We start from the raw sequence: 88325 nt of genomic DNA on the forward strand, positions 1-88325 counted from the left end.
GATGGCGAAGGAAAAGTTTGACCGTTCGAAACCGCACGTGAACATCGGCACGATTGGTCACGTTGACCACGGCAAGACGACGCTGACGGCGGCGATCACGAAGTATTTTGGCGATTTCCGGGCCTATGACCAGATCGACGGCGCGCCGGAGGAGAAGGCGCGCGGGATCACGATCTCGACGGCGCACGTGGAATACGAGACCGACGCGCGCCACTACGCCCACGTCGACTGCCCCGGCCACGCCGACTACGTCAAGAACATGATCACGGGTGCCGCGCAGATGGACGGCGCGATCCTGGTGGTGAACGCCGCCGACGGGCCGATGCCGCAGACGCGCGAGCACATCCTGCTGGCGCGCCAGGTGGGGGTGCCGGCGCTGGTGGTGTTCCTCAACAAGGTCGACCAGGTCGATGACGAGGAGCTTCTGGAGCTGGTCGAGATGGAAGTGCGCGAGCTTCTGAGCTCTTACGATTTCCCCGGCGACGACATCCCGATCATCGCGGGCAGCGCGCTGGCGGCGATGGAAGGGCGCGACCCGGAGATCGGCGAGAACAAGATCCGTGAGCTGATGGCGGCGGTGGACGAGTTCATCCCGACGCCCGAGCGCGCGGTGGATCAGCCGTTCCTGATGCCGATCGAGGACGTGTTCTCGATTTCCGGCCGCGGCACGGTGGTGACGGGGCGCGTGGAGCGCGGCGTGATCAACGTCGGCGACGAGATCGAGATCGTCGGCATCCACGACACCAAGAAGACCACCTGCACCGGTGTCGAGATGTTCCGCAAGCTGCTCGACCGCGGCGAGGCGGGCGACAACATCGGTGCGCTTCTGCGCGGGATCGACCGCGAGGGCGTCGAGCGCGGGCAGGTTCTGTGCAAGCCGAAATCGGTGACGCCGCACACCAAGTTCGAGGCCGAGGCCTATATCCTGACCAAGGAAGAGGGCGGGCGGCACACGCCGTTCTTTGCCAACTACCGGCCGCAGTTCTACTTCCGCACGACGGACGTGACCGGCACGGTGGAGCTTCCCGAGGGCACGGAAATGGTGATGCCCGGTGACAACCTGAAATTCGCTGTCGAGCTGATCGCCCCCATCGCCATGGAAGACGGCCTGCGCTTCGCCATCCGTGAAGGCGGCCGCACCGTCGGCGCCGGCGTCGTCAGCAAGATCATCGAGTAATCTACCCCAGGGTTCGACGAGGGAGGCCGGGTGGGCCGGCCTTCTTCCTATCAACTCCAAAGCCGCGAAAGGCTAGACCAATGCAAGGCCAAAACATTCGCATTCGGCTCAAGGCGTTCGATTACCGCGTTCTGGATGCCAGCACGCAGGAAATCGTCAACACCGCCAAGCGGACCGGCGCGCAGGTGCGCGGGCCGATCCCCTTGCCGAACAAGATCGAGAAATACACGGTTCTTCGTGGCCCCCACGTGAACAAGAAATCCCGCGACCAGTTCGAGATCCGCACCCACAAGCGGCTTCTCGACATCGTCGATCCCACCCCGCAGACCGTGGACGCGCTGATGAAGCTCGACCTCGCCGCGGGCGTGGACGTGCAGATTTCGGTTTGAGGAGGGCAAGGTGATGTTGCGCTCTGGTGTGATCGCGAAGAAGGTCGGGATGACCCGGCTGTTCATGGAAGACGGCAAGCAGGTTCCTGTGACCGTTCTTCAACTCGACAAGCTTCAGGTGGTGGCACAGCGCACCCCTGAGCAACACGGCTATTCGGCCGTGCAGCTCGGCGCCGGCACGGCAAAGGCCAAGCGCACGAGCCAGGCCATGCGCGGCCATTTCGCCGCCGCCAAGGTCGAGCCCAAGCGGCGCGTCGCGGAATTCCGCGTGGCGCCCGAGAACCTGATCGCCGTCGGTGAGGAAATCACCGCCGACCATTACTTCGAGGGGCAGTTCGTCGACGTGTCTGGCACCTCCATCGGCAAGGGCTTTGCCGGGGCGATGAAGCGGCACAATTTCGGCGGCCTGCGCGCCAGCCACGGTGTCTCGATCAGCCACCGCTCGCACGGCTCTACCGGCCAGTGCCAGGACCCCGGCAAGGTGTTCAAGGGCAAGAAGATGGCCGGCCACATGGGTGCCGTCCGCGTCACCACGCAGAACCTGCAGGTGGTTAAGACCGACGCGGATCGTGGCCTCATCATGATCAAGGGCGCCGTCCCGGGATCGAAAGGTGGCTGGGTGACGATCAAGGACGCGGTGAAGAAGCCGTTTCCCGAGAATGCCATCCTCCCCGCCGCGCTGAGATCGGCGGCGGAAGAGGCGGCGCGCGCCGCGGAAGAAGCCGCTGCCGCTGCCGCGGCCGAGGAAGAAGCCGAAGCCAAGCGTCTCGCCGAGGAGCAGGCCGCCGCCGAGGAGGCCGCGCTCAAGGAAGCCGAGGCCGAAATCGAGGCCGAGAAGAAGGACAGCGAGGAATGAAACTCGACGTGATCAAACTGGACGGCGGCAAGGCCGGGTCGGTCGATCTGGGCGAAGACGTCTTCGGCCTGGACCCCCGCGCCGATATCCTGCACCGTGTTGTCCGCTGGCAGCGTAACAAGGCGCAGGCCGGGACCCACAAGGTCAAGACCCGGTCGGAAACCAGCTATTCCACCAAGAAGATCTATCGCCAGAAGGGCACCGGTGGTGCCCGCCACGGTGACCGCAACGCACCGATCTTCCGTAAGGGTGGTATCTACAAGGGCCCGACCCCGCGCAGCCACGCGCATGATCTGCCCAAGAAGGTGCGCCAGCTTGGCCTCAAGCACGCCCTCAGCGCCAAGGCGCAGGCCGGCGAGCTCGTGGTGATCGAGGATGCGGCCAGCGACGGCAAGACCAAGACGCTTGCAAAGCAGGTCAAGGATCTGGGCTGGAAGCGTGCACTGGTCATCGACGGCGCGCAGGTCAACGCCGAATTCGCCCGCGCGGCGGCCAATATCGAGGGTCTCGATGTGCTGCCCAGCATGGGTGCGAATGTCTATGACATCCTCAAGCGTGACACCCTGGTGATCACCAAGGCGGGTGTCGAAGCACTGGAGGCTCGACTGAAATGAGTGCCAAGGCAGAACATTACGACGTGATCCGCAAGCCGGTCATCACCGAGAAGGCGACGATGGCGTCCGAGAGCGGCGCGGTCGTCTTCGAGGTGGCCGTCGATGCCAACAAGCCCCAGATCAAGGAGGCCGTCGAGGCGCTCTTTGGCGTCAAGGTGAAGGCGGTGAACACCACCATCACCAAGGGCAAGGAAAAGCGTTTCCGCGGGGTCAAGGGCACCCGCAAGGACGTCAAGAAAGCCTATGTGACGCTCGAAGAGGGCAGCACCATTGACGTGACAACGGGTCTCTAATAAGAGGCCTCATCCGCGCCGCCCCGGCTTTGTCCGGGGCTGCGTGTTTTTCAGGAGATGAAGGGGCACGCACCCGTCATCCCGCAAGCCGGGCACCTTCGGGGGCCTACAACCATGGTGGGCTGAACCCCCACCCTACATAGCGGGCCTTCGGGCGCGCGTTTGCAAACGGAAGACAGAAAGCATGGCACTCAAGTCGTACAAGCCGACGACGCCGGGCCAGCGCGGGCTGGTGCTGATCGACCGTTCGGAGCTGTTCAAGGGCCGTCCCGTCAAATCCCTCACCGAGGGTCTGACGAAGTCGGGCGGCCGCAACAACACCGGGCGGATTACCTCGCGTCGTCGCGGGGGCGGGGCGAAACGCCTCTACCGGATCGTCGATTTCAAGCGCACCAAATTCGATGTGGCGGCGACCGTCGAGCGGATCGAATACGATCCGAACCGGACCGCCTTCATCGCGCTGATCAAGTACGAAGATGGCGAGCAGGCCTATATCCTCGCGCCGCAGCGCCTCGCCGTTGGCGATAGCGTCGTGGCCTCGGCCAAGGCCGACATCAAGCCCGGCAACGCGATGCCGTTCTCGGGCATGCCGATCGGCACGATCGTCCACAACATCGAGCTCAAGCCCGGCAAGGGCGGTCAGATCGCGCGTGCCGCCGGCACCTACGCGCAATTCGTGGGCCGCGATGGCGGCTATGCGCAGATCCGGCTCAGCTCGGGCGAGCTGCGTCTCGTGCGTCAGGAGTGCATGGCCACCGTCGGTGCCGTCAGCAACCCCGACAACAGCAACCAGAACTACGGCAAGGCGGGCCGGATGCGCCACTATGGCAAGCGTCCCTCGGTGCGTGGCGTCGTCATGAACCCGATCGACCACCCCCACGGCGGCGGCGAAGGCCGCACCTCGGGCGGCCGCCATCCGGTCACGCCCTGGGGCAAGCCCACCAAGGGGATGCGCACCCGCAACAAGAACAAGGCGTCGCAAAAGCTCATCCTGCGCTCGCGTCATGCCAAGAAGAAGGGCCGTTAACACATGAGCCGCTCTGTATGGAAAGGCCCCTTCGTCGATGCCTACGTCCTGAAAAAGGCCGAGGCAGCACGCGAATCGGGGCGCAACGAAGTCATCAAGATCTGGTCGCGCCGCTCGACCATCCTGCCGCAATTCGTGGGCCTCACCTTTGGCGTCTACAACGGGCACAAGCACGTGCCGGTAAACGTCAGCGAGGACATGATCGGTCAGAAATTCGGTGAATACTCGCCGACCCGCACCTATTACGGGCACGCGGCGGACAAGAAAGCGAAGAGGAAATAAGCCATGGGCAAGGATAAAAATCCCCGCCGCGTGGCGGATAACGAGGCAATGGCCAAACTGCGGATGCTGCGCACCAGCCCGCAGAAGCTCAACCTCGTCGCGGCGATGATCCGCGGCAAGAAGGTCGAGAAGGCGCTGACCGACCTCACCTTTTCCAACAAGCGGATTGCGCAGGACGTGCGCAAATGCCTGCAATCGGCGATCGCCAATGCCGAGAACAATCACGGGCTGGACGTGGACGAGCTGATCGTCGCCGAAGCCTGGGTCGGCAAGAACCTCGTGCTCAAGCGCGGGCGTCCGCGGGCGCGCGGCCGGTTTGGCGCGCTGCGCAAGCCGTTCTCGGAACTGACGATCAAGGTGCGTGAAATCGAGGAGCAAGCCTGATGGGTAACAAAGTCAATCCGATCGGTATGCGCCTGCAGGTCAACCGCACCTGGGACAGCCGCTGGTATGCCGACACCAAGGACTATGGTGATCTGCTGCTCGAGGATCTGAAAATCCGCGAGTTCATCAAGCAGGAATGCAAGCAGGCAGGCGTCAGCCGCGTCATCATCGAGCGCCCGCACAAGAAGTGTCGCGTGACGATCCACACCGCGCGTCCCGGTGTCATCATCGGCAAGAAGGGCGCGGATATCGAGACGCTGCGCCGCAAGCTGGCGAAGATGACCGCGAGCGAGCTGCACCTCAACATCGTCGAGGTGCGCAAGCCCGAGCTTGACGCCGCGCTCGTCGGTGACAGCATCGCCCAGCAGCTCGAGCGCCGGGTATCGTTCCGCCGTGCGATGAAGCGCGCGGTGCAGAACGCGATGCGCATGGGCGCGCTCGGCATCCGGGTGAACGTCGCTGGCCGTCTCGGCGGTGCCGAGATCGCGCGGACCGAATGGTATCGCGAAGGGCGGGTGCCGCTGCACACGCTGCGCGCCGATATCGACTACGCCAATGTCGAGGCCACGACGCCGTACGGAATCATCGGCATCAAGGTTTGGATATTCAAGGGCGAGATCATGGAGCACGACCCGAGTGCCCGCGATCGCAAGGCCCAGGAACTGCAGGATGGCCCCGCCCCACGTGGCGCCGGCGGCCGTCGCTGAGGAGGAATGACAGATGCTTCAACCTAAGCGCACGAAATTCCGCAAGCAGTTCAAGGGCCGCATCAAGGGCGAGGCCAAGGGCGGTTCGGATCTGAACTTTGGTGCCTACGGGCTCAAGGCGACCGAACCCGAGCGCGTCACCGCGCGCCAGATCGAGGCCGCGCGCCGCGCCATGACGCGTCACATGAAACGTCAGGGCCGCGTCTGGATCCGGATATTCCCGGACGTGCCGGTGACCGCCAAGCCGATCGAGGTCCGCATGGGCAAAGGCAAGGGCTCGGTTGATCGCTGGGTCTGCAAGGTCAAGCCCGGTCGCGTGATGTTCGAGATCGACGGCGTCAGCGAAGGCGTGGCTGTCGAGGCCCTGCGTCTCGCCGCCATGAAGCTGCCGATCAAGACCCGCGTCGTGGTCCGCGAGGACTGGTAAGATCGGTGGGTTGATACCCACCCTACGGATTGGCCCCGCGCGAGCGATCGCGCGGGGTTTTTCGTTTCAGAAGACGTGCGCCGCGCATGGGCCAAGCGCCCCACGCAGGCTTATCCGCCGAGGATCTCGTCGACGGCATTTGTGTAGCTGTCATAGCTGAGCACGGCCCGGTTCCCGGCCACCCCGTGATAGTAGCTGCGTCCCGAGGGGGTGGGCAGCCCGGCCCAGACCTTCGCGAGGTTGAGCAGGAATGCGTCGTGCGCGATCTCGCCCCGGCGCACCGCGTCGAGCCCGGCATCGGCCAGCAGCAAGTCTGCCAGCCGGTCCTGAACGGCGGGGCCGAACCGCGTGCCGGGGTCGAGGCCCGCCCGTGCAACCATCCGCCGCAGGGTGGCGGGGATGATCTGGTAGCGCCCGATGGCGTGGTGCTGCCCCGGTGTGGCGTCGATCCAGTCGAAGATTTCGCGCAGGCTCATCCGCGTCGGTCGGCGGGGTGGCGGGCGGTGCGCCCCGCCCTGCAAGGCGTCATAGCCTGCCGGTCCCGCCTCGGCCCGTGCGATGAGGTCACGCAGCCGCGCGCGCATTGGCGCGCCCGGCCCGCCTGTCGCCGACCGGCCGAGGAGATCATGGCCCGGTCGCCCGCCAATCAGTGCGCCCGCGCCCCTGCCCGCGAACAGGCTGCCGCGTGGGGCCGCCGGCCCGGCGCGCCGCGCGACGAGCGGCGCATTCCCGGACCCGAACATCGGCCCCCGGTCGGCAAAGCGACCGGCAAGGCCCGGCTCGGCCAGGGAAGCCGCGGGGGCGAGGGCCAGCCACGCGAACCCCACCAGCCGAATCAGGATATGACGCATTGCCCGGAACATGGCCCTAGCCTGGCGCGAAACCGTTGAGAAACCCTTGCGCGTCGCCCTGACTACGGTAAGACGCGAGCATGGCCGATATTCGCTCCCTCTTCGTGACCCGCCTCTACCATGCGCGCCTCGCCGAGCATGGCCCCGCCATCGACCCCGCGGAGATGGAGGCGTCATGCTATTCCATTGCCGAGGATGACGAGGCCGGGCAATCGTGGTGCGAGAGCGAGGGCTATCCCGGCTATACCTCCTATGCCTCGCTCACCGACCTGCCGTGGCGGTTCCCGATCTTCGCCGACCTGGTGACGGCGCTCGATGCACATGTGACGGCCTTTGCCCGCGATCTGGAATTCGACCTCGGGGAGCGCAGCCTGAAGCTCGAGGATATCTGGATCAACATCCTGCCCGAGGGGGGCACCCATTCCAGCCATATCCACCCGCATTCGGTGATTTCCGGCACCACCTATGTCGCCATGCCCGGCGGGGCCTCGGCGCTCAAGCTCGAAGACCCGCGATCGGCCCGGATGATGGCCGCCCCGCCGCGCCTCAAGGACGCGCGTGAGGACATGCGCGGCTTTGTCTACCTGCGCCCGGAGGTGGGTGACGTGCTCATGTGGGAATCGTGGCTGCGCCACGAGGTGCCCATGAACATGTCCGAGGATGACCGCATCAGCGTGAGCTTCAACTACGCCTGGGGCGACTGAGCGGGAAAGGGAGGGGCTGCCGGATGGATTTGCGTGCGCTCGGCATGGGGCTGGCCTTTGCGGTGATGTGGTCTTCGGCCTTTACCTCGGCGCGAATCATCGTGGCCGCGGCGCCGCCGCTCACCGCGCTGAGCCTGCGGTTCCTGATCTCGGGGCTTCTCGGCGTGCTCATCGCCCTCGCGCTGGGGCAGAGCTGGCGGCTCACGCGTGGGCAATGGCGGGCGACGATCGTCTTCGGCATTTGCCAGAACGCGCTCTATCTCGGCCTCAATTTCGTGGCGATGCAGACCATCGAGGCGGGCCTCGCCGCGATCATCGCATCGACCATGCCGCTTCTTGTGGGGCTGGCGGGATGGCTGATCTTTAGCGAGCGGATCGGCCTCATCGGACAGCTTGGCCTTGTCGCGGGCGTGATCGGGGTGACGATCATCATGGGGGCCCGGCTTCAGGGCGGTGTCGATCTCTACGGGCTGAGCCTGTGCGTCGTGGGCGTGATCGCGCTCACCTTCGCCACGCTGGCGGTGCGCGGGGCGACGTCTGGGGGCAATTTCCTGATGGTGGTGGGCCTTCAGATGCTGGTGGGCAGCGCCGCGCTCGGTATCGTGGCGTCGGCGGTCGAGACGGTCGAGATCGACTGGTCCTGGACGCTGGTTGCGGCCTTTGCCTATACCACGCTGGTGCCGGGCCTTGCGGCGACGCTGGTGTGGTTCTGGCTCGTGAATCGCATCGGCGCGACCAAGGCCGCGACGTTCCATTTCCTCAATCCGTTCCTCGGCGTGGCCATCGCCGCGCTGATCCTGAGCGAGACGCTGAGCGCGCAGGACCTGATCGGCGTGGCGGTGATCATGGGAGGTATCCTGGCGGTGCAGCTATCGCGGCAGCGCCGGGTCTGAGCGCCCGGAATTCTTGAAAAATTCTGGACCGCTTTCTTTTTAAGAAAACGGCGTCAGCCGATGGTGCCGCGTGGCCCCGCGCCCACCTGTCCGCGATGCAAGAGCAGGTGATCGAGCAGCACGCAGGCCATCATCGCCTCGCCCACCGGCACCGCGCGGATGCCGACGCAGGGATCGTGCCGCCCCTTGGTGACCACCTCGATGGGGTCTCCCTCCACGGTGATCGAGCGGCGCGGCGTGAGGATCGAAGAGGTGGGTTTCACCGCGAAGCGCACCACCACGTCCTGCCCCGTCGAGATGCCGCCGAGGATGCCGCCCGCGTGGTTCGAGGCGAATTCTGGGCCGGCCTCGCCCATGAAAATTTCGTCAGCGTTCTGCGAACCGCGCAGGCTTGCTGCCGCCATGCCCTCGCCGATCTCGACGCCCTTGACGGCGTTGATCGACATCATCGCGGAGGCGAGGTCGGTGTCGAGCTTGGCATAGACCGGCGCGCCGAGACCGGCGGGCAGGCCGGACGCTGCGACCTCGATCACGGCACCGACCGAATCGTGGTGCTTGCGCAGGTCTTGCAGGTAGGCCTCCCATTCGGGCGCGGCCCCGGCATCCGGCAGCCAGAAATCGTTGCCGTCGATGGCGTCGCGGTCAAAGCGGCTGCGGTCGAGCTCCATCTCGCCCATCGCCACCATGTAGCCCTTGATTTCGAGCCCAGGTACCAGCATGGCCAGTGCCGCGCGCGCCACGCCGCCGGCTGCCACCCGCGCCGCCGTCTCGCGCGCCGAGGACCGACCGCCGCCGCGCGGATCGCGTATCCCGTATTTCAGGTGATAGGTGATATCGGCATGGCCCGGGCGGAATGTCTTCGCGATCTCGCCGTAATCGCGCGAGCGCTGATCGGTGTTCTCGATCATCAGCTGAATGGGCGTGCCGGTGGTCTGCCCCTCGTAGACGCCCGACAGGATGCGCACCGCGTCGGCCTCCTGGCGCTGGGTGGTATTCTTGTTCTGCCCCGGGCGGCGCTTGTCGAGCCAGTGTTGCAACATGCTCTCGTCGAGCGCCACGCCCGGTGGGCAGCCGTCCACCGTGGCCCCGAGCGCAGGGCCGTGACTCTCGCCCCAAGTGGTAAAGCGAAAGAGGTGACCGAAGGTGTTGACGCTCATGGGCAGGGCTCCTTTGCCGTTGATCTAGCCGCGCGCGGCACCCGTCTCAAGCCGAATTGACGGGTATTTGTCGCAAACAGGCGATCCGGGCCGGGGAATCGCGCTAGGCTGCACGGCGGGACGGATGCGAAAAGGTCAAAAAACGACATCGCGCCGCGCCGCGAAAATCACTGGTGCAGGGGCCGAACCCTGCTAACACTATGACAGGACCTGTCTGAAAACGACACCGGTCGATCTGGCCAGAGGCCAACACGGAGGAAAGAAATGACCCACTCAAAACCACAGGAAAACGTGCGCCCCGTCGTGCGAAAGCTGGCCGAGGAGACGCGCGCCGGCAGGATGGAACGTCGCGAGTTCATCGCGCTCGCCTCGACATTCGGGGCGTCCTCGGCGGCGGCTTACGGCTTGCTCGGCCTTGCCGCCCCCACGCCCGCGCAGGCGCAGGAAGGCAAGAAGGGCGGTGTGCTTCGCGTTGCGTCTCGCGTGCTCGAAATCGCCGATCCGCGCAAGTTTGCCTGGACCGAGCCGGGCAATATCAGCCGCCAGTTCTGCGAGCCGATGGTGCGCTGGGCCCCTGATTACAGCTTCCAGCCGATGCTGCTCGAAGGCTGGGAGGTCAGTGACGACGCACAGACCTACACGCTCAAGGTGCGCCGCAACGCGGTGTGGAACAACGGCGACCAGTTCAACGCCGATGACGTGATCCACAACCTGACCCGCTGGTGCGACAAGGGGGTCGAGGGCAATTCGATGGCCGCGCGCATGGCCACGCTGATCGACCCCGACACCAACAAGGCCCGCGACGGCGCGATCGTGAAGGTGGACGATTTCACCGTGCAGCTCAACCTGCCGCGCCCCGACATCACGCTGATTGCCGGCATGTCTGACTACCCTGCGCTCTGCGTGCATCGGAGCCATGGCGACGACAGCGATCTTGCCAAGGCCCCCATCGGCACCGGCCCGTTCGAGCTCGTCTCCATCGAGATCGGCACCATGGCCGAGGTCAAGCGCCGCGAGGACGGCAAGTGGTGGGGCGGCGATGTCTATCTCGACGGTATCCGCTTCATTGACTTCGGCACCGACAACGCCTCCATCGTGGCGGCCTTCGACGGCGGCGAGATCGACATCAACGACGAATCCACCGCCGATTTCATCGAATCCTACGATGCGCTGGGCCTCGTCAAGCAATCCAAGCCCACCGCCAACACCATCGTGGCGCGGATGCGCATGGACACGCCGCCCTATGACAGCAAGGACTTGCGCAATGCGATCCAGCTGGCCTGCGACAACGAGGTGCTGCTGGCCATCTCGATCAACAACGAGGGCATCCCGGCGGAAAACCACCACGTCGCCCCCTTTCACCCGGAATATGCCGAGCTGCCCAAGATCGCGCCCAACCCCGCAAAGGCCATCGAGATGGCCAAGGCAGCAGGGCATGGCGACACCGAGATCGACATCATCTCGATCGACGGCGATTGGCGGACCACCACGACCGACGCCATCGGCGCGCAGCTGCGGCAGGCGGGCTTCAACGTCAAGCGCACGGTGATGCCGGGCAACACCTTCTGGAACGACTGGACGAAATACCCGTTCTCGACCACCAACTGGGGCCCGCGCCCCTTGGGTGTGCAGGTGCTGGCGCTGGCCTATCGCTCGGGCGAGGCGTGGAACGAGAGCGGCCACTCTGACCCGGAATTCGATGCGCTGCTCGAGGAGGCGCTCGGCGTGTTCGATGCCGACGCCCGGCGCGAGTATTCCGCCAAGCTTCAGGCCATCCTGCAGGATAACGGCGTCATCATTCAGCCGTTCTGGCGCAACCAGGCGCTGCACCACACCGACCGCGTCAAGAACGTGAACGCCCACCAGTTCCGCGAGATGCACTACGAGAAAGTCTGGCTCGACGCCTGATCGGCGTTAAGACCAAAAGGACGGGCCGCCCCAACACGGGGCGGCCCGTTCACGTTTCGGCCAGAAGAGGGCGGCGGTGCCGGGTCGCGCCGACGCGTTACACCACCTCGGCGCGCAGCTTTTCCATCCGCTTGGTCAGCAGCTTCTGCGAGGTTTCGTCCTTGAGCCGCCCGTCCTCGTCAAAGGCGTTCATCGCCCCTGCGATGAGCACGGCGGTGCCGGGGATGAGCCGCGCCTGATGCTGGGTGAGGCACGAGAGTGTCATGAATTGCGCCGTCTCGCCGCCCGTGCGCCCCGCAGAGGCCGAAACGACCACCGTGGGCTTGTCCTCGAGCGGCCATCCAGGCACCCGGCTGATCCAGTCGAGCGCGTTCTTCAGCACCCCGGTGATCCCCTTGTTGTATTCCGGTGCGCCAACCACGATCGCATCCGCGTCCTTGATCTGCTGCACGAGGTGCTGCACCTTCTCCGGCACGCCCTCGGCCTCTTCGAGATCGCCATTATAGAGCGGCAGGTCGAGGTCGCCCTCGGTCACCGTTGCCGGGCCGAAGGCCTCGGCGGCCAGCGCCAGAAGCATCCGGTTATAGGACCCTTTGCGCAGCGATCCCGACAAGGTCAACAGTTTCGGATCAGCCATATCGCATCCTTTCGTTTTGTCTCGGTTACCCGGATACGTGGGGCAAAACTGCCCGCCTGGCAACGGCACGCGGTCGCACATGCCCTGTGCGGCGGCACGGGCATCATTCGCCCGCCTGCGCCTTGAGCCCCGCCGCACGCATCTGGCTCAGCGTCATGCGCGGCGTCAACGCCTCGGGCGAGATCGCGAGCGACAGCACCGCGCCGGTGGGCGAGGCGCAGGCGCGGGCAAAGGCAGGGGCGAAATCCTCGGTCGTCTCTACCCGTTCGCCGTGAAAGCCATAGGCGCGGGCGAGCGCCGCGAAATCGGGATTGACCATGTCGGTGCCTGATACGCGGCCCGGGTAGTTGCGCTCCTGGTGGGCGCGGATGGTCCCGTAGGTGCCATTATCAAGCACCAGGATCACCGGCTGCGCGCCCGCCTGCGCGGCGGTGGCTAGCTCCTGGCACGTCATCTGGAAATCGCCGTCACCAGCGAAACAGACCACGCGGCGGTCGGGGTGGGCAACCCGCGCGGCGATGGCGGCGGGGATGCCGTATCCCATCGCCCCCGATTGCGGCCCCAGCAGGCGCATGCGGGGGCCGTATTTCAGGAACCGGCCCGACCATATGGCGAAATTGCCAGCACCATTGGTGATGATCGCGTCCTCGGGCAGCACCTCGCGCAGATGCGCGGTGACGCGGCCCATATCCACCGGCGAGGGCAGGGCGGGCAGGTCGAACGCCGTCTCCCACGCCGCGCGCGCCTGCGAGCGCCACTCGCCCCATGCGCCGCGCACCGGTCCGGCGTGGGCCAGCGCGGTGGCAAAGGCGTTGGGCCCGGCCTGTATCCCCAGCGTGGGCTGATAGACCTTGCCCAGTTCGAGGTCGGAGCCGTGCACATGGATGAGCTGCTGCGCAGGCTGCGGCACGTCAAGCACGGTATAGCCATCGGTGGAGTTCTCGCCAAAGCGGGCATTCACCGCGAGGATCACGTCCGCCCCGGTCAGGAGTGCGCGCACATGCGGCACCATGCCCACCCCCGCCTCGCCGCAGAACACCGGCGAATGGTTGTCGAATTGGTCCTGGTAACGGAACACCGTCACCACCGGGATATCCGAGCCCTCGGCGAAGGATTGCAGCGCCGCGCGGCCCTGATCCGTCCAGTTGCAGCCGCCATAGAGGATCACCGGGCGCTTGGCCCCGGCCAGCATCTCGCGCGCCTGTGCCACCGCCTGCGAGGGTGGGCATGGCTCGGGGTAGTGGCCCGGCCCGGTCAGCGGCACGGCGGCGGTGTGGGAGGTGAGCATATCCTCGGGCAGCGCCACCACCACCGGGCCGGGACGGCCCGTGAGGGCGGTCTTCCACGCCCGTGCCACGATCTCGGGGATGCGGTCCACGTCGTCGATCTCGACCGCCCATTTCGCCATCGTGCCGAACACCGCGCGGTAATCCAGCTCCTGGAACGCCTCGCGCCCCTTCATCCCCGTGCCGACCTGCCCGACGAACAGGATCATCGGCACGCTGTCCTGCATCGCCGTGTGCACGCCGATCGAGGCGTTGGTGGCCCCGGGCCCGCGGGTGACCCAGGCGATACCGGGCCGCCCGGTGAGCTTGCCATAGGCCGCGGCCATGAAGGACGCGCCACCCTCCTGCCGGCAGAGGGTGAAATCGAGCCGCCCGACCGTGTCGTGCAGCGCGTCAAGCACCGCGAGATAGCTCTCGCCCGGCACACCGAAACTGTGCCGCGCGCCGAGCGCGATGAGACACTCCACCAGAAGCTGCCCGCCCGTGCGCCTGTTATCGGTCATGCCGCTCTCCCTCTTTATGCTGCCGGAACGCGGGCGACACTGCCCGTGGCCAGTGGCAATGGCAAGGGGGTCACCAGCGGCTGAGCGCGTCCTCGTCCTCGTCGCGCGCGGCGACCCAGCCCTCGCCCGCGTCCGTCACCTCCTTCTTCCAGAAGGGCGCGCGGGACTTGAGGTAATCCATGAGGAATTCGGCGGCGTGAAAGGCGTCGGCGCGGTGGCGCGACGCGGTGGCGACCATCATGATGAGGTCATCGGCCTTCAGTCGTCCATAACGGTGCAGGATCAACGCGTCGCCGATCTGCCAGCGGCGCGCGGCCTCCTCGGCAATCCCGGCCAACGCCTTCTCGGTCATGCCCGGGTAATGCTCGATCTCCATCGTGTCGAGATCGCCCTCCAGGTCGCGGACGATCCCGGTAAAGGTAACGACCGCGCCCATGCCCGCCTGCCGCGCGGCAAAGGCATTCGCCTCGGCCCCGAGATCGAACGGCTCTTGCTGCACGCGGATGTCCATGGCTCAGCCCCCGCTATCCGCCTGTCATCGGTGGAAAGAATGCCACCTCGCGCGCATCGCCGAGCGGTGCGTCGAAGTCGCTCAGCTCCTGATCCACCGCCACGCGCAGCGCCGACAGATCGGCAAATGCCGCGGCATAGCGCTCCTCTCTCGCGCGCAGTTCCTCGACGAGGTCGCGCACCGTGGCGGCGCGCGTCTCCACGCGGTCCTTGGGGTGGCCGATGCGTTCGCGCACCCATGCGAAATAGAGCACATCCATCAGCGATTATCCTTCAGATGCGGCACGGATTTGAAAAAGTAGTCCGCCCCGGTGACGAGGGTAAGCCCGGCGGCGAGCCACAACAGCCACAGCCCCGCATGCCCGGACCAGACCATGCCGCGATACTTCCACCACAGCCCGTGCAGATCCTCGGTCTTGCCCGAGAGGATATCGCGCACCAGCGCGTCGTCCATGCCAAAGATCGACATTCCGAAATAATGCTCGAACACGCCTTGGGCAAAGAGGACGGCGATGGCGATCATTTGCGCCGTGGTCTTCCACTTGGCCAGTTGCGTGACCTTGAGCGTACCCGCCGTGTCGCCGAGATACTCGCGCAGCCCCGAGACGAAGACCTCGCGGAACAGGATCACCGTGGCGGGCAGCACCAGCCAGGGCGACATCGACGAATAGCCCACGATCACCATCAGCGCGATCACCACCATCGCCTTGTCGGCAATGGGATCGAGCATGGTGCCGATCTTGGTCACCTGCTTCCAGCTCCGCGCGAGATGGCCATCGACCCAGTCGGTGAGCGCCGCGCTGATGAACAGGATCAGCGCGAACCAGTCGGCATAGGGGCGGTTGAAATAGAGGAACATGACCGCGATGCCCGGCGCCGCGAGCAGCCGGAGCATGGTGAGGATATTGGGCACGTTCCACGACATGTCACCGTTCTAACCTGACCGATTGGCAAGGGAAAGCGCAGTCGGACCCTAAAAGTCGCGCAGACGTCGGGTGGTCTCGGGGTCCATGAATCCCGCGACGGTGGCCTCGGTCTCAAGGTCCATGGCGCGGCGCAGGTCAGGGGTGGCGGTGGCGTTGAGCACGCGCTTCATCGCCCGCACAGAGAGCGGCGGCAGGTCGGCGAGCCGGCGGGCGGTGGCATGGGCGGTGTCGAGCAGATCCCCGTCGGGTGCGGTTTTCCACGCCAGCCCCATCTCGTGCAACGTTGCGGCATCGTAGCGGTCGCCGAAAAAGAGCATTTCGCGTGCCTTGACCAACCCGACAAGCGCGGGCAGCAGCGTCGTCACCCCGCCGGTCACGAACAGGTTGAGCGAGACTTCGGGGAAAAAGCCGCGCGCGCTCTCGGCCCAGATCGGGAAATCGCAGTTGATCGCCCATTCAAAGCCGCCGCCCACGGCCCATCCGTTGATCGCGCCGACCACCGGTTTCGGTCCCAATGTGATCGCATGCGTCGCGCGCTGGATCGCCAGCACCAGATCGCGCGCCTCTTCCTCGGAGGCGGGGTGGACATGATCCTGCCGGTCGTCGCCCGCGCAGAATGCCTTGCCCGCGCCGGTCAGCACGATGGCGCGGGTCTCCGGGTCGGCATTGGCGTCGTCAAAGGCGCCGGTCACATCGTCGATCAGCGCCCGGTTCATCGCGTTGAGCCGGTCAGGACGGTTGAGGGTGATGCGGCGCACGGCCCCCTCGTGCAACGCGCTAAGCACGGTCGCGTAGGTGAAATCGGTCATGTGTAAGTCCTTTGCACACGTCGGGTCTTGCCTTCGGTCAGCGGGAAGGTGCCATGCGGCACCAGTGTCACCCGGGCGGTCGCCCCGAGGTCGCGCTTGATCGCCTGTGCGATCTCCTCGGCCAGCCCCGGGGCGGCGTCGCGCCCCTTGGACAGTTCCGCCGTGACCGGCAGGCTGTCATAGGGAGGGGGCGTGTCGAGCGGAATTCGGTAGTCGCCCGAGAGCGTCGGATACCGGTTGAGCACGGCGGCGACCATTGTGGGAAACAGGTTGAGCCCGCGCACCACCACCATGTCATCCGAGCGCCCCACCACGCGAAAGCGAAAGCCGGTGCGCCCGCAAGTGCAGGGTGCGGTTTCGTCCACGGTGATGATGTCGCCACTGCGAAAGCGCACCAGCGGCTGGCAGTCGCGCACGAGGTGGGTCAGCACCAACTCGCCGGTCTGGCCTGCGGCGAGGGACAGGGGGCTGCCCGTCTCGGGCTCGATCAGTTCGGGCCAGAGCACGTCGGCCCCCATGAAATGCAGTCGCGTGTCATGCTCGCATTGCGCCGCGAAGTTGCAGAACACGTCCGAGACGCCGTAATTGGCGTTGCGCGGCTCCATCCCCCAGACCTCTTGCAGACGGGTGCGGAAGGCCGGATCGTCGAGCCCCGCCTCGCCGCCAAAGAGCCCCAATTTCAGGCCGAGGTCGCGGGGGGTCAGGTCGGGGAAACGTTCGGCGATGACGCGCTCCAGCACCGCCGGATAGGACGGTGTGCAGGAAATCGCGGTGATTCCCACTTCGCGGATGGTGCGCACCAGCAACTCGGTGGAACCGACGCCGAAGGGCACCACCAGCGCGCCGGTGGCCTGAAGCGTCATGTGATCGGTCAGCCCGCCCATCCACATCTGATAATTCAGGCAGTGAACGACCGTGTGATCGGGGGTCAGTCCTGCGGAGGACTGGCAGCGCCCGCCCACCGTCTCTGTCACCGTGCAGTCACGCGCGGAAAGCGCGAGGTTCATCGCCTGCCCGGTGGTGCCGGAGGTGCGGTGCAGGCGCACCGCGTCGCGGCGCGGGGCGGCCATGTAATGCCCGAAAGGCGGGTGATCGGCCTGCGCCACGCGCAGTTGCGATTTGTCCGAGAGGGGCAGGGCGGGCAGGTCCGCCAGATCGGCGGGCGGGGCCGCGCCCTGCCACAGGTCGTGGTAAAAAGCCGAGTGGCGCGCGACGTAATCGCCCTGTCTGGCCCAGGCAGCGGCCTGGTGGGCGCGCAGGCGGTCGTGGCTGGCGAATTCGGCCTTATCGAGCAGGATCATGGTTGCAATCCCCGTTCCCAGAGGGTGGTGAGCGTTGCGATCACCGCCGCGCGGTCGGAAGAGACCGCTACCAGCCGCGGCTCGCGCGAGAGGTGGAGGCTTGAGAGGTAGTGATCGGTCATTCCCCCAAGCGCATAGGCGCGGCGGGTAAGTTCGTCCTCGGGCAGCGCGTCGCGCCCGTCGCGGGTGTGGCGGCGGCGGGTGGCCTCGACCACGGTGGCGATCCAGTCGCGGTTGAGCCGGTGAAAGGCCGCGCGCGCCGCCGGAAATGCGTCGAGATGGTGGACCAGGCATTTCATCAGCCCGCGATTGGCCTCGAAGAGGTGCACATAGGCTTCGGTCGCGGCGCGCATCGGGTGGTCGGGCTGGCTGTGGCCCGCCTGGATCATGCGGGTTTGCAGGAAGCTGGCGAAGCCCTGCAGCAGGTCATCGAGAAGCTGTGCCTGATCGGGAAAGTAGAGGTAGAAAGTGCCGTTGGCCACGCCCGCGCGCCCGCAGATGGCGGCGATGGTCAGATCCTGCGGCGCGCTCTGTTCCAGCAGGTAACAGGCGGCGATGCGAATCGCCTGCTTCGTGCGCTGACCCTTGGACAGGCCCTCGGCCTCAGCGGCGAGGGCCTGCGAATAGCTGTGGGCGTCTTGCGGTGCGGGGTGGGGACGTGTGGCAGGGGGCATGAGTGACTCAATGTGAAACTGAATTCATGTTCATTAAATTTCTTCACCCTGTCAACCCACCGGATCGCAGGCGCGGGCTTTAGCCCCGCTCGTGAAAGAAATCGTAGAGCTTCTGCGCCAGCCGGTCCGACACACCCTCCACCGCCTTGAGATCGGCGAGGTTGGCGCGGCTCACCGCCTTGGCACTGCCGAAATGCGCGAGCAGCGCGCGCTTGCGCGCCGCGCCCACGCCCGGCACCTCGTCGAGCGGCGTGGCCGAGACGGATTTGGCGCGCTTGGCGCGGTGCGTGCCGATGGCGAAGCGGTGCGCCTCGTCGCGCAGGCGCTGGATGAAATAGAGCACCGGATCGCCTCGGCGCAGCGCCATGGGCCGCTTGCCCGTGCGGTGGAACTCTTCCTTGCCGTGGTCGCGGTCCACGCCCTTGGCCACACCCACCATCGGGATGTCCTCGACCCCCATCTCGCGCATGATCCCCGCCACCGCGCTCACTTGTCCCGCGCCGCCGTCGATCAGCAGCAGGTCGGGCCAGTGGCCGTGGCTGCGGTCGGGATCCTCTTTCAGCAGGCGCTTGAAGCGGCGGGTCAGCACCTCTTTCATCATCCCGAAATCATCACCGGGGGTCAGGTTGTCGCCCTTGATGTTGAACTTGCGGTATTGGTTCTTCATCAACCCCTCGGGCCCCGCCACGATCATCGCGCCAACGGCGTTGGTGCCCTGGATATGGCTGTTGTCATAGACCTCGATCCGCTGGGGTGGGGCGGGCAGGTCGAACGCCTCCGCCAGCCCCCTGAGCAGTTTTCCCTGCGTCGCCGTCTCGGCCATCTTGCGCGCGAGGCTCTCGCGCGCGTTGCGCAGGGCGGCGTCCACCAGTTCCGCCTTTTCCCCGCGCAGGGGCACGTTGAGCGTGACCTTGCGGCCCAGCTTTTCCGACAGTGCCTGTTGCATCAGGTCAGGGCTCTCGACGTCATGCGACAGGATCAGCGCGCGGGGCGGCTCCTTGCCGTCGTAGAACTGCCCGATGAAGGCCTCCAGCACCTCGGGCTCTTCCACATCCGGGCCGACGCGCGGATAGAAATCTCGGTTGCCCCAGTTCTGCCCGGCGCGGATAAAGAACACCTGCACGCAGGCCTGCCCGTTCTCGAGGTGCAGCGCGATCACGTCGGCCTCGGTCACCGTGCGCGGGTTGATGCCCTGCGCGGTCTGCACCTGCGTCAGCGCCTTGATCCGGTCGCGCAGCGCGGCGGCACGCTCGTATTCCATCGCCTCGGCGGCCTGCGCCATCTCGGCGGCCAGCTTCTCCTGAATCTCGGTGGACCGCCCCGACAGGTAGCGCTTGGCATCGCGGACCTGAACGGCATACTCGGCCTTGGATATCTTGCCGACGCAGGGCGCGGTGCAGCGCTTGATCTGGTATTGCAGACAGGGGCGGGTGCGGCTCTCGAACATCGCATCAGAGCAGTTGCGAAGCTGAAAGACCCGTTGCAACTGTGCCAGCGTGCGGTTGACCGCGCCGGCGCCGGCGAAGGGGCCGTAATAGCTGCCCTTGTCGCGCTTGGCGCCGCGATGCTTGCGGATCATCGGATAGTCATGCGCGGTGACGAGGATGTTGGGAAAGCTCTTGTCGTCGCGCAACAGCACGTTGTACCGCGGCTTCAACTGCTTGATCAGGTTCTGCTCCAGCAGCAGCGCCTCGGTTTCGGTCGCCGTAGTCAGGAACATCATTGACGCGGTTTCCCGGATCATCCGGGTGATGCGCGGCGTGTGGCCGGTGGCGCGGGCATAGTTCGACACCCGTGCGCGCAGGTTGCGCGCCTTGCCGACGTAGAGCACGCGCGATTCCGCATCGAGCATCCGGTAGACGCCGGGCGAGCCGTCAAGCGTGCGCAGGTAGCCGCGAATCACGTCGGCGCCGGTGGCGGGTGGTGTCGGATCGGTGTCGGTCATCCGGGACAGGATATGATTCCCGCGGTCGCCTGCAACGTCCCCGGGACCGGGGCAAGAGGCAAGCTGTCCACGATTCCTGTGGATAAAGCTGGAGACAAATTTCGACCGACGGAAAAAATCCGTTTGATCCGGCTGGCTTCGTCGAAATGCCTACTTTTTGGGCAATTATGTAACATGCTGATAATGAACGATAACTTTATATGTCTCTGACAGATTGTTGAAATCATTAAGCTTTCTGTAACGCTTCCGTGAAAGAATCATGACCGGTGCAAAACTCAGACAAGGGTTCATGTTCTCACTCGGGGCCGAGCACGTCCGGCGTCCGCCAGCCGAGATGCTGACCGCCATCCGCGCAGATTAGCTGCCCGGTCACCGCGGGCGCATGCAGCAGGTAGGCCAGCGCGGCGGTGACGTCGCCCTCATTGGCACCGCGGCCCAGAACGGTCGCTGCGCGCTGGCGGGCGAAATGCGTGTCGCTCTGGCGATGGCCCTGTAGCGTGGGGCCCGGACCGATGGCGTTGACGCGGACACGCGGGGCCAGCGCCTGCGCCCCGGTTTGCGTCACCGCCCACAGCCCCATCTTGGAGATGGTGTAGGTCATGAACTCCGGGGTGAGCTTGCGCACGCGCTGATCGATCATGTTGACGACAAGTCCGCGCGCGCGGGGCTCGCCGTTCTCATCGATGCCGGGCTCCGGCACCGCACGGGCCATCTCCTGCATCAGCACGAAGGGCGCGCGCAGGTTGCTTCCGATGTGCCGATCCCAGCTTTCACGGGTGGCGGTCGCGATGCTGTCATACTCGAAGATCGAGGCGTTGTTGACCAGCGTCAGGATCGGCCCGCCCAGCGCCTCGGCTGCGCGTGCCACCAGCGGCACCACCTGTGCCTCGTCCAGCAGGTCGGCGCGCAGCGTCACCGCCTGCCGCCCCATGTCGCGGATCGCCGCTGCGGTGGCCTCTGCCTCGGCTTGCGAGGTGGCATAATGCACCGCCACGTCGCATCCCTGCCGCGCTAGCTCCAGCGCCATCGCCCGGCCCAGCCGCTTGCCCGCTCCCGTTACCAATGCCCGTGTCATGCCCTGTCTCCGTTCATACCAGCACGAGCGTGACATAGCCCACATAGGCGGCTGTCAATACGATCCCCCAGAGCCGCCCGAGATCCCTGCACAGGATCACGAACGGAATGAGCGCCAGCGAGGCGGCGAGCATCACCCACAGGTCGAACACCAGGAATTCGCGATCCACCGGTACCTCGCCAATGAGCGCGGTGATGCCGATGATGGCAAGCAGGTTGAACATGTTCGACCCGATCACGTTGCCGAGCGCCACGTCCGCCTGTTGCCGGATCGCGGCCATCACCGTCGTGGCCAGTTCCGGCAGCGAGGTGCCGAGCGCCACCAGCGTCAGCCCGATCGCCGCCTCGCTCACGCCGTAGCGGATGGCGAGGATCGAGGCGTTGTCCACGAGGATGTCGGCGCCCAGTGGCAGGCCGACGAGGCCCAGCGCCAGGAAGGTGATGATCTGCCACCACGGCATGTCCGGGTCCGCGCCCTCGACATCATCTCCGTCCGCCGCCAGCAGCGCCGCGGCGGCCGCCTCGCGTCGATGCGTGACCGCGTTGCGAAATGCATCCCCGAGCATCAGTGCCAGCGCGCCGAGGAGGACCAGCCCGGCAATCCAGTCGAAGCTGCCGCGAAACGCCAGCGCGATGAACAGCACGGTCGCCGCGAGCATCTGGAAATAGGAGCGCTTGCAGTTGCAGGCGCTCGTGTGCATCACCGCGATGAGCGCGGGAATGCCCAGAACCAAGAGCACGTTGGCGGTGTTCGAGCCGACCACGTTGCCAAGCGCGAGCCCCGGCTTGTCGGCGAGCACGGCATTGACGGAAATCAGCAGTTCCGGCGCCGAGGTGCCGAACGCCACCACCGTCAGGCTGACGATCAGGGCGGGGATGCCGATGCGCAGCGCCAGATTGACCGCGCCCTTGACCAGCGCATCGCCTGCCAGCAACAGGATGACAAGGCCGAGTCCCACCATGACCCACGGCATCATGTGCGCGGACCTTTCTCGCAAGCGCACGGCCCCTTGCCGATCCGGAAGCGTCCGCACTTGCGGCATTTTGCGGCTTCAAGCCGCTTTTGGCCTGGAAAACGCAGCCGCCCGAACATGGCCAGCACGCCCATCGCGATAAGGAAGAGGAGGACGATCTTGACGATCATGTCAAAGCCCGAACCGGGCGTAATGCGCCCGGTCCTCAAGCGCGGTCACCGCGTCCTGTGCGAGATGTGCGCCGAAGCGTGACAACAGCCCCCGCCGACGCCCGTAGCGCACCAGCCGAACCTTGTCGCCGTAGACCTCTTTCATGCGCGGCACCAGATGGCCGAACCCGTCGGCGAGGCCAAGCTCGATCGCCTTGCCTCCCAGCCAGAACTCGCCCGAGAACAGGTCCGGCGCGTCGGCAAGCCGCCCACCGCGGCGGTCCTTCACATGGGTGATGAAGGCAGTGTGGATATCGTCGAGAACGGTCTTGAGCCGGGCCACGTCCTCTGGCTTTTCCGGCAGGAACGGGTCAAGCGTACTCTTGGACTTGCCGGCGGTATAGACCCGCCGCTCGATCCCCTGGCGCTTGAGAAACACGTCCGCCCCGAACCCCGCAGAGATCACCCCGATGGAGCCGAGGATCGAGGCGTGATCGACGCGGATATCGTCCGCCGCCGCCGCCAGCCAGTACCCGCCCGAGGCCGCCACGTCCTCGACAAAGGCATGGACGGGGATCTCCTTCTCCTCCGCCAGCCGCCGGATGCGCGCGGCAATGAGCGAGGACTGCACCGGTGAGCCGCCGGGCGAGTTGATCTCGAGCGCCACCGCTGCGGGCTTGCCGCGGCGAAACGCCTTATCGATCACTGGGCCCAGCGCCTCGTCGCTCAGGGCCGCACGCGGCCCCGACCCGATCACGCCAGCGAGGCGGATGACAGCCACGCGCGGCGGCCGGTTGAGAAAGGGGACAAGATGTCTCATCCGGCCCGATGTAGAGTGCGCAGGGGCGACAAACAAGGCGGCGCGTGCCCCGCAGCCGCGGAGGCGCGGGAAAACATCACCCCGCGCTCAGGACTTGATGCGATAGCCGGTGCGAAAGATCGCCCAGACCGCCCCGAGGCACAGCGCGAAGAAAACCGCCACCGCCAGCAGGCTCAGCCCCGGGCTGACATCGGCCACCCCGAAGAACGACCAGCGGAAGCCGGAGATGAGATAAACCACCGGGTTGAACAGCGTCACCGTTTGCCACGCGGGCGGCAGCATCGAGACCGAGTAGAACGCCCCGCCCAGGAACACCAGCGGCGTGATGACGAGAAGGGGAATGAGCTGCAACTGTTGGAAATTCTCCGACCAGATGCCGATGATGAACCCGAACAGCGCAAAGGAGATGCAGATCATCACCAGAAAGCCCAGCATCATCACCGGGTGATGAATATTTATCTCCACGAATAGCCGCGCGGTAACGAGGATCACCCCGCCGATCAGCAGCGACTTGGTCGCCGCCGCGCCGACATAGCCGATCACGATTTCGATGAAATTCACCGGCGCCGACAGAAGCTCGTAGATCGTGCCGATGAATTTCGGAAAGTAGATACCGAAAGAGGCGTTGGAAATGGCCTGTGTCATCACGCTCAGCATGATGAGGCCCGGCACGATGAAAGCCCCGTAGCTCACTCCCTCCACCTGCTCGATACGGCTTCCGATGGCCGCGCCGAAGACGACGAAATAGAGCGTGGTGGAAATCACCGGCGACAGCAGGCTCTCGAATATCGTGCGGAAGAACCGCTTCATCTCGTAGACGTAGATCGCCCAGATCGCGTGCAGGTTCATGCCGCGTCCTCCCGCAAGAGGTCCACGAAAATCTCTTCGAGGCTGCTTTGCCGGGTCTCGATATCGCGCAAGCCGAGCCCCTCGCGCGCCAGTGCCTGCAACAGCCGCGTGATGCCGGTGCCCTCGCCGCGCGTGTCGTAATGATAGAGCAGCGCCGCGCCGTCCTCGATCCGCTCTAGGTCATAGCCCGCAAGCGCCTCGGGCACCGCCGCCACCGGCTCGGCGAGGTCGATGCGCAGCGTCTTGCGCCCCATCCTGCGCATCAGAGCGGCCTTGTTCTCGACCAGAAGGATCTCGCCGCCGTTGATGACGGCGACGCGGTCGGCCATCGCCTCGGCCTCCTCGATGTAATGGGTGGTGAGGATGATGGTGACGCCGCTTTCCTTCAAACCGCGCACCACCTCCCACATGTCGCGGCGCAGTTCGACATCGACGCCCGCCGTCGGCTCGTCGAGAAACAGCACCTGCGGCTCGTGACAGAGCGCCTTGGCGATCAGCACCCGGCGCTTCATCCCGCCCGACAGCTCGCGCGTGCGGGCGTGCCGTTTGTCCCACAGCGAGAGCTGCCGTAGCACGCGCTCGACCAGCACATCGTCGCGTCCCTTGCCGAACAGCCCGCGCGAGAACCGCACCGTGTTGATGACCTTCTCGAACGGTTCGAGCGCCACCTCCTGCGGCACGAGGCCGACGAGGTGCCGCGCCTTGCGCCAGTCGCGCAGGATGTCGTGCCCGCCGATCCGCGCCTGGCCGCCCGAGGGCGTGGTGATGCCGCACAGCGCCGAGATGAGCGTGGTCTTGCCCGCGCCGTTGGGACCGAGCAGCGCAAGGATTTCGCCCCGCTCGATGGCGAGCGATACGCCGCGCAGCGCGGTGAAGCCGCCCTTGTAGGTCTTGCTGAGGTTCTCGACCTCGACGATGGCCGCCATGTCCGTCTGCCCCCTTCTGACTTGCTCGCAACCTAGTCGGTTGGCGCGCGACCGCAAGCGGCGTGGGCGGCCTCTCCCCTGTGCGATGGCGCGCAGTTCCAACCTGGAAACAATCTGTGCGACGGTTATGCGCGACAGCGCGCCTCGTCTTTGCTATAAGCATCATCGGGTGGGACCGATTTGATCTGTGGGAAATGCCATGCTCACCCGACTTCTGACCGCCCTCTTCCTTTTGTCCGTCACGCAAGCAGGGCTGGCCCATGCCGGCGGCCAGAACGGGCCACGCGTCCTGATGATGGGTGATTCGCTCTTTGCCATGCACAAGCTGGCAGGTGGCTCCGTCGGCACGCGCCTGCGCGCCGCGCTTGACGCGCATCTCGTGGACAATTCGGTGGGTGGTGCGCGGTTTCTCTATCGGCTGCCGATCTCCGGTGCCCTTGGCCTCAACATCGCCAAGCAATATCGCCGTGGCGACTGGGATTGGGTCGTGCTGGGCGGTGGCGGCAACGATCTCTGGCTCGGCTGCGGCTGCAACCGCTGCGAGCGCAAGATGGACCAGATGATTTCCGAGGACGGGCGGCGCGGCGTGATCCCTGGCCTTGCCTCGCGTGCGCGGCACGACGGGGCACAGGTGCTGCTCGTGGGCTACATGCGCACGCCCGGCAACGGCTCTCCGATCGAGCATTGCGCCGACGAGGGCGACATGCTCGACGCGCGGCTTGCGCGGCTTGCCGGGCTGGATGGCGGGGTGCATTTCCTGTCGCTCGCCGACATGGTCCCGCATGGCGACCTCAGTTACCACGCGATGGACCGCATCCACCCCTCGTTCAAGGGCAGCCGCGCGATCGCCCACCGCATCGCGCGGTTGATCGCCGCCGAATCGGGTGCTCCGGTGGTCTCGCGTGGCGCGGGCGGCGCCGACTGACGCGGCGCCGCGTCCTTATCCCAACATGCGGCGGAACCAGCCCTTTTTCGGGGCCTCGTCGTCGGTCTCCGCGGTATTCTCATCCGGGGCTTCCTCGGGTTGGACGACCGCCGCTTCCAACCGGGCAAAGAACTGGTCGGCCATCTTCTTGGCAAAGCCATCGACGATCCGGCTGCCAAGCTGCGCGAGCTTGCCGCCGACGCTGGCCTCGACATCGTAGTGCAGCCGTGTGCCGCCCTCGATCTCCTCGAGCCGCACGGCGGCGCTGCCCTTGGCATGGCCCGCCGTGCCCCCCTTGCCCGCGCCGCTCAGCGTGAGGCTCTCGGGCTCGACCATGTCGGTCAGCGTCACCGAGCCCTTGAATGTGGCCTTCACCGGGCCGACCTTCTGCACCACCACCGCCTCGAACCCGTCCTCGGGCGTCCCGGTCACCTCCTGCGCGCCGGGCACGCATTCCTTGAGCACCTCGGGGCTGAGCAGCGCCGCCCATACCGTCGCGCGGTCGGCGGCGATCTCGCGGCTGTCGGACATCTTCATCTCGGCGTCTCCTCCTGTTCCTCTGGCCCACAGCGTAACCCGGTGGCGCGCCGGGGCAAAGACGTCCTATGGTCCGGGTCACGACAAGGAGGGGGACAGGGATGCTGACGGGGCTGCGCGTGGTCGAGTTCGAGGGGCTGGGGCCCGCACCCTTCGCCGCGATGATGCTGGCCGAGATGGGGGCCGAGGTGGTGGTGATCCACCGCCCTGGCCCGGGCAGCCCGGTAGCGGGTGATCGCAACCTGCTCGACCGCGGCAAGCGGTCTATCGTGCTCGACCTAAAGGATGCGGCCGACATCGCCGTGGCCCGTGCGCTGGTCGCCCGCGCCGACGCGCTGGTCGAGGGCTATCGCCCAGGCGTGATGGAGCGGCTGGGGCTGGGGCCGGACGAGATGCGCGCCGCCAACCCGCGCCTTGTCTACGGTCGGATGACCGGCTGGGGGCAAGACGGGCCGCGCGCCCGGCAGGCAGGGCATGACCTCAACTACCTCGCCACCTCTGGTGCGCTTTGGTACGCGGGCGCCCCTGGCACCCCGCCCCTGACGCCGCCCACCATGCTGGGCGATGTGGGCGGCGGCGCGCTTTACCTCGTGGCCGGTGTTCTGGCGGGGCTGGTGCAGGCCGCGCGCACCGGGCAGGGCACGGTGGTGGATGCCGCCATCGTCGATGGCTCGGCGCACATGATGGCGCTGCTGATGTCGATGATGCCCTCTGGCAACCTGTCGATGGAGCGGGGGCAGAGCCTGCTGGACGGCCCGCACTGGAGCCGCGTCTATGCCTGCGCCTGCGGCGGGTGGCTCTCGGTGCAATGCCTCGAGCCGCAATTCTACGCGGCGTTTCTGGATGTGATGGGGCTTGGAGGTGATCCGCGCTTTGCCGCGCAGCAGGACCGCGCGCAATGGTCCGCACAGACCGAAGCACTGGCCGCGATCTTTGCTGACCGCCCGCTGGCGTATTGGGCACGGCTCTTTGCCGGGTCCGATGCCTGCGTCGCCCCGGTGCTGCGCCCGGACGCGGCGGCAACCGATTCGCACATGGCGGCGCGCGGCGTGTGGCAGGGCGAGGGCGACAGTCTGGCCCCCGCGCCTGCCCCCCGCTTTGACGGGGGCGTGTCCCGGGTCACGGACCCACCCCTGCGCGGTGCGGACAGCGCGGCGATCCGGGCGGAACTGGGGATGTGAGGGAGGGGGGTGGCCTGGAGGGGACCCTCACAGCTTGGTGCCAATGCGCGGAATCAAGGTGCTGAAAGCACCGCCGCGCAGCGCCCGACCGCCCCATCGGGCGGGCGCTTTTGCAACGATACAAATAGCGGTGATTTCTGAAGTATCTTGCACCATAAATCGCATAGCACAAACCGAACCGCGCCCACCCGGCGGTCGGGCGCCGCGCGGCTCATCGCCAAATGCCCAACGACCGCTTCAGGCCACTAGCCTCGCTTCTCAATCCACCCGCCGCACCAAAAGCTGGTTGCCCGAGCCGGGCTTGGTCTCGAACACCTTCAGTTCCTTGATGAGATCGCTCAGCTTCTTCTTGCCATATGTACGCGTGTCGAAATCGGGCTTGTCGGTCTGTATCTGCTGGCCGATGCGGCCCAGCGGATACCATTCGTCATCGCTGTCGATCTTTTCCATCGCGTCAAAGATCAGCCGCCGCGCGTCGGCGATGTGGTGGCTGTCGAGCTTGGCCTTGGGGGTGCTGCGTGGCGCGTCGCTCACGTCCTCGTAGATGTTCTCGATCGCCACGAACCGGTTGCACGCGTTCTTGAGCGCGTCGGGCGCCTTGGCCTCGCCGATGCCGATCACCGTCAGCCCCTGCTCGCGGATGCGGCTGGCCAGCCGGGTGAAATCGCTGTCCGAAGAAACCAGCACGAAGCCGTCGAAATGGCCCGCATGCAGGATGTCCATCGCGTCGATCACCAGCCCGATATCGCTGGCGTTCTTGCCCTTGGTGTTGGCGGTCTGCTGGTGCTGGACGAGGCCGAGGTTCTGCGCCGTCTTGGTCCAGCCCGAAAGCTGCTGGCTCGACCAGTCACCATAGACCCGCCGCAGCCCCGGCTCGCCATAGCTCGTGACCTCGCGCAGGATCGCGTCGGCATACTTGGCGGGGACGTTGTCGGCGTCGATCAGGACGGCGAGAAGCTGTGTGTCGCGGTTGGGCATGAAGCGGCTCCTTTTACCCCTTCATGCCCCATTCCGCGCGCGGACGAAAGCGCCTCTCGTCAGGCGTCCTCGCCGATCTTGTCCTGTGTGCGGGTCTCGAAATCCTCTGCCGAATGCCGCTCGTGCAGTTGCATATGCGGCTCGCCAAAGCTGCGGTTGACCATGCGGCCGCGCTGTACCGCCGGGCGCGCGTCGATCTTCTCGGCCCAGGCGAGGACGTTCTTGTAGCTCTTCGCGTCGAGGAAGGTCGCGGCGTCGTAGAGCCGCCCGAGGCACAGCTGACCATACCACGGCCAGATCGCCATGTCGGCGATGGTGAATTCGTCTCCGGCGATGAAGGGCTTGTCGGCAAGCTCGCGGTTCAGCACGTCAAGCTGCCGCTTGGCCTCCATCGCGAAGCGGTCGATGGGGTATTGCCATTTCTCCGGCGCGTAGGCGTAGAAATGACCAAAGCCGCCGCCGAGATAGGGCGCGCTGCCCATCTGCCACATCAGCCAGTTGATCACCTCGGTCCGCGCGGGGCCGCTCTGCGGCAGGAACGCCCCGTATTTCTCGGCCAGGTGCAGCAGGATCGAGCCGCTCTCGAACACCCGCAGCGGCGCGTCCCCGGTGCGGTCCACCAGCGCGGGGATCTTGGAATTGGGGTTGATCTCGACAAAGCCGCTGCCGAATTGCTCGCCCTCGCCAATGTCGATCTTCCACGCGTCATATTCGGCGTCATGCCCGGCAGCGAGCAGTTCCTCGAACATTACCGTCACCTTGACGCCGTTGGGCGTGGCCAGCGAATAGAGCTGGAAAGGGTGCTCTCCCACCGGCAGCTCCTTGTCATGGGTCGCCCCGGCGATGGGCCGGTTGATCGAGGCGAACTGCCCGCCAGAGGCGCCCTCCCATTTCCAGACGTCGGGCGGGGTATAACTGTCGTCGCTCATGTGATGATGTCCTCTCGAATTGCGTTGCCGCCAAGCTAATCCTTACGCAATGGCGCACAATCGGCGCGACTGCACAGGTTCCTGTGCAGCCGTGCAAAGGCCGTCAGCCCAGTTGATAGCCCGGGGTCGAGGCCGAGATCGCCTGCTCCTCCTCGTCCATGTCCTCGCCGATCCCGTCAAAGAGCGGCGTGGTCATGTAGCGCTCTCCGGTGTCGGGCAACATGCACAGGATCACCGAGCCGGGGGCGGCAGTCTCGGCGATCTGTAGCGAGACCGCGAAGGTCGCGCCGCCCGAGACGCCGGTGAAAATCCCCTCCTTTGCCGCGAGGTCGCGCGCCACCTTGATCCCGTCGGGGCCTGAAACGGGGATGAGATCGTCGTAATAGCCCTTGTCCACCGCCTCCTGCAGCACGAGCGGGATGAAATCCGGGGTCCAGCCCTGGATGGGGTGCGGCTCGAATGCCGGGTGGCTCGCGGCGGGCTCGCCCTTGTCGTTGCGCTCCTGCGCTTGGCCGCTGCCCAGAAGCGCGGCATTGGCAGGCTCCGACAGGACGATCTTTGTTTCGGGGCGCGTATCGCGCAGCACCCGGCCCAGCCCCGTCACCGTGCCGCCGGTGCCATAGCCCGTGACCACGTAATCGAGCCGTTCCCCCTCGAAATCGCCGAGGATTTCCCGCGCGGTGGTGGCGGCGTGGATATCGGCATTGTCCTTGGTCTCGAACTGGTGGGCGAGGAACCAGCCGTTCGCCTCGGCCAGCTCCTCGGCCTTCTTGTACATGCCAAAGCCTTTTTCGGCCTTGGGCGTCAGCACCACCTTGGCCCCCAGCATCCGCATCAGGCGGCGGCGCTCGATGGAGAAACTGTCGGCCATCGTCACAACAAGCGGATAGCCCTTCTGCGCGCAGACCATCGCGAGGCCGATGCCGGTATTGCCGCTGGTCGCCTCGACCACCGTCTGCCCGGGTTTGAGCCGCCCGTCGCGTTCGGCGGCCTCGATGATGTTGACCGCCAGCCGGTCCTTGACCGAGGCTGCGGGGTTGAACGCCTCGGCCTTGACATAGATCGTCACGTGATCGGGGCCGAGGTTGTTGACGCGGATCACCGGCGTGTCGCCGATCGTATCCAGAATGCTGTCGAAGCGGCGGCCGCGGCCCGTGGTGGTGCGGATGGATGTCTCGGTCATGATCTGTCTCCCTCTTTCGTGTTGGTGGCAAAGCTATGCCGCGTCGCGAGGGTCGAAAAGGATTGTCCTTCGCGCACGGGGTCTGGTCCGTAAATTCGTGACATGCGTCCTGCAATAGCACGCATTCCGGGACGAAAGTATCGCATGACGGCCCGGACAGCAGACTCGACTTGGCCGACCAGTCGATCTACCTTGAGAACAAATAGCGAACATTAGCTGCCATGCCCGCCCGTCGCATCCTTTCCGTCTGGTTTCCCCGGCTGGGGGCCGAGCGCCTGACGCGCCGTGCGGGCGCGGCGGGGGCGTTTGCCGTGGTGGCCGAGGACGGGCCGCGGCAGGTGCTGGCCGCGCTCTCTGCCGGGGCCGAAGCGGCGGGACTGGTGCCCGGCCAGCCGCTGCGCGAGGCGCAGGCGCTCTGCCCGGACCTGCGCACCACCCCGCAAGAGCCCGCCGCCGAGGCCGCATTTCTGCGCGCGCTGGCGCGCTGGGCGGACCGGTTCTCGCCGCTGGTCGCGTGCGACGGGGCGGCGGGGCTGATGCTCGACATCACCGGTTGCGCGCATCTTTTCGGCGGTGAGGCGGCGCTGGGCGCTGCGGTTGTGGACGAGGCCACAGACCTCGGCCTCTCGGCGCGCTGCGCCATCGCGGACACGCCCGGCGCGGCCTGGGCGCTGGCGCGCTTCGCGGGGCAGGGGGCGGCACCGGGCCGCTCGGGCGACGCCATAGAGCAGGAGGCGCGCGCCACCCGAGCCCGCGCCGCCCGGCGCGGGCCGTGGCAGGGCCGGGCGGTGCCGCGCGCCGCCGCCCCGGTGATCCTCGCGCCGCCGGGGCAGCTTCACGCCGTGCTGGCCCCCCTGCCGGTGGCGGCGCTGCGCCTGCCCGAGGGGCTGGCCGATGACCTCGGTCGGCTGGGGCTACGGCGGATCGGCGATCTCGCGGGGCAGCCGCGTGCGGCGCTGGGGCGGCGCTTCGGTCCGGTGCTCATGCGGCGGCTCGACCAGGCGCTGGGTGCTGTGCCCGAGCCGCTCTCGGCCATCGCCCCGCCGCCGCCGCTGGCGGTGCGGCTGAGCCTGCCCGAGCCGATCGGCCTGATGGATGACCTGCGCGAGGGGGCCGCGCGGCTGCTGGCGCGGCTCTGCGCGCGGCTGGCTGAGCGCGGCGAGGGCGCGCGCGCCCTGCGGCTCGAGGTGCGCGGTGCCGATGGCGGCGTGCAGGCGGTGGACCTGCGGCTGGCGCGCGCCATGCGCGACGCCGACGCGATGCTCGCGCTGTTGGTGCCACGGCTGGAGCGGATCGACGCGGGCTTTGGCATCGACATGCTGCGCCTCGACGCGCCACAGACCGAGCGTATCGTGCCCGAGCAGATGCGCGGGCAGGGGCAGGCGGCCGCGCGGGGTGACGCGCTCGCGGACTTGCTCACCCGGCTGGGCGCGCGTGTTGGGCTCGACGCGATCACCCGCCGCCATCCCGCCGAGAGCCGCATCCCGGCCAAGACCGCGCTCACCCTCGCCGCCGCCTGGTCCGAGCCCGCCGCCGCGCCCTGGCCGCGGCCCGAACATCCCCGCCCGCTGATGCTCTGGCGGCCCGAACCGGTCACGCCACAGGCGGGCGGACGGCCCTGCGCGACGTTTCGCTGGCGCGGGCGGCGGCACGAGACGGCCCATGCCGTCGGCCCCGAGCGGATCGCCCCGGAATGGTGGCTCGACGATCCCGAATGGCGCACGGGCCTGCGCGATTACTGGCAGGTTCTGACCACGCGCGGCGAGCGGCTCTGGCTTTTCCAGGCGCATGGTGCGGCGCTCTCGGGGGGGTGGTTCTGCCACGGGCGGTTCGCCTGAGGCGGCCCGGCGTGTCATCGCTCTTGATTCGCGCTGCATTTGGCGCAACTCTGGGGCCATGAACATGCCAGGCCCCGGCCCGCTCACGGGCGCGAAACCGACCGAGCCGCAGGTGGCGTTCCGACGCGACGAGCTGGGCGTGATCCTGTCGCTGTACGGGCGTATGGTGGCGGCGGGCGAGTGGCGCGATTACGGTATCTCTTGCCTGCGCGAAGTGGCCGTGTTCTCGGTCTTTCGCCGCACCGCCGAGCACCCGCTCTACCGTATCGAGAAACGCCCCCGCCTGCGTGACCGGCAGGGGCAGTATTCGGTGATCGGCATGGACGGGCGGATATTGAAGCGCGGGCACGACCTGCGCACCGTGCTGCGCGTGCTCGAACGCAAGCTCATCCGCGCGGTGGAGTAGCGAGCAAAGGGGGAGCGGGGCGGTTCTGGCCTTGAGCGGTCGTTGCAGTGAGCCGTGTCATCGTATGTCCGCGGGCAGGCGATCCAACGGTTTTTCAGGGCACTTTATTTCTGCTTTCCCGAAAAACATGCAATCGGCGCGCTAGCTTAGCCAAATCGCCTGTCCGGGGGGCGGACATGCGATGGCGCGGCGGCCTTCGGCCTTGATTCCGCGCCGGGACCAAATCCCAAACGACCACTCCAGGCCGATCCCCTCAACCGCCGCTCACAGCCAGTCCTGCCGCCCCGTGCCCACCGCCTCGGCCACCGACGCGAACCCGTCGCGCTCCAGCAGCGCCTCCAGCCCCCGCGCGATCTCCGACACCAGCGACAGTCCCTCGTAGACCAGCGCCGAGTAGAGTTGCACCGCCGTGGCCCCGGCGCGGATCTTGGCATAGGCGTCCTCGGCCGAGCCGATCCCGCCCACGCCAATGAGTGGCATGTCTCCGTCCGTGATCTGCGACAGCCGCGCCAGTACCCGTGTGGAGCGCTCGAACAGCGGCGCGCCCGACAGGCCGCCCGCCTCGCCGCGCGCGGCCCCGCGCAGCCCCTCGCGCGACAGCGTGGTGTTGGTGGCGATGATCCCGGCGACGCCCGCCTCGCGCGCGACATCGGCGATCTCGCCCAGTTCCGCATCGCTCAGGTCCGGCGCGATCTTGAGAAACACCGGGATGCGCCGGGGTAGCCCGTCGCGCGCCGCCATCACGCCCGCGAGCAGCGCCGCCAGCGCTTCGGCCCCCTGCAACTCGCGCAGCCGCTCGGTATTGGGGCTGCTGACATTGACGGTGGCGAAATCGAGATGCGCGCCGCAATGGCGCAGCACCGTCGCGAAATCGGCGGCGCGGTCGGCGCTGTCCTTGTTGGCCCCGAGGTTCAGGCCGATCACCGCGCCCTGCGGGCGCCGGGCCAGCCGCGCGGCGGCGGCCTCCATGCCGTCATTGTTGAAGCCGAAGCGATTGATGACGCCGCGATCCTCCGCCAGCCGAAAGAGCCGCGGGCGCGGGTTGCCCGGCTGTGCGCGCGGCGTGACCGCCCCCGCCTCGACAAAGCCGAACCCGGCGCGCGATAGCGGCCCCAGCGCCTCGGCGTTCTTGTCGAACCCGGCGGCAAGCCCCACCGGGTTGGGCAGCGCCATCCCCGCGAGATCGACCCGCAGCCGTGGCGAGGTGACCGGGCCGGGTGCGGGGGCAAGCCCGAGCCGCAGCGCGCGCAGCGCAAGGCCGTGCGCCGTCTCGGGATCAAGCCGGTGCATTAGGCCGAGGCCGAGGCGTTCCAACCCAGTCATTCGGCGTCCTCGGGGAAGCGGTGCGCGCCCGCCACCAGCGGCAAGGGCCTTGCCCACGCCACATCCTCCAGCCGCAACGCACGGTAGAGATGTGGGAACAGCGCCCCGCCGCGCGACGGCTCCCATTTCAGGGCGTCACCCAGCCGATCCGCCTCGACCGCCAGCAGCATCAGCCCGTCCTCGCCCGCGAAATGCTTCGCCGCCGTCTCTGCCGCCTGTTCGGCGGTCGAGAAATGCACGTAGCCGTCGGCCAGATCGACCGGCGCGCCGCGCGTCTCGCCGTTTGCGCGCAGGGCGTCCCATTCCGGGGCGCGAAAAATCTTGTAGATCAGCATGGATCGGGTGATGCCGCGCCCGTGGCCCGCCGTCAAGCGATGCTTGAGGCAGGGTGCGGGATCGGCTAGCAAGATGGTCCACCAAAGGAGACGTTCATGGCGTTCACCATCGCGATCGACGGGCCGGCAGCGGCGGGCAAGGGCACCATCGGGCGCGCGCTCAGCCACCATTTCGGCTTTGCCCATCTCGATACCGGGCTGCTTTACCGCGCGACCGGGCGGCGCACGCTCGACGGGCTCGCGCCGGTGGAGGCGGCGCAGACGCTGCGCGCCGAGGATCTCGATGCCGACGACCTGCGCACCCCCGAGGTAAGCCAGGCCGCGAGCCGCGTGGCCGCCATCCCCGAGGTGCGGCAGGCGCTCCTCGATTTCCAGCGCGCGTTTGCGCGGCGCGCGGGCGGCGCGGTGCTCGATGGTCGCGATATCGGCACGGTGATCTGCCCCGAGGCGGAGGTGAAGCTCTTTGTCACCGCCAGCGATACCGAGCGCGCGCGCAGGCGACACAAGGAGATGTGCGAAAGCGGCCACGCGGTGACGCTGGAAGAGGTGATGGACGACCTGCGCCAGCGCGACGCCCGCGACAGTGCCCGCGCGGCCGCCCCGCTGAAACCAGCCGAGGATGCGCTGATGCTCGACACCTCGGAAATGTCAATTGAAGAGGCGGTGGCCGCGGCGGTGGCGGCGGTGGACGCCGCGCGGGGCTGAGCGCTCCATCTGGGCAAGAAACCGCTCAGCCGTTTGCGCGCAGCGGCACGGCTCTTAGGTTGATCGAGCGGTCGCGGCCAGGTGCCCGCGGCGCAGACACCTTAGACCAGAGGAGGCCCTATGCCCACCCGAACGATATTCAAGGCAACGACGACGGCCATCGCGCTGGCGTTCGCTGCCGCGCCGGTGACAGTCGTCACCACCCAGACCGCCGCCGCACAGCAGGACGCGAGCTATTCCGCCGAAGAGCTTGATATCTTTACCGAGGCCCTGCTCGGGGTGGCTGACGTGCGCCAGAAATACAGCACACTCGTGCAAAGCGCCGAGACCGAGGAGCAGCAGGCCGCCATCGTCGAAGAGGCCAATACCGAGATCATGCAAGTGATCGAGGATACCGAGGGCCTCACCCTTGACCGCTACACAGAGATCGCTGTGGCCGCCAACAATGATCAGACGCTGAACCAGCGGATCATCAAGCGCGTTCAGGCCATGAATGACCAGAACCAGTGACCGGCAGGGCCGGGGTTGCATCCGGGCGCCCCGGCCCGACGCTATCGCGTCGCATTCCAAAGGACAGCCGATGACGTATCACTTTGTCATTCTCGCGGGGCTTCTCGCCCTTGCCTCGCCCGCCGCGTCCGACACGGACGCATTGGAGCGGGATGGCTCCTGCCCGGGCTGCGACCTGCGCGAGGCAAGCCTCACCGGGGAGGCGCTTGTCGGAGCGGACCTGACGGGGGCGAACATGGAGGAAAGCGATTTTTCCGCTGCCGACCTCTTTCTCGCCCTGCTCGACGAGGCGCGCATGGACCGGGCGGATTTCCGCGAGGCATCGCTCAAGGCGGCGACGCTGACGGACGCCTCGCTGCGCGACGCGGATTTCCGAGGCGCCGATCTCTCCGGCGCGCGGCTGAAAGGGGCCGACGTGACGGGCGCGCGCTTCGAGGGGGCAATCCTGTGCAACACGGTCATGCCGGACGGCACCCTGTCGCGCGACGGCTGCGACTGACGATCCTGCGGCTCAGCCCCCTGCGTTCGGGAAAAAGAGCTGCTGGCCGTCCACTTCGTAGCCCGCGATCGCGGCCTGCCCCTCGTCCGAGAGTACCCAGTCGATGAATGCCTGACCGGCCCCGGCCTTGACGCTTGGGTGCTTTTCCGGGTTCACGAGGATGATGCCGTATTGGTTGAACATCTTCGGATCCCCTTCCACGACGATGCCGTAGTTCCCCTTGTTGCCAAAGGCGATCCATGTGGCGCGGTCGGTCATGATATAGGCGCCCATCGCGGTGCCGGTGTTGAGCGTCGCGCCCATGCCTGATCCCGTCTCGCGATACCAGCCGCCCGAGGCGGCCTGCACGTCGATCCCGGCCCCCTTCCACAGGCGCAACTCGGCCTTGTTGGTGCCGCTGTCATCCCCGCGCGAGGCAAAGGGGGCTTGCGTCCCGGCGATCTTCGTCAGCGCCGCGACCACGTCGCGCGTCCCCGCCACACCGGCAGGATCATCCGGCGGGCCGACGATGACGAAATCATTGTACATCACGTCGAACCGCGTCACGCCGTGCCCCTCGGCCACGAATTTCTCTTCCGCCGGCTTGGCATGAACGAAGAGCACGTCGCCATCCCCATTGGCGGCGTTCTTGATTGCCTGCCCGGTGCCCACGGCCACCACCCGCACGTCGATGCCTGTCTTGTCCTCAAACATCGGCAGGATGTGGTCGAACAGGCCCGAATTCTGCGTCGAGGTGGTCGATTGCACCACGATGAACGCGTCCTGTGCCAGCGCCGCGCCGGTCCCGAGGGCCAGTGTCGCGCCGAGCGCAAGCGAAAGAAGGAAACGTCTGAACATTGCACGCTCCGTGTCGGGTCGGGGTTCAGTGGGATGTTCCGGTATAGAGCCGCCCCTGCGTCCAGGCGCGGGCGGCCTCAGAGCGCGGCGCGCCCAGAACCTGATCGAGCGTGCCGCGCTCCGCGACGCGCCCGGCATCGAGAAAGATCACCTCGTCACCCATGCGCCGCGCCTGCCCGAGGTCATGGGTAACCATGACGATGGTCACCCCGCGTGCATGGGCTGCATTCACCAGTTCCTCGATCATCTGCGTCGAGGCGGGGTCGAGGCTGCTGGTGGGCTCATCGAGGAACAGCAGGTCCGGCTCGCACACCAGCGCGCGCGCCACGGCGAGGCGCTGTTGCTCGCCGCCCGACAGCACGCGCGCGGGTTGGCCTGCCAGGTCGGAGAGCCGCGCCATGTCCAGCGCTTCCTGCGCGCGCTCCGCGCGGGCGCGGCCCGCCATCCCGTGGACCTTGAGCGCGAAATTCAGATTGGCCAGCACCGACCGGCGCAGCATCACGGGACGCTGAAACACCATCGCCTGCGCCCGCCGCGCGCCGCGGTCGGGCGCATGACCGCGCCACAGCACCTGCCCCGATGACGGCGTGAGCAACCCGTGCAGCAGCCGCAGAAGCAGGCTCTTGCCGCTGCCATTGGCCCCCATCACGAGGGTGCGCTTGCCCGGCTCTATCCCGAGGTCTATGCCGTGGATGAGGGTCTGCCCGCCCGCCGAGAAACTCAAGCCGCGCGCCGCCAGCAGCGGTTGCGCGGCAACGGCGCTCTCGGCGAGGATATCCATCACCGTGTCACGCATAGGCTGCCCGCACCGCCGAGGCGCGCAGCGCCATCACCCCGGCATTGACGATCACCGCCAGCCCCAGCAGCAGCACGCCCAGCGCCAGCGCCAGTTCCAGGTTCCCCTTGGAAGTCTCCAAAGCGATGGTCGTGGTCATCACCCGCGTCACGTGGTTGATATTGCCACCCACGATCAGCACCGCCCCCACCTCGGCCACCGCGCGGCCGAAACCGGCGAGCGCCACGGTCAACAGGCTATAGCGCGCATCCCACAAAAGAGCGGTGACCCGCGTCCGTGCCGTCAGGCCGAACGAGGCGAATTGCTCGGCATATTCGCCGTGCAGATCCTCCACCACCTGTTTCGTCAGCGCCGCCACGATGGGCGTGACGAGGATCGTCTGCGCAATGATCATCGCCGTGGGGGTATAGAGCAGCCCGAGGATGCCCAAGGGCCCCGCGTTCGACAGCATCAGGTAGACAAACAGCCCCACCACCACCGGCGGCAGCCCCATCAGCGCGTTGAGCAACACCGTCACCGTGCCCCGCCCGCGAAAGCGGAACGCCCCCACGACCGCGCCCAGCGGCAGGCCGATCAGGCACGAGATGGCCACGGCCGTGAGCGTCACGCGCAGCGACAACAGCACGATTTCGCTCAGGTCCCGATCCCATGTCAGGATCAGGCCGAGTGCCTCCGCCATGATGTCGCCAAAGCTGAACACGCGCGTTTTCTCCCCTTACCGGGAAAAAAAGCACAAAAACACATAACGCGCCAGCCCGAATCTCGCGGACCGCGCTCAGCCAATATCGAGCCCATCGCGCGCCCCGATCTCCGACAGCGCCGCCGCGATCCGCCCGCCCGCGTCACTCACCTGAAAACTCCGCGCGCACGGCGCCCGTATGCGCCCCGAGCCCGGGCACCGGTCCGGGCGTGCGTGGCGCGCCGTCCACCAATGCGCCGGGGGCCAGCATTCGCACCGGCCCCGAGGGCGTCTCGACGGTGACGTGGCGGTTCTGCGGGTGGGCGACGAGGTCTTCCATGTCGCTCACCCGCCCATAGGCGATTCGCGCCGCGCGCAGCCGCTCGGCCATCTCGTCGCGTGCCACGGCGGCAAACACCGGCCGCAGGATCGCGTCGAGCGCCGGGCGGTTGGCGACGCGCGCGGAATTGCTGTCGAATCGCGGGTCGCGGGCAAGCGCCGCATCCCCGAGGATCACCTCGCAAAACGCGGCCCATTCGCGCTCGTTCTGGATCGAGATCAGCAGCGATTTGCCGTCCGCCCCCTCGTAGACACCATAGGGCGCGATGGTCGGGTGGTTGAGGCCCGCGCGCGCCGGCACCTTGCCGCCATAGGCGTATTGCAGATACGGCACGTTCATCCAGTCGGCGAGCGCGTGAAACAGCGACACCGCGACATGCCGCCCCGTGCCGGTGGCGGCGCGCCCGATCAGCGCCTCGAGGATCGCCTGATAGGCCGTCATTCCCGCCGCGATATCGCAGACCGACACGCCGGTGCGCGCAGGCCCCGCCGCGTTGCCGGTGATCGACGACAGCCCCGATTCGGCCTGCACCAGCAGGTCATAGGCCTTGAGATCGGCCAGCGGCCCCTCCTCGCCATAACCCGAGATCGAAACGGTGATGAGTCGCGGATTGTCGGCGCGAAGCCGGTCGGGGGCAAATCCCAGCCGGTCGATGGCCCCCGGCGCAAGGTTCTGGATGAACACATCCGCGCGCGCCAGCATCCGCTCCATCAGCGCGCGATCGGTGTCTTGCCGCAGGTCGAGGCAGGCCGATTCCTTGCCCCGGTTGAGCCAGACGAAATAGGCGCTCTCGCCATGCACGTGGCTGTCATAACCGCGTGCGAAATCGCCCTCGGGCCGCTCCACCTTGATGACCCGCGCCCCCGCCTCGGCCAGCCGCCCCGAGCAATAGGGCGCGGCCACCGCCTGTTCGACCGAAACAACGAGAAGACCAGAGAGATCGGCAGGCATGGGTAGGCTCCTTTGATTGCGGACCAGACAATGCCGGGTCGTGGCGGCAGAGGAAAGCCCGGTTTCGCGCGGGCCCGATATTCCCCTCGGATGCAAAACCTGCGAGGTATCAGCCGGAAAAGACGGGGGCACACACCATGACCACATTCGATCCCACCGCTGCGCATGCCGATATCCGCGACGGCGTGGCGCGGGTCTGCGCGGGGTTTCCCGGCGCCTATTGGCGCGATCTCGATGCGCGGCGCGCCTACCCGACCGAATTCGTCGCGGCACTCATCCGCGAGGGCTATCTCGCCGCGATGATCCCCGAGGAATACGGCGGCTCGAACCTGCCGCTCACCGCCGCCGCGGTGATCCTCGAAGAGATTCACCGGCAGGGTTGCAACGCCGCCGCCTGCCACGCGCAGATGTACACGATGGGCACGCTCCTGCGCCACGGATCACAGGCGCAAAAGGCGGCATATCTGCCCGGCATCGCTGACGGCTCGCTGCGGCTTCAGGCGTTTGGCGTGACCGAGCCGACGAGCGGCACGGACACGCTGGCATTGAAGACCACGGCCCGGCGCGAGGGCGATGACTATGTCATCAATGGCCAGAAGATATGGACCTCGCGGGTGGAACATTCCGATCTCATGATCCTTCTGGCCCGTACCACCCCGCGTGACGAGGCGGCCTCGCGCACTGATGGGCTGTCGGTGTTCCTCGTCGATCTGCGGGGCAAGGTGGGCAACGGCGTGGAAATCCGCCCCATCCGCACGATGATCAACCACGCCACAACCGAGGTGTTCTTTGACAATTTGCGCATCCCCGCGGACAGCCTCATCGGCAAGGAAGGGAAGGGCTTTCGCTACATCCTCTCGGGCATGAATGCCGAGCGCATCCTGATCGCCGCCGAGTGCATCGGGGACGCGAAATGGTTCCTCAAGACCGGGGCGGACTATGCAAGCGCGCGCGAGGTGTTCGGAGAGCCCATCGGCGCCAACCAGGGGGTTCAGTTCCCGCTGGCGCGCGCGCAGGCGCACATGATGGCCGCCGAGGCGATCGTCTACCGCGCGGCGGCCATGTATGACGCGGGCGAGAACCCGGGGGTTGAGGCCAACACCGCCAAGCTGCTCGCGTCCGAGGCAAGCTGGGAAGCTGCCGAGGCTTGCATGCAGACCCATGGCGGCTTTGCCTTCGCCGAGGAATACGATGTCGAGCGCAAGTTCCGCGAGGCGCGGCTCTACCAGATCGCGCCGATTTCGACCAACCTGATCCTGTGCCACATTGCCGAGCGGGTGCTCGGCCTGCCCAAGTCCTACGGGCCCGGGCGGGGCAACTGAGGGGCGTGCCATGGACGACTATTCCGACTGGATCGGCTGGGGGTATACGCGGTCAGAGCCCGTTTCTGAACGGCTGATCGCGCAGTACCGCGCCACTCTGGCGGGCTATCTGGCCGAGGCGGAGGTGCCGGTCGGGCTGCACTGGTGCCTCGTGCCGGACGCGGTTGAGCCGGACAAGCTGGGCCGCGACTGCCACCCGAAGACCGGCCTCTTCCTGCCCGCCCTGCCGCTCCCGCGCCGGATGTGGGCGGGAGGGGAGCTGGAATTTCACGCGCCTTTTCAAGCGGAAGATGTGGTGACGCGCGAGACAGTGATCGAGGACGTGGCCTTCAAGCAGGGGCGCAGCGGGCCGCTCGGTTTCGTCACGCAGCGCCATGTCTACAGCGTCGAGGGCGCGCCGCGCATCACCGAGCGGCAGGACATCGTCTATCGCGAGGATCCGAAGCCGGGGCAGGCGCGCGTGCCTGCGCCCGCAGAGGATTGGCCGGGGTCCGAGACGTGGCACCTCACGCCCGACCCGACGCTGCTGTTTCGGTTCTCGGCACTCACCTTCAACGGCCACCGCATCCATTACGATCACCCCTATGCCACGCAGGTCGAGGGCTACGAGGGGCTCGTGGTGCACGGGCCGATGCAGGCGGTTTGGATGATGAACCTCGCGGTTCACGTAGCCAACCGCACGGTTCGCCGCTTTTCCTATCGCGGTCTCAGCCCGCTCATCTGCGGCGCGGCGGTGGCCATCGAGGCGCGCGAGACAGCGGGCGGGCTGGACCTGCGCGTGCGGCGCGCGGCGGACGGGGTGGCGACGATGGAGGCGCGGGCGCATCTGGTGGATTGACATAACTAGTTTTATCGTTATATTGACCACATGACACAGACAGGCCCAACCTCCCGCGCGCTCGCCGCGCTTGGCCACGACACCCGCCTCGCCATCTTTCGCTTGCTGGTGCGCGCGGGTGACGAGGGGCTCAGCGTGGGCGAGATCGGGCAGCACCTCGGGCAGGCCCCCTCGACGCTGGCGCACCACCTCTCGACGCTGGTCGATGCCGGGCTGGTGCTGCAGGAACGGCAGGGCCGCACCATCCTGAACCGCGTGGATTTCGCCGCGATGCGCACCATGCTCGATTTTCTCACCGCCGAATGCTGCACCGGCGTGCGGCTGGCCTCCACCGATAGCGCGGCCTGATTTTTTGGGCCTAAAATCACGACATAACTAGGGATATAAAAATGAACGACTTCACCCTCACCCCGCCTCGTGCCGCCACCGTGCTGCGCACCGCTTGGCGCAAGCACAGCGTCTGGCTCGTCACCGCGCTGATCCTCGCCTTGCTGACCGTTTTCGACCGCACGCAGGCGGGGGCGTCGATTGCCTTCACGGCCGAGGCGCTGGCGGGCACCGCGCCCTTTCTCGTTCTGTCCATCGCCGTCGCGGCCTGGGCCACGGCCACCGGCGCCGACAACCTGATCGCCCGCGCCTTTACCGGCGCGCCGGCGGTGATGATCCTGCTGGCGGCGCTGGCGGGGGGGCTGTCGCCGTTCTGCTCCTGCGGGGTGATCCCGCTCATCGCGGCGCTGCTGGCGATGGGGGTGCCGCTGTCGGCGGTGATGGCCTTCTGGCTCGCCTCGCCGGTGATGGACCCGTCGATGTTCGTGCTGACGACGGGCGTTCTGGGCCTTGAATTCGCTATCGCCAAGACGCTGGCGGCCATTGGCCTCGGCCTGATGGGCGGCTGGGTGGTGCATTTCCTGGGCCGCGCCGGGGGCCTCGCCGATCCGCTGCGCGAGGGCATCGGCAACGGCGGCTGCGGCGGGTCGAAACTGCGCGACCCGAAACCGGTGGTGTGGCGCTTCTGGATCGACCCGGAGCGGCGCGCGAAGTTCGGGCGCGAGGCAGCGAGCGTCACCCTGTTCCTGCTGAAATGGCTGACGCTGGCCTTTGTCCTCGAAAGCCTGATGCTGGCCTTCATCCCCGCCGAGACGATCACCGGCGTGCTGGGCGGCACGGGCCTCGCGCCCATCGCGCTGGGCACCCTCGTCGGTGTGCCTGCCTATCTCAACGGCTATGCCGCGCTGCCGCTGGTGGGTGGGCTGGTCGGGCAGGGGATGGCCCCCGGTGCGGGGCTTGCCTTTCTCGTGGCGGGTGGCGTCACCTCGCTGCCCGCGGCGATCGCGGTGTGGGCGCTGGTAAAGCCCCGCGTCTTCGCGCTCTACCTCGCGCTGTCGCTGACCGGGGCGTTCGCCGCCGGGCTGCTGTTCCAGATGTGGAACCTGACATGAGGCGGCTCACCGTCGAGATCGCGGGCCTTGAGCCGGGCGCGCGGCTGCTGGCCCCGGCGGGGATGGCCACCCCCGCCGAGGCCGTCGCCGCCGCGTCCGTCACAGGCGGGCGCATCGCCGCCGTCCTGCCCGAGCCGGAGCTGGGCCTTGCCGCGCTCGAGATCGCGGCAGAGGGCGGGCCGCTGACGCTGTCCTACGAGATCGCGCCCGGCGGTCCTGCCTATCCGGACATCATGTTCGCCCCGCGCGCGACGCGCTACACCACCCCCGCCGACGATCTGGCGCAGGCAAGCGTGGAGGTGGCCCGCGCGGCAGGCGGCGGCATGGCGGGCATCGCGGCGCTGGTGGCGGAGGCAGAGGCGCGCTTTGCCTATGCCCATCCAGAGGTGCGGTTCAATGACGGCACCGAGGCGGTGCCCTACCTTTCCTGCGGCCTGACGACGGGCTCTTGCATCGACATCAACACCTACCTCGTGGCGAGCCTGCGCGCCGCCGGGTTCGAGGCGGGCTATGTCTATGGCTATTTCTTTCCGGCGGAGAAGGGCGGTGTCACCGACGACATGCATTGTTGGGTCGTCACCCGTCACGCCGGCGTGGTGCAGCACTGGGATATCGCCCACCACATGAAGGCCGGGCTGGGACCCGCGCGGGATGCGCTCAACCCGCGCCCCGGCCGGCGCGTTGCGTTGGGCCATTCGATGGGGCATCGCTACGGGCATGGTGCCGGGGTGGTGACGCTCAAACTACTGGCAGAGCCGGTGCTGATCGGCGCGGACGGGAAGCCGGGACCGGCCCCGCTTGTCGCGCGGCTTGCCGCACCCTGACAGGACGCAGGCATTTTGTTGACAAATTATAATTGAGAGGGCACGCTTGCCCTTGCACCGGCCCGCCGCTTGCGGCCCGGCGCCACGATTTGCAACAGGGAGCACCTCATGAAACATCTTTTCAACATGGCGCTGTCGGGGGCCTTTGCCCTCGGCCTCGGCGCGGGCGCGGCCACCGCGCAGACCACTTGGGACATGCCTACGCCTTACGGCGATTCCGTCTTTCACACGCAGAACATCATGCAGTTCGCCGAGGATGTGGCCGAGGCCACCGACGGCGCGCTCTCCATCACCGTGCACTCGGCGGGCTCGCTCTATGCGCACCCGGAAATCCGCGATTCCGTGCGCCGGGGCCTTGCCCCCATCGGTGAAATCCTGATGTCGCAGCTCGCCAACGAGGACGCGGTGTTCGGCGTCGATTCGGTGCCCTTCCTCGCGGCGAGCTATGACGATGCCGCCCGTCTGTGGGAAGCGTCGCGCGACCAGATCGCGGCCAAGCTGGCCGACCAGGGGCTGACGCTGCTCTATGCCGTGCCGTGGCCGGGTCAGAGCCTCTATGTCACCGAGGAGGTGACCTCGACCGAGCAGCTTCAGGGCGTCAATTTCCGCGCCTACAACACCGCCACCGAGCGGCTGGCGCAACTCATGGGCGCGGTGCCGACGACGGTCGAGGCGGGCGACATCCCGACCGCCTTTTCCACCTCGCGCATCTCGGCGATGATCACCTCGCCCTCTACGGGCGTGTCGTCTCAGGCGTGGGATTTCGTCGGTCACTACATCGACACGCAGGCGTGGCTGCCCAAGAACATGGTGTTCGTCAACACCCGCGCTTTTGACGCCCTGCCCGCGGATCAGCAAGACGCGCTGATCGAGGCGGCGGCGCAGGCCGAGCTGCGTGGCTGGGAAATGTCGGTGGCCGAAACCGAGGCCAAGATCGCCACGCTGGAGGAAAACGGCATGCAGGTGCACCAGCCGTCGGCAAAGCTGGCCAAGCAATTGCGCGAGATCGGCGAGACCATGACCGCGGAATGGAAAAAGGCCGCCGGTCCAGAGGGTGAGCTGATCCTCGACAACTACGCCCGCAACTGAGCGGGTGCGCGGGCGGGCTTTCCCGCCCGCGTCCTCTCATCCCGGACAGACAGGAGCCTCGCCATGCTGCGCAGGACGCTCGACCGTCTTTACGATGCGGGGTTCGTCCTTGCCGCGCTGGCGCTGGTGGCGATCGCCGTGCTGGTGCTGGTGCAGGTGGTAGGCCGGGTGATCGACCGAAGCCTGATCGCGGCGGGGCGCGAGCCCGTGGGCATCGCCATCACCTCGCTGTCGGAGATGGGCGGCTTCCTCTTCGTCGGCGCTGCGTTCCTGGCGCTGGCGGGCACGTTGCGCGCCGGCGGGCATGTCCGCGTTACCATGCTGACCGATAGCCTGCCCGCGCCGCTGGCGCGGATTCTTTCGGTGCCGGTGCTGCTCGGGGCGCTGGGGCTGTGCGGCTTCGCGCTCTACAGCGCATTCGTGCAGGCGCGCGACAGCTATACCTTCGACGCGGTCAGCTTCGGCATGGCGAAATTCCCGCTCTGGATGCCGCAGGCGGTGATGGTGGCGGGGCTCGGGTTGCTGGCACTGGCGCTCGTCGACGCGCTGGTGGCGCTGTTGCGCGGGCAGACCCCCGATTATCGCCGCGCCGAAGAGGCGAAGAAGGGAGGCACCGATGGGCATTGAGGCCCTCTCGCTCGTCCTCGTGGCGATCCTCTTTGGCTGCCTCGCGCTGGGGCTGTGGGTGGGGTTCGCGCTCGTCGCCGTGGGGCTGGCGGCGATGCTCATGGCCTCGTCGGCCCCGGTGGAGCTGGTCTTTGCCACCAAGGTGTGGGGCGCGCTCAATATCTGGGATTTGACCGCGCTGCCGATGTTCATCTGGATGGGCGAAATCCTGTTCCGCTCGCGCCTGTCGTCGGACATGTTCTCGGGGCTTGCCCCGCTGACCACCCGGCTGCCGGGGCGGCTGTTGCACGCCAACATCTTCGGCTGCGCGCTTTTCGCCGCCGTTTCCGGCTCGTCGGCGGCCACCACGGCCACGGTGGGGCGCATGTCGGTGCCGGAACTGACCCGGCGCGGCTATGACGACCGGATGATCATCGGCACGCTGGCGGGCTCGGGCACGTTCGGCTTTCTCATCCCGCCGTCGATCATCCTGATCGTCTATGGTGCCGCGACCGAGCAGAGCATCGCGCGGCTGTTCCTCGCAGGGATCGGCCCGGGGCTGATGCTGGCGGCGCTGTTCTCGGGCTACACCATGCTCTGGGCGCTCACCCATCGCGACCGGATGCCCGTCGCCGAGCCCGCCACCACATGGGCGGACAAGCTGCGCGCCATCGTGCTGCTGGGGCCGACGATCCTGCTCATCGTCGCGGTCATCGGCTCGATCTACGCGGGGCTGGCCTCGCCCACCGAGGCGGCGGTGGTGGGCGTGCTGGGCGCGCTGATCCTGTCCGGCATGGGCGGCTCGCTCAATTGGCAGAGCACATGGGGCGCGCTGCGCGGTGCCACGATCACCAGCTGCATGATCGCCTTCATCCTCGCGGGGGCGGCGTTCCTGACCGTGGCGATGGGCTATACCGGCATCCCGCGCGCGCTGGCCGCCTGGATCGGAGAGCAGGGATACTCGGCGGGCATGCTGCTGGCGGCGCTGGTGGTGTTCTTCATCCTGCTGGGGATGTTCCTCGACGGCATCTCGATCGTCGTGCTGACCACCTCGGTGATCCTGCCGATGGTGCTGGCCGCCGGGATAGACCCGATCTGGTTCGGCATCTTCCTCGTGCTGGTGGTGGAGATGAGCCAGATCACGCCGCCGGTGGGCTTCAACCTTTTCGTGCTCCAATCCATCACCGGGCGCGGCATCTTCGAGATCGCGCGCCACGCCTTCCCGTTCTTCCTGCTGCTGGTGGCCGCCACCGCCATCCTGACCCTGTTCCCGGAGATCGCCCTATGGATCCCGCAGACGATGCTCGCCCGCTGACGCCGGGACCGGTCGTGTCCTCGGCCCATCTTGCCAGCTCCGGCATGCCCGAGCTGTCGGAGATGGAGTTTGCCCTCACCATGGCCAACCACGCCTTCCAGCGCTGGATGTCACGCTGCATGACCGCCGCAGGGATGCCCGGTCTCGCGCCGCTGGAGGTGCTGGTGGTTCATCTCGTGCATCACCGCGACCGGCCCAAGAGCCTCGCGGATATCTGCCTCGTGCTCAATGTCGAGGATACCCACCTCGTCAGCTACGCGGTCAAGAAGCTGGAGCGCGCGGGCCTTGTCGAGACCGGGCGCAAGGGCAAGGAAAAGACCGTCTCCATCACCGCGGCGGGGGCCGATTACTGCACCCGCTATGGCCGCGTGCGCGAGGAGTTGCTGGTGCGTTCGGTCGAACAGCTTGGCCTCGACCGGGCCGAGATGTCGCGCCTGGCGGCGCTCTTGCGCGCGCTGTCGGGCTGTTACGACCAGGCGGCGCGCGGCGCGGCGGCGGTGTGAGCGGCGTGCTCGCGGCGCTGGCCCGTCACGGGCGGCTGGTGCTGGTGACGGGCCTCGTGGTGGGGGCGCTGGCACCGGGGCTGGCGCGCACGATGGCGCCGCTCATCTTCCCGATGATCGCGTTCCTGCTGTTCCTCGCCACGCTGCGGGTAGAGATGCGCGCGGCGTTTCCGGGCCGCCGTTCCTTGCCGCGCTATCTTGCCGTCACGCTAATGATGCAGGTGGCGCTGCCGGTGGTGGCCATCGTCGGGCTCTGGGCGCTGGGGGCACAGGCGAGCGTTCTGGGCATCGGCCTGGTGCTGGTGCTGGCCGCGCCGCCGATGACCGGCAGCGCCGGCCTGACGATCCTCGCGGGTGGCGATCCCGCCCCGGCGCTGCGGCAACTGGTGCTGGGCACGGCGCTGTTGCCGATGACGGTGCTGCCGGTGTTCTGGCTGTTGCCGGTGTTCGGCGCGCCGCTGGTGGTGGTCGAGGCGGCACTGCGCCTGCTGGCCGTGATCGCGGTGGCGGGGGGTGCGGGCATCGTGCTGCGGGGGCGGGTGGCGTGGCTGCGCGGACCGGCGGGGCAGGGCGCGGTGGACGGGCTCATCACGCTGGCCATGGCGGTGGTCGTGGTCGGCCTCATGTCCGCCGTGGGGCCCGCGCTCAAGGCCCCCGGTCCCGCCTTCTGGGCCACGCTCGCCGCTGTCTTCGCGCTCGGCTTCGGCGCGCAGGTGGTGACGCTGCTGCTGGCCCGCCACCGCGCGCCGCAGGGCGCCCCGGCGCTGGCGGTCATCGCGGGCAACCGCAACCTCGCGCTGTTCCTCGGCGCGCTGCCGCCCGAGACGGCGGCGGCGCTCCTGCTGTTCGTGGGGCTCTATCAATTGCCGATGTACCTCACGCCGCTGGTCATGGCGCCGCTGATCCGACGGCTTGCGCCTGCGTGATGGACGCCACCACAAAGCCTGAATTGACGCCGCCGCGCGGTGACGTAATCTGCGCCCGATCCCGCGCGAGGCCCCATGCAGAAATCCGCCCCCCTGATAACACCCGTCCTGATCGCAGGCTGCACCATCCTGATGATCTCCTTCGCGATCCGCGCCTCTTTCGGCGTGTTCCAGATCCCGATCGCAGAGGAGTTCAACTGGCCCCGCGCCGAGTTCTCGCTCGCCATCGCCATCCAGAACCTCGCCTGGGGAATCGGCCAGCCCATTTTCGGCGCACTGGCCGAGAAGATGGGCGACCGCCGCGCCATCGTCGCAGGCGCGCTGGTCTATGCGGCCGGGCTGGTGCTGTCGTCGTTCGCCGTCTCGCCGCAGGCGCACCAGGCTTATGAGGTGCTGGTCGGCTTCGGCATCGCCGGGACCGGCTTTGGCGTCATCCTCGCCGTGGTCGGGCGGGCAAGCTCGGACGAGAACCGCTCGATGAGCCTCGCCATCGCCACCGCCGCGGGATCGGCGGGGCAGGTGTTTGGCGCGCCGGTGGCCGAATGGATGCTCGGCTTCATGACATGGCAGGGCGTGTTCGTGGTCTTTGCCGTCACCATCCTCGCGGTGCTGGTGATGCTGCCCTTGATGCGCGCACCCGCCCCCGCGGGCCGCGCCGTGCTGGAGCAATCCATGGGCGACGCGCTGCAACAGGCGTTTCGCGATCCGTCCTACGCGCTCATCTTCCTGGGATTCTTCAGTTGCGGCTATCAGCTTGGCTTCATCACCGCGCATTTCCCGGCGCTGGTGACCGAGATGTGCGGCCCGATCCTGCCCGGCGGCGTGCTGCACAATATCGGCATCACCACCACATCGGCGCTGGGCGCGGTGGCGATCTCGCTCATCGGCCTTGCCAATATCGGCGGCACGCTGATGGCGGGCTGGCTTGGCAACCGTCATTCACGCAAGCACCTGCTTGCGGGCATCTATGCCGCGCGCACGGTGGTGGCGGCGGCCTTCATGCTGACGCCGATCACGCCGGGCACGGTGCTGCTGTTCTCCGTGGCGATGGGGTCGCTGTGGCTGGCCACGGTGCCGCTGACCTCTGGCCTGATCGCGCATATCTACGGGCTGCGATACATGGGCACGCTCTACGGGATCGTGTTCTTCTCGCATCAGCTTGGCAGCTTCCTCGGCGTGTGGCTGGGCGGGCGGCTCTACGACCTGCACGGCGACTACTCGCTGGTGTGGTGGATCGGCGTGGGGGTGGGGGCGTTCTCGGCGCTGGTGCACCTGCCGGTCCGCGAGCGGCCCCTCGCCGCAGCCTGATCGCCGGGGGACAGGGGTAACCCTCCCGATGACTCGCCTGTCCTGCATCCGTCCGATGGTCAACGACCGTTCCAGACCAAAACCTCCACCCGCGCTCACCCCGCCCGGTTGGAAACCTCCAGTAGGTTGCCATCGGGATCGCGCAGGTAGAGCGAGACGATTGGCCCCGTCGCCCCGCTGCGCGGCACCGGGCCGTCCTCGACCGTGACGCCCAGCGCCGCGAAATGCGCCTGCCAATCGCCGAGCGGCACATCGCTCAGGAAACACAGATCGGCGGAGCCGGGGGTGGCGCGCGCGGCGCGCGGGGCAAACTCGGCCCCGGCCTGATGCAGGTTGATCTTCTGCGTGCCGAAACGCAGCGCGTGACGGGCGCTGCCATCCGTGGCGCGGAACACCTCCGGCGCCATCCCCAGCACGTCCTGGTAGAAGGCGACCGTCGCCCCGATATCGGCGACGGTCAGCACGAGGTGGTCAAGGCTGGCAAGGCGCGGGCCGCTCATAGCGAGGCCTCCGGGCGAAAGCCCTCGGGGATGCGGTCCACCCCGTCGAGCATCAGCGCGGCCATCACCTCGGCCACCTTGGGCGCCATGCCAAAGCCGATCTTGAACCCGCCATTGGCGATGAACTCACCGCGCCGCAGCGGGTGCGCCCCCAGCATCGGTGCGCGGCTTCGCGCGCGCGGGCGCAGCCCGGCCCAGCGTTCGATCACCGGCGCACCCGCCAGCGCAGGGATCGCCGCGCAGGCGCGCGCGATCACGTCGTCGAGTAGCGCATCGGTGGCGGTGGGATCGTCATAGTCACGCTCGGAAGTGGAGCCGATCGCGGTGGTCCCGTCGGCGTGGGGCACGACGTGCACCCCGTCGGCAAACAGTTGCGGCGCCTCGCGCGCGTCCAACGCCAGCAGCGCGGCCTGCCCCTTCACGCCATTGCCCGCGGCGCGGCCCGCCGCATGGCTCAGTTCCTCCAGTCCCGCCACCCCGGTGGCCCACAGCACGCGGCCCTCTTGCGGTCCCTCGCGCACCATTTCGGCCCCGCGCTCGCGCAGCGCCGCCACCAGCGCCTCGCAGGCGCGGCGCGGATGCAGGCGCGCGCTCAGCGTATCGCGGATGACGTGGCCGGTGGGGCTCTCGGGGCACCACTTTCCCTCGGCTGGTTCCACCCGCCACGCCGCCTTGCCCTGCCACAGCGCCGCGGCGCTCTCTTCCCGCGCGCGGGCCAGCACCAGACCGCTCTCGTCCATCACCGGCTGTATCCGGCCCAGCCGCGCATAGCCCGGCTGCACCCCGCCCGCCGCGGTCACCTCGGCCCAGAACCCCTCGGCCATGATCAGGCTTTTGAGCTGGAACGCCTTCTTGTCATTCCAGTTCTCCGGCACATGCGGGGCGAGCGCGCCGACGAGGCCCCCCGACGCCCCGGCGCCGGGCCCGTTCGGGTCGATCACCCGCACCCGCGCCCCGCGCCGGGCACAGGCCCAGGCCACCGACAGGCCGAATATCCCCGCCCCCATCACCGTCACATCGGTCATTGCACATTCTCCCGGCACCCGGCATCCTGCCCGCCGTTCTAGAGGATTGCCCCATGCAGGACCAGCAGGCCGGGATCGACTGGCGCGACGGCGACGTGCCGGTCTCGACCCGGTTCAATGATCCGTATTTCAGCCTCGAGAACGGGCTTGCCGAGACGCGGCACGTTTTTCTCGCGGGCAACGATCTGCCGGCGCGGTTCCGCGACGGGTTTCACATTGCCGAGCTTGGCTTTGGCACCGGGCTCAACCTGCTGGCCGCGCTGCATGCCTGGCGGGTGGCAGGTGTGGCGGGGCGGTTGCGCTATACCTCCTTCGAGGCGTTCCCGATGACCGCGCAGGACATGCGCCGCGCGCAATCCCGCTTTGCCGATCTCGCACCGCTCGCCGCAGAGCTTGCCTCCCGCTGGACGGGCGGCGCGCAGCGGATCACGCTGCCCGATCTCGATTTCACGCTGGTCGAGGGCGACGCACGCAAAACGCTAAACCATTGGCCGGACAAGGCCGATGCGTGGTTTCTCGACGGGTTTTCACCCGCCAAGAACCCCGAACTCTGGCAGCCCGACCTGATGGAGAGCGTCGCCCGCCACACAGCAAAGGGCGGCACGGCGGCCACCTACACGGCGGCGGGTTTCGTGCGGCGGGGCTTGGAGGCGGCGGGGTTTTCTGTCAGCCGTGTTCCGGGATACGGGCGCAAGCGCCACATGACCCGCGCAATACTGGACAGGCAATGACCGATCAAAACACCCGCCTCGGCATCTGGATGATGGTGCTGACCACCTTCATCTTCGCCGTGCAGGACGGCATCTCGCGCCACCTGGCGGGGGAATACAACGTGTTCATGGTGGTGATGATCCGCTACTGGTTCTTCGCCGCCTTCGTCATGACCGTCGCCGCACGCCGCGCCGGCGGGCTGATGGCCGCCGCCGCCACCGCGCAGCCACTGATGCAGGGCTTTCGCGCGCTGCTTCTGGTGGCCGAGATATGCGTGATGATCTACGGTTTCACCCTCCTCGGGCTGGTCGAGAGCCACGCGGTATTCGCCGCCTACCCGCTGCTGATCGCCGCGCTTTCCGGCCCGGTTCTGGGCGAGAGCGTGGGCTGGCGGCGCTGGGTGGCGATCGGCGTGGGCTTTGTCGGCGTGACCATCATCCTCGAGCCCGGCTTCGGCGTGTTTCAGCCCGCCGCCATCATCCCCTTCATCGCCGCGCTGATGTTCGCGCTCTACGGGCTGCTCACGCGGTTCGTGGCCAAGCTCGACGACGCGGCCACTTCGTTCTTCTGGACCGGCACGGTGGGGTCGGTCGCGATGACGGCGGTGGGCGCGTGGTTCTGGGAGCCGATGACCGGCCCGGACTGGGTCTGGATGGGGGCGCTGTGCATCACCGGTGCGGCGGGGCACTACACCCTCATCAAGTGCTACGAGGTTGCCGAGGCGAGCGCGGTGCAGCCCTTTGCCTACCTGCAACTGGTGTTCGCCAGCACCATCGGCATCTTGGTGTTTTCCGAGACCATCCGCCTCAACGTGGCGCTGGGGGCGGCGCTCATCGTGGGGGCGGGGCTGTTTACCCTGTGGCGGCAGCGGCGCGCGGGTTGAACCCTCCGCTACAGGGCAATCGGGTGACTGCGAAAGAGAAGATTTCGGGTATGAGCCGCCGGGCTGGACGATGAGCCGCGCGAGTGCCCGATCGCCGGGTGGGCGCAAACACGCCTGTGTTGTGCGATTTATCGTGCAGAATACTTATTAACTTGCAGCAACTTGCACCGTTGCAAAAGCGCCCGCCCGAGGGGGCGGTCGGGCGCTCGCGCGGCGGCGTGCAAGCACGCCTCGATTCCGCGCGGGGGCAAGTCTGCATTGGTACAGGCTTTCATCCGATTGCCCGGCCCACCGCGATCTTGCCGCTTGATTTACGCCTGCGTGGCCGCTATGACGCCCGTTGTCAACAAGGCGGAACCGCCGCAGGACCGAAGAGAGCGAGCAGGGTCGGCATTCCCGGCCCTCTTTGTTTTGTGGCCCGCCTGACCAACGAACCCCCGTTCCACCGCTGGTGGACACCACCCAAAGACCGGCGGAGACAACCGCGCGGCCGGAAAATGAACGTTACAAAGGACACACACGCCACATGGCTCAGAACGCATCTATGGAGGAATTCGAGGCCCTCCTTAATGAAAACCTCGAAATGGACACCCCCGACGAGGGCTCTGTCGTCAAGGGCAAGGTCATCGCCATCGAGGCGGGCCAGGCCATCATCGACGTCGGCTACAAGATGGAAGGCCGCGTCGATCTCAAGGAATTCGCGAATCCCGGCGAGCAGCCCGACATCCATGTCGGCGACGAGGTCGAAGTCTACCTGCGCTCCGCCGAGAACGCCCGCGGCGAAGCCGTGATCAGCCACGAGATGGCCCGCCGCGAGGCGGCGTGGGACCGTCTCGAGAAAGCCTATGCCGACGAGGAGCGCGTCGAGGGCGCGATCTTCGGTCGCGTCAAGGGCGGCTTTACCGTCGATCTCGGCGGTGCCGTGGCCTTCCTGCCCGGCTCTCAGGTCGATGTGCGCCCGGTGCGCGACGCCGGCCCGTTGATGGGCCTCAAGCAGCCGTTCCAGATTCTCAAGATGGATCGCCGCCGCGGCAATATCGTCGTATCGCGCCGCGCCATCCTCGAGGAAAGCCGCGCCGAACAGCGCGCCGAGGTCATCGCCAACCTCACCGAGGGTCAGGCCGTTGACGGCGTGGTCAAGAACATCACCGAATACGGCGCCTTCGTCGATCTCGGCGGTGTCGATGGTCTGCTGCACGTCACCGACATGGCATGGCGCCGGGTCAACCACCCCTCCGAGATCCTGTCGATCGGCGAGACCGTCAAGGTCCAGGTCATCAAGATCAACAAGGAGACGCACCGCATCAGCCTCGGCATGAAGCAGTTGCAGGAAGATCCCTGGGATCTGGTGGCGGCCAAGTATCCGCTGGCCTCTGTCCACACCGGTCGCGTCACCAACATCACCGACTACGGTGCCTTCGTCGAGCTGGAGCCCGGTGTCGAGGGGCTCGTTCACGTCTCGGAAATGTCCTGGACCAAGAAGAACGTGCACCCCGGCAAGATCGTCTCCACCTCTCAGGAGGTCGAGGTCATGGTGCTCGAGATCGACCCGACCAAGCGCCGCGTCAGCCTCGGGCTCAAGCAGACCATGCGCAACCCGTGGGAAGTGTTCGCCGAGCAGTACCCGCCGGGGACCGAGGTCGAGGGCGAGGTCAAGAACATCACCGAGTTCGGCCTGTTCATCGGCATGGAAGGCGACATCGACGGCATGGTTCACCTCAGCGATCTGAGCTGGGACGAGCGTGGCGAGGACGCCATCCAGAACTACAAGAAGGGCGACATGGTTCAGGCTGTCGTCTCGGACGTGGATGTCGAGAAAGAGCGCATCTCGCTCTCGATCAAGGCGCTGGGCGGCGACAAGTTTGCCGAGGCAGTCGGCGGCGTCAAGCGCGGCTCGATCGTTACCGTCGAGGTGACCGCGATCGAGGATGGCGGCATCGAGGTGGAATACGAAGGCATGAAGTCCTTCATCCGCCGCTCCGACCTCAGCCGCGACCGCTCCGAGCAGCGCCCCGAGCGGTTCTCGGTCGGTGACAAGGTCGATGCCCGCGTGACCAATATCGACAGCAAGACCCGCCGTCTCGGCCTGTCGATCAAGGCCCGCGAGATCGCCGAAGAGAAAGAGGCCGTCCAACAGTTCGGCTCGTCCGACTCGGGCGCGTCGCTGGGCGACATTCTCGGCGCGGCGCTCAAGGGCGACAAGTAAGCCAAGGCGCCGCAAGGCACCCGGACGGCCCCGCCTCGGCGGGGCCGTTTGCGTTTGGCGGCCCGTTTCAAAGGATTTGCCGCAAACCGGGATTCGTGAGAGGCTGAAAAACCAGCGAAAAGCTTCATGCGTTGCCCATTGGGTGCGCATCAAGGGAGGATACCGCAGATGAATCTCAGACCCGATCCCACGTTCCACGCCACCCCGAAACTGGCGATGGAGGCTCCCGCCGAAACGCTCGCCTTTACCCTGATGCTCAGCCCCGACGGCAGCCAGCCGGACGGGCTCGCCGTGGTGGATGTGGACCCCAAGTCGAAATCCTATGGCCAGATCCTGCATCAGGTCATCATGCCCTACACCGGCGACGAGTTTCACCATTTCGGCTGGAACGCCTGTTCGTCCTCGCTCTCGCCGCTGACCGGGCATGCCTTTCTCGAACGGCGATACCTCATCATCCCCGGTATCCGCTCGAGCCGCATCTACATCATCGACGTCAAGGAACCGCTCAAGGCGAAAATCCACAAGATCATCGAACCCGAGGAAGTGTTTGCCAAGACCGGCTATTCGCGCCCGCACACCATCCATTGCGGCCCCGAGGGCATCTATGTCAGCACCCTTGGCGGCGGCGGACCGGATGGCACCGACGGCCCGCCGGGCATCTTCATCATGGATTGCGAAACGTTCGAAATCCTCGGCCGCTACGAGATGGATCGTGGCGCGCAGGACAAGCATTACGATTTCTGGTGGAACCTGCCGCGCGATTACATGGTCAGTTCCGAATGGGGCCTGCCACCGCAATTCGAGAACGGCATCGTGCCCGAGGACCTGCTGTCCAACAAGTACGGCCACGCGATCCATTTCTGGAAACTGCGCGAACGCCGCAACGTGCAGACCATCGACCTTGGTGAAAATCACCAGATGGCGCTGGAAATCCGGCCCGCGCACGATCCGGCCAAGGATTACGGCTTCTGCGGCGTGGTCGTGGACACCACCAATCTCGAAGGCTCGATCTGGACATGGTGGCGCAAGGATGACGGCACATTCGAGGCGAAGAAGACCCTCACCATCCCGCCGCAGCCCGCCGCCCCCGATGACCTGCCCGCGCTGCTCAAGGGCTTCGAGGCGGTGCCGCCCCTGGTCACCGATATCGACCTTAGCCTCGACGACAAGTATCTCTACGTCGCCTGCTGGGGCACCGGCGAGATGCACCAATACGACGTCTCCGACCCGATGAAGCCCGTCCTCGCGGGCAAGGTCGAACTCGGCGGCATCGTGGCGGACACCAAACACCCCAATGGCCGCGATTTCGCCTACGGCCCGCAGATGGTAGAGATCAGCCGCGACGGCAAGCGCGTCTACTGGACCAACTCGCTCTATTCGACGTGGGACGATCAGTTCTACCCCGACGACGAGGGCGGGCAGATGGTGATGGCCCATGTCGGCGAGAACGGCGGCCTGACGCTCGATCCCGACTTCTACGTCGAGTTCCCCAAGGGCTATCGCGCGCACCAGATTCGCCTCGAGGGCGGCGACTGTTCCACCGACAGTTTCTGCTATCCGTCCGTCTGACGCGTGGCTGATCTGAATACGACGGCGGCCCTGTGGTGGGCCGTCGTCGCCTCGGGGCTCTACCACGGCATCAATCCCGGCATGGGCTGGCCGCTCGCGGTCTCGGCAGCACTGATGGAGCGCGCGCGCGGCAGCCTGTGGAAGGCGCTCGCGGCGCTCGCCGGCGGGCACCTGCTGGCGATGACCGCGATCCTGTTTCCGTTCTCGATGCTGGTCTCGCTGGTGACGTGGCAGCGCGAAATACAGATCGGCGCGGCCTGCCTCGTGATCGGCCTCGGGCTCTACCTGCTGGTCAACCGGCGGCACCCTCGGTTCCTCGCCCGGGTGCCGCCCTCGCGGCTGGTGCTGTGGTCGTTCCTCGCGGCCACGGCGCACGGCGCAGGGCTGATGCTGGTGCCGATCTATCTCGGCATCTGCGACCTCGCACAGGAGGGCGCAGGCCACACCGCCGCCTCCACGCTCATGCGCAGCACGCTGGCCACCGCCACGCTCGTCGCCGTGGTCCACACCCTTGCCATGACTGCGGCGGGCGGGACGCTGGCGTTCGGCGTCTATCGCTGGCTGGGGCTGAAATTCCTGTCGCGAAGCTGGTTCAACCTCGACCTGCTCTGGGCGCTGAGCCTTGTCCTCGTCGGCGGCCTGTCGCTTTGGCACGCGCTCTGAGCCACGTCACCGCTTGCGCCGCGCGCCGGGTGTCTTCGAGTGAAATTCCGGCGGGCGCTTCGCCACCCACGCGATGAACCGTGCCAGCCGGGGATGGGCGCGCAACGCCTCGACGGTATGATACGCCCGCGCCAGCTCCGCCTCGGTCAGCGTGGCGTGGATCTCGTTGTGGCAGATCTGGTGCAGCCGCACCACCGGCCCGCCCTTGCCACCCTTGAGCTTCGGCACGAGGTGGTGAAGGCTCTGCCGCGCATCCGGCGGGATGGGCCGCAGGCACAGCGGGCAGATCGGGGTCTCGGGCGGTTTCTCTTGATCCATTGCGGCGCTCCGGGCCATAGCATGGCCCAACGTGAACCGAGGGCAAGGGGCAAGTGATGGAAGCGCTGGTCATCGGGGCCGGGCCCGCCGGGCTCATGGCGGCGCGCGAGCTGGCCCGCGCCGGGCTGCGCGTGACGCTGGCGGAGGGCAAGCCATCGGCGGGTCGCAAACTCCTGATGGCCGGGAAATCGGGGCTGAACCTGACCAAGGATGAGCCGTTCGAGGATTTCCTCGCGGCCTACGGCGCGCGTGCCGACCGCTTGCGCCCGATGCTTGAGGCGTTCGGGCCAGAGGCCGTGCAGGACTGGGCGCGGGAACATGGCCAACAACTGTTCACCGGCTCCACGGGCCGCGTCTTTCCCCGCGTGATGAAGGCCTCGCCGCTCCTGCGCAGCGTGCTGGCCGAATTGCGCGACCTCGGCGTCGATCTGCGCACCCGCTGGCGCTGGACCGGGTGGCAGGACGATGCGCTGTGCTTCGACACGCCCGAGGGGCCACAGCGGCTCTCCCCCGCCGTCACCGTGCTGGCCTGCGGCGGGGCAAGCTGGGCGCGGCTCGGCTCGGACGGGGGGTGGGGCGCATATCTCGCATCCGACGCCCTCGCCCCGTTCCGCCCGGCCAACATGGGGTTCCTCGTGGACTGGTCGCCGCACATGGCCCCGCATTTCGGCCAGCCGGTAAAGGGGGTGGAGTTGCAGGCAGGCACGGCGCGGTCGCGTGGCGAATTGGTCATCTCCGCCACCGGGCTGGAGGGCGGCGGCATCTACGAGGTGAGCAGTGCCCTGCGCGACGGTGCACCGCTCCTGCTCGACCTGTTGCCGGACCTGTCAGCGGATCAGATCGCCGCGCGGTTGGCCAGGGCGCGGGCGCGTGACAGCCTCGGCAACCGGCTGCGCAAGGCGCTGCGGCTGGAGCCTGCCAAGCTCGCGCTGGCGATGGAGTTTGCCCGCACCGCGCCCGATCTGCCCGCCGCGCTCAAGGCCCTGCCGGTGCCGCTCAAGGGCTCCCGCCCGATGGACCAGGCGATTTCCACGGCGGGCGGGCTGCGACTTGAGGCGCTCGACGCTGGCCTCATGCTGCGCGCGCGCCCCGGCACCTTCGCCGCCGGCGAAATGCTCGACTGGGAGGCGCCCACCGGCGGCTACCTGCTGACCGCCTGCCTCGCTACCGGCCTTTGGGCGGGCCGCCACGCCGCCGCCTATGCGCGGGCCTTGTGAGCCCGGTTTCTTCTTGGTCAAAATACTCCGGGGAGTTCGAGGGGCTGGCCCCTCGATCCCACCCTCAGGGCAGCGCCGCCGCCCGCTGAAACGCGGGCCGCGCCATCATCGCCTCAAGGTATGCCGCCAGCCGTGCGGGCGGTTCGGGAAACCCCGCCTTGCCCGCCCACATCAGGCAATGCGCCAGCAGGATATCGGCGATGGTCATCGTCTCGCCCTGCAGGAACGGCCCGGCAAGCGCCCCCTCCAGCCCCTTGATATTGCGCTCGTATTCCCACTTGAGCGAGTCTTTGACCGCCGCCACCCGCTGCGCCTCGGGCAGCACGAAGGAATGCCGCGCCGCCGTCCACAAAAGCGCGTCCACCTCGTCGAGCACGCGGTGCGTCAACGCATCCTGCGCGGCGCGTTCGTGGCTGCCGGGGGCATGGGTCAACTGCCCGTGCCGGTCGGCGAGAAAGGTCATGATCGCGGTGGAATCGGTCAGCACCCGGTCGCCATCGCGCAGCGCCGGTATCTTGCCCGAGGGGTTGACCGCCAGCGCCTCGTCCGAGCGCGGCGCGACCGGCAGGTGGGTGTAATCGAGCCCCATCTCCTCTAGCAGCCACAGCACCCGGAAAGCCCTGCTCGCCCGCGATCCGATGACGTCATACATGGTGGTGCCCCCGCTTGATCCGTTGTCGCGGCACCATTGCGCAAAGGAGGGTCGGTGGCAACGGCATGTGGGGGAATGAGGGTCCGGACAGGAGGGGCGGGTTTGGCCTATACCTGCCGTTCGGTGCTTGGCCCCCGCGCGGAATCAAGGTGCCGCAAGGCGCCGCCGCGCAGCGCCCGACCGTCCCCCGGGCGGGCGCTCTTGCAACGTCCGAGCCCGCACAATCGTTGAAGTGTCATGCACCATAAAGCGCTGACCACAATCGTTTGCGCGCCCACCCACGGTCGTGCGCTGCGCGGCTGATCCTCCAGCCACACCCCAAGGCTCGCCCGGTCCCGGATATCCACATTCTCACCCATCACCCGGAACCCTGCCCCGGCCTTTACCCTGAGTCCACCGTGCGCCCCGTTAACCCCGGCCCCTGCCGCAAACCGCACCGCCGGAATACCGACAGGATACCGACGCGATGCCGTCCCGGTATTTTCCCTGATTTCAGCATGTTAACCCTGATTCGTCCGCTCACCGCGCCGCCAGCATCGCCAGCCGGATCAGCGCCCGCTCCACCAGCGCCATCTCGGGCGCGCGCTGCGCGGCCGAGCGCAGCGTCAGGTCGGTCTCGGTCAGGATGCTCAGCGCCTGCTCCAGCTTTGGCGCGCCCCAGTTCTGCGCCTGCCGCAGCATCCGGTCGCGGCGCGGGCCAAATACCGGCGGGCGCAGGCGGGCAATGCCCTTGGCTGCCCCGCCGGGATCGGCGGCGGCGGTGTAGAGCGCGCGGAAATGGCGTGCGGCCCCGATGCACAGCCCCACCGGCTGCACCCCCTGCGCCTTGAGCCGTCGCAGCACCGGGCCGATCTCGGGGGCGCGGCCCTCGGCCACGACATCGAGGATGTCATCGAGACCGGCCTCGGTCGAGGCGGGGGCGCAGGCGGCGATATCCCCGGCGGACAGCGGGCTGTCGTCGCCCAGCTTGTAGAGCGCGAGTTTCTCCATCGTCTGCCGGAAATCGCCGGGGTCGAGCGTGCGGGCAAGCGCGGCGAGGTCCGCCATCACCGGCCCGGGAATGTCGCTCAGCCCGGCACGGGCCAGCACCGCCTCGATCTCGTCGCGCGAGGGTGGATCGTCATAAATTCCAACAGCATAGGCGTTGCGATGCGCCTCGAACGCCTTGCGCAGTTTCGACGTGGCCTTGAGCTGCCCTGCGGTGACGACGATCTGTGCATCGCCCTCGGCCCAGTCGGCAAGGGCCGCGAGGACCGGGTCGGCGACGCTGTCATTGGCGTCCTCCACCAGCACCGCGCGCGCACCGGGAAAGAACCCTTGCGCCTTGACCGCATCGAGGAGCATGGCCGGGTCGCGGCGCAGGTCGGTGGCGGCGAAGCGGCTGAGCCGCATCTCTTCCTCGGCGCCGGGACCAAGCAGCGCGGCGATCATCTCCTGCCGCTTGAGCGCCACCCGCATGGCATCCGGGCCATAGATCAGCAGACCCGTGCGCTGCGGCTCGGGCCGGGCGAAATAGCGGGCGGCCTCGCGCGTGCCGAGCTTCATCGCGACCGGCTGGCCGCCGCGGCGGCGAGACGGGTGAGCATCTGGTCGGCGAGCATCTGCATCAGCCTCGCTTCGGCGTCACGCGCGGCGGCGCGGGTGACGATCGGCGTGTCGAAGGTGGAATACCCCGTGAAATTCGTGACCTTGCCGCTGTCCACCTTCTCGCCGGTCTCCAGGTCGGTAAGCGTGTAATTCACCGTACCGATGAGATTGGCGCGCGCGGCGACGTTGCTGCGGTCGATGGCGATGGCCTCCGAGCGCAGGGCGATCGCCGGGCGAAGCTCGTAGCGGGGCGTCTCGGGCCGTCCGAGACGCGCCTCGATCTCGCGGGTCAGCAGGAACCCCGCGCGACCATGGGGGTCCGTGACGCGGACCCGCCCCATCAGCGCGTCGCCGCCACCGCCGGGGCCATAGACCGGCGCAAAGCCGCAGCCCGCCAGCGCGGCGAGACCCGAGAACAGGAACAGGCGGCGGTCAGATGACGACATTCACGATCCGTCCGGGGACGACGATGACCTTCTTGGGCGCCGCCCCCTCCAGCGCCCTTTGCACAGCATCATGCGCCAGCGCCGCCTTTTCAACCTCGGATTTGTCCATGTCGCGGGGCACCGCGATCTCGGCCCGGCGCTTGCCGTTGATCTGGATGGGCAGCGTCACCGTGTCGTCGATCAGCATGGCCGGGTCGGCCTCGGGCCAGGCGGCGGTCGCCACCAGCCCCTTGCCGCCCAGCATGGACCACACGTCTTCGGCGAGGTGCGGAGTCATCGGCGACATGAGCTGCGCCAGCGTCAGCGCCGCCTGCCGCTTCGCCGCCTGCCCGGCCTGCGATTTCGCCAGCGTGCCGGTAAAGGCATAAAGCCGCGCGATGGCCGCGTTGAAGCCGAAGGATTCCACGCCCTTGGTGACCTCGTCGATGGTCTTGTGCATCTCGCGCAGGAGCGCGGTATCGGCCTCGGGGGCCGGGTCCGTGGGGGTCTCTGCGATCTCAGACGCAATGCGCCAGACACGGCTCAGATGGCGATGCGCGGCCTCGGCCCCCGAGGCGGTCCATTCCACGTCACGCTCGGGCGGGCTGTCCGACAGCACGAACCAGCGCGCGGTATCGGCCCCGTATTGCGCGATGATGGTCGACGGATCGACCACGTTCTTCTTGGATTTGGACATCTTGGCGGAGGGGATGATCTCGACCTCGGTGCCATCGGCGAGGCGACCGTCGCTCACCTCTTCGGGCAGGTGATAGACGGGGCGGCCGCGCGCATCGCGGGTCTGGTAGATCTCGTGCGTCACCATCCCCTGCGTAAACAGCGCATCGAACGGCTCGATGGCACTCGCCGGAAGGTGCCCGCAGATATGCATCGCCCGGGCGAAGAAGCGGGAATACAGCAAGTGCAGGATCGCGTGCTCGATGCCGCCGATATACTGGTCCACGTTCATCCAGTACTCGGCCTCGGCCATATCCGTGGGTGTCGTCGCACGGGGCGCGGTGAAACGGGCATAATACCAGCTCGAATCGACAAACGTATCCATCGTGTCGGTCTCGCGCCGCGCAGGTGCGCCGCAGGCGGGGCAGGCGCATTTCGCCCATGTCGGGTGCCGGTCGAGCGGGTTGCCGGGGATGGAGAAGTCAATCGGCGTGCCGCCCTCGTCATAGGGCAGTTGCACGGGCAGGTTCTCTTTCTTTTCCGGCACCACGCCGCAGGTATCGCAATGCACCACGGGGATCGGGCAGCCCCAGTAACGCTGCCGCGAGAGGCCCCAGTCACGCAGCCGGTACTTGACCTGCGCGGTGCCCAGGCCCTGCGCCTCGAACCAGTCGATGGTGGCGTCGATCCCCTCCTGGCTTGTCACCTCGCCCACGCCCGCGAAATGGTCGATATAGACCACCTTCTCGGACTTGGCAGGCACCAGCGCCTCGGTCCCGACCTCGCGCTCGTCGCCCGGCATGTAGAACGCGTTGCGCACCTCCAGCCCGTATTTGCGCGCGAAATCCAGATCGCGCTGGTCATGCGCCGGACAGCCAAACACCGCGCCCGTGCCGTAATCCATCATGACGAAATTGCCGACCCACACCGGCAATTCACGATCCGGCCAGACCGGGTGACGCACCGTGATGCCGGTGTCGATCCCCTTCTTCTCGGCCTTCTCCATCGCCGCCTCGGTGGTGTCCATCTTGCGCGTCTCGGCAACGAAGTTGGCCAGCTCCGGGTTGGTCTCGGCCAGCGCGCGCGAGACCGGATGCTCTGGCGAGATGGCGATAAAGCTCGCACCGCGCATGGTGTCGGGACGGGTCGAATAGCACAGGATCGGATCGCCGCCATCGGTGCGATGGAACGGAATCTCGATCCCGCGCGAGCGCCCGATCCAGTTCTCCTGCATGGTGCGGACCTTGGCGGGCCAGTCGTCGAGCCTGTCCAGCGCCTCGAGCAATTCCCCCGCGAAATCCGAGATGCGAAAGAACCATTGCGTGAGTTCGCGCCGCTCGACCTCGGCCCCCGAGCGCCAGCCACGCCCGTTCTCCACCTGCTCGTTGGCGAGCACGGTCATGTCCACCGGATCCCAGTTCACCACCGCGTTCTTGCGATAGACGAGGCCCTTTTCCAGGAAATCGAGGAACAGCGCCTGCTGCTGGCCATAATATTCGGGACGGCAGGTTGCAATTTCCCGTGACCAGTCGATGGAAAGCCCTAGTGGCTCCATCTGTGCGCGCATTTCCTTGATGTTATTTTCGGTCCAATCCTTGGGGTGGCCGCCGGAGGCCATCGCCGCGTTCTCGGCGGGCATGCCAAAGGCATCCCACCCCATCGGGTGCAGCACGTTATGGCCCGTCGCGATCTTGTAGCGCGCCACCACGTCGCCCATCGTGTAATTGCGCACATGGCCCATGTGGATGCGTCCCGACGGGTAGGGGAACATCTCCAGCACGTAGTATTTCGGGCGGCTCTCGTCCCGCCGGGCACGGAAAATCCCGGCCACGTCCCACGCCTTCTGCCAGTTTGCCTCGATCTCGGCTGGTGAATAGCGCGACATGCCTTGCGCCCCTCTTCTTGCGGTCCCGTTTGGGCTGCGGTGATAGGCGCTTGTCGGCCCTTGGTCCAGTGTCGGGGCACAAAAATGCGGGGCTTGGCCCGATGCGCGCCGCTCGGCTATAAGCGCCCCAAGGCAGCAAGGCAGGCAGAGACGTGAATATCCTTTTCATCCATCAGAATTTTCCGGGTCAATACAAGCACCTCGCCCCCCGGCTGGCGGGCATGGGGCACCACTGCGTAGCGCTGACCCTGCGGGTCAAGGAGGCGCAGAGATGGCAGGGGGTGCGGATCATCCCCTACAGCCTGCCAAACCGGCCCGGGCAGGTGGTGCACCCGTGGCTGGTGGATTTCGATAGCAAGGTGACGCGCGGCGAGGCGTGCTGGCGCGCGGCGATGAGACTGCGCGACCGCGGCTACGTGCCCGATCTCATCCTCGCCCATCCCGGCTGGGGAGAATCGCTTTTCCTGCGCGATGTCTGGCCCGAGGCGCGGCTCGGGCTCTATTGCGAGCTTTACCACCTCGCGGGCTGGCCGCATCTGGACTTCGATCCCGAGTTTCCCAGCAAGACCCCCGAGGCCGAGTCGCTGCGCATCCGGATGAAGAACCTCAACAACGATCTGCATTTCGAGACCGGGCACGCGGGTATCAGCCCGACCCGGTTTCAGGCCAACACCTTCCCCGCGCGCTTTCGGGACCGCATCACGGTCAGTCATGACGGCATCGACACCGTCGCCGCCTGTCCAAAGCCCGATGTGCGGCTAGAGGTGGAGGGCGCGGGCGAGCTGGGCCGCGAGGACGAGGTCATTACCTTCGTCAACCGCAATCTGGAACCCTACCGCGGCTATCACGTGTTCATGCGCGCGCTGCCGCGTCTGTTGCGCGAGCGACCAAAGGCCCGCGTGCTGATCGTCGGCGGCGACGAGGTGAGCTATGGCGCCCGCCCGCCCAAGGGCCAGACCTGGAAACAAATCTTCATCGACGAGGTGCGCGAGCAGATTTCAGACGATGACTGGGCGCGCGTGCATTTCCTCGGGCGCATCCCCTACGAGCGGTTCCTGCGGCTGTTGCAGGTGAGCCGCGTGCATGTCTACCTGACCTATCCCTTCGTGCTCAGCTGGTCGCTGATGGAGGCGATGAGCTGTGGCGCGACCGTGGTCGCAGGCGATACCGAGCCGGTGCGCGAGGTCATCACCCATGACGAGACCGGGCGGCTGGTGGATTTCTTCGACGGCACGGCGCTGGTGGACGAGGTTTGCACCCTCCTCGACGACGAAGGCGCGCGGCAACGGTTGGGACAGGCGGCGCGCGACCTGATCCGGGCGCGCTACGATCTCCAGACGATCTGCCTGCCGCGTCAGGTGGCGTGGGTCAGCGAGGTGGCGACGGGGGGCGCGTGATCGTGCTCGCATAGCTCGTGATCGCCCAGCGACGCCAGCACGTAGCAATCCCGTGATGGCCCGTCGCCGGTGCAGCCTTCGGTGATGCGGCTCAGTTCCGCTTCCAGCGCGCGCAGGCGGCGGATCTTGTGGCGGACGGCGTCGAGCTGGCCCTGCGCGATGCGCGTCGCTGTCTCGCAGGTGCGGTCGGGATGCTCCTGCAACTCTATCAGGGCAGAGATCGCCCCAAGCGAAAACCCCAGGTCGCGGGCGTGGCGGATGAAGCGCAGCCGCTCCAGCTCCGCCTGCCCGTAGCGGCGCTGGTTGCCGGCACTGCGCCGGGGCGCGTCGAGCAGGCCGCGGTCCTCGTAATAGCGGATGGTGGGCACCTTGACGCCGGTTTGCCGGGCCAGATCGCCGATGGAGTATGACATTGCATGACCCTCTTGAAGCTCTAGTCCCTAGAGAGATTACATTGCCGGCAGGCAAGATGCAAAGGAGGTCCCGGAATGGCGGGATGCTGTGAACACGAGGTGCAGTTCGAAGGTGTGTCGGACACCTACAAAAGGCGGCTCTGGCTGGTGATCGCGATCAACGCCGCGATGTTCGCGGTCGAGATGGGGGCCGGTCAGGCCGCGCAATCGCAGGCGCTCAAGGCCGACGCACTCGATTTCCTCGGCGATGCGCTTACCTACGGGCTGTCGCTGGCGGTGATCGGCATGTCTGTGCGCGTGCGCGCGACGGCGGCGCTCTTCAAGGGGTTGAGCCTGTTGGCGATGGGCGCCTGGGTGTTTGGCACGACGCTCTACCGGGTATTCTATATCGGTGTGCCCGAGGCCGAAATCATGGGGGTCATCGGGTTTCTGGCACTCGCGGCCAACGTGACGAGCGTGCTTCTGCTGGTGGCCTACAAGGACGGCGACGCCAACGTGCGCTCGGTCTGGCTGTGCTCACGCAACGACGCCATCGGCAACGTGGCGGTGATGCTGGCGGCGCTTGGCGTCTGGGGCAGCGGCACCGGCTGGCCCGACGTGATCGTGGCTGCCGCGATGGCCGCGCTCTTCGTCAACTCGGCGGTGCAGATCATCCGGCAGGCGCGGCACGAGCGGCGCGCCGCCGTCCTCGCGTCTCAGTAACGACCGGCACTGATCCGGATCTGGCGGGCGCGGTTGAGGATGGCATCCTCGACCGCGCGCTGCGTGGCGGCATCGACCGGACCGCGCCGTGTCTGCAGCGACACCTTGAGCGAGCGGGCATCGAGCGCAGGATCGCTGATAAGCACGGTCGCGCGGTAGGCGGTGCCGCCGCCCGGCGGCGTACCATACCCGGTGGAGATCACGCCGGTGAACGGGTCCGCGGCCTCGACAGGCAGGAAATCGAGCACTTCGAGCGCGGCGGTCCACAGGAACCGGTTGACCTTGACGGTATCGCGCCCGCCGCGGAAGGCATCGAGCAGCGAGCCGTCCGCGGGATCGGGCTGTGCCTCACGCCCGCCCTGCACGCGCATCGCCTCGGGGTCGAGCCGGGCATTCTGGAACGCGCTGCATCCCGCGAGGAGCACGAGGCTCACCGCAGCGAGGCTGACAAATCTGATACGCGATTGGGTCATGGCACCGTCCGGATCTGTTTCCATCCCGTGTATCCAAGCCGCCGCGCCGGGGCAAGCCCGTTGCACCCGCCCCGCGCCCGTGGCAGATCAGTTGCCACGGGATAACAGCGGGAGAATGCCGGTGAGCCTCAGCGAGATCAGGGATCGTATCGCCCGGGCCGAGGCCGGGGCCGGGCGCGCGCCGGGCAGCACGGCACTTGTCGCCGTGTCCAAGGTGCAGCCGCAGGCGCGCGTCGAGGCGGTGCTCGAAGAGGGCCATCGCCTGTTCGGCGAGAACAAGGTGCAGGAGGCGGCAGGCCGATGGCCACCCTTCCAGGAGCGTTACGAGGGCATCTCACTGCATCTCGTGGGGCCGTTGCAGACCAACAAGGCGCGGCAGGCGATGGAGATGTTCGACGCCATCCATTCCCTCGACCGGCCCAAGCTCGTGCGCACCCTCGCGCGTCTTGCGCAGGAGACGGGCGGTTGCCCCGATCTCTTCGTGCAGGTCAATACCGGCGAGGAGCCGCAAAAGGCAGGGGTGCTGCCCGCCGACGCGGACGGGTTCGTGACCGAATGCCGGGCGCTTGACCTGCCCGTGCACGGGCTGATGTGCATCCCGCCGGTGGACGAGGAGCCGAGCCTGCATTTCGCGCTGTTAGCCAAGATTGCCGCGCGCAACGGGCTCACCGGCCTGTCGATGGGGATGAGCGGCGATTTCGAGCGCGCGATCGCGTTCGGCGCCACCCATGTGCGTGTCGGCTCGGCCATTTTCGGCGAGCGGGATTACGGCTGAATGACCGGGCGCTGCGCGGTGGTGCGGCGCGGATCAGATCGCCGTGTTCAGCGGGTCTTTTCCGGATTCTGCGGCGCGACGAAAATCGCAGTGGCGAGCAGGGCAAAGACCAGCTCGTAGACCTCCCAATTGCGCGGCACATGGATGACCGCGACCACCCCGCTCGCCAGCAGCGCCAGCACTGCGTGGCGCAGCCCCGGCACCGGCACCGCCAGCGCATCGGCCACCCGCCGCAGCCATGCCACGCGGGGATAGAGCAGCGGCAGCACCACGAGATAGAGCAGTAGCACAGTCGTCAAGACGCTGCCGAACAGCACCTGTGCCAGCCGCACCTCGCCGACCATCAAATTGTGCAGGTTGGTTTCGCCCTGGTAGTTGTGCTCGGCAAAGAACTCGCCCGGTTCCCATCCGAAAATCCGCTGCCCCCACGAGATTTCCTCGCCCGCCGCGAGAAAGAACAGGAGCGCGTAGAGGGCGGTCAGCACCGCCGCCCGCCTTGCCCCGCGCCCTGCAAGCCGCGCCGCGTTGGACAGCAGTACCAGGCTCGCCACCAGCAGGAACAGCGCCGTGCCATTCTCGACCAGCCGGTCCTCGGCGGCGAAGGAGAACTGGAAATAGTCCGGTGCGCGCCACGCAATGATGGTGCTGGCGGCCAAGGTTGCAACGATGAGTGCCAGCAGCAGGCGGTCGATCGTGTCGCGGTGCATCGTGCCCTCCCCGGGAATGGTCGTCATCTGTTATGCGCGTGCGCGTCTCGCTTCAAGCCTCGGCATCGCTGTCCCAGCCCTCGATGATCGCGAACGCCTCGTCCGCCGTCTCGACGAAGCGGAACAGGTCGAGATCCTCGTCGCTGATCGTGCCCGCCTCGGCCAGCGCGTCCCAGTTGATGATTCGCCGCCAGAATTCCTCGCCGAACAGCAGGAAGGGCACCCGCTTCATCCGGTCAGTCTGGATGAGGGTCAGCGCCTCGAAGGTCTCGTCCAGCGTGCCAAAGCCGCCGGGAAACACACACACGGCCCGCGCCCGCATCAGGAAATGCATCTTGCGGATCGCGAAATAGTGAAAGTTGAAGCACAACCCCGGTGTGACGTACGCGTTGGGCGCCTGCTCGTGCGGCAGCACGATGTTAAAGCCGATGGACGCCCCCCCCGCATCTGCCGCGCCCCGGTTCCCGGCCTCCATCACCCCCGGTCCGCCGCCCGTGGCGATGACGTAGTCGCGCCCGTAGGTGGACATGGATTTCTCGGTCATCAGCCGGGAGAACTTGCGCGCCTCGTCGTAATAGCGCGACAGGTTCGCCAGTTCGGGCGTACTCGCGGTCTCCTTGTGCGACGGCTCCGGGATGCGCGAGCCACCGAACAGCACCACCGTGCTCTGGACGCCGCGCTCGTTGAGGATCATCTCGGGCTTGAGCAGTTCAAGTTGCAGCCGCACCGGGCGCAGTTCGTCGCGCAACATGAAATCGTCATCAGTGAATGCCAGCCGGTAGGCGGGTGCGCGGGTCTGCGGTGTGTCGGGCACCTGCGCGGCGCTGGAGCGATCCGCCTGCGCATCGCGAAACAGGCTGTTGCGGTCGTTGTTCATCGCGGGCGATCCTCGCTTGGGTCCGGGCCCTCTTGGGTATAGCGTTTGGCCGGTCAAGAAAAGCCAAAGAGGTGTGAGAGATGGACTGGCAGGCAGCAATTTCCGGGGCGGCGGCGCGGGTCGCGGATCACGTGCGGCGCACGCCGGTGGCAACCTTGCGGTTCGGCGCGCGAACCGTGAGGTTCAAGTTCGAGCAGATGCAGCATACCGGCAGCTTCAAGGCGCGCGGCGCGTTCAACACGCTGTTGCAGGCCGAGGTGCCGCAGGCCGGGATCGTCGCGGCCTCGGGCGGCAATCATGGCGCGGCGGTGGCCTGCGCCGCCGCCGCGCTCGGGCACCGCGCGCGCATCTACGTGCCGCGCATCGCCGGTCCCGCCAAGATCGCCCTCATCCGCGCGCAGGGCGCGGATTTGCAAGTCGTTCCAGGTGCTTATGCCGAGGCTGCCGAGCGCGCCGCCGAATGGCAGGCCGCCACGGGCGCGATGCAGGTGCACCCCTACGACGCCGAGGCCACGGTTGCCGGGCAGGGCACGGTCATGGCCGAGTGGGAGGATCAGGGCCTCGACGCCGACACCGTGCTCATCGCCGTCGGCGGCGGCGGCCTGATCGCGGGCGCGCTGGGCTGGCTTCAGGGCCGTCGCAAGGTGGTTGCCATCGAACCCGAAACCGCCTGCGCGCTGCACGCCGCGCTGGCTGCCGGGGCACCGGTGGATGTCGAGGTTTCCGGTATTGCCGCCAATGCGTTAGGGGCAAAACGGATCGGCGATATCTGCTTCGGTCTGGCGCAGGCGCAGGGCGTCGAGAGCGTTCTGGTGAGCGACACCGCCATCGCCGAGGCGCAGGCCATGCTCTGGCGTGAGACGCGCCAACTGGTAGAGCCCGCAGGCGCCGCCGCGCTGGCGGCGCTGTTGTCGGGTGCCTATGTTCCGGCAGAGGACGAGCGGGTGGCGGTGCTGGTCTGCGGCGGCAATGTCGCGCCCGACCCGCTGGACAGCGTGTAACGCCAAGGATAGGACGCGCGCATGGCCAAGCCCAAGGATAACCCCAATTACAAGGTCGTCGCCGAGAACCGGCGCGCGCGGTTCGACTATGCCATCGAGGATGATCTCGAATGCGGTATCATCCTGGAGGGCTCGGAGGTCAAATCGCTGCGGCAGGGCGGCGCCAATATCGCCGAGAGCTATGCCACCGTCGATAACGGCGAATTGTGGCTCGTCAATTCCTATATCGCGCCCTACGAGCAGGCCAAGACCTTTGGCCACGAGGAGCGCCGCCGCCGCAAACTCTTGGTATCGCGCAAGGAATTGGCGCGGCTCTGGAACGAGACGCAGCGCAAGGGCATGACGCTGGTGCCATTGGTGCTGTATTTCAACCACCGCGGCATCGCCAAGATCAAGATCGGCGTCGCCAAGGGCAAGAAGACCCACGACAAGCGCGAGACCGCCGCCAAGCGCGACTGGAACCGGCAGAAGCAGCGGCTCCTGAAGGAGCACGGCTAGGCTTTCCGACCGCGGTGTTTTCAAGACCGCGCGTACCGGCCTTGCCCTCTGGCGGGCTTGGCTGTAGGCAATGGCCAGTCAATTTTCGGGGGGCCGAGACGGTGCATGACGATCCCAAGACCCTTGTTTCGACCGACTGGCTCGCGACGCATCTCAAGGATCCCGACCTGCGGGTTCTCGACGCCACCGCCTTTCTGCCCGGTACCGGGCGCGACGCACGCGCCGAATACGAGGCCGCACATATCCCCGGCGCGCGGTTCTTCGATATCGACGATATCAGCGATGGCCGGTCCGAGTTGCCACACATGGTGCCGCCGGTGGAGAAATTCATGTCGCGGCTACGCGCGATGGGGGTGGGCGACGGCCATCAAGTGGTGGTCTACGACACGCATGGCCTGTTCTCGGCGGCGCGGGTGTGGTGGCTGTTTCGGCTGATGGGTCATGACGACGTGGCCGTGCTCGACGGTGGATTCCCCAAATGGCAGGCCGAGGGCCGCGAGATCGAGGATCTGCCCCCTGTCATCCGCGACCGGCACATGACGGTGCGGCGGCAGAATCACATGGTGCGCGACGTCACGCAGGTTTCGGCCGCGACCAAGCTCGGCGATCACGAGATCCTCGACGCGCGACCGCCGGGCCGCTTTCGCGGCGAGGAGCCGGAGCCGCGCGAGGGCCTGCGCGGCGGGCATATCCCGGGATCGAAGAGCGTGCCGGCCTCGGCGCTCCTGAATCCCGACAAGACGATGAAATCGCCCGAGGATCTGCGCGCCGTGCTCGAAGCCGCCGGTGTCGATCTCGGCAAACCCGCGATCACCACCTGCGGCTCGGGGCTGACGGCGGCGATCATCAACCTTGCGCTGGAACGGATCGGCAAGGCCGACCACGCGCTTTACGACGGATCATGGGCGGAATGGGGCGCGTATCCGACGCTGCCCGTCGTCACGGGAGACAACTGAATGTTCGAACATCTCAAGGAAAAGCCGGCCGACAAGATCATCGCGCTGGGGCAGGCCTTTCGCGAGGACCCGCGCGAGACCAAGATCGACCTCGGCGTCGGCGTCTACAAGAACCCCGAGGGCGTGACCCCGGTCATGCGCGCCGTCAAGGCCGCCGAGAAGCGGCTGTGGGAACAAGAGACGACCAAGAGCTACACCGCGCTTGCCGGTGACCCAGCCTTCACCGACGCGATGGCGGAGTTGGTTCTGGGCGACGCCGTGCCGCGCGATAACGTCGCGACGCTGGCCACGCCGGGTGGCACCGGCGCGGTGCGGCAGGCGTTCGACCTCGTGCGCATGGCCAATCCGGGGGCGCGCGTCTTCGTGTCCGACCCGACATGGCCCAACCACCTGAGCATCCTCGCCTATCTCGGGATGGAAGTGGTGAATTACCGCTATTTCGACAGCACCACCTGCGCGGTGGATTTCGACGGGATGATGGCCGACCTCGACGGCGTGCGCGCGGGTGACGTGGTGCTGCTGCATGGCTGCTGCCACAACCCGACCGGGGCCAACCTCACGATGCCGGAATGGCGCGCGGTGGTCGAGCGGCTGAACGCGGCGGGTGCGCTGCCGATGATCGACATCGCCTACCAGGGCTTCGGCGACGGGCTCGACGCGGACGCCGCGGCGGTGCGGTATGTGGCGGCGAACTGTCCCGAGGTGCTGATCGCGGCGAGCTGTTCCAAGAACTTCGGCATCTACCGCGAGCGCACCGGTATCCTGATGGCGGTGATGCAGGAGGCGGGGCTGCGCACGCTGACGCAGGCCAACCTCGCCTATCTCAACCGGCAGACCTATTCCTTTCCGCCCGATCACGGCGCCCGGTTGGTGAGCATGGTGCTGACCGACGATGCCCTGCGCGCCGACTGGCAGGCAGAGCTTGAGGACGTGCGCAAAGGGATGCTGCGGCTGCGCGAGCAGTTGGCGGGCGAATTGCAGCGGCTCTCGGGCTCGGACCGGTTCGGTTTCATCGCGCAGCACCGGGGCATGTTCTCGCGTCTCGGGGCCACGCCGGAACAGGTCGAGCGCCTGCGCGCCGATCACGGTATCTACATGATCGGCGACAGCCGCATCAACATCGCCGGGCTGAACGACAAGACCGTGCCGATCCTCGCGAAAGCGCTGATCGACGCGGGGGTGTGATCGCAGGGGCGGCCCGCGAGGGCCGCCCCCGGATGCGCTTACTTGGGCATGATCACGCCGTCGATGACGTGGATGACACCGTTGCTGGCCTCGATATCGGCCTGTACCACGTTGGCGCCGTCCACCGTGACACCGCCCCCGGTGCCGATGGTGACTTTGCCACCCTGCACGGTTTCGGCCATCATGCCGTCGCTGAGGTCGCCCGACATCACCTTGCCCGGCACCACGTGATAGGTGAGGATCGCGGTGAGCGTGTCCTTGTTCTCGGGCTTGAGCAGATCCTCGACAGTGCCCTCGGGCAACGCCGCGAACGCCGCGTTGGTGGGCGCGAAGACGGTGAAGGGGCCATCGCCCTTGAGCGTCTCGACGAGATCGGCGGCCTTCAGCGCGGCGACGAGGGTCGAGAAGTTCTCGTTGCCTGCGGCGATATCCACGATGTCCATCTTGTCGCCGTGCCCGTCGGCGAGCGCGGGCCCTGCCATGATGGCGGCGGTGGTCAGGGCCAGGTAGGTTCTGCGAAGCATGGTATTTCCTCCGTTTGCGGTTTGCATTTCGCGACACCCGCTCCGGGTGTCGATGCGTGGCTTACGAAGGAATGCGCGGGGCGGTTCAGCGGGGATTTCCGCTCATGCGGCTTGACGGAAAGGGGTCAATCGCTAAGCCGGGGGTGATTGAAATATCCAATCACGATCTTGTGAATTTTATTGGCCTCGCGGCCTCGCGGCCTCGCGGCCTCGCGGCCTCGCGGCCTTGGGGCGGCGGTGCTGACGGTGCCCGGTCAGGTCTCGGCCTTGTCGTCCTCCAGCGCCAGGTCGGCGAGGATCGGGCAGTCGGGGCGGTGGTCGCCTGCGCAGGCCTCGACGAGATGGGCCAGCGTGGCGCGCATCGCGCCAAGCTCGGCGAGCTTGCCGTCGATCTTTTCCAGATGCGCCTTGGCGATGTGCCGGACATCTGCGCTCGCGCGGCCCTCGTCCTCGTAGAGCGCGAGCAGCCCGCGGCAGTCGTCGATGGAGAACCCCAGAGACCGCGCGCGGCCCAGAAAGCCCAGCTTGTGCACGTCGCGCTCGCGGAACTGGCGATAGCCGTTCTCGCCGCGCAGGGGGCGGACGAGGCCGATCTCCTCGTAATAGCGGATGGTCTTGGCCGGCAGGCCGGTGCGTTGCGAGACATCGCCGATATTCATGGTCGCTCTCCTCTCGTTACCCGGCGGTGGCCGGGTGCGCGGCCACCGGTGTCGTGGCCTGGGGACGCCCACCTGTCTCGTCACCCAACATCGGGCGCAGCCGCCGCAGGCGCAGCGCGTTCGAAACGACGAAGACCGAGCTGAGGGCCATCGCCCCCGCCGCAAGAACCGGCGAGAGCAGCACGCCAGAGACGGGGTAGAGCACCCCGGCCGCCACCGGGATGAGCGCCACGTTGTAGCCGAAGGCCCAGACGAGGTTCTGCCGGATGTTGCGCATGGTCGCGCGCGACACCGCGACCGCGCCCATTACCCCGCCCAGATCGCCCGACATGAGCACCACGTCGGCGGCCTCGATGGCGATATCGGTGCCTGTCCCTATGGCGATGCCCACATCCGCCTGCGCCAGGGCGGGCGCGTCGTTGATCCCGTCGCCGACAAAGGCCACCGGGCCGCGCGCCTGCATGTCCTTGAGCGCCGTGACCTTGTCCTCCGGCAGCAGCCCGGCCACCACCTCGTCGATGCCGGTCTCGCGGGCGATGGCCTCCGCCGTCTCGCGCTTGTCGCCGGTCAGCATCACCACGCGCAGCCCCGCCCCGCGCAGGGCGGCGATGGCCGCCACGCTCGACGGCTTCACAGGGTCGGCGACCGCGATCACGGCGGCGAGCCGCCCGTCGATCGCGGCAAAGAGCGCGGTGCGCCCGCGCGCGGCGAGATCGGCCTCGGTCCGGGCGAGGGGCGCGGTGTCGATGTTCTCGCGCGCCATCAGCCGGTCGGCCCCCACCAGTACGTCGCGGCCCGCGACCTGCGCCCGCACGCCGTGGCCGGTGATCGTCTCGAATGCCGTCACGTCGGCGGGGTCCGCCCCCTCGGCGCGGGCGGCGCGGGCGATGGCATCGGCGACCGGGTGCTCCGAGCGCGCCTCGACCGCGGCGACCAGCCGCAGCACCTCGGCCCGGTCCATCCCCTTGGCCAGCACCAGGTCGGTCATCTCGGGGTGGCCCTCGGTCACGGTCCCGGTCTTGTCGAGTGCCACTGTTCTGACCCCCGCCAGCGCCTGCAACGCGTCGCCCTTGCGGAACAGCACGCCCATGTCGGCTGCGCGCCCGGTGCCCACCATGATCGAGGTGGGCGTCGCCAGCCCCATCGCGCAGGGACAGGCGATGATGAGCACCGACACCCCCGCCACCAGCGCCAGCGTCAGCGCGGGGTCGGGGCCGACCGCGAGCCACACGGCCACCGTCAGCGCCGCCACGGCCATGACCGCCGGAACGAACCACAACGTGATTCGGTCCACCATGCCCTGAATCGGCAGCTTGGCGCCCTGCGCCTCTTCGACCATGCGGATGATCTGTGCCAGCGTGGTATCGGCCCCCACCCGCGTGGCGCGCAGCATGAGGCTGCCCGCGCCGTTGACCGTGCCGCCGGTCACTGCGTCGCCGGGGTCCTTGGCCACCGGGACCGGCTCGCCGGTGATCATGCTCTCGTCGACATGGGCGCTGCCCTCGGTCACCTCGCCATCCACGGGGATACGCTCGCCGGGACGCACGAGCACGATATCGCCGGGCACGATGGCGTCGATCTCTACCTCTTCGGCCGTGCCGTCGCGCATCACCCGCGCAGTGCGTGCCTGCAGACCCATCAACCGCTCGATCGCCGCGCCGGTCCGGCCCTTGGCGCGCGCCTCCAGCCAGCGGCCCAGCAGGATCAGCACCACGATCACCGCCGCCGCCTCGAAATAGACGGCGCGCACCGCCTCGGGCAGCACGCCGGGCAGGAAGGTCGCCACCACCGAGTAGCCATAGGCTGCCCCGGTCCCGAGCGCCACGAGACTGTTCATGTCCGGCGCGCCGCGCAGGAGCGCCGGGATGCCCGTGCGGTAGAAGCCGCGGCCCGGTCCGGCCAGCACCAGCGTGGTGAGCACGAATTGCAGAATCCAGCTTGCCTGCATCCCCACCGTGTCGGCGATCAGCATGTGCAGCGCGGGGATGGCGTGGCCGCCCATTTCCAGCACGAAGACCGGCAACGCCAGCACCGCCGCCAGACCCGTGCGTCGCGCCATTTTGCGCGCCTCGTCTGTCTTGCGCGCTGCCGCGTTGCGCGATTCGCCGCCCTGCGCGAGCGTGGCCGGATAGCCCGCTTCGCCGGCGGCTACGGCAAGATCGCGTGCCGTGACCGCACCCTCGGCATGGATCACCCGCGCGCTTTCGGTGGCGAGGTTTACCCGCACGTCGAGCACGCCCGGCAGGTCCGCGAGCGCCGCCTCGACCCGGCCCACGCAGGATGCGCAGGACATCTTGTCCACCGAGAGCACCGTCTCGGCCTTGCGCAAGGGGTATCCCGCGCGGTCGAGCGCCGCCGCGATGTTGCGCAGCGGGACCGAGTCCGAGGTGTCAATTCGCGCCGAGGCATCCGCGAGGTTGACGTCGGCGCGCGTTACGCCCTCGACCGCGGAAAGCGCCTCCTCGGCACGCCGCACGCAGCCCGCGCAGGTCAGCCCGTCGAGGAAAATCCTGATTTGCCGTGTCCCGGTCATCCCGGCTCTCCGTTTTTCCAAGTGTCTGATCGTGACATAGAGATTCCCGCTACTGGAAGGTCAAGGGCCGTGCCGCTTTTCGATCCGCGATCTTCGCCTTTGCGCTTGCGGGCGCGAGGCTCGGTGTTAGCCTGCCTGCATCATGGTGCCGCCCCTCGGGGCGGAGAATTGGGAAGCCGGTGCGACTCCGGCGCTGCCCCCGCAACGGTAAGGGAGGGCGACGAGGCGTTACGCCACTGGGCCGAAGACAGCCCGGGAAGGTGCCTCTCGCATGGGCCGACGGCCCGCCACCCAAGCCCGGAAACCAGCCATGGTCCACGTCGAATCGCGGTGGGCGATGCGGGCGTTTGTGCGTGCCCGCGCGCCATCGCCCCGCCCACCGCCCCATCCGGCCCGGGGTGCGGTCGGGGAGAACGAAGCATGACGGATTTCGACCGAATCATCGACGCCCTCGAGGAAAGCCCGGCCGAGGGTGCGCAGGCGATGGCCGCCGCGCGGCTGGGGTTTCTAGAATGGGTGTTTGCCACGCCCGGCCCGCTCACCGCGCGGATGGCGCGCGACGCGCTCGACACGCAGGCCGCCCGTGACGCGCAAAGCCCGGCGGCGCGCGCCTTTGTTGGCTGTGTCCGCGAGGCCGGTACGCCTGCCCGAGCCTGCTATGCAGGCCGCCGCGCCGCGCGGGCAAAGCGCGCACAATGGCTCAACTGACATCTCGGGGCAGGGCGGCAGAAAAGGAAAACGGCGACACCAGGGAGGAGGAGGGTGCCGCCGTTCTCTTTCGCGTCGGGCCTCAGGGAGGAGGAGGAGACCGTCAGCTATCTTTCAGGATCGTTTTCGCGACCCTGTCGTTCGGCCCCGGGCTCTTGGGAGGAGGAGAGAGAGCCCGCGACCGTCACGGATGCGCCAGGGAGGAGGAGAGGCGCACCCGTATTCCGTTCAGCGCCGTGCGCCGTAGACCGAGTCGCGCGCGACCCGGCGAATTTCGCTGCGATGCAGGCCAAGGTCGGCCAGATCGCGGTTGCTCAGCTCGGAAAGTTCGCGCACCGTGCGGCGGTAGGCGATAAAGGCTGCGGCACGCTGCGCTGCGGCGCGAACGGTGTTGCGAAGCTCGCCCCACGCCGTGCCTGCTGTGCCATATTGCGTTACGATCGACCGTGCCATGTTCTTTCCCTTGCGATCTTCTTCGCTTTAACTGTTCGAAGCCACTCTGTTTGGCCCCGGTTGAAGCAAAGATAGCCTCTTTCTGCGCGTGCACAATACCAGCTTGAACATTTCTGCCATGCAGAAAACGCATGGCAGAAAGTGACCTAACGTCAGGCAAACGCATATCTTTTCATCGCTAACTGATGCCATTCCGCGCATCTTTCGAAGATTTCGCACTGCGGCGATGCGGCATGCGCGCCATGTTCGCGGCGAAAATATCTGGATCGGGCGGCCGCACATGGTAGCAAGGGGCATGACATCAAACGACCTCGTTCTCACCCCCATCGGGCTACGCTTTGGCGGGCGACGTTATCCCTGCACGATCGGGCGCGGCGGCATATCGGGTGCCAAGCGCGAGGGCGACGGCGCGACACCGGTCGGCATCCATCGCATTGTCGGGATGCTCTACCGTCCCGACCGCATGGCGCGGCCCGCCAACTGGGCGCTGCCGATCAGGCCCGGTGATCTATGGTCCGACGATCCCGACCACGAGGATTACAACCTCATGGTACGCGCGCCCTATCCGCACAGTCATGAGGTCTTGCGCCGCGCCGATCCGCTCTATGACCTCGTGATCGTGACCGACTGGAACTGGCCCCGCGCCGCGCGCGGGCGCGGGTCGTGCATCTTCGTGCATCGCTGGCGCAGGCCGGGCTATCCGACGGCGGGCTGCATCGCGCTGCGGCCAGATCACCTGCGCCGAATCGCGGCGGGCATCTGCCACGGGACGCGGCTGATCGTGCGGTAGAAGGGGCCGGAACAGTGCCCGGTTCCCTGGGCGCGCGGTCGCGCTTGCGCTCTGTTCCAGAAACCCCCAAGTATCACAGAAGCTGATTGGAGGTTTCCCATGCGCGGCGTGTCCCTTGCCCTTGCCCTTTCCCTTGTTGCTTCCCCGGTGCTGGCCGATGACTTGGCTGTGACCAGCCGGGTGAGCGCCGCGACCGTCTATCCAGAGGGTGCGACCGTCACCCGCGAGGCGGCGTTTTCGGCCCCCGCCGGAGAGCATGAGCTGATCCTCACGGACCTGCCGCGCGACACGCCGCTGGCGTCGGTACGGGTGGCGCTGGACGGTGCGCGGCTGGGTGGTGTGCGCACGCGCGAGGATTACGTGCCACCACGGCAGGCCGAGGACGACGCCGAGGTGCAGGCCGCGCGGGCCGAGGTCGAGCGTCTGGAGGAGGCGCTGCGTGCTGGCCGTGCCGAGGTGGCCGATATCCGGTTGGAGGCCGATGCGGCCCGGGCGCGGCTGCGCTTTCTCGACGGCATCGGCAAGGCCGAGGGGCTGGCGGCGCAGGAGCCGGCCACGCTGGGCGATCTGGTGGCGATGATCGGGCGCGAGACGCTAGAGGCACGCCGCGCCGAGACCGGGGCCGAGCGCCGTGCCGATGCTGCCGAGCGCGCGCTCAAGGACCTGGTGGAGAAGCTGTCGCGCGCGCGGCAGGCGCTGGAGGCGCTGGTGCCCGAGACCGGGCCGCGCGCCCTGCTCGCCGTCGCCATCCGCGCCGACGCGGCCACCGAGGGGCAGCTCACCGTCAGCTACACGGTGCCGCAGGCGGGCTGGCAGCCGCTCTACGACCTGCACCTTGCGCGTGACGAGGGCCAGGTGCGGATCGAGCGCGGGGCCTTCGTGCGGCAGGAGACCGGCGAGAACTGGCGCGACATCGCGCTCACCCTCTCGACCCGCCGTCCGGCGCAGCAGGGCGCTCCGGGCGAGATCCACCCGTGGATCCCGCGGCTCGGCGATCCCGACGAGATCCGCCCGATGCCCCGGGTGAAGGGCGAAGGCGCGCTGATGGAGATGGCCGCGCCCGCCGCCGCAGCGGCCGAGGCCGACATGGCGCGGCCCGAGTTCGACGGGCTGTCGGTGCGCTACGCCTATCCCGCACCGGTGAGCGTCGCCACCGGGGCAGACCGGGTGCGGCTCATGCTGTCGCCGATCGAGGCGGACGCAGAGATCAGGGCGCGGGCGGTGCCCCTGGTGGACGAGACCGCCTTCCTCATGGCGCGGGTGACCAATTCGGATGAGGACGTGATCCTGCCCACGTCCGAGGCACGCTTCTATCTCGACGGGCGCTATGTCGGGCAGCGCTGGCTGCCTTTTGCCGCGGCAGGGGCGGAGATGGCGCTCTCGTTCGGGCCGATCGAGGGGCTGACGCTGAAGCGCGTCGTCAAGACGCGCTCGGAGGGTGATCGCGGCCTCATCAATCGTGCCAGTGAGCGCCGCGAGACGGTGGAGATCACCGTCGAGAACCTCACCGGCGAGAGCTGGCCGGTCACCGTGCTCGACCGTGTGCCGGTGTCCGAGCAGGACGACCTGCGCATCACGTGGAATGCGCGGCCCGATCCCGACGAGACCAACGTCGAGGACAAGCGGGGCATCCTCGCCTGGCGGTTCGACCTGGAGGCGGGTGCGCGGCGCACCATCACCCTCGATACGCGGATGAGCTGGCCCGAGGGCAAGGTGCTGCGCTGAAGTGCCCGTCGGTCAGCCGCTACAGCGCTTCTCCGCTTCTTCGACTGCGGCGGTGTAGCCAAGAAGCGAAAAGGTGTCCTTGGTCTGGGTGCCGCGCGTGGAGCGGGCGGTGAGCACCGCGTCAACCCCGCGCTTCATCGCCGCGAGGATCTTCGCGTCATCCTCTACGGTGGCGGGCCATGCCCATTCGCCTTCGCTGAACAGCTCGAAGCTGTCGTCACCGATGCGCAGATTCACGGTCGAGCCCTTTGCGAAGGGATAGCCGCCGGTAAAGGTGATCTGCCCCTGCACGTCGGCAGCGGGGCGAAAGAAGGTCATCAGCAGAATATCGCCGCGCCGCACCGCCACCACGCGGCCATCGCGGGTGTTCACTGTCTCGGTGGGGGCCGAAACCGCCCAGCATTCGCGCGGATCGGTATCTTCGAACACGCTCCATGCCGTGTTCGTCGCCACCTGATTCGTGCTCGTGTCCTGCGCAGTGGTCACCGTCGCCGCCGCACATGCCAGTGCAAGGGCGAGGCCTCGTGCAAGTCCCATCATCATGTTCCAGCCTCCAAGCCGTCCCAGCCTCAATCTTTCGACCGGCCGCCGCCCTTTACAGGCCTGTTGTATTGTGCGACCGATCCACGTTCGACGCATCGAGACTAGCGCGAATTGGACGGGAAGTGAAAGGCGGAATTGGCGGGTCTCCGCGAATCGTGTGGCCTCTTCCCGCACCGGGCGCGCAGACCGGAGACCACGCATGACCCACCCCGTTCCCCTTGCCGAAGTTTGGCGCGGACCGCGCCCCGAGAGCGTTCACCTCGGTCACGCCGTGATCTGCGATGCGCGAGGCGATATCGTCGAGGCATGGGGCAACCCCGACGAGGTGGTGCTGCCGCGCTCCTCGGCCAAGATGATCCAGGCGCTGCCGCTGGTGGCTTCGGGGGCGGCGGACGCGGCGGGGCTGACGCCCGAACATCTGGCGCTGGCCTGCGCGTCGCATAGCGGTGCGGCGATCCATACCGACAGGGTGGGCCGCTGGATTGCCGAGATTGGCCTCGGCGACGACGATTTCCGCTGCGGCGCGCACATGCCATGGGACAAGGCGGCGCATGATGCGCTGCTTTGTTCGGGTACCGCACCCTGTCAGGTGCACAACAACTGTTCTGGCAAGCATGCCGGGTTTCTCACCCTCAACCGGCATCTCGGTGGCGGCCCCGACTATGTCGAACCCGACCACCCGGTGCAGCGCGCGGTGATGGAGGCGTTCGAGACCGTTACCGACCAATCCTCGCCCTATTACGGGATCGACGGCTGTTCTGCCCCCAATCCGGCCACCACGCTGCGGGCGATGGCGCGGGCGATGGCGTGGTATGCGAGCGCGGGTGAGGCCACTGCCGAGGAACGCGCCGCCCGCAGGCTATGGCAGGCGATGGTGGCCCATCCTGATCTGGTTGCGGGCGAGGGGCGGGCCTGCACCGAGTTGATGCGCGCCTGCTCGGAGCCGGTGGCGCTCAAGACCGGGGCGGAGGCGTTCTATATCGCGATCCTTCCGCGGCGGGGCCTCGGCGTCGCGCTAAAGATCGCCGACGGCGGCACGCGCGGCGCGGAATGTGCCATCGCCTCGATTCTCGTGCGGTTGGGGGTGCTCGACCCCCGGCATCCGGCGGCGTGCAAGGTGCGCAACGCGCCGATCATCAATTGGCGCGGCATCGAGACAGGCGCGATTCGGCCCGCCGCTACGATGTCCTGATACAGGCAGAGGAGATCGACAAGGCGGGCATCGCGACCCGGAGGCGCCGCCGACTCGCGTCTTGCGATCGGTGAATGCGCGAGGTCGGCTGTCCGGGGGGCAGGGCGTGTGAATGCGCCTGAACGCACGCCAGGCCTGGCCCCGCGATCCCTGCTCAGTTGATGAGCCCGGCGTGGCGCAAGCCCTCCTCGACCAGCGCTTTGGTCGGATCGCTCAGGCCCACGAGCGGCAGGCGTACCTCGTCGCTGCACAGCCCCAGCCGCGACATCGCGTACTTGACGCCCACCAGCCCCGGCTCGACAAAGATCGCCCGGTGCAGCGGCATCAGCCGGTCCTGCAATTCGAGCGCGGTGGCATAGTCCCCCGCCAGCGTCGCCTCCTGCACCTGTGCTACCAGCTTGGGCGCGACATTGGCGGTGACCGAGATGACGCCCTGACCGCCCTGCGCGTTGAATCCGTGGGCGGTGGCGTCCTCGCCCGAGATCTGGATGAAATCCTTGCCGCAGGCGATGCGCTGCGTGCTGACGCGGGCAAGATCGCCGGTGGCGTCCTTGACGCCGATGATACGCGGAAGCTGTGCCAGCTTGCCCATCGTCTCGGGGAGCATGTCCACCACCGACCGGCCGGGAATGTTGTAGATGATGATCGGCAGTTCGCAGCAATCGTGCAGCGCGGTGAAATGCGCGATCAGCCCCGCCTGCGTGGGCTTGTTGTAATAGGGCGTCACGACCAGCGCGGCATCCGCGCCCACCGTCTCGGCATGGCGCATGAAGCGGATCGCCTCGATCGTGTTGTTGGAGCCCGCCCCCGCGATCACCGGGACGCGCCCGGCGGCGGCGCGCACCACCTCGTCGATCACCTGCTCATGCTCTTTGTGGGTAAGCGTTGGGCTCTCGCCCGTGGTGCCAACGGGGACAAGCCCGCGGCTGCCCTCGCCAATATGCCATTCCACAAGAGTCCGAAGCGTCTCGTAATCCACCTCGCCGTTCCTGAACGGTGTAACGAGGGCAGGGAAGGATCCTTTGAACATCACGCGCTCCTTGTGGTCTCGGGCGGCGACCGGTCCTCCACTCGTGTGTGGACCGCGCGGACCGCGCCGCCTAGGCTGGGGACGTCTATCCTGATTCAACGCGGAAAAGGCAAGGGATGTTGCGGCTTCTGGCGATGGTTTTGATCTGTGCAATGCCCCTCGGTGCGGCGTCTGCGGCCTCCGACGTGCCGCGCATTGCGCCGCGTCCGCTGGCCAGCGCGCTTCAGGCCATGGGTGCGGGCCGCTGGGAGGTGGCGGCGCGGCTCGCGGCGCGCGACGGCCCGGCAGCGGCCGATCTCGTCGAATGGTACCGGCTGCGCGCGGGACTGGGCGCGCCCGACGAGATCCTGGGCTTTCTGAGGCGCAATGACCACTGGCCCGGCCTTGACCTGCTGCGCCGCAACAGCGAGGCGGCGATGGCCGGCGCGGATTTTGACACGGTGCTCGCCTTCTACGACGGGTACGTGCCGCAGACGGGCGCCGGCGCGCTCTCTGCCGCCCGCGCGCGGCTGGCGCGTGGGCGGCAGGGTGAGGCCGAGGCCGGAATCGTGATGGCATGGCGCACGCTCGATCTCACCGCCGCCGGGCACGCCGATTTCCTGCGCGAATTCGGCGCGCTGCTGGCCCCCCATCACGAGGCGCGGCTTGACATGGCGCTGTGGCGTGGGCTCGACGACGCCGCCCTGATGCTGCCGTTGGTGAGCGACGCCACGCGCGAGCGAGCCGAGATACGGGCGCGCGTGGCCGAGTCCGGCCCCGATGGCGTGAGCACGACCGAGGCGCGAGACCCCGGCATCGCCTTCGCGCTGTTCGAGCATTACCTCACCCGTTCCGCCGAGGACGCCATCGCCGTGTTGCTGCGCCAGAGTCGGATCAGGGGCGGGCTGGGCGTGCCCGAGCGCTGGGCCGGCTGGCGCCGCGCCCTGGCCCGCCAGGCGATGCGGGACGGCGAGGTGGCGCGCGCCTACGAGATCGCGGCGCTGCACCAGCTTGACGAGGATGCGAATTACGCCGATCTCGAATGGCTTGCAGGCTATATCGCGCTCACCCATCTGGGCGAGCCCGACCTCGCGCGCGATCATTTCCAGCGTTTCCGCAGCGCCGTCAGCACACCGATTTCGCTTGGGCGTGCGGGCTATTGGCTCGGCCGGGCGGTCGAGGCCGGCGGCGACGCCGAGGCGGCGCGCGCCGCCTATGCCGGAGGGGCGGATCACCCGACCAGCTTTTACGGGCTGCTCGCGGCGGAACGGATCGAGCGCGACATCACCGAACTGGTCTCGGGCGCCGGGACCGTCCCACCATGGCGCGAGGCGGATTTCGCGCGCACCGACCTGCACGAGATTGTCACGCTGGCGTTCAGGATGGACGAGACGTGGCTGGCCCGACAATTCCTGCTGCACCTCTCGGAGACGCAGGACCGGCAGGGCCTTGCCCGCATGGGCGCGATGCTCGAAGAGATCGGCACGCCCTACCTGCAAGTCATGCTCGGCAAGGCGGCAGCCGAACGCGGCATCATCCTGCCCGCCATCTACTACCCGCTCCATTCTCTCACGGACATGGACCTGCCCGTGCCGATGGAATGGGCGCTCGCCATCGCCCGGCGCGAGAGCGAGTTCAACCCCGTCGTGATGAGCGGTGCCGGCGCACGCGGGCTGATGCAGCTCATGCCGGCCACGGCGCGCGAGATGGCCAGCGACAGCGGGCTCGACACGGATGCCGCGCGGCTGGTGACGGACTGGCGCCACAACGTGCGGCTCGGCGCCGCCTATCTGGCGCAGTTGCGGGGGCGGTACGACGGCAATCCGCTGCTCGTCGCCGCCGCCTACAATGCCGGGCCGGGGCGGGTGACGGACTGGCTAGAGACCTATGGCGATCCGCGGCGCATGGCCCCCGAGGCGGTGGTTGACTGGATCGAGCACCTGCCCTTTCGCGAGACGCGCAACTACGTCATGCGCGTCGCCGAGAGCCTGCCGATCTATCGCGCGCGCCTTGGCCAACCGGCGCTGCCGCGGCCCTTCTCTCTGGAAATTGGGGGCAGCGACCGCCCGCGCGTAACGGACTGACCGGCCTCGGCGCCGCGGAGTGACAGCTAAACGGCAAGCCTCGTTACGCGAGGCAGGCACGGCGGCAAGAGGTGGCAAGAGGTGGCAAGAGCGCCCCGTGACCGTATCCGTGCCTCGAAAACTCTCATGAAAAACGCTTGGGTTCAATCTCTGCCAAGGGTGCAGCGGGGGTCGGCATGGGCCGTCAGGGCCGCGCATCCCGGGTTTCGGTGATTGCCCCGCCTGCCCGCTGGAGAGGGCGGCGGGGCCGAAACCGGGGTGCAGACGCTTGCCGCACGGGATGTCCCGCTGGAGATGCAGCACGCCGAAGGAGAGCGACGCACCGCACGGGTAGGCCCGCCAGGCGCACATGCCGGTTATCCCCGGGCCAGCGGCGGTGGGGCGCGGGCGTTGTAGGCGGCGACAGGGGCCTGCGCCGCTGGGCAGCCCGCGTCGGAGAGCGGCGCGAGGCGCGAGAAGGCGACGATCCGCGCCGCCGGGTCTGGCCCCGTATCGGTCAGCGTGACGGGCGACTTGAAGAAGGGGCAGGGCGCGTTCAGATGCGGCCCGTCCTCCTGCTCTGCCGTGTCCGACGGCGCACCGACAGCATACAGGCAGAGCGCGCCGCCCAGCGCGATCACCTCTGCCAGACGCGCCTCCTGAGCGCGCTCCGCGGCGCGGGCTGCATCGGCAAGCTCGTGCTGGCACTCTACGGCGGCGGCGGTGGCGACGCGCACGCCCAGAAGCAGCACCAAGAGGGCCGGGGCGACCCTGCCCTTTGCCATGCCCGCGATGCGTGCGCGAATGCCCATAATCACGAAATCCAATGACCCGAAATACCGGGCCGACCATTAAAACGCTACGGGGCGATCCGCCCCCGGTCAAGCCTGTGGTCACATTACGGCGACAACCACCGCACCGTGCCCATGCCAGCGGTCTCGTAGCCGCCCAGCGCCGTTGCCTTGGCGGCGATCACCTCGGAGCGCATGAAGCTCACGAGGCTTTGCACCGGCTCGGTGAAATAGGCGCGCCGGTCAATGAGCAGGTCGAACCGCTCGCGCAGCAGCGGGCGGAACACCAGCCGGAACTGCCGCGCCATCGCCTCGATCCCGAGCGTCGCCTCAGCCTCGCCGGCGGCCACCGCCGCCGCCGCCTCGCTCTCGGTATGGGCGGGGCTGGCAGCGGTCGTTAGGTCCGTGGGTGTCAGTCCCGCCTCCGCCATCAGCCGCGCGAAAAGCGCCGTGGTGCCTGCCCCCTCCTGCCGCAGGATCACCCGCCGCCCGCGCAGGTCGGCGAAATCCCGCACCATGTCGGCCACCTGCGGCGCCAGGATCAGGCCGCGCACCCGCGTGGCCCATCCGATAAGCACCGCGTCGCGTATCCCCCGCGCCTCCAGTGCCGCGATGTTCCAGTCTTCCTCGCCGGGGATGTGCAGCCCCGCCACTGCCGCTTCACCCCGGCACCAGGCGTCGAGCCCGCCCATGCTGCCGTTCCACAGCGTCGCCAGCGCCGATCCGCTCTCGCGCAGCGCCCAGTCGAGCAGCGGATCGTGCGAGCCGGTGACCACCCCGGGCCTCAAGGGCGGTTGCAGCGCGCCCTCGCCCTCGATCCAGGCGGTAATCTCGGATTGTGGAAACAGCAGCTTGCCGGTGACCTTGCGATGCGGGATCTCGCCCGCCGCGACCATGTCATAGACCTTGCGTTCGCGGACGCGCAGCAGGTCGGCGACTTCCTTGGTAGTCAGATAGCTGGGGTCCATCGGCTCTCGGTGATCGCTTGGGGCTTTTCCCGGTCCTAGCCGATCCGGACCGGGAAATCAGCAGGAAAGCGAGTTCAGAGCCGGTTCACCGGCACTTTCAGCATCGGGTTGCCGTCGCGGTCCTTGGGCACCGCGCCCGCGCGCATGTTGACCTGCAACGACGGCAGGATCAGCCGCGGCATGTCCAATGTCGCGTCGCGTTCGGTGCGGAAGCGCACGAATTCTTCCTTCGTCTTGCCGCCGCCCACGTGGATGTTGTGCGCCTTTTCCTCGGCCACCGTGGTCTCCCACCGGATATCGCGGCCATTCGGGCCATAGTCGTGGCACATGAAGAGGCGCATGGTGTCGGGCAGCGACAAGACCTTCTGGATGCTGTCATAGAGCGTGGCCGCGTCCCCGCCGGGGAAATCGGCCCGCGCCGAGCCGCCGTCGGGCATGAACAGCGTATCGCCGACAAAGGCGGCATCGCCCATCACATGGGTCATGCAGGCGGGCGTGTGGCCGGGCGTGTGCATCGCGAAACAGGTCATGCCGCCCACGCTGTAGGTGTCACCTTCCCCGAACAGCCGGTCAAACTGGCTGCCGTCGCGCTGAAACTCGGTGCCCTCGTTGAATATCTTGCCGAACGTGTCCTGCACCACGAGGATCTTCTCGCCGATGCCGATCTTGCCGCCGAGTTTCTCCTGGATATAGGGCGCAGCAGACAGGTGGTCGGCATGGACATGGGTCTCGATGATCCATTCGAGGCTTAGCCCCTCGCGCTCGATATGGGCGATCATCGCGTCGGCATGCTCATGGGTGATGCGCCCCGCCGCATAGTCGATATCCATCACCGAATCGACGATCGCGCAGGCGTTGGACCCGGGGTCTTTCACCACGTAGCTGATCGTGTT

The 88325-nt window shown here is 67.5% G+C and carries 96 protein-coding genes and 1 riboswitch; of the genes, 49 read left to right on the forward strand and 47 right to left on the reverse strand.

Annotation, left to right across the window (positions count from 1 at the left end):
• Position 1 precedes the first annotated feature (1 nt).
• The 10 genes from tuf to rplP all read left to right on the forward strand — a co-directional run bounded on the left by tuf (position 2) and on the right by rplP (position 6156).
• On the forward strand, positions 2 to 1177 hold the full coding sequence (gene tuf / locus CRJ03_RS09590; protein WP_104017425.1) for an elongation factor Tu: 1176 nt from the start codon (positions 2 to 4) through the stop codon (positions 1175 to 1177).
• An 80-nt stretch (positions 1178 to 1257) separates the two neighbouring features.
• Positions 1258 to 1566, forward strand: a complete 309-nt coding sequence (rpsJ, locus tag CRJ03_RS09595) for a 30S ribosomal protein S10 (RefSeq protein WP_104018654.1) — start codon at positions 1258 to 1260, stop codon at positions 1564 to 1566.
• Positions 1567 to 1579: 13 nt separating this feature from the next.
• Entirely contained in the window at positions 1580 to 2422 is an 843-nt protein-coding gene (gene rplC / locus CRJ03_RS09600) for a 50S ribosomal protein L3 (protein WP_104018655.1), read from the forward strand.
• Positions 2419 to 3036, forward strand: coding sequence for a 50S ribosomal protein L4 (gene rplD / locus CRJ03_RS09605; RefSeq protein WP_104018656.1), 618 nt, complete (start codon positions 2419 to 2421; stop codon positions 3034 to 3036). Before rplC ends, rplD begins: the two co-directional genes overlap by 4 nt.
• A complete protein-coding gene (locus tag CRJ03_RS09610; RefSeq protein WP_104018657.1) occupies positions 3033 to 3329 on the forward strand; it encodes a 50S ribosomal protein L23 in 297 nt (98 codons plus the stop codon). The genes rplD and CRJ03_RS09610 overlap by 4 nt, the downstream gene beginning before the upstream one ends.
• A 184-nt stretch (positions 3330 to 3513) precedes the next feature.
• Positions 3514 to 4356 carry a 50S ribosomal protein L2 gene (gene rplB, locus CRJ03_RS09615; protein ID WP_104018658.1) on the forward strand — a complete coding sequence of 281 codons (843 nt, stop codon included), beginning with the start codon at positions 3514 to 3516 and terminating at the stop codon, positions 4354 to 4356.
• 3 nt (positions 4357 to 4359) lie between these two features.
• Entirely contained in the window at positions 4360 to 4638 is a 279-nt protein-coding gene (rpsS, locus tag CRJ03_RS09620; protein ID WP_104018659.1) for a 30S ribosomal protein S19, read from the forward strand.
• Between the two features lie 3 nt (positions 4639 to 4641).
• Complete coding sequence (rplV, locus tag CRJ03_RS09625) at positions 4642 to 5022, forward strand: 50S ribosomal protein L22 (protein WP_104018660.1); 381 nt, start codon at positions 4642 to 4644, stop codon at positions 5020 to 5022.
• Positions 5022 to 5729: a 30S ribosomal protein S3 gene (gene rpsC / locus CRJ03_RS09630; RefSeq protein WP_104018661.1), complete on the forward strand. Its 708-nt coding sequence runs from the start codon at positions 5022 to 5024 to the stop codon at positions 5727 to 5729. Before rplV ends, rpsC begins: the two co-directional genes overlap by 1 nt.
• 13 nt (positions 5730 to 5742) lie before the next feature.
• Positions 5743 to 6156 carry a 50S ribosomal protein L16 gene (rplP, locus tag CRJ03_RS09635; protein WP_104018662.1) on the forward strand — a complete coding sequence of 138 codons (414 nt, stop codon included), beginning with the start codon at positions 5743 to 5745 and terminating at the stop codon, positions 6154 to 6156.
• Positions 6157 to 6266: 110 nt separating this feature from the next.
• Here rplP and CRJ03_RS09640 read toward each other — a convergent pair whose 3' ends face one another.
• The gene (locus CRJ03_RS09640) at positions 6267 to 7019 is read right to left on the reverse strand and encodes a lysozyme family protein (RefSeq protein ID WP_240611631.1); all 753 of its coding nucleotides are present in this window, start codon (positions 7017 to 7019) and stop codon (positions 6267 to 6269) included.
• Positions 7020 to 7087: 68 nt separating this feature from the next.
• On the opposite strand from CRJ03_RS09640, the gene CRJ03_RS09645 reads away from it, so the two are divergent.
• Positions 7088 to 7711 (forward strand): 2OG-Fe(II) oxygenase family protein, encoded by a 624-nt coding sequence (locus CRJ03_RS09645; RefSeq protein ID WP_104018663.1) that lies wholly within the window; start codon positions 7088 to 7090, stop codon positions 7709 to 7711.
• 23 nt (positions 7712 to 7734) lie between these two features.
• A complete protein-coding gene (locus CRJ03_RS09650; protein WP_104018664.1) occupies positions 7735 to 8604 on the forward strand; it encodes a DMT family transporter in 870 nt (289 codons plus the stop codon).
• Between the two features lie 53 nt (positions 8605 to 8657).
• On the opposite strand, the gene aroC is transcribed toward CRJ03_RS09650, so the two are convergent.
• Complete coding sequence (gene aroC, locus CRJ03_RS09655) at positions 8658 to 9761, reverse strand: chorismate synthase (RefSeq protein WP_104018665.1); 1104 nt, start codon at positions 9759 to 9761, stop codon at positions 8658 to 8660.
• 264 nt (positions 9762 to 10025) lie between these two features.
• Between aroC and CRJ03_RS09660 the strand changes: the two genes are divergently transcribed.
• Positions 10026 to 11669, forward strand: coding sequence for an ABC transporter substrate-binding protein (locus CRJ03_RS09660; RefSeq protein ID WP_104018666.1), 1644 nt, complete (start codon positions 10026 to 10028; stop codon positions 11667 to 11669).
• Positions 11670 to 11766: 97 nt separating this feature from the next.
• Here CRJ03_RS09660 and CRJ03_RS09665 read toward each other — a convergent pair whose 3' ends face one another.
• The 15 genes from CRJ03_RS09665 to CRJ03_RS09730 form a co-directional block, all read right to left on the reverse strand.
• A complete protein-coding gene (locus tag CRJ03_RS09665; RefSeq protein WP_104018667.1) occupies positions 11767 to 12306 on the reverse strand; it encodes an NADPH-dependent FMN reductase in 540 nt (179 codons plus the stop codon).
• 103 nt (positions 12307 to 12409) lie between these two features.
• Positions 12410 to 14095 carry a thiamine pyrophosphate-binding protein gene (locus tag CRJ03_RS09670; protein ID WP_104018668.1) on the reverse strand — a complete coding sequence of 562 codons (1686 nt, stop codon included), beginning with the start codon at positions 14093 to 14095 and terminating at the stop codon, positions 12410 to 12412.
• A 70-nt stretch (positions 14096 to 14165) separates the two neighbouring features.
• The gene (locus CRJ03_RS09675; RefSeq protein WP_104018669.1) at positions 14166 to 14606 is read right to left on the reverse strand and encodes a molybdenum cofactor biosynthesis protein MoaE; all 441 of its coding nucleotides are present in this window, start codon (positions 14604 to 14606) and stop codon (positions 14166 to 14168) included.
• A 13-nt stretch (positions 14607 to 14619) separates the two neighbouring features.
• Positions 14620 to 14865: a molybdopterin converting factor subunit 1 gene (gene moaD / locus CRJ03_RS09680; protein ID WP_104018670.1), complete on the reverse strand. Its 246-nt coding sequence runs from the start codon at positions 14863 to 14865 to the stop codon at positions 14620 to 14622.
• Positions 14865 to 15530 (reverse strand): CDP-diacylglycerol--glycerol-3-phosphate 3-phosphatidyltransferase, encoded by a 666-nt coding sequence (gene pgsA / locus CRJ03_RS09685; RefSeq protein WP_104018671.1) that lies wholly within the window; start codon positions 15528 to 15530, stop codon positions 14865 to 14867. Before pgsA ends, moaD begins: the two co-directional genes overlap by 1 nt.
• A gap of 48 nt (positions 15531 to 15578) precedes the next feature.
• Positions 15579 to 16340, reverse strand: a complete 762-nt coding sequence (locus CRJ03_RS09690; protein WP_104018672.1) for an enoyl-CoA hydratase/isomerase family protein — start codon at positions 16338 to 16340, stop codon at positions 15579 to 15581.
• On the reverse strand, positions 16337 to 17641 hold the full coding sequence (locus tag CRJ03_RS09695) for a phenylacetate--CoA ligase family protein (RefSeq protein WP_104018673.1): 1305 nt from the start codon (positions 17639 to 17641) through the stop codon (positions 16337 to 16339). Before CRJ03_RS09695 ends, CRJ03_RS09690 begins: the two co-directional genes overlap by 4 nt.
• Complete coding sequence (locus CRJ03_RS09700; protein ID WP_104018674.1) at positions 17638 to 18315, reverse strand: TetR/AcrR family transcriptional regulator; 678 nt, start codon at positions 18313 to 18315, stop codon at positions 17638 to 17640. The genes CRJ03_RS09695 and CRJ03_RS09700 overlap by 4 nt, the downstream gene beginning before the upstream one ends.
• Positions 18316 to 18394: 79 nt before the next feature.
• Complete coding sequence (gene uvrC, locus CRJ03_RS09705; protein WP_104018675.1) at positions 18395 to 20260, reverse strand: excinuclease ABC subunit UvrC; 1866 nt, start codon at positions 20258 to 20260, stop codon at positions 18395 to 18397.
• Positions 20261 to 20555: 295 nt separating this feature from the next.
• Positions 20556 to 21335, reverse strand: a complete 780-nt coding sequence (locus CRJ03_RS09710) for an SDR family oxidoreductase (protein ID WP_104018676.1) — start codon at positions 21333 to 21335, stop codon at positions 20556 to 20558.
• Positions 21336 to 21348: 13 nt separating this feature from the next.
• On the reverse strand, positions 21349 to 22311 hold the full coding sequence (locus CRJ03_RS09715; RefSeq protein ID WP_104018677.1) for a calcium/sodium antiporter: 963 nt from the start codon (positions 22309 to 22311) through the stop codon (positions 21349 to 21351).
• Positions 22308 to 22478, reverse strand: coding sequence for a hypothetical protein (locus tag CRJ03_RS19880; RefSeq protein WP_164989211.1), 171 nt, complete (start codon positions 22476 to 22478; stop codon positions 22308 to 22310). The genes CRJ03_RS09715 and CRJ03_RS19880 overlap by 4 nt, the downstream gene beginning before the upstream one ends.
• A 1-nt stretch (position 22479) precedes the next feature.
• Entirely contained in the window at positions 22480 to 23277 is a 798-nt protein-coding gene (locus CRJ03_RS09720; protein WP_104018678.1) for a S49 family peptidase, read from the reverse strand.
• A gap of 87 nt (positions 23278 to 23364) precedes the next feature.
• The gene (locus CRJ03_RS09725; RefSeq protein ID WP_104018679.1) at positions 23365 to 24126 is read right to left on the reverse strand and encodes an ABC transporter permease; all 762 of its coding nucleotides are present in this window, start codon (positions 24124 to 24126) and stop codon (positions 23365 to 23367) included.
• Positions 24123 to 25052: an ABC transporter ATP-binding protein gene (locus tag CRJ03_RS09730; protein ID WP_104018680.1), complete on the reverse strand. Its 930-nt coding sequence runs from the start codon at positions 25050 to 25052 to the stop codon at positions 24123 to 24125. The genes CRJ03_RS09725 and CRJ03_RS09730 overlap by 4 nt, the downstream gene beginning before the upstream one ends.
• A 199-nt stretch (positions 25053 to 25251) precedes the next feature.
• On the opposite strand from CRJ03_RS09730, the gene CRJ03_RS09735 reads away from it, so the two are divergent.
• Positions 25252 to 25977 (forward strand): SGNH/GDSL hydrolase family protein, encoded by a 726-nt coding sequence (locus tag CRJ03_RS09735; protein WP_104018681.1) that lies wholly within the window; start codon positions 25252 to 25254, stop codon positions 25975 to 25977.
• 15 nt (positions 25978 to 25992) lie between these two features.
• Here the strand turns inward: CRJ03_RS09735 and CRJ03_RS09740 are convergent, their stop codons facing one another.
• A complete protein-coding gene (locus tag CRJ03_RS09740; protein WP_104018682.1) occupies positions 25993 to 26514 on the reverse strand; it encodes an SRPBCC family protein in 522 nt (173 codons plus the stop codon).
• Positions 26515 to 26615: 101 nt separating this feature from the next.
• On the opposite strand from CRJ03_RS09740, the gene CRJ03_RS09745 reads away from it, so the two are divergent.
• Positions 26616 to 27695: a CaiB/BaiF CoA transferase family protein gene (locus CRJ03_RS09745; RefSeq protein WP_104018683.1), complete on the forward strand. Its 1080-nt coding sequence runs from the start codon at positions 26616 to 26618 to the stop codon at positions 27693 to 27695.
• Between the two features lie 258 nt (positions 27696 to 27953).
• Here the strand turns inward: CRJ03_RS09745 and CRJ03_RS09750 are convergent, their stop codons facing one another.
• From CRJ03_RS09750 to CRJ03_RS09760, 3 genes are all read right to left on the reverse strand, one after another.
• Positions 27954 to 28673 carry an NYN domain-containing protein gene (locus CRJ03_RS09750; protein ID WP_104018684.1) on the reverse strand — a complete coding sequence of 240 codons (720 nt, stop codon included), beginning with the start codon at positions 28671 to 28673 and terminating at the stop codon, positions 27954 to 27956.
• 59 nt (positions 28674 to 28732) lie between these two features.
• Positions 28733 to 29602 (reverse strand): glutathione-dependent disulfide-bond oxidoreductase, encoded by an 870-nt coding sequence (yghU, locus tag CRJ03_RS09755; protein WP_104018685.1) that lies wholly within the window; start codon positions 29600 to 29602, stop codon positions 28733 to 28735.
• A gap of 103 nt (positions 29603 to 29705) precedes the next feature.
• On the reverse strand, positions 29706 to 30785 hold the full coding sequence (locus CRJ03_RS09760; RefSeq protein WP_165375291.1) for a PLP-dependent cysteine synthase family protein: 1080 nt from the start codon (positions 30783 to 30785) through the stop codon (positions 29706 to 29708).
• A 221-nt stretch (positions 30786 to 31006) separates the two neighbouring features.
• Here CRJ03_RS09760 and CRJ03_RS09765 point away from each other — a divergent pair, with 221 nt between their 5' ends.
• Both CRJ03_RS09765 and CRJ03_RS09770 read left to right on the forward strand, forming a co-directional pair.
• Entirely contained in the window at positions 31007 to 32623 is a 1617-nt protein-coding gene (locus tag CRJ03_RS09765; RefSeq protein ID WP_104018687.1) for a Y-family DNA polymerase, read from the forward strand.
• Between the two features lie 58 nt (positions 32624 to 32681).
• Positions 32682 to 33029 (forward strand): DUF2794 domain-containing protein, encoded by a 348-nt coding sequence (locus CRJ03_RS09770; protein WP_104018688.1) that lies wholly within the window; start codon positions 32682 to 32684, stop codon positions 33027 to 33029.
• 264 nt (positions 33030 to 33293) lie between these two features.
• Here the strand turns inward: CRJ03_RS09770 and CRJ03_RS09775 are convergent, their stop codons facing one another.
• A complete protein-coding gene (locus CRJ03_RS09775; RefSeq protein ID WP_104018689.1) occupies positions 33294 to 34352 on the reverse strand; it encodes a quinone-dependent dihydroorotate dehydrogenase in 1059 nt (352 codons plus the stop codon).
• Complete coding sequence (locus CRJ03_RS09780) at positions 34349 to 34687, reverse strand: DUF952 domain-containing protein (protein ID WP_104018690.1); 339 nt, start codon at positions 34685 to 34687, stop codon at positions 34349 to 34351. The genes CRJ03_RS09775 and CRJ03_RS09780 overlap by 4 nt, the downstream gene beginning before the upstream one ends.
• A gap of 96 nt (positions 34688 to 34783) precedes the next feature.
• Between CRJ03_RS09780 and cmk the strand changes: the two genes are divergently transcribed.
• From cmk to CRJ03_RS09795, 3 genes are all read left to right on the forward strand, one after another.
• Positions 34784 to 35392 carry a (d)CMP kinase gene (gene cmk, locus CRJ03_RS09785; protein WP_104018691.1) on the forward strand — a complete coding sequence of 203 codons (609 nt, stop codon included), beginning with the start codon at positions 34784 to 34786 and terminating at the stop codon, positions 35390 to 35392.
• Between the two features lie 120 nt (positions 35393 to 35512).
• Entirely contained in the window at positions 35513 to 35902 is a 390-nt protein-coding gene (locus CRJ03_RS09790) for a DUF4168 domain-containing protein (protein WP_104018692.1), read from the forward strand.
• A gap of 70 nt (positions 35903 to 35972) precedes the next feature.
• Positions 35973 to 36401 (forward strand): pentapeptide repeat-containing protein, encoded by a 429-nt coding sequence (locus tag CRJ03_RS09795; protein WP_104018693.1) that lies wholly within the window; start codon positions 35973 to 35975, stop codon positions 36399 to 36401.
• Between the two features lie 12 nt (positions 36402 to 36413).
• On the opposite strand, the gene CRJ03_RS09800 is transcribed toward CRJ03_RS09795, so the two are convergent.
• The 4 genes from CRJ03_RS09800 to CRJ03_RS09815 form a co-directional block, all read right to left on the reverse strand.
• Entirely contained in the window at positions 36414 to 37238 is an 825-nt protein-coding gene (locus tag CRJ03_RS09800) for an ABC transporter substrate-binding protein (RefSeq protein ID WP_104018694.1), read from the reverse strand.
• Positions 37239 to 37263: 25 nt separating this feature from the next.
• Complete coding sequence (locus CRJ03_RS09805; RefSeq protein ID WP_104018695.1) at positions 37264 to 38034, reverse strand: ATP-binding cassette domain-containing protein; 771 nt, start codon at positions 38032 to 38034, stop codon at positions 37264 to 37266.
• A complete protein-coding gene (locus CRJ03_RS09810; RefSeq protein WP_240611632.1) occupies positions 38027 to 38734 on the reverse strand; it encodes an ABC transporter permease in 708 nt (235 codons plus the stop codon). The genes CRJ03_RS09805 and CRJ03_RS09810 overlap by 8 nt, the downstream gene beginning before the upstream one ends.
• 142 nt (positions 38735 to 38876) lie before the next feature.
• Positions 38877 to 40004 (reverse strand): CaiB/BaiF CoA transferase family protein, encoded by a 1128-nt coding sequence (locus CRJ03_RS09815; protein WP_104018696.1) that lies wholly within the window; start codon positions 40002 to 40004, stop codon positions 38877 to 38879.
• Between the two features lie 137 nt (positions 40005 to 40141).
• On the opposite strand from CRJ03_RS09815, the gene CRJ03_RS09820 reads away from it, so the two are divergent.
• The 11 genes from CRJ03_RS09820 to CRJ03_RS09870 all read left to right on the forward strand — a co-directional run bounded on the left by CRJ03_RS09820 (position 40142) and on the right by CRJ03_RS09870 (position 50174).
• Positions 40142 to 41326 carry an acyl-CoA dehydrogenase family protein gene (locus tag CRJ03_RS09820; RefSeq protein WP_104018697.1) on the forward strand — a complete coding sequence of 395 codons (1185 nt, stop codon included), beginning with the start codon at positions 40142 to 40144 and terminating at the stop codon, positions 41324 to 41326.
• Positions 41327 to 41336: 10 nt separating this feature from the next.
• On the forward strand, positions 41337 to 42164 hold the full coding sequence (locus CRJ03_RS09825) for an HTD2 family dehydratase (protein WP_104018698.1): 828 nt from the start codon (positions 41337 to 41339) through the stop codon (positions 42162 to 42164).
• Positions 42165 to 42194: 30 nt separating this feature from the next.
• Positions 42195 to 42512, forward strand: coding sequence for an ArsR/SmtB family transcription factor (locus CRJ03_RS09830; protein ID WP_104018699.1), 318 nt, complete (start codon positions 42195 to 42197; stop codon positions 42510 to 42512).
• Between the two features lie 41 nt (positions 42513 to 42553).
• Positions 42554 to 43603, forward strand: a complete 1050-nt coding sequence (locus tag CRJ03_RS09835) for a permease (protein WP_206018351.1) — start codon at positions 42554 to 42556, stop codon at positions 43601 to 43603.
• Complete coding sequence (locus CRJ03_RS09840) at positions 43600 to 44427, forward strand: transglutaminase domain-containing protein (protein ID WP_104018701.1); 828 nt, start codon at positions 43600 to 43602, stop codon at positions 44425 to 44427. Before CRJ03_RS09835 ends, CRJ03_RS09840 begins: the two co-directional genes overlap by 4 nt.
• Before the next feature lie 108 nt (positions 44428 to 44535).
• Positions 44536 to 45516, forward strand: coding sequence for a TRAP transporter substrate-binding protein (locus CRJ03_RS09845; protein WP_165375292.1), 981 nt, complete (start codon positions 44536 to 44538; stop codon positions 45514 to 45516).
• A 63-nt stretch (positions 45517 to 45579) separates the two neighbouring features.
• Complete coding sequence (locus CRJ03_RS09850) at positions 45580 to 46143, forward strand: TRAP transporter small permease (protein WP_104018702.1); 564 nt, start codon at positions 45580 to 45582, stop codon at positions 46141 to 46143.
• A complete protein-coding gene (locus CRJ03_RS09855; protein ID WP_104018703.1) occupies positions 46133 to 47437 on the forward strand; it encodes a TRAP transporter large permease in 1305 nt (434 codons plus the stop codon). The genes CRJ03_RS09850 and CRJ03_RS09855 overlap by 11 nt, the downstream gene beginning before the upstream one ends.
• Positions 47407 to 47940, forward strand: a complete 534-nt coding sequence (locus CRJ03_RS09860; protein ID WP_240611633.1) for a winged helix DNA-binding protein — start codon at positions 47407 to 47409, stop codon at positions 47938 to 47940. Before CRJ03_RS09855 ends, CRJ03_RS09860 begins: the two co-directional genes overlap by 31 nt.
• Positions 47937 to 48866, forward strand: coding sequence for a hypothetical protein (locus CRJ03_RS09865; RefSeq protein ID WP_240611634.1), 930 nt, complete (start codon positions 47937 to 47939; stop codon positions 48864 to 48866). Before CRJ03_RS09860 ends, CRJ03_RS09865 begins: the two co-directional genes overlap by 4 nt.
• Before the next feature lie 75 nt (positions 48867 to 48941).
• The gene (locus CRJ03_RS09870; RefSeq protein ID WP_104018704.1) at positions 48942 to 50174 is read left to right on the forward strand and encodes an MFS transporter; all 1233 of its coding nucleotides are present in this window, start codon (positions 48942 to 48944) and stop codon (positions 50172 to 50174) included.
• Positions 50175 to 50269: 95 nt separating this feature from the next.
• On the opposite strand, the gene CRJ03_RS09875 is transcribed toward CRJ03_RS09870, so the two are convergent.
• Both CRJ03_RS09875 and CRJ03_RS09880 read right to left on the reverse strand, forming a co-directional pair.
• A complete protein-coding gene (locus CRJ03_RS09875) occupies positions 50270 to 50674 on the reverse strand; it encodes a VOC family protein (protein WP_104018705.1) in 405 nt (134 codons plus the stop codon).
• Positions 50671 to 51699 carry an NAD(P)/FAD-dependent oxidoreductase gene (locus CRJ03_RS09880; RefSeq protein ID WP_104018706.1) on the reverse strand — a complete coding sequence of 343 codons (1029 nt, stop codon included), beginning with the start codon at positions 51697 to 51699 and terminating at the stop codon, positions 50671 to 50673. The genes CRJ03_RS09875 and CRJ03_RS09880 overlap by 4 nt, the downstream gene beginning before the upstream one ends.
• Positions 51700 to 51752: 53 nt before the next feature.
• Between CRJ03_RS09880 and mnmC2 the strand changes: the two genes are divergently transcribed.
• The 5 genes from mnmC2 (at position 51753) to CRJ03_RS09905 (ending at position 57731) form a co-directional block, all read left to right on the forward strand.
• The gene (gene mnmC2, locus CRJ03_RS09885; RefSeq protein WP_104018707.1) at positions 51753 to 52430 is read left to right on the forward strand and encodes a tRNA (5-methylaminomethyl-2-thiouridine)(34)-methyltransferase MnmC2; all 678 of its coding nucleotides are present in this window, start codon (positions 51753 to 51755) and stop codon (positions 52428 to 52430) included.
• Positions 52427 to 53293, forward strand: a complete 867-nt coding sequence (locus tag CRJ03_RS09890; RefSeq protein WP_104018708.1) for a DMT family transporter — start codon at positions 52427 to 52429, stop codon at positions 53291 to 53293. Before mnmC2 ends, CRJ03_RS09890 begins: the two co-directional genes overlap by 4 nt.
• Before the next feature lie 451 nt (positions 53294 to 53744).
• The gene (gene rpsA, locus CRJ03_RS09895) at positions 53745 to 55499 is read left to right on the forward strand and encodes a 30S ribosomal protein S1 (RefSeq protein ID WP_276308228.1); all 1755 of its coding nucleotides are present in this window, start codon (positions 53745 to 53747) and stop codon (positions 55497 to 55499) included.
• A gap of 168 nt (positions 55500 to 55667) precedes the next feature.
• Positions 55668 to 57068: a selenium-binding protein SBP56-related protein gene (locus CRJ03_RS09900; protein ID WP_104018710.1), complete on the forward strand. Its 1401-nt coding sequence runs from the start codon at positions 55668 to 55670 to the stop codon at positions 57066 to 57068.
• A gap of 12 nt (positions 57069 to 57080) precedes the next feature.
• Entirely contained in the window at positions 57081 to 57731 is a 651-nt protein-coding gene (locus tag CRJ03_RS09905; RefSeq protein WP_439126635.1) for a hypothetical protein, read from the forward strand.
• Positions 57732 to 57737: 6 nt separating this feature from the next.
• Here the strand turns inward: CRJ03_RS09905 and CRJ03_RS09910 are convergent, their stop codons facing one another.
• Positions 57738 to 58049: an HNH endonuclease family protein gene (locus CRJ03_RS09910; RefSeq protein WP_104018712.1), complete on the reverse strand. Its 312-nt coding sequence runs from the start codon at positions 58047 to 58049 to the stop codon at positions 57738 to 57740.
• 53 nt (positions 58050 to 58102) lie between these two features.
• Here CRJ03_RS09910 and CRJ03_RS09915 point away from each other — a divergent pair, with 53 nt between their 5' ends.
• Positions 58103 to 59266, forward strand: coding sequence for a TIGR03862 family flavoprotein (locus CRJ03_RS09915; RefSeq protein WP_104018713.1), 1164 nt, complete (start codon positions 58103 to 58105; stop codon positions 59264 to 59266).
• Between the two features lie 64 nt (positions 59267 to 59330).
• Here CRJ03_RS09915 and CRJ03_RS09920 read toward each other — a convergent pair whose 3' ends face one another.
• The 4 genes from CRJ03_RS09920 to leuS all read right to left on the reverse strand — a co-directional run bounded on the left by CRJ03_RS09920 (position 59331) and on the right by leuS (position 64490).
• Positions 59331 to 59918 carry a glutathione S-transferase family protein gene (locus tag CRJ03_RS09920; protein ID WP_104018714.1) on the reverse strand — a complete coding sequence of 196 codons (588 nt, stop codon included), beginning with the start codon at positions 59916 to 59918 and terminating at the stop codon, positions 59331 to 59333.
• Positions 59919 to 60437: 519 nt separating this feature from the next.
• Positions 60438 to 61463, reverse strand: coding sequence for a DNA polymerase III subunit delta (holA, locus tag CRJ03_RS09925; protein ID WP_104018715.1), 1026 nt, complete (start codon positions 61461 to 61463; stop codon positions 60438 to 60440).
• Positions 61460 to 61951 (reverse strand): LPS assembly lipoprotein LptE, encoded by a 492-nt coding sequence (lptE, locus tag CRJ03_RS09930; protein ID WP_104018716.1) that lies wholly within the window; start codon positions 61949 to 61951, stop codon positions 61460 to 61462. Before lptE ends, holA begins: the two co-directional genes overlap by 4 nt.
• A complete protein-coding gene (leuS, locus tag CRJ03_RS09935) occupies positions 61938 to 64490 on the reverse strand; it encodes a leucine--tRNA ligase (RefSeq protein ID WP_104018717.1) in 2553 nt (850 codons plus the stop codon). The genes lptE and leuS overlap by 14 nt, the downstream gene beginning before the upstream one ends.
• A 152-nt stretch (positions 64491 to 64642) precedes the next feature.
• Here leuS and CRJ03_RS09940 point away from each other — a divergent pair, with 152 nt between their 5' ends.
• Positions 64643 to 65887 (forward strand): glycosyltransferase, encoded by a 1245-nt coding sequence (locus CRJ03_RS09940; RefSeq protein WP_104018718.1) that lies wholly within the window; start codon positions 64643 to 64645, stop codon positions 65885 to 65887.
• Here CRJ03_RS09940 and CRJ03_RS09945 read toward each other — a convergent pair.
• A complete protein-coding gene (locus CRJ03_RS09945) occupies positions 65845 to 66300 on the reverse strand; it encodes a MerR family transcriptional regulator (protein ID WP_104018719.1) in 456 nt (151 codons plus the stop codon). The genes CRJ03_RS09940 and CRJ03_RS09945 overlap by 43 nt on opposite strands.
• 75 nt (positions 66301 to 66375) lie before the next feature.
• Between CRJ03_RS09945 and CRJ03_RS09950 the strand changes: the two genes are divergently transcribed.
• The gene (locus CRJ03_RS09950) at positions 66376 to 67002 is read left to right on the forward strand and encodes a cation efflux transmembrane domain-containing protein (RefSeq protein WP_104018720.1); all 627 of its coding nucleotides are present in this window, start codon (positions 66376 to 66378) and stop codon (positions 67000 to 67002) included.
• Here the strand turns inward: CRJ03_RS09950 and CRJ03_RS09955 are convergent.
• Entirely contained in the window at positions 66996 to 67475 is a 480-nt protein-coding gene (locus CRJ03_RS09955; protein WP_439126633.1) for a DUF3576 domain-containing protein, read from the reverse strand. The two genes, CRJ03_RS09950 and CRJ03_RS09955, sit on opposite strands and share 7 nt — an antisense overlap.
• A 121-nt stretch (positions 67476 to 67596) precedes the next feature.
• Between CRJ03_RS09955 and CRJ03_RS09960 the strand changes: the two genes are divergently transcribed.
• Entirely contained in the window at positions 67597 to 68250 is a 654-nt protein-coding gene (locus CRJ03_RS09960) for a YggS family pyridoxal phosphate-dependent enzyme (protein WP_104018744.1), read from the forward strand.
• A gap of 47 nt (positions 68251 to 68297) precedes the next feature.
• Here the strand turns inward: CRJ03_RS09960 and CRJ03_RS09965 are convergent, their stop codons facing one another.
• Positions 68298 to 68984, reverse strand: a complete 687-nt coding sequence (locus CRJ03_RS09965; protein WP_129590268.1) for a hypothetical protein — start codon at positions 68982 to 68984, stop codon at positions 68298 to 68300.
• 25 nt (positions 68985 to 69009) lie between these two features.
• Positions 69010 to 69834: an LOG family protein gene (locus CRJ03_RS09970; RefSeq protein ID WP_104018723.1), complete on the reverse strand. Its 825-nt coding sequence runs from the start codon at positions 69832 to 69834 to the stop codon at positions 69010 to 69012.
• An 80-nt stretch (positions 69835 to 69914) separates the two neighbouring features.
• On the opposite strand from CRJ03_RS09970, the gene CRJ03_RS09975 reads away from it, so the two are divergent.
• The 4 genes from CRJ03_RS09975 to CRJ03_RS09990 all read left to right on the forward strand — a co-directional run bounded on the left by CRJ03_RS09975 (position 69915) and on the right by CRJ03_RS09990 (position 73474).
• Positions 69915 to 70835, forward strand: a complete 921-nt coding sequence (locus CRJ03_RS09975; RefSeq protein ID WP_104018724.1) for a serine/threonine dehydratase — start codon at positions 69915 to 69917, stop codon at positions 70833 to 70835.
• Positions 70836 to 70856: 21 nt separating this feature from the next.
• Complete coding sequence (smpB, locus tag CRJ03_RS09980; protein WP_104018725.1) at positions 70857 to 71333, forward strand: SsrA-binding protein SmpB; 477 nt, start codon at positions 70857 to 70859, stop codon at positions 71331 to 71333.
• 101 nt (positions 71334 to 71434) lie between these two features.
• Entirely contained in the window at positions 71435 to 72289 is an 855-nt protein-coding gene (sseA, locus tag CRJ03_RS09985) for a 3-mercaptopyruvate sulfurtransferase (protein WP_104018726.1), read from the forward strand.
• Positions 72290 to 73474 carry an amino acid aminotransferase gene (locus CRJ03_RS09990; RefSeq protein ID WP_104018727.1) on the forward strand — a complete coding sequence of 395 codons (1185 nt, stop codon included), beginning with the start codon at positions 72290 to 72292 and terminating at the stop codon, positions 73472 to 73474.
• Between the two features lie 38 nt (positions 73475 to 73512).
• Here the strand turns inward: CRJ03_RS09990 and CRJ03_RS09995 are convergent, their stop codons facing one another.
• From CRJ03_RS09995 to CRJ03_RS10005, 3 genes are all read right to left on the reverse strand, one after another.
• Complete coding sequence (locus CRJ03_RS09995) at positions 73513 to 73998, reverse strand: fasciclin domain-containing protein (RefSeq protein WP_104018728.1); 486 nt, start codon at positions 73996 to 73998, stop codon at positions 73513 to 73515.
• A 254-nt stretch (positions 73999 to 74252) separates the two neighbouring features.
• The gene (cueR, locus tag CRJ03_RS10000) at positions 74253 to 74657 is read right to left on the reverse strand and encodes a Cu(I)-responsive transcriptional regulator (RefSeq protein WP_104018729.1); all 405 of its coding nucleotides are present in this window, start codon (positions 74655 to 74657) and stop codon (positions 74253 to 74255) included.
• Positions 74658 to 74673: 16 nt separating this feature from the next.
• On the reverse strand, positions 74674 to 77190 hold the full coding sequence (locus CRJ03_RS10005) for a heavy metal translocating P-type ATPase (protein WP_104018730.1): 2517 nt from the start codon (positions 77188 to 77190) through the stop codon (positions 74674 to 74676).
• 126 nt (positions 77191 to 77316) lie between these two features.
• A riboswitch (cobalamin riboswitch) is annotated at positions 77317 to 77517 on the forward strand.
• Positions 77518 to 77610: 93 nt separating this feature from the next.
• On the opposite strand from CRJ03_RS10005, the gene CRJ03_RS10010 reads away from it, so the two are divergent.
• Positions 77611 to 77898, forward strand: coding sequence for a hypothetical protein (locus CRJ03_RS10010; protein WP_104018731.1), 288 nt, complete (start codon positions 77611 to 77613; stop codon positions 77896 to 77898).
• A 228-nt stretch (positions 77899 to 78126) separates the two neighbouring features.
• On the opposite strand, the gene CRJ03_RS10015 is transcribed toward CRJ03_RS10010, so the two are convergent.
• Positions 78127 to 78351 carry a DUF1127 domain-containing protein gene (locus CRJ03_RS10015; protein WP_104018732.1) on the reverse strand — a complete coding sequence of 75 codons (225 nt, stop codon included), beginning with the start codon at positions 78349 to 78351 and terminating at the stop codon, positions 78127 to 78129.
• A gap of 295 nt (positions 78352 to 78646) precedes the next feature.
• Between CRJ03_RS10015 and CRJ03_RS10020 the strand changes: the two genes are divergently transcribed.
• Positions 78647 to 79141, forward strand: coding sequence for a L,D-transpeptidase family protein (locus CRJ03_RS10020; RefSeq protein WP_104018745.1), 495 nt, complete (start codon positions 78647 to 78649; stop codon positions 79139 to 79141).
• Between the two features lie 99 nt (positions 79142 to 79240).
• The gene (locus CRJ03_RS10025; RefSeq protein WP_104018733.1) at positions 79241 to 80866 is read left to right on the forward strand and encodes a DUF4139 domain-containing protein; all 1626 of its coding nucleotides are present in this window, start codon (positions 79241 to 79243) and stop codon (positions 80864 to 80866) included.
• A gap of 12 nt (positions 80867 to 80878) precedes the next feature.
• Here the strand turns inward: CRJ03_RS10025 and CRJ03_RS10030 are convergent, their stop codons facing one another.
• On the reverse strand, positions 80879 to 81409 hold the full coding sequence (locus tag CRJ03_RS10030) for an invasion associated locus B family protein (protein WP_439126634.1): 531 nt from the start codon (positions 81407 to 81409) through the stop codon (positions 80879 to 80881).
• Positions 81410 to 81608: 199 nt separating this feature from the next.
• On the opposite strand from CRJ03_RS10030, the gene CRJ03_RS10035 reads away from it, so the two are divergent.
• Positions 81609 to 82601 (forward strand): asparaginase, encoded by a 993-nt coding sequence (locus CRJ03_RS10035; protein WP_104018734.1) that lies wholly within the window; start codon positions 81609 to 81611, stop codon positions 82599 to 82601.
• Positions 82602 to 82755: 154 nt separating this feature from the next.
• Here the strand turns inward: CRJ03_RS10035 and dapA are convergent, their stop codons facing one another.
• Complete coding sequence (gene dapA, locus CRJ03_RS10040; protein WP_104018735.1) at positions 82756 to 83631, reverse strand: 4-hydroxy-tetrahydrodipicolinate synthase; 876 nt, start codon at positions 83629 to 83631, stop codon at positions 82756 to 82758.
• Positions 83632 to 83747: 116 nt separating this feature from the next.
• Here dapA and CRJ03_RS10045 point away from each other — a divergent pair, with 116 nt between their 5' ends.
• Positions 83748 to 85694: a lytic transglycosylase domain-containing protein gene (locus tag CRJ03_RS10045; RefSeq protein WP_104018736.1), complete on the forward strand. Its 1947-nt coding sequence runs from the start codon at positions 83748 to 83750 to the stop codon at positions 85692 to 85694.
• 356 nt (positions 85695 to 86050) lie between these two features.
• Here CRJ03_RS10045 and CRJ03_RS10050 read toward each other — a convergent pair whose 3' ends face one another.
• The 3 genes from CRJ03_RS10050 to CRJ03_RS10060 form a co-directional block, all read right to left on the reverse strand.
• On the reverse strand, positions 86051 to 86458 hold the full coding sequence (locus CRJ03_RS10050) for a hypothetical protein (protein WP_206018352.1): 408 nt from the start codon (positions 86456 to 86458) through the stop codon (positions 86051 to 86053).
• Between the two features lie 113 nt (positions 86459 to 86571).
• Positions 86572 to 87432 carry a substrate-binding domain-containing protein gene (locus CRJ03_RS10055; RefSeq protein WP_104018737.1) on the reverse strand — a complete coding sequence of 287 codons (861 nt, stop codon included), beginning with the start codon at positions 87430 to 87432 and terminating at the stop codon, positions 86572 to 86574.
• Positions 87433 to 87506: 74 nt separating this feature from the next.
• Positions 87507 to 88325 (reverse strand): MBL fold metallo-hydrolase (locus CRJ03_RS10060; protein WP_104018738.1); only part of this gene is annotated, 819 nt, incomplete at its 5' end.

It is taken from the genome of Roseovarius nitratireducens, assembly GCF_002925845.1.
Lineage (GTDB): Bacteria > Pseudomonadota > Alphaproteobacteria > Rhodobacterales > Rhodobacteraceae > Roseovarius > Roseovarius nitratireducens.

What these genes read in the sequence shown, in the direction of transcription:
- CRJ03_RS09830 (WP_104018699.1), top strand. Translation starts at nt 42,195, where the DNA reads ATGACACAGACAGGCCCAACCTCCCGCGCGCTCGCCGCGCTTGGCCAC.
- smpB (WP_104018725.1), top strand. Translation starts at nt 70,857, where the DNA reads ATGGCCAAGCCCAAGGATAACCCCAATTACAAGGTCGTCGCCGAGAAC.
- CRJ03_RS09665 (WP_104018667.1), bottom strand. Translation starts at nt 12,306, where the DNA reads ATGGCTGATCCGAAACTGTTGACCTTGTCGGGATCGCTGCGCAAAGGG.
- CRJ03_RS09775 (WP_104018689.1), bottom strand. Translation starts at nt 34,352, where the DNA reads ATGACTGGGTTGGAACGCCTCGGCCTCGGCCTAATGCACCGGCTTGAT.
- CRJ03_RS09670 (WP_104018668.1), bottom strand. Translation starts at nt 14,095, where the DNA reads ATGACCGATAACAGGCGCACGGGCGGGCAGCTTCTGGTGGAGTGTCTC.
- CRJ03_RS09835 (WP_206018351.1), top strand. Translation starts at nt 42,554, where the DNA reads ATGAACGACTTCACCCTCACCCCGCCTCGTGCCGCCACCGTGCTGCGC.
- CRJ03_RS10020 (WP_104018745.1), top strand. Translation starts at nt 78,647, where the DNA reads ATGACATCAAACGACCTCGTTCTCACCCCCATCGGGCTACGCTTTGGC.
- CRJ03_RS09725 (WP_104018679.1), bottom strand. Translation starts at nt 24,126, where the DNA reads ATGAACCTGCACGCGATCTGGGCGATCTACGTCTACGAGATGAAGCGG.
- tuf (WP_104017425.1), top strand. Translation starts at nt 2, where the DNA reads ATGGCGAAGGAAAAGTTTGACCGTTCGAAACCGCACGTGAACATCGGC.
- CRJ03_RS09695 (WP_104018673.1), bottom strand. Translation starts at nt 17,641, where the DNA reads ATGATCCTGCTCGATAAGGCCGAATTCGCCAGCCACGACCGCCTGCGC.
- CRJ03_RS09790 (WP_104018692.1), top strand. Translation starts at nt 35,513, where the DNA reads ATGCCCACCCGAACGATATTCAAGGCAACGACGACGGCCATCGCGCTG.
- CRJ03_RS09970 (WP_104018723.1), bottom strand. Translation starts at nt 69,834, where the DNA reads ATGAACAACGACCGCAACAGCCTGTTTCGCGATGCGCAGGCGGATCGC.
- mnmC2 (WP_104018707.1), top strand. Translation starts at nt 51,753, where the DNA reads ATGCAGGACCAGCAGGCCGGGATCGACTGGCGCGACGGCGACGTGCCG.
- CRJ03_RS09805 (WP_104018695.1), bottom strand. Translation starts at nt 38,034, where the DNA reads ATGCGTGACACGGTGATGGATATCCTCGCCGAGAGCGCCGTTGCCGCG.
- CRJ03_RS09995 (WP_104018728.1), bottom strand. Translation starts at nt 73,998, where the DNA reads ATGCTTCGCAGAACCTACCTGGCCCTGACCACCGCCGCCATCATGGCA.
- CRJ03_RS10035 (WP_104018734.1), top strand. Translation starts at nt 81,609, where the DNA reads ATGACCCACCCCGTTCCCCTTGCCGAAGTTTGGCGCGGACCGCGCCCC.
- CRJ03_RS09820 (WP_104018697.1), top strand. Translation starts at nt 40,142, where the DNA reads ATGACCACATTCGATCCCACCGCTGCGCATGCCGATATCCGCGACGGC.
- cmk (WP_104018691.1), top strand. Translation starts at nt 34,784, where the DNA reads ATGGCGTTCACCATCGCGATCGACGGGCCGGCAGCGGCGGGCAAGGGC.
- CRJ03_RS09700 (WP_104018674.1), bottom strand. Translation starts at nt 18,315, where the DNA reads ATGCCCCCTGCCACACGTCCCCACCCCGCACCGCAAGACGCCCACAGC.
- CRJ03_RS09840 (WP_104018701.1), top strand. Translation starts at nt 43,600, where the DNA reads ATGAGGCGGCTCACCGTCGAGATCGCGGGCCTTGAGCCGGGCGCGCGG.
- CRJ03_RS09845 (WP_165375292.1), top strand. Translation starts at nt 44,536, where the DNA reads ATGAAACATCTTTTCAACATGGCGCTGTCGGGGGCCTTTGCCCTCGGC.
- CRJ03_RS09880 (WP_104018706.1), bottom strand. Translation starts at nt 51,699, where the DNA reads ATGACCGATGTGACGGTGATGGGGGCGGGGATATTCGGCCTGTCGGTG.
- CRJ03_RS09975 (WP_104018724.1), top strand. Translation starts at nt 69,915, where the DNA reads ATGGACTGGCAGGCAGCAATTTCCGGGGCGGCGGCGCGGGTCGCGGAT.
- CRJ03_RS09740 (WP_104018682.1), bottom strand. Translation starts at nt 26,514, where the DNA reads ATGAAGATGTCCGACAGCCGCGAGATCGCCGCCGACCGCGCGACGGTA.
- leuS (WP_104018717.1), bottom strand. Translation starts at nt 64,490, where the DNA reads ATGTCGCGCTATTCACCAGCCGAGATCGAGGCAAACTGGCAGAAGGCG.
- CRJ03_RS10030 (WP_439126634.1), bottom strand. Translation starts at nt 81,409, where the DNA reads ATGATGATGGGACTTGCACGAGGCCTCGCCCTTGCACTGGCATGTGCG.
- CRJ03_RS09910 (WP_104018712.1), bottom strand. Translation starts at nt 58,049, where the DNA reads ATGGATCAAGAGAAACCGCCCGAGACCCCGATCTGCCCGCTGTGCCTG.
- CRJ03_RS10045 (WP_104018736.1), top strand. Translation starts at nt 83,748, where the DNA reads ATGTTGCGGCTTCTGGCGATGGTTTTGATCTGTGCAATGCCCCTCGGT.
- CRJ03_RS09735 (WP_104018681.1), top strand. Translation starts at nt 25,252, where the DNA reads ATGCTCACCCGACTTCTGACCGCCCTCTTCCTTTTGTCCGTCACGCAA.
- CRJ03_RS19880 (WP_164989211.1), bottom strand. Translation starts at nt 22,478, where the DNA reads ATGATCGTCAAGATCGTCCTCCTCTTCCTTATCGCGATGGGCGTGCTG.
- CRJ03_RS09815 (WP_104018696.1), bottom strand. Translation starts at nt 40,004, where the DNA reads ATGCCTGCCGATCTCTCTGGTCTTCTCGTTGTTTCGGTCGAACAGGCG.
- rpsC (WP_104018661.1), top strand. Translation starts at nt 5,022, where the DNA reads ATGGGTAACAAAGTCAATCCGATCGGTATGCGCCTGCAGGTCAACCGC.
- CRJ03_RS09745 (WP_104018683.1), top strand. Translation starts at nt 26,616, where the DNA reads ATGCTGACGGGGCTGCGCGTGGTCGAGTTCGAGGGGCTGGGGCCCGCA.
- CRJ03_RS09770 (WP_104018688.1), top strand. Translation starts at nt 32,682, where the DNA reads ATGAACATGCCAGGCCCCGGCCCGCTCACGGGCGCGAAACCGACCGAG.
- CRJ03_RS09675 (WP_104018669.1), bottom strand. Translation starts at nt 14,606, where the DNA reads ATGGACATCCGCGTGCAGCAAGAGCCGTTCGATCTCGGGGCCGAGGCG.
- CRJ03_RS09765 (WP_104018687.1), top strand. Translation starts at nt 31,007, where the DNA reads ATGCCCGCCCGTCGCATCCTTTCCGTCTGGTTTCCCCGGCTGGGGGCC.
- cueR (WP_104018729.1), bottom strand. Translation starts at nt 74,657, where the DNA reads ATGAATATCGGCGATGTCTCGCAACGCACCGGCCTGCCGGCCAAGACC.
- uvrC (WP_104018675.1), bottom strand. Translation starts at nt 20,260, where the DNA reads ATGACCGACACCGATCCGACACCACCCGCCACCGGCGCCGACGTGATT.
- rpsS (WP_104018659.1), top strand. Translation starts at nt 4,360, where the DNA reads ATGAGCCGCTCTGTATGGAAAGGCCCCTTCGTCGATGCCTACGTCCTG.
- CRJ03_RS09900 (WP_104018710.1), top strand. Translation starts at nt 55,668, where the DNA reads ATGAATCTCAGACCCGATCCCACGTTCCACGCCACCCCGAAACTGGCG.
- rplV (WP_104018660.1), top strand. Translation starts at nt 4,642, where the DNA reads ATGGGCAAGGATAAAAATCCCCGCCGCGTGGCGGATAACGAGGCAATG.
- CRJ03_RS09710 (WP_104018676.1), bottom strand. Translation starts at nt 21,335, where the DNA reads ATGACACGGGCATTGGTAACGGGAGCGGGCAAGCGGCTGGGCCGGGCG.
- CRJ03_RS09610 (WP_104018657.1), top strand. Translation starts at nt 3,033, where the DNA reads ATGAGTGCCAAGGCAGAACATTACGACGTGATCCGCAAGCCGGTCATC.
- CRJ03_RS09760 (WP_165375291.1), bottom strand. Translation starts at nt 30,785, where the DNA reads ATGACCGAGACATCCATCCGCACCACCACGGGCCGCGGCCGCCGCTTC.
- CRJ03_RS10050 (WP_206018352.1), bottom strand. Translation starts at nt 86,458, where the DNA reads ATGGCAAAGGGCAGGGTCGCCCCGGCCCTCTTGGTGCTGCTTCTGGGC.
- lptE (WP_104018716.1), bottom strand. Translation starts at nt 61,951, where the DNA reads ATGTCGTCATCTGACCGCCGCCTGTTCCTGTTCTCGGGTCTCGCCGCG.
- CRJ03_RS09660 (WP_104018666.1), top strand. Translation starts at nt 10,026, where the DNA reads ATGACCCACTCAAAACCACAGGAAAACGTGCGCCCCGTCGTGCGAAAG.
- CRJ03_RS09690 (WP_104018672.1), bottom strand. Translation starts at nt 16,340, where the DNA reads ATGACCGATTTCACCTACGCGACCGTGCTTAGCGCGTTGCACGAGGGG.
- dapA (WP_104018735.1), bottom strand. Translation starts at nt 83,631, where the DNA reads ATGTTCAAAGGATCCTTCCCTGCCCTCGTTACACCGTTCAGGAACGGC.
- CRJ03_RS10055 (WP_104018737.1), bottom strand. Translation starts at nt 87,432, where the DNA reads ATGGACCCCAGCTATCTGACTACCAAGGAAGTCGCCGACCTGCTGCGC.
- CRJ03_RS09950 (WP_104018720.1), top strand. Translation starts at nt 66,376, where the DNA reads ATGGCGGGATGCTGTGAACACGAGGTGCAGTTCGAAGGTGTGTCGGAC.
- CRJ03_RS09870 (WP_104018704.1), top strand. Translation starts at nt 48,942, where the DNA reads ATGCAGAAATCCGCCCCCCTGATAACACCCGTCCTGATCGCAGGCTGC.
- rplB (WP_104018658.1), top strand. Translation starts at nt 3,514, where the DNA reads ATGGCACTCAAGTCGTACAAGCCGACGACGCCGGGCCAGCGCGGGCTG.
- CRJ03_RS10010 (WP_104018731.1), top strand. Translation starts at nt 77,611, where the DNA reads ATGACGGATTTCGACCGAATCATCGACGCCCTCGAGGAAAGCCCGGCC.
- rpsJ (WP_104018654.1), top strand. Translation starts at nt 1,258, where the DNA reads ATGCAAGGCCAAAACATTCGCATTCGGCTCAAGGCGTTCGATTACCGC.
- CRJ03_RS09750 (WP_104018684.1), bottom strand. Translation starts at nt 28,673, where the DNA reads ATGCCCAACCGCGACACACAGCTTCTCGCCGTCCTGATCGACGCCGAC.
- holA (WP_104018715.1), bottom strand. Translation starts at nt 61,463, where the DNA reads ATGAAGCTCGGCACGCGCGAGGCCGCCCGCTATTTCGCCCGGCCCGAG.
- CRJ03_RS09860 (WP_240611633.1), top strand. Translation starts at nt 47,407, where the DNA reads ATGGATCCCGCAGACGATGCTCGCCCGCTGACGCCGGGACCGGTCGTG.
- CRJ03_RS10025 (WP_104018733.1), top strand. Translation starts at nt 79,241, where the DNA reads ATGCGCGGCGTGTCCCTTGCCCTTGCCCTTTCCCTTGTTGCTTCCCCG.
- CRJ03_RS09730 (WP_104018680.1), bottom strand. Translation starts at nt 25,052, where the DNA reads ATGGCGGCCATCGTCGAGGTCGAGAACCTCAGCAAGACCTACAAGGGC.
- CRJ03_RS09955 (WP_439126633.1), bottom strand. Translation starts at nt 67,475, where the DNA reads ATGACCCAATCGCGTATCAGATTTGTCAGCCTCGCTGCGGTGAGCCTC.
- CRJ03_RS09800 (WP_104018694.1), bottom strand. Translation starts at nt 37,238, where the DNA reads ATGTTCAGACGTTTCCTTCTTTCGCTTGCGCTCGGCGCGACACTGGCC.
- CRJ03_RS09875 (WP_104018705.1), bottom strand. Translation starts at nt 50,674, where the DNA reads ATGAGCGGCCCGCGCCTTGCCAGCCTTGACCACCTCGTGCTGACCGTC.
- CRJ03_RS10015 (WP_104018732.1), bottom strand. Translation starts at nt 78,351, where the DNA reads ATGGCACGGTCGATCGTAACGCAATATGGCACAGCAGGCACGGCGTGG.
- CRJ03_RS09920 (WP_104018714.1), bottom strand. Translation starts at nt 59,918, where the DNA reads ATGTATGACGTCATCGGATCGCGGGCGAGCAGGGCTTTCCGGGTGCTG.
- CRJ03_RS09650 (WP_104018664.1), top strand. Translation starts at nt 7,735, where the DNA reads ATGGATTTGCGTGCGCTCGGCATGGGGCTGGCCTTTGCGGTGATGTGG.
- aroC (WP_104018665.1), bottom strand. Translation starts at nt 9,761, where the DNA reads ATGAGCGTCAACACCTTCGGTCACCTCTTTCGCTTTACCACTTGGGGC.
- CRJ03_RS09780 (WP_104018690.1), bottom strand. Translation starts at nt 34,687, where the DNA reads ATGCTGATCTACAAGATTTTTCGCGCCCCGGAATGGGACGCCCTGCGC.
- rplD (WP_104018656.1), top strand. Translation starts at nt 2,419, where the DNA reads ATGAAACTCGACGTGATCAAACTGGACGGCGGCAAGGCCGGGTCGGTC.
- CRJ03_RS09990 (WP_104018727.1), top strand. Translation starts at nt 72,290, where the DNA reads ATGTTCGAACATCTCAAGGAAAAGCCGGCCGACAAGATCATCGCGCTG.
- CRJ03_RS09640 (WP_240611631.1), bottom strand. Translation starts at nt 7,019, where the DNA reads ATGTTCCGGGCAATGCGTCATATCCTGATTCGGCTGGTGGGGTTCGCG.
- rplC (WP_104018655.1), top strand. Translation starts at nt 1,580, where the DNA reads ATGTTGCGCTCTGGTGTGATCGCGAAGAAGGTCGGGATGACCCGGCTG.
- CRJ03_RS09645 (WP_104018663.1), top strand. Translation starts at nt 7,088, where the DNA reads ATGGCCGATATTCGCTCCCTCTTCGTGACCCGCCTCTACCATGCGCGC.
- CRJ03_RS09890 (WP_104018708.1), top strand. Translation starts at nt 52,427, where the DNA reads ATGACCGATCAAAACACCCGCCTCGGCATCTGGATGATGGTGCTGACC.
- CRJ03_RS09965 (WP_129590268.1), bottom strand. Translation starts at nt 68,984, where the DNA reads ATGACGACCATTCCCGGGGAGGGCACGATGCACCGCGACACGATCGAC.
- moaD (WP_104018670.1), bottom strand. Translation starts at nt 14,865, where the DNA reads ATGGATGTGCTCTATTTCGCATGGGTGCGCGAACGCATCGGCCACCCC.
- CRJ03_RS10005 (WP_104018730.1), bottom strand. Translation starts at nt 77,190, where the DNA reads ATGACCGGGACACGGCAAATCAGGATTTTCCTCGACGGGCTGACCTGC.
- CRJ03_RS09850 (WP_104018702.1), top strand. Translation starts at nt 45,580, where the DNA reads ATGCTGCGCAGGACGCTCGACCGTCTTTACGATGCGGGGTTCGTCCTT.
- CRJ03_RS09825 (WP_104018698.1), top strand. Translation starts at nt 41,337, where the DNA reads ATGGACGACTATTCCGACTGGATCGGCTGGGGGTATACGCGGTCAGAG.
- CRJ03_RS09855 (WP_104018703.1), top strand. Translation starts at nt 46,133, where the DNA reads ATGGGCATTGAGGCCCTCTCGCTCGTCCTCGTGGCGATCCTCTTTGGC.
- rplP (WP_104018662.1), top strand. Translation starts at nt 5,743, where the DNA reads ATGCTTCAACCTAAGCGCACGAAATTCCGCAAGCAGTTCAAGGGCCGC.
- yghU (WP_104018685.1), bottom strand. Translation starts at nt 29,602, where the DNA reads ATGAGCGACGACAGTTATACCCCGCCCGACGTCTGGAAATGGGAGGGC.
- pgsA (WP_104018671.1), bottom strand. Translation starts at nt 15,530, where the DNA reads ATGTCGTGGAACGTGCCCAATATCCTCACCATGCTCCGGCTGCTCGCG.
- CRJ03_RS09715 (WP_104018677.1), bottom strand. Translation starts at nt 22,311, where the DNA reads ATGATGCCGTGGGTCATGGTGGGACTCGGCCTTGTCATCCTGTTGCTG.
- CRJ03_RS09945 (WP_104018719.1), bottom strand. Translation starts at nt 66,300, where the DNA reads ATGTCATACTCCATCGGCGATCTGGCCCGGCAAACCGGCGTCAAGGTG.
- CRJ03_RS09720 (WP_104018678.1), bottom strand. Translation starts at nt 23,277, where the DNA reads ATGAGACATCTTGTCCCCTTTCTCAACCGGCCGCCGCGCGTGGCTGTC.
- CRJ03_RS09795 (WP_104018693.1), top strand. Translation starts at nt 35,973, where the DNA reads ATGACGTATCACTTTGTCATTCTCGCGGGGCTTCTCGCCCTTGCCTCG.